The following is a 115,343-nucleotide window of genomic DNA, read 5'->3' as shown; positions in this document are numbered from 1 at the left end:
TTTTCACAGAAAGCGCAATGCAATAATAAGTTAAAAAATCTTAGAAACGCATAGATCCAAAGGAACAAGAGCTGTAGCTAATTATTGCTTTGATATAAAGAAATGAGCTCAATACAAGGAACTAGGAAAGCATACATGTGTAAGGATACACAGTTATAAATAAGACGATGAGCAAAGTCATGAACAGCAGACACAGAGACAACAATTAATGTCCAAAAAATATGACTAGATTGCATCACGCAGCTATTAAAGACTAAATGACTCTTATTGATTATTTTATAAAAATACGAGGAAAATAAATAAGAAAGTATAACGAAGAAATAAAGAAGTGGTGGGCGGTATTGGGCTCGAACCAACGACCTCCTCCTTGTAAGGGAGATGCTCTACCAACTGAGCTAACCGCCCGCTGAACTATTAAATGGTGGGTCGTGGGCGATTCGAACGCCCGACCAATTGATTAAAAGTCAACTGCTCTACCGACTGAGCTAACGACCCATTTAATAATTTTTGCGTAAATCTGTAAGTAGCTTTGTGAATGGTGGGTCGTGGGCGATTCGAACGCCCGACCAATTGATTAAAAGTCAACTGCTCTACCGACTGAGCTAACGACCCGTCACAATGTTCACTACTTTATGTTGTATTCTTAGGAATGGTGGGTCGTGGGCGATTCGAACGCCCGACCAATTGATTAAAAGTCAACTGCTCTACCGACTGAGCTAACGACCCATACCTAATTATGTGATATTGCGCGAAATAACCGAATGAAGTGGTGGGCGGTATTGGGCTCGAACCAACGACCTCCTCCTTGTAAGGGAGATGCTCTACCAACTGAGCTAACCGCCCACTTCATGATGACTAAATTCTCACTACCACGCTTTAATGTAATTGGTGGGCGGTATTGGGCTCGAACCAACGACCTCCTCCTTGTAAGGGAGATGCTCTACCAACTGAGCTAACCGCCCAATCACACTAAATCATACAACTTATCACAACGAAAATAATGGTGGGCGGTATTGGGCTCGAACCAACGACCTCCTCCTTGTAAGGGAGATGCTCTACCAACTGAGCTAACCGCCCGTCGTGATGGGGTGCATTATAGGGATACTGCGCTATGAGTCAACGATTTTTATCAGTTTTTTATTGTGAAAATGATCGTTCGTTTTATTTTTAGTCAAGATGCTTTTTTTAGCATCATAAGTGATACAGCAATTAACCAAAATAATCCTACGGGTACTCTTCGTCAAACAAAAAATCATCAATTTGAAAATTTTATCTCTGTTAAAGGCTTAATGCCATTGAGGAATTAACATCCAGTGATAAAATGAGGTAACCATTTCGTTTTTTTGATAATCACGATTACTTATCTATATAAGTAAGACGTACAAAGGCAATCCCAATGAGTAAAATAAAAACCCGTTTTGCACCAAGTCCTACTGGCTATCTACATGTTGGTGGTGCGCGTACCGCACTTTATTCCTGGTTATATAGCCGTCACAATAAGGGCGAATTTGTACTGCGTATAGAAGATACCGACTTAGAACGTTCTACTCAGCCAGCCATCGATGCAATCATGGACGGTATGAATTGGTTAAATCTGAATTGGGATGAAGGTCCTTATTATCAGACTAAACGCTTCGATCGCTATAACCAAGTGATTGATCAAATGTTATCTGCGGGTACTGCATACCGTTGCTATTGCTCTAAAGAGCGTTTAGAACAGCTACGCGAAGATCAAATGGCCAAAGGTGAAAAACCGCGTTACGATGGTTGTTGCCGTGGTGGTAACCATAATCACAGCGCTGATGAGCCTCATGTTGTGCGTTTCTTAAATCCTCAAGAAGGTTCTGTTATTTTTGATGACAAAATTCGTGGCCCAATTGAATTTAGTAACCAAGAGCTTGACGATCTAATTATTCGTCGTACTGATGGATCCCCAACTTATAACTTCTGTGTTGTTATAGATGACTGGGATATGGAAATCACTCACGTTATTCGTGGTGAAGATCATATCAACAACACACCTCGCCAAATCAATATTCTCAAAGCATTAGGTGCGCCTGTACCAGAATATGCTCACGTATCAATGATTTTAGGTGATGATGGTAAAAAATTATCTAAACGTTATAACGCTGTCAGCGTAATGCAATATCGTGATGAGGGCTATTTACCAGAAGCACTATTAAACTACTTAGTACGTTTAGGTTGGTCTCATGGTGACCAAGAGATCTTTACTATTGATGAAATGATTGAACACTTCACTTTAGAAGCTATCAGTAAATCAGCCAGTGCATTTAATACTGATAAACTACTTTGGTTAAACCATCACTACATCAATACACTGCCAGCTGAGAAAGTCGCTGTTCATTTAGATTGGCATATCAAACAACAAAATATTGATACCAGTAATGGCCCATCATTAGTTGAACTGATCAAATTATTAGGCGAACGCTGTAAAACATTAAAAGAGATGGCTGAAAGTTGCCATTACTTCTATGTTGATTTCGAGAACTTTGAAGAAACAGCTGCGAAAAAACATTTACGCCCAGTTGCTCGTCAACCATTAGAAGTTGTTCGCGATAAATTATCAGCAATTACGGAGTGGACAGCTGAAAATATTCACCAAGCTATTCAAGATACCGCTGATGAATTGGAAATCGGTATGGGTAAAGTGGGTATGCCATTACGTGTTGCTGTAACGGGTGCAGGCCAATCTCCAGGCTTAGATGTTACTGTTCATGCTATTGGTAAAACACGGAGTATTGCACGTATTAATAAAGCATTAGACTTTATTACTGAAAGAGAAAACCAAGCTTAATTTACTCGTTAATCTTGCTTATCAAGAAAGATACATTCCTAAAATAGGGAATGTATCTTTTTTTTGTACTCTTTTTCAGCAATCAATAAATAATGTGAGATTAACTGATTGACAGTATTGTGCTTGTTGCCTATTATCAAGCCCGTTCCAGTATGTTGGGGCTATAGCTCAGTTGGGAGAGCGCTTGCATGGCATGCAAGAGGTCAGCGGTTCGATCCCGCTTAGCTCCACCAATATACTTCTAGAACAATCCAATATGTGGGGTTATAGCTCAGTTGGGAGAGCGCTTGCATGGCATGCAAGAGGTCAACGGTTCGATCCCGTTTAGCTCCACCAGAATTTTAAGATCCTGAAGAGAAATCTTCGGGATTTTTTGTTTTCTACTCTCCCTTTATTTATTTCTACTGTGCAGTGTAACCGCCATCAATGGCATAAAACGCTCCTGTTGAGAAACTGCTCTCATCTGAAAGTAAAAAAGCAACCGTTTTAGCGACTTCATCTCTAGTTGCCATTCTTTTCATTGGGTGTGTATTTGCCATCCATTCACGAACTTCGTTGGGTAGCATTTGCATTCTTGGCGTATCAACATACCCAGGCCCAATAGCATTGATCCTTATTCCTTTATCTGCAAACTCAAGCGCAGCTGAACGTGTGATCCCTAATACGGCGTGTTTAGCTGCTGTATATGCTGAAATACCCGCAATTCCCACGATGCCATTAGATGAAGAAAGATTCACAATACTCCCTCCTCCACTTTTTAATATTGCGGGTATACCATATTTCAACCCATAAAATACGCCATTGATATCTGTATCAATTACTGCTTTCCAATCTTCAATCTCATAATCCACAATAGACGTATTATGAGGCCCCGTGATCCCTGCATTATTAACCAAGCCATGTAATGCTCCAGCTTGAGACATAACAGCCTCAATCATTTTTTCGACTTGAGAAGATGAGGTCATATCAGCCTGTAAAGCAATCACTTTCTCGCCTGTTATATCAATAGAACGTGCTGTTTTTATTACTTGATCTAAATGCCTACCTGTAATGAAAACCGTCGCACCACGTTGAAATAGTAACTGTGCAATACCTTCACCTACACCAGTATTTGCACCAGTGACTAAAATCACTCTACCTTTAAAATAATCCATCATTTCAACTTTACCTCTTATCAATAACATCAGTTTCTATCAAGCAACCATAAAATAATTAACCAAAGTTAACTATATATCATGATATTTAATTAACTTTAGTTAATCAATATAAAGTTTGTTCAAAATGAATGACCTGATAATATTAACTTTAGTTAACATAATTCATGAGATGGCGTATTTATGGAAAAATGTGAATTAGAAAATGCATTGTCATTATTACAATGTACATTAGTCGCGCAGCGAACTCGTTATACCCCAGAGCAAGTCACGTGGGGTCAATATGATATTTTGGAATTATTACGCTTACGAGGTGACTTAACCCCTTCTCAATTGAGTGATTCTTTGGCTATTTCAAGACAAAATTTGTCGAAATTTATGCGAGGATTGAAATCATTAGGATTTATTGCACAAAAACGTTCTGAAAAAGATAAGCGTGAATTTATTACCCATTTAACTGATGAAGGTCACGCTTTTTTAGCAAGAGCAGCATTAGGTCGAAAACAAAATGCTGAAAAAATAAGTGAATGTTTAACGCTCGGAGAACAAACATTATTTATTGAATTAAGTCAGAAAATTATTAATGCATTAACACCTGAAAAATCCGGTATAGATAATAATTAACATCATCGCTTTAAGGGCTTTAATAGTCCTTCTAAGCCTTCAATTTTAATTGCAAGGGTCATCTCCATGAGTTGCCCTAGTTTTCCTTCAGGGAACTGTCCTTTCTTAGCAAACCATAATAAATACTCTTCAGGTAAATCAACTAACATTCGCCCTTTGTACTTACCAAATGGCATTTGTGTGTTTGCTATATCAATAAGATGCTGTTTCTCTAACATGTTCTCTACCACATTGCCCTTGAAGAAATAGTTCCGATTATAGGGTAATTTAAAGATAAAAAAAGCAGTACCCAAAGGTACTGCTTGATTTTCTGTTACTTGATTAACAAGTGATGCAATTTACATTGTTATTTTATTCACATGCTACCTATCTATTTTATCTTCCAAGATTAAACAAACAGACCTGCGATAGCTGCGGATAAGAAGCTTACTAATGTAGAACCAAACAGTAATTTCAAACCGAAACGAGAAACAACGTTTCCTTGTACTTCGTTTAAACCTTTAATCGCACCTGCCACAATCCCGATTGAAGAGAAGTTAGCAAATGAAACTAAGAATACAGACAAGATACCAACAGAACGCGGTGAAATTTCAGCAGCAATATCTTGTAAGCTACCCATTGCAACGAATTCGTTAGACACTAGTTTAGTTGCCATAACACTACCAACACGTAATGCATCTTGCTCAGGAACACCAATAACCCATGCTAATGGATAAAAAACGTAACCTAAGCAATCTTGGAAGCTAATACCAAAAATCATGCTGAAAATTGCATTCACTGCAGCAATTAAGGCAATGAACCCAATCAGCATTGCAGCTACGATTAACGCAACTTTGAAACCAGCTAGAATGTATTCACCTAACATTTCAAAGAAGCTTTGACCTTCATGAAGATTACCCATTTGAATATCTTCTTCATTCTCAACAGAATATGGGTTAATCACCGAAAGGACGATAAAGGTACTGAACATATTCAGTACTAGAGCAGCAACAACGTATTTTGGATCTAACATTGTCATGTATGCACCAACAATTGACATTGATACTGTCGACATTGCTGTTGCAGCCATAGTGTACATACGACGCTGAGACATTTTGCCTAAAACATCTTTATAAGCAATAAAGTTCTCTGATTGACCAAGAACTAATGAGCTCACTGCATTGAATGATTCCAGTTTCCCCATACCATTCACTTTAGAAAGCACTGTACCGATAATACGGATCACGAAAGGTAATACTTTGATATGCTGAAGAATACCAATTAATGCAGAAATAAAGATAATTGGACATAAAACATTCAGGAAGAAGAATGCTAAACCACCTTTCATCATGCCACCGAATACGAACTCAGTACCTTGTGCGGCATAACCTAATAAGTGATCAAATAATCCAGCGAATCCACGAACAAAGCCCTCGCCAACATCAGAGTTGAGGAAAAACCATGCTAATGCGATTTCAATAACTAATAACTGCACGATATAACGCAGACGGATCCCTTTGCGATTGTTACTCGCAATGAATGCTAATGCGCCAATAACGGCGAGTGCTAAAACGAAGTGAATGATAGAAGACATGCATGCTCCAAAAATAAAAATAAATCTTGTAGAGCATTTTATGTAACGCGTAACATTACGATGTGATTTTTGTCACAATACTATGAAACCATATACACACTATTTATTAAATAAGATAGGTTGATCACATTTTCAAAGTTACTTAAGGAACATTAAATGTACATTTAGCTTAAGTAAAAAATGCTACTAGGAAGGTTTTCCAGTAGCATTTATTAAATAGTAGAATGATTATTTCGATTGATCAAGTAATCGTATCATTTCATCTTCATCGATAACAGTTATCCCTAATTCATTAGCTTTCACTAACTTAGAGCCAGCCGCTTCACCCGCAATCACCATGTCAGTTTTTTTAGAAACACTTCCACTCACTTTTGCACCTAATGCAACTAATCTGTCTTTTGCTTCATCACGGGTTAACTGTGAAAGTGATCCAGTTAACACGACAGTTTTACCTGCAAAAGGATTTTCACCCACTTCATGAGTCACAATAATAGGTGCTTGCCATGTAATACCAGCATCATTGATCAATTGATCAATAACCGTTCTATTGTGTTCTTCTTGGAAGAAATTAACGACATGTTTAGCCACGATATCGCCTACATCAGGGACTAATTTTAGCGCGTCAACATCCGCATTTCGTAATGCTTCAAGCGTAGAAAAATGGGCGGTTAATCCACTTGCCGTTGCTTCACCGACTTCTCTAATTCCGAGAGCATAAATAAAACGCGCAAATGTCGTTGATTTAGCCTTGTCTAAAGCAGTGATCAATTTTTTTGCTGATTTTTCACCCATTCGCTCTAAACCAGATAGGATTTTTTCATCTAAACGAAAAAGATCTGCTGGCGTTTTGACATACTCTTTTTCAACCAGTTGGTCGATAATTTTATCGCCCATACCATCGACATCCATCGCACGACGAGAAACAAAATGCTTAAGTGCTTCTTTACGTTGTGCACCACAAATTAATCCTCCTGTACAACGCGCTACCGCTTCGCCTTCAATACGCTCTATATCAGATTGGCAAATTGGGCATTGCGTTGGAAAAATAATCTCTTGTGCATCAGCTGGACGTTTCTCTTCGATCACACTAACAACCTGAGGAATAACATCACCTGCTCGACGAATAACCACCGTATCGCCAATGCGTATCCCTAAGCGTTCAATTTCATCAGCATTGTGTAATGTAGCATTACTCACAACAACACCAGCAACTTGTACCGGCTCTAAACGAGCAACAGGGGTAATTGCTCCAGTACGTCCAACTTGAAATTCGACATCTTTGATAATCGTCATTTGCTCTTGAGCTTGAAATTTATAAGCAATAGCCCAACGTGGTGCTCTTGAGACAAAACCCAGCTCTTCTTGCAGAGCAATATCATCCACCTTAATAACGACACCATCGATATCAAAGCCTAAGTTAGGGCGAATTTCTTCTACATGGTGGTAAAAATCAAGTACTGCTTTGCTACCTGTGCAAAGTTTAACAGCATCACTAACGGGCAATCCCCATTTTTTAAACTGTTGTAGGCGCTTATAGTGGCTTGTTGGTAATTCTCCACCTTCGAGTACCCCGACCCCATAACAGAAAAAGGTTAATGGACGTTTTGCTGTGATACGGGGATCAAGCTGTCTTAATGAGCCGGCTGCAGCATTACGAGGGTTAGCAAAAACTTTTCCACCTGTGCGACGAGCTTCCTCATTTAAATATTCAAACCCTTTTTCATTCATAAAGACTTCGCCACGGATCTCAATACGAGTAGGAATATTTTCACCATATAAACGCAGTGGAATGGCTTTGATCGTTCTTACATTCTCAGTGATATTTTCCCCTGTTGTACCATCACCACGCGTTGCAGCTTGTACTAATACTCCATTTTCATAAAGTAAACTGACAGCCAATCCATCTAATTTTAATTCACAGCAGAAAGTAATCTCTTCACTATTCTTTAAACGATCACGTAAACGCTTATCAAACGCCAGATAGCTTGTTTCATCAAAAGCATTATCTAAGGAGAGCATCGGAATTTCATGTCTCACTTGCTCAAATGCAGTTAGAGGTAAGGCACCAACTCGCTGTGTAGGCGAATCAGAGGTAATTAATTCGGGATATTCAGCTTCTAATGCTTTTAGCTCATTCATTAAGCGATCGTATTCAGCATCAGGTATTTCAGGTGCGTCCATGACATGATAGAGATATTCATGGTGACGTAGAGTAACGCGAAGTTTATCAATTTTTTGTTGAGTGTTTTTATTCATGATTATCACCAAAGAAGAAAAACCCCCGCAAGCGGGGGTATTTTTACAGATATATACTCTAAATAATTCGAGGTGCAGCTAGGCGACAAGTAAACGAATCGCTAGGAGCATTCATCAGTATGTGACTAGTGCGAATGAACGTAGTCAACAACGCTGCAACTTGAAGTATGACGAGTATAAAGCTATTGATTTAGATCCAACGTCCTGCGAATTCTAGATTTATAAAGCTCGATTTTTTGTGGCGTTAAGAGTTTGCGTTCATCATCCAGCACAACACCACCTACATCAGATGCTATACGTTGAGCCGTAAGTAACATCAATTTAAAGTTTTGGTTAGCATCACCATAAGATGGCACCATCATAAACATTGATACACCTGGTGTCGTCAATTCCGCCATTGTATCAATATTAAATGTTCCCGGTTTCACCATATTCGCTAAACTAAACAATACAGGCCCATTAGCTGTTGGATTAAGATGACGATGGAAAATATTCATTTCACCAAACTGGAATCCAGCTTGAATGATACTTTGCATTAACGCTTCACCATCCAGCATTTGACCATGATGTGCACTTACGTTTAGAACAATAACCAGCTCTTTCTCTGCTTCTGACGCTTGTGAAGCCGATTCTGCCATTGACTCTTCAGCAGGAACATGATGCGAAACCTCAGTTTCAACAGGAGTCACATGAGCCGCTGTCTCTGAAATTGAAGGCTCAAAATTTGCAGATGGGCTTTCTGTATTAACGTGTGATTTTATTTCACTCGCAACATTAACCGCAGGAGCTGGTTTTGGCTCATCTCTAACAATAGGTGCTGGCTCTTTTTCAATCACATCAAAAACACCAAGGCTGGGCTCTTGCTGTAATGAAGTATCGTGAGAGTTCCCTTTTGTTTGGGTTTCAGACATTAATGGATCACTATCTACCACTGAAATTTCAGGTTCATGTAGAGGCGCCGATTTTATCGGTGGCTCACTCTCCCGCTTTTCAGTAGAGGATAAAGTTGATGTCTGATGACTAGCCTCAGCATATTGTGGTTCGTCATCGTTCTCATCTGACTGATAATTCTGTTTCTGACGTTTTACTGGGCGATTACGGAAAAGCTTAGAACGCTCTTTTCGACCAATCCATAAGCCGTGTAATAACAAAGCTATGATTAAAATCGCACCAACAACGATTAATATCAGACGCAAATTTTGCTGCATCATTTCTATCTCTGTTGTCTTGAGGTTTAATAGCCACGTTGGCAAATATTACTTTTTACTAAGAGTATTTGCCAATGCTCATAAGTGCAAGCCAATACTTAATTTTCTTGTCACAAAGATACACACATCAATCTCTTATGCACATTTTTTAGACAATTCATGACTAGTAAGGCTGATTATCTCCCTATATGATACTAGCTTGCCCTCATTGGAGAGAATAGGAAGTATGACAAATTTGACAGAAACGAATAAAAATTTAAATGGATTTCATTATTTTGCTCTTGGTTGGCGTTTAATTACACGCAAAGGGCTAAAACGTTTTGTTATCTTACCATTACTAGCCAATATTATTATTCTCGGAAGCGCCTTTTGGTGGTTATATGGTCAAATTGGTGGCATGGTCAATTGGATGATGGAAAAAGTGCCTGATTGGTTACAGTGGTTGAGTTATTTAATCTGGCCATTATCCGTTATTTTTATCTTATTAGTGTTCACTTATTTCTTTAGTACCTTAGCCAATATTATCGCTTCTCCGTTTAATGGATTATTGGCTGAGAAATTAGAAGGCCAAATAACTGGCATTGCACCACCAGATACGGGTATTGCGGGTATATTGAAAGATGTTCCACGTATTTTAAAACGTGAGCTAATTAAAATAGCTTATTATTTACCACGCGCTATTGTCTTGTTATTGCTCTATTTTATTCCTGCTATCGGACAAACCGTTGCCCCTATTTTATGGTTTGCTTTTGGTGCTTGGATGATGGCAATTCAATATAATGACTTCCCATTTGATAACCATAAAATTTCATTTTCAGCGATGAAATCCTCACTCAAACAGGACAAATGGAATAACCTTCAATTTGGTATGGTTATTAATATTTTTACCATGATCCCTATTCTAAATTTAGTCATCATGCCCGTCGCAATTTGTGGAGCAACGGCAATGTGGTGCGATCGTTATCGTAAACAGCATGTGCAAGATGGGCAGTGGTAAGCCTAACTAATTTAGCAACATCTCGATAAATACAAAAAACCCCGTTTTATTTAATTGTAAGCGGGGTTTTATTTTAAACTTTTTTCAATAGCGTGGTTGGGCTTATTTTGTTATTAGCCAGACTACTCAATTAATGAACGAATATAATCTTTGGTTTCTTCTCTATCCATCGGCTCACGCTCATTAATTCCCATTTCAAAGATATTTAATGCACCATCTAGTTTTTCAATAATCTCTTCATCATCTCGAATGCAGAGAATATAAGCATTTTCAAACGGTGTGAGATCAACCAATCGTAACCCTTTTTCTGTCAAAAAGTAGTTAATATATTCCAAATAAGGTAGTTCATAAGGCAACATATAAGGATCAATACTCACCTCATCCCAATCAATATTTTCAACTTGAGATAAAATCAGTGCGCCAGGTGATTCAGACAAAGAAATCTGTTCTAACGATTTCAAGTCAGGAATATCACCAAAATATTCTGTCCATTCCACATAATCCATTAATCCTTGAGCAGAGAGCGATTCGTATAGCCAATTAAGTACATCTTCTTGAGCATCGGACTCGGGTAAATTTTCACGCAAAGCTTGCGCATCTAATTCTGGTACAGCGAGTTCAAGTGCGTTAATCAACTCTTCAATGGTTTCCATTATGACCCCTGTATTTGCAAGAAATGTAGTTAAAAATAGATTATCAGCCATCAATATACTGCACATCTCTTGATTTATTAATTTGTGAATTGTCTCACTGACTCTTGATTAGAATCTTTTGGAATAAAAAGATAAAAAAGTTATAAGTATATTCATAAAGCTTATTTCCATCTTTAGCTTGATGGCGTATGGTAATTTCATCTGACCTTATAAAAAATCATGTACCGAGGATAAAAATGAGCAAGATTTTCGAAGACAACTCGCAAACTATTGGGCACACTCCTTTAATTCGCTTAAAGCATTTCGGAAATGGTAACATTCTGGCTAAAGTGGAATCTCGTAACCCAAGCTTCAGTGTAAAATGCCGTATCGGTGCCAACATGATTTGGGATGCAGAGAAGAAAGGTATTCTTAAAGAGGGTGTTGAGCTTGTAGAACCTACTAGTGGTAATACTGGGATTGCTTTGGCTTATGTTGCAGCAGCTCGTGGCTACAAATTAACACTGACAATGCCTGATACCATGAGTGTAGAGCGCCGTAAATTACTCAAAGCATTAGGGGCTAATTTAGTGCTGACTGAAGGCGCAAAAGGCATGAAAGGGGCTATCGATAAAGCCAATGAAATTCGTGATAGCGATCCTGGCCGTTACCTTTTACTACAACAATTTAGTAATCCAGCTAACCCTGAAATTCATGAAAAAACCACAGGCCCTGAAATCTGGAATGACACTGATGGTGAAGTAGCTGCTGTTATTGCTGGCGTCGGCACTGGCGGTACTATTACAGGTATTGGTCGCTATTTGAAAAAGACACAAGGTAAAGCAGTAACAATGGTTGCGGTTGAACCAGCAGACTCCCCTGTTATAACTCAAGCTCTAGCTGGTGAAGAAATTAAACCAGGCCCTCATAAAATCCAAGGCATCGGAGCAGGTTTTATTCCTGAAAACCTAGATTTATCGTTACTGGATCGCGTTATTCAAATCACTAACGAAGAAGCCTTTGATACTGCTCGTGAACTTATGACGAAAGAAGGTATTCTCGCAGGTATTTCTTCAGGTGCAGCTATTGCGGCAGCCGTAAAACTTGCAAAAGAGCCCGAATTTGCAAACAAAGAAATTGTGGTTATCTTGCCTTCTTCAGGTGAGCGTTATTTAAGTACACCACTTTTTGCTGATATTTCTGACAGCTAAATCGCATCACTCAATTGTAAAATATTTATTAAAAAAGCACCTCAATGGTGCTTTTTTTGTGGTAGAGATCAAAGTTTGTCATCCAGACAGGTGATTTATTTCTTCGAGTTTAGTATTTAATCAATTAATTATTTCGAAGGTCGAAATTAATCAGAAAATAACCGAGATAACAAAACGAACTCTTTTATCTTTCTGAACACTATTTTTATCAGATGACGCTTTACGACTTAATATTATCTGATATTGCTACGCAAAGCAGGACAAATTCATCTACACTTACTAAGTCCTGACTTAATGTGAACAATTGAGTTATAAAAGGAAAATATCCTATGTACCAGCAAGAAGTTACTATTACAGCACCAAACGGCTTACATACTCGTCCTGCGGCACAATTTGTAAAAGAAGCCAAAACATTCTCTTCAGATATCACGCTTATCTCTAGCGGCAAATCTGCCAGCGCGAAGAGCCTTTTCAAATTACAAACGTTAGGCTTAACTCAAGGTACTGTTGTGACTATCTCTGCAGAAGGCGAAGATGAAAAACAAGCCGTTGAAGCATTGGTAAAATTAATGGCGGAATTAGAATAATTCGCGATTAATTATTAACACAGTATTTATTCCCCTGAAACTATTCAGGGGAGTTAATTTCAATGATGATTTTAAAACAACAGTATTTTGCAATCCTATTCTTTTAAGATTATCACCAGCAAGTCGTAGGATAAATTATGATTTCAGGAATTTTAGCATCACCCGGTATCGCATTTGGTCAGACCCTTCTCCTCAAAGAAGAACCTATCATTATTAGCCAACGTAAGATCCAAAGTGATGAAATTGAGGATCAAATCGAACGCTTTAAAGACGGCCGTAATAAATCTGCACAACAACTAGAAATTATTAAAGAACGTGCTGAAAAAAACCTTGGTGCGGATAAAGCCGAAATCTTTGAAGGTCATATCATGTTGCTAGAAGATGAAGAATTAGAACAAGAAATTGTTGCTCTCATCAAAAGTGACAAAAAAACCGCTGAAGCTGCTGTTCAATCAGTTATTGAAGATCAAGCAACTGCATTAGAAGCGTTAGATGACGAATATCTAAAAGAGCGTGCGGCTGACGTCCGTGATATTGGTAAACGCTTGATGCGCAATATTTTAGAAATGCCAATTATCGATCTAAGCGCTATTTCAGAAAAAGTTATTTTAGTTGCAACAGACCTTACCCCTTCTGAAACTGCTCAATTAAGCTTAGACAACGTATTAGGTTTTATCACTGATTTAGGCGGTAGAACATCTCACACCTCTATTATGGCTCGTTCATTAGAAATTCCAGCTATCGTAGGAACATCTAATGCGACACAAACCATTAAAAAAGACGATTATCTTGTTCTTGATGCGATTAATAACAAAATCATTATTAATCCATCAGATGAGGAACTCGAAACATTAAAAGCAATCAAAGACGAGTACCTGCACGAAAAAGAAGAATTGGCAAAACTTAAAGACCTACCTGCTATTACACTTGATGGGCATCAAGTCGAAGTTTGCGCTAATATTGGTACAGTTCGAGATGTTGCGGGTGCTGAACGTAACGGTGCTGAAGGTGTTGGTCTGTATCGTACTGAATTCTTATTTATGGATAGAGACTCTTTACCAACAGAAGAGGAACAATTCCAAGCCTATAAAGCGGTAGCCGAAGCAGTAGGAAGTTCTGCGGTCATTATTCGTACTATGGATATTGGTGGTGATAAAGACTTACCTTACATGAACCTACCAAAAGAAGAGAACCCATTCTTAGGCTGGCGTGCAATTCGTATTTGTCTTGACCGTAAAGAGATCCTTCATCCACAATTACGTGCTATCTTAAGAGCATCTGCTTTTGGTAAACTACGCATTATGTTTCCAATGATTATCTCTGTTGAAGAGATCCGTGCATTGAAAGCAGAACTTGAAATACTAAAAAGCCAGCTTCGTGAAGAAAAGAAAGCTTTTGATGAATCTATTGAAGTCGGTGTGATGGTAGAAACCCCTGCCGCAGCAGTGATGGCTCGTCATATGGCAAAAGAAGTTGACTTTTTTAGTATTGGGACTAACGATCTAACACAATATACTCTGGCTGTAGACCGTGGAAATGAGCTGATATCTCATCTATATAATCCAATGTCACCTGCAGTACTCAACCTGATAAAACAGGTAATTGATGCATCACATGCTGAAGGTAAATGGACTGGAATGTGTGGTGAACTTGCTGGAGATGAACGAGCAACATTGCTCCTTCTCGGCATGGGATTAGATGAGTTTAGTATGAGTGCTATTTCAATTCCTCGCATCAAAAAAGTGATTCGTAACGCGAATTACGATGATGCAAAAGCACTAGCAGAGCAAGCACTTGCTCAGCCAACTGCTAAAGAATTGATGGACTTAGTAGAAACTTTTACTAAAGAAAAGACACTGTGCTAATCGCATTAGCCAGAGCCCGGTCCCAACTACAATAATTAGGAGAAGATTCATGGGTCTGTTTGATAAATTAAAATCACTGGTTTCAGAGGAAAAGAAAGGCAGTGGCACGATTGATATTGTCGCACCACTTTCAGGTGAAATCGTCAATATCGAAGAAGTTCCTGATGTTGTTTTCGCTGAAAAAATCGTAGGTGACGGTATTGCTATCAAACCTGCTGGTAATAAAATTGTTGCGCCAGTCGATGGTACTATCGGTAAAATTTTCGAGACTAACCATGCTTTCTCTATTGAGTCTGACAACGGTATCGAGTTATTTGTCCACTTCGGTATCGACACTGTTGAACTGAAAGGTGAAGGGTTTAAACGTATCGCTGAAGAAGGTCAGCAAGTAAAAGTCGGTGATACTATTTTAGAATTTGACTTAGCTGTATTAGAAGAAAAAGCAAAATCAGTTTTAACACCCGTTGTTATCTCTAATATGGATGAAATTCAAGGTTTAACCAAAATGACAGGCCCAGTTACTGTTGGTGAAACCGTTATTATTCAGATTAAAAAATAATCTTCTGTAATGTTCTCTATTTAAACCGCCACCCATATGTGGCGGTTTTTTTATATTCAAAACCCTAAGACCAAAGACCCAAAATACTCTAAATAATTCAAGATGTAGCTAGGCGACAAGTAAATAAGTCGCTAGGAACATACACAAGTATGTGCCTAGTGCGAATGAACGCAGTCAACAACGCTACACCTTAAAGTATGACGAGTAACGCTGCAGTTTGAATTATGACGAGTAAACACCCGTCGACAAATAACGATCCCCTCTATCACACACAATCGCCACAATCACTGCCCCTGGATTTTCTTTTGCAACGCGCAGAGCGCCAGCAACAGCCCCTCCAGAACTTACGCCACAGAAGATACCCTCTTGACTTGCTAAAAGGCGCATTGTTGATTCAGCTTCGGTTTGAGACATATCAATCACACTATCCACCAGCTCTTTTTTAAAAATTCCCGGCAAATAAGCGGGTGACCAGCGACGAATACCTGGAATTTGGCTTTTTTCTTCTGGCTGAAGTCCAATGATTTGTACTTGGTCAGATTGTGTTTTTAAATAACTACCTACACCTGTAATGGTGCCTGTTGTGCCCATACTTGACACAAAATGTGTAATACGGCCTTGCGTCTGTTGCCAAATTTCGGGGCCTGTTGACAAAAAATGGGCTCTTGGGTTATCTGGATTATTAAATTGATCTAATACCTTTCCTTCGCCCTGCTGTTCCATTTGTTGTGCAAGATCTCGCGCACCTTCCATACCGACTTCACGACTTACTAAAATCAATTCTGCGCCATAAGCTTGCATAGAAGCTTGACGCTCTTTACTCATATTCTCAGGCATTAACAATTTTAAGCGGTAACCTTTTACCGCCGCAATCATCGCCAAGGCAATCCCCGTATTACCACTGGTTGCTTCAATCAGCGTATCACCCGGTTTTATTTCACCGCGTAATTCCGCTTGTTCAATCATCGATAATGCAGCTCTGTCTTTAACTGAACCTGCAGGATTATTGCCTTCAAGTTTAACCCAGATTTCAGCGTCTACCTCTTGCGTAAGTCGTTGTAGTTTTACTAATGGTGTATTACCAATAAATTGTTCTAACCCTGCCACAATAAGTCCCTGCTCATTTATTTGTCTGTATTAATGAAGAAATCACATTTAACTTATTAACGCAATAATATTAATGCAATTCGATAAGTCTCTTTGCTTTTATAGAAACCAAAACACCCATGCCAGAAATAAGCATGGGTGAAAAAGAGTGAAATTAGCGATAGATTAATAATGAAATTAGGCAGTATAAGCTAACGATACCGTTTTTAAGGGTGTATCGCCCGAATATAAACGGGCTTGAGCACCGCCCATATAATAGGTGTTTCCTTTTGTTGGTGTTAAAGACATCTCATTCCATACTGCCGTAATTGGCGTTTTACTCCATCCTATGGGTTGTAAAATCAATTGCCAATAATGTCCTTTAGGTGAAACCTCAATAACTTTAACCGGTAATCGACAAACACTATTTTCATGTGTACTTAATGCTATTTCCCAAGGGCGTAAAAACACATCGACTGAACCTTGATAAAGCGGTGTCACCGATAATGGCAAGTGATATCCCCCAATCTGTAATTGAGCGCCATTAATTTCACCTTGTAGATGATTCACATCACCTAGAAATTCTAAAACAAAGCGACTTTGTGGTGATTGCCATACTTCTTGTGGTGTCCCTACTTGCTCTATTTTACCATTCCCCATAATCACAATGCGATCAGCAACTTCCATCGCTTCCTGTTGATCATGAGTCACAAAGACACTGGTAAATTTAAGCTCTTCATGCAATTCACGTAGCCAACGGCGTAATTCTGTTCTTACTTTGGCATCTAAAGCACCAAAAGGCTCATCTAATAATAAAATTTGAGGCTCTACAGCCAAAGCCCTAGCTAAAGCCACCCGCTGTTTTTGCCCACCCGATAATTGTGCTGGATAACGTTGCGCTAAATGAGGCAATTGGATCATCTCTAACAACTGCTGCACTTTTTTATGAATAGCTTCTTTGTTCGGGCGCTCTCGTCGAGGTAATACTGTTAAACCAAAAGCAATATTCTCAAATACGGTCATATGGCGAAACAGCGCATAGTGCTGAAAAACAAAGCCAACTTTACGATCTCTCGCATGCAATTGGCTAACATCCTGCCCTTCAAAACAGATTTTCCCTTGGGTTTGATGTTCTAATCCCGCAATAATACGTAAAAGCGTTGTTTTTCCTGATCCTGAAGGCCCTAACAGTGCCACCATTTCACCTGAGGCGACATCAAGGGTGACATCATGCAACACTTCAGTGCGATCAAAATATTTTGTGACACTATTAATTTCAATACTCATATTTTGCCTCTACTTTGTGTCAATAATGATGTCATTGCTGACGGGCTAAATGCCATTGCAAAGCACTTTTAAACATTAAGGTAAAAATTGCCATCATCGCGAGTAATGCAGCTGCAGTAAATGCACCAACAGTATTGTAATCTTGATGCAGCAATTCAACTTGTAACGGCAATGAATAGGTTTCACCACGAATAGCACCAGATACCACAGAAACAGCGCCGAACTCACCAATGGCTCTGGCATTGGTTAAAACCACACCATATAACAATGCCCAGCGAATATTTGGTAATGTCACACGCCAAAACATTTTCCAACCACTCGCCCCTAATAACACCGCGGCTTCATCTTCTTGGCTACCTTGGCTCATCATCACCGGCACCAGTTCTCTAACAACAAAAGGACAAGTGACAAATACGGTGACTAAAACCATTCCCGGCCATGAGAACATAAGCTGAATATCAAACTGAGATAACCATTGACCAGCCCAGCCATTACTGCCGTAAAAAAGCAAGTAGAGCAGTCCAGCGACAACAGGCGATACCGCAAAAGGGATATCAATGAGTGTCATTAATAGTTGTCGCCCCGGAAAACGAAAGCGAGTAACCAGCCATGCCATACTGACACCAAACAACATATTGACAGGCACCGTGATTAACGCGATTAATACCGTTAACCAGACAGCATGTAACATATCGCTGTCTAATAAGTTTTCAGTAAATATTTCAACACCTTTTGAAAACGCAGTCATAAAGATCCACGCAATCGGCACAACTAAAAATAAAATGGATAACACAACGCCTGTAAGGATTAATCCCCACTTTACCCAATCTATTTGGCGACGATAGATAGAGCGTTGTTGCATAATATCTGACATCAATGCCCCCTCAACCGTTGACCAAATCGGCTTTGTAATCCATTAATTGAAAACAGTAAGACTAAAGAAACAAGTAAAATCACGGAAGCCACAGCACTTGCCGCAGGATAATCAAATTCTTGCAATCGAATAAAAATCATCAAAGAAACGACTTCTGTTTGCCATGCAATATTGCCAGCAATAAAAATCACAGCGCCAAACTCACCTAAACTGCGCGTAAACGAGAGCGCAGTTCCCGCTATTAGCGCCGGCGATAACTCCGGTAATACAACCTTACGAAAAGTTTGCCAACGACTCGCCCCGAGTGTTTCAGCCGCTTCTTCATACTCAGGGCCTAACTCTTCAAGCACTGGCTGAACTGTTCTTACAACAAAAGGTAAACTGGTAAAAGCCATAGCAACGGCGATGCCAATCCATGTATTAATGACTTTGATATCAAATTTATCCAATACAAAACCGTACCAGCCTTGTGTTGAAAAAAGAGTTGCAAGCGTCAAGCCAGCAACAGCCGTAGGTAAAGCGAAAGGTAAATCCATTAAACCGTCAAGTAGTCGTCTACCCGGAAAACGGTAACGAGTAATGATCCATGCAAGCAACATACCGAAAATAGCATTAAAAATACTGGCAACCGCAGCCGCTAATAGTGTGACTTTATACGCAGCCACAATTTGAGGATGTGTTATCACCGCCCAATATTGGGACCAACTCATATCAGAAAGTTGCACAACCAGCGCACTCATTGGTAATAGTAAGATCAAGCAGGTATAAAATAGTGTTCCGCCTAAGCTTAATCCAAATCCCGGTAATACCCGCTTACTGGTTGTGGTAAACATTATTGACGTCCTTGCACTAATAACTTGTCAAGCATGCCATCAGTTGTGAAATGCGTTTTCATCACGTTATTCCAATCACCAAATATCTCTTCAACGGTAAATAAAGATGTTGTTGGAAACTGTGCTGCTTTTTGAGCCATGACTGCTTTATCATTTACGCGATAGTTAAATTGCGTGATGATCTCTTGTGCTCTAGGACTGTATAAATAATTGAGGTAAGCTTTTGCCAATGTTTCTGTGTTATTACGTTGCACATTTTTATCAATCCAAGCGACTGGAAACTCAGCTAGAATATCTACGGGTGGCACAATAACTTGATATTCATCTTCACCATATTGCTGGCGAATATTATTAACTTCGGATTCAAAACTGATCAGCACATCCCCAAGCCCACGTTCAATAAAAGAGGTTGTAGCACCACGACCTCCCGTATCAAACACTTCAACATTTTTAAGGAACTTTTTCATTGCTTCTTGGGTTTTTGCATCATTACCATAAGCTTTTTCAAAAGCGCCCCAAGCAGCTAAATAGGTATAACGCCCATTACCTGATGTTTTTGGATTAGGGAAAACCACTTTGACATCTTCGCGGGTTAAATCCTCCCATGTTGTAATATTTTTAGGATTACCTTTGCGAACTAAATACGCCATAGTGGAATAATAAGGTGAGCTATTGTTAGGCAAACGTTGTTGCCAATCTGCAGGAATAAGCTTGCCTTTATCATGCAGAATTTGCACATCTGTAACTTGGTTATAGGTCACTACATCCGCAGGTAGCCCTTGCAATATCGCAAGTGCTTGCTTAGAAGAACCCGCATGAGATTGTTTAATAGTCACTTTGTCATCAGGATGCTGCGCATCCCACTGCGTTTTAAAATCACTATTTAGCTGTGTGAATAACTCTCGCGCAATGTCATAAGAGCTATTAAGTAATTGAGCGGCCCCTGCATAACTACTAACAACCAAAGACAATACTGCGGTTGTTTGTAATGCAAAGGTTTTGATTGTATTTTTCTTCATCAAAAGTACCCATCATTGTAAGTTTTATTCTAATGGTTACTTTATCGGCTTTATTTATAACAGTGTAGTTAGCTTTTGTTATTTGATATAACTGAAAGATATTAAAAATGAATAAAACTCAGGCTAATTTATTAAATTTGTATCAATTACTATTAATATGAAAAAAATTCAGACAAAAATGCCAGCTTTAAAAGCAGGCATTTCATTAATAAAACGTATTTAACACTAGATAATGATTACAGTGCTTTTAATACTTCGTAAGAAGGTGCGAAGTAATAACTTCCTGTTACCGGTTTACTCATACGTAATAGGTCGTCATGTTTGCCATCTAATTCACCAAACATGCTCAATAATTGCTGCTCGATGTTATATAAACGACCACAGTAAGCTAAGAAATATAAACCATGTTTGCCGCTTGCAGTGCCGTAAGGTAGGCTGTGACGTAAAATCGCTAACTCTTCACCATCTTCTTCAATCACAACACGAGAAACGTGAGATGTCACATTACGTTCTGATTCATCAAGTTCAACACTGTCTTTTTTAGTACGACCGATCATTTTCTCTTGATCTGATTCACTAAAACGAGCCCATTTTTTTAGGTTATGCTCATAACGTTGAACTAAAACATAACTACCACCCGCATCAACACCATCATTAATTAGCGCAACACCATAACGCTCATCATCTTGTGGATTTTCTGTACCATCAATAAAACCACTTAAATCGCGCTCTTCTATCCAACGGAAACCATGAATTTCTTCTTCAACTTTGATTGCATCACCAAAAGCAGTAATTGCAGCTTGAGCGAGTGAGAAATTCACATCATGGCGCATAGATTGAATGTGAATAAGGAGATCACGTTGTGTCGCTGGTGCTAAACCTTTACCTAATGGGCGAAAAGGTTTTAGCTCAGGAGCACTGTTTTCATCTGATAATTTTTTCCAAAGATCAGAGCCAAATGCAACAACTGCGCCTAATGACGCATCAGGAAATTGCTTTTGTAAATCAGATAATGATTGCATGAATTTCTGACACCCTTCACGCAGAGCATCTAATTCACCCACGACCATTGCTTCAATAAAAAGACCAAATTTACTATGTGAGACTAAAATGCCACTTTGTGCATGAGACATATTGCTTTCCTAATCAATAATCAAAACACCCAAAATGATGTTGATTATATCGAATATTTTTTTCTGAATATTTGCCTTTTAACAAATATCAGACAGTCTAGTTATAAACTATTCCTTGTTTTATAAGGAATAGCGTTAAAGCGATTTATTAAGCCAAATAATTTGCGTTAATGTCCAGTTTGATAAAACTTCATCAGGTGGCATTAATCCGTCGGGGCCATCCCATTGGCCACTAAAGACATAACTTACCGATTTAGCTTCTGCAGATTGGCACAAAATGGTTCTCTGCTTTTCGTCTTTAGGACCTTTGCTACACGCACCAAATGCTTTCTTATAAATATCTTTAAATGGTGTACCTATCGTTGTGCCCCAATCTGTCATTGCCTTATCATCAAAGACTTCTATTTTCTCAACGGTACTTTTTTCTTTGCCATAGAAAGCCACTTGAACTTTATTATCTTTTAATGCTTGAACGACAACAATAATATCACTACCTTGCATCTCCATACCTTCACGGTAATTGAAGCTACCACCTAACTCATTTTTTATTTCACTTTCTGTTATTTTTGTTGATTGGGTGATATTTCCTAACCCATTAGCAGAAACGGTTAACGTATCATTTGAAAACCAATTCATCGGATTTAGTGCAGAAAAAGACATTCCTCCCATGGATGAACAGCCACTTAATAGCAAAACACTCGTGCTTAAACACAAGGGTAACCAAAACTTAGGCATCATTTATTTCTCCGTTAAACTTTTTCATCACACATTAAAATAGATATTGAGGGTATCAAGCACACCTTATCTTACTCTTTGTATTGCCTCAAACATCAGGCTAAAACAGTTACAATAAGTCAGCATAACAAAATATATACTGATTTGATCTTAGATAACCACATGAAAAGAAAGCCTAGTTACGACCATCAACATAACATTTTGTTCCACAGAAAAGGCAATATCAGATTTTACGTATAAAATAAGAAGTATAAACGTAAGAATAGAAACAAAGAAAAAGAGATAAGTATAAAGGGAAGAGAAACAACCCCTAAAGATATCAGGGGTTTAAACACAATTAAAGATCGAAATCCTGATCAACAATTAATCGCTTAGTATAAGTTGTGCTTTCTTGATTTTGATCTTCATACAATAACTTCTCAAACATACAAATTGTTGCATCATTTTCTTCTGGTACAACTAATGTAATTTGTGGGCATCCTTTCGCAATCAGTTTTTTCTCTAATCGGGAGATCAATGCATTCGCAATGCCTCTTCCTCGAAAGTCAGGATGAACAGCTAAATAGTATAAAGAGCCACGATGACCATCGTAGCCTCCCATCACAGTGCCTACAAGCTCACCTGACACTTCTGCTATCAAAAATAAATCGGGTGAGTGGTTTAACTTTCTTTCAATATCAATTTCAGGATCGTTATCGGGCGATATCAAATCGCAACGCTCCCAAAGTGTAATAATTGCCTCAAAATCATCTTGGCGAAATACACGTATTTCCATGGCTTTGCCCATTATTAGTCATATAAATCTGAATTTATTATCGCTTGTTTAGTTTATGAATCAACTTGAAAATGAGAACATAGACAATATGAAGTTCTATTTTTAATAAATATGATAAAAACTGTAGGTTATTATGAGTTTACCTGATATTCATCGCGTTAAAGAATTTTTCTTATCACTACAAGATACAATTTGTCACTCTCTTGAAAATATAGACCAAAAAGGCACTTTTCAGCAAGATACTTGGGAAAGAAAAGAAGGTGGTGGTGGTCGTACTCGCGTTTTAACTAATGGCGCTCTTTTTGAACAAGCTGGCGTCAATTTTTCACATGTTTATGGCGACACTTTACCGAAATCAGCCACTGCACATCGCCCCGAATTAGCAGGGCGTCGCTTCCAAGCAATGGGAGTTTCATTAGTTATTCACCCTATTAATCCTTATATTCCGACTTCTCATGCTAATGTGCGTTTTTTTATTGCTGAAAAAGAAGGTGAAGATCCAGTGTGGTGGTTTGGTGGTGGCTTTGACTTAACACCTTATTATGGATTTGAAGAAGATGTTATTCATTGGCATAAAGTTGCTAAATCTGTTTGTACACCTTTTAGTGAAGATTATTACCCTCGTTATAAAAAATGGTGTGATGACTACTTTTATATTAAACACCGCAATGAACCTCGTGGTGTGGGTGGCCTTTTCTTTGATGATTTAAATACCCCAGATTTTGACCACTGTTTCGAGTTTGTCCAACACGTTGGACTTGGTTATCTTGATGCCTATTTACCTATTGTTGAAAAGCGCAAATCAATGCATTGGGGAGAGCGAGAACGCCAGTTCCAACTCTATCGCCGTGGTCGCTATGTTGAATTCAATTTAGTGTGGGATAGAGGGACATTATTTGGCTTACAAAGTGGTGGAAGAACTGAATCAATTTTAATGTCTATGCCACCTTTAGTCCGTTTTGAATATGATTACTCCCCTGAACCCAATACCCCTGAAGCAAAGTTATACAGCGATTTTTTGATCCAAAAAGAGTGGGTGTAAAAAACTTAATTTATTGATGATAAAGCCACATTAAAAATGTGGCTTTACTAAAGTAGAACTAGAAGTTTAATGACAAATATTGTCTAAAATCAATTAAATAAAAAAGCCAGTAACCCTGTGACTTTATTTTTATTTTCCCAACCTTCTCCTTTCATACAGGTATTAAAATAATCCCTACGCTGCCATTCATTCACATCTGAAGGAAAAGATGTTCCTGCCCTTGAGTTTGAAATATCTTTGTCATTTATTTTCATTGGAGCAAAAGAAGGCTGACTTGAAGCTACATATCTCGCGGGATATAGCGCATTGGCTTCTTGCATACACATGTTTTTAGCGATATCTAAAGGAGATGGTATGGTGGTGTTTGCTTCCCATTTTTCAGGTGTTGCACAAGCAGAAAGCATAAAAACTGATGTGATAATAATCTTTTTTTTCAACGTAATAGCTCTTTAAGACGAATAAGTATCAATTGCATTTTAGCCGTTTTTTTTAAAGAAATAATTAATTTTTTATGAAATATAAAAAGCGACTAACAACAGTGACATCCAAATAACTAATTGAATTGTAGATATAAAAAAGCCACATAAAATGTGGCTTTTCACTTAAATAATAAAATTTCTTATTTAGATTTCTTTAAGTGCGACATTAAACGTTTACGTTTACGCATTTGAGAAACGGTTAATTTATTTTTCTTATCCGCATAAGGGTTTTCACCCTCTTTAAATTGAATACGGATTGGCGTACCCATCACTTGCAAAGTACGACGGAAATAGTTCATCAAATAGCGCTTATAGCTATCTGGTAAATCAGTTACCTGATTACCATGGATAACCACAACAGGTGGATTATAACCACCGGCGTGTGCATATTTCATTTTTACACGGCGTCCACGAACAATCGGTGGCTGGTGATCATCTTCTGCCATCTTCATGATACGAGTGAGCATAGAAGTCCCTACACGACGGGTTGCACAGACATAAGCTTCTTGAATTGATTCAAAAAGATTACCCACGCCACTTCCATGTAATGCAGAAATAAAGTGAACACGTGCAAAATCAACAAAGCCTAGTTTAAGATCAAGCATTGCTTTTACTTGTTCGCGATCGTCTTGTGTCATGCCATCCCATTTATTGACAGCAATGACTAATGAACGACCTGCATTCAGGATATAACCTAATAATGAAAGATCCTGATCTGAAATACCTTCACGGGCATCGATTACCAGCAATGCAACGTTAGCGTCTTCAATGGCTTGTAATGTTTTGATAACAGAGAATTTTTCAACTGTTTCTTTTACTTTACCGCGTTTACGAACACCCGCAGTATCGATAATGATATAATCTTTATCATCACGTTCCATAGGAATGTAGATACTGTCGCGGGTTGTACCCGGCATATCGTAAACAACCACACGATCTTCACCAAGCATACGGTTTGTCAGTGTTGATTTACCAACGTTAGGACGACCAACAATCGCTAATTTTACTGGTAATGTAGAAGGATCGAAGTCATCTTCTTCCTCTTCTAATGCTTGCGCTTCTTGTTCTGCTTCTAATGCAGCCCAATAAGCCGCATTTTCTTCTTCTTCAGTCAGCTCGACTTCTTCTTCCACTACTTTACCCGTAATTGGTAATAACGCTTGTTCAATCAATTGAGCAACACCACGGCCATGGGATGCCGCGATTGGGAAGATTTCACCTAATCCTAAAGAGTAAAAATCGGCTAATGCAGTATCAATATCAATACCGTCAGTTTTATTCGCAACTAAATACGTTTTTTTCTCGACACCACGAAGGTGTTTTGCAATACCTTGGTCTGCTGGCATCAAACCCGCACGAGCATCAACTAAAAACAGTACGATATCGGCTTCTTGAATAGCCTGTAGCGATTGTGATGCCATATGAGTTTCAACACCCTCTTCAGCACCATCAATACCACCGGTATCAATAATAATAAATTCTTCGCCTTCTAACTCTGCTCGACCATATTTACGGTCACGGGTGAGGCCAGGAAAATCAGCAACTAATGCGTCTCTTGTGCGTGTTAGTCGATTAAATAACGTGGATTTACCCACGTTAGGGCGCCCTACTAAGGCAATAACGGGTATCATTTTTTGATGCCTCATAAAAATACAATCACAAACCTGATTGTATTTTACATGTAATTACTAAAAAGACGAAACGGCTCCTTTAAAGGAGCCGTAAAATAAATAGATTTGTCAGCAATTAATTACCGACTATAAAGATAAAGCTTACCGTCACGAGCTTGGATCATCAGTTTATCTTGTACCGCTTGAGGGCGGCTTAATAAGCCTGAGCTATTCACTTGGTTTTGTGCAATAAATTTACCTGTGTTGGTATCAATCCAATGGAGATAACCTTCTGCATCACCAACAACTAAATAGCCATCAAAAATAGCCGGAGCAGTTAAATTACGATGCAATAAATCTTCTTGTGTCCATAATGTCACACCATCAGATTTACGCACAGATAAAACTCTATCATTTTGGTCAACTAGGTAAAGATTATCACCCAACAACACCATATCATTGACTGAGCCTAGCTCGCGTTTCCAAAGGATTTGTCCAGAACGCATATCAAGGCTAACTAAATTACCGTTATACGCCATTGCATAAACTGTATTTTCATCAATAATCGGTGTGATATCCACATCATTTAATCGGCTAATTTCAGTAGAGCCTTTAATTTGTGAAATATTTTGTTGCCAAATCAATTGTCCTTGAGAAAGGACAACAGCACTGACGCGACCATTATCCGCACCAATAATCGCTGCGCCATAAGCGACAGCAGGTGCAGACTCGCCACGAAGAGATAATGAAGGAGTGTCTAAGTTAATAGTCCAAGCAATCTCACCACTTAATAAGTCAAGTCCTTGCAACATGCCATTACTGGTATGAATAAGTACTAGACCATCACTAACAACAGGTTTTGAAATGGCTTCACCAGCAACGTCTGTTTCCCAATCAATGGAGCCATCCTCTGTGTTCAGTGCATATACTTTCGCTTTTTCCGTTCCCACAAAAACGCGAGTGCCTGAAACTGTTAATCCACCAGAAAGTAATGCAGACTCATTGGATGAAAGAAAACCTGTTTTAATAGAGAGATCTTGCGACCAAAGCTCTTTACCTGTTTCTACATCTAATGCTTTAACTAAACCATGGCGATCAGCGACATAAATAACTGCGCTATCCCATGTTGGTGACAAGTGAGAATAGTATTTACCAATACCATTTCCAACTGATTTGTCCCAAACAGCTTTAGGTGTAAATTGGCTTTGCACCTCAGGCAATGGAGACATTGTCACATTGTCCTGTTCACTAGAACATCCTGCCAACAAAGCAGATGCTAGTAGACCAACCAGGAGAGTTTTACGCAGTTGCATGTCTGAAGATCCCTTTAATTGGATAAATTATTGAGTTTAAGTTCAACCAGTGAGCGAATAGCACCCGCGTTTTCATCAGTTAACGCGCTACGATAAGCGGCTGCTGCACCTGCATTATCGCCTTTCTTCGCTAAGACATCACCACGGATATAATTTTTCATTCCATTCCATGCTTTGCCCTTCACTTGCTCTAAAGAAACTAAAGCAGCATCTGTTTTATCTAATGCTAATTGTACGCGAGCTAAACGAAGATTAAGCATATCTGCAAATGCGTCATTTTTTACTTTTGCCACCGCATTAGTTAGATGACGTTCACCACTGACTAAATCATTAGCATCGATAGCAATTTGAGCTAATTCTAATGAAGCTAAAGCGCCATAAATATCATTGGTTTCAGTAACAAATTTTTCAGCTAATGCAATATTTTCAGGCGTAGGCTTAGCAAGTGCCTCACTGACTGTTGCAAAAGCACCTGCACTTTCTTGCAGGCGATTTGTTTGGTGTGATTGCCAATATTTCCAGCCAAATACACCACCAAAACCAATAACAGCGGCTAAAACGATAGTTAAACCGTAGTTTTTAAAGAACTGTTTAATTGCATCAACTTGTTCGTTTTCGGTGCTATAAACTTCCACAAGTCTCTCCTTAACCTAATAACAGAGTCAATTGCTGAGCGAGGTCATTGCGAGCAACAATTGTTTGTTCCCCTGAACGCAAATCTTTCACTGCAACAGTGCCGGCATTAATTTCATCTTCGCCTAAAATAAGCGCAATTTTAGCGCCTTGTTTATCAGCACGTCCTAACTGCTTTTTAAAGTTGCCATTACCATGATTCGTCATTAAACGTAATGTTGGTAATTGATCACGAATTTCTTCAGCCAGCATTAATGCTGCACTTTGGCTCTTTTCACCAAATGAAGCGAGATAAACATCAGCGACATTAGTATCTGCAACAAATTCAGGATTAACCGCTTGAACTAATAAGATCATGCGCTCCATCCCCATAGCAAAACCAACTGCCGGTGTCGGATGTCCACCAAGTTGTTTCACAAGGCCATCATAACGGCCACCGGCACACACTGTTCCTTGTGAACCTAATGCACTAGTTACCCACTCAAAGACAGTACGGTTATAATAGTCTAACCCACGGACTAAACGCTGATTAACACGGTATGTAATACCGACAGCGTCCAATAAGGCACAAAGACCATCAAAATGCGCTCTTGATTCGTCATCAAGATAATCGAAAAGTTCAGGCGCATCATTCAATAAAGTCTGAATTTCTGGATTTTTTGAGTCTAAAACACGTAATGGGTTAGAATACATACGACGTTTGCAGTCTTCATCTAACTTATCGACATGTTGTTCTAAGAAAGCGACTAACGCTTCACGATATTTAGCACGCGCTTCTAGTGAACCAATAGAATTAAGTTCTAATGTTACATGTTCTGCAATACCTAACGCTTTCCACCAACGCGCAGTCAGCATAATTAATTCTGCATCAATATCAGGGCCTTGTAGGCCAAAGACCTCTGCACCTAACTGATGGAATTGACGATAACGACCTTTTTGAGGGCGCTCATAACGAAACATTGGCCCTAAATACCATAAACGCTGTTCTTGATTATAAAGCAAACCATGCTCGATACCTGCACGAACACAACCTGCTGTATTTTCTGGGCGTAATGTCAGACTTTGGGCATCTTCACCACGATCGGTAAAAGTATACATTTCTTTTTCAACAACATCGGTCACTTCACCAATTGCTCGCTGAAATAGAGGGGTATGCTCTACGATAGGTGTTCTGATTTCACTAAAGCCGTAACCTGCTAAAATTTGTTTTAGCGTATTTTCAATTTTCTGCCATACACGAGTGTCAGCAGGTAGATAGTCGTTCATACCACGAATGGCTTGGATTTTTTGGGCCACTTTTCTTCTCTAATAGTTATTAATTGATTGTTAGGCTGATTATAGAAGCGAAATCAATCAGTATTCAACGTGAAATCAATAGTAAAACTGGCTCATTGATTAATGAGCCAGTTTTTTGAGTATTATTTGTCCAATTGATTTATGTTTATACGCATATTGTCATCAAGCATTGATGCTTTAGCACGAATTTTGGCTTCTAATAGATCAATCATATTAACGTTATCAAGACGCTCTTTTTGTCTCACACCATCTTCATAAAAACCGCTGCGTGTTTTTGCGCCAGTTACACCTAATGTTGAAACTTCAGCTTCGCCAGGGCCATTAACAACACAACCAATAATAGAGACATCCATAGGTGTGATGATATCTTCCAAACGTTGCTCTAATTCGTTGACGGTTCCAATAACATCAAATTCTTGACGGGAACACGTTGGGCAAGCAATAAAGTTAATTCCGCGAGAGCGAATACGTAATGATTTTAAGATATCAAAACCAACTTTAACTTCTTCAACCGGATCGGCCGCCAATGAGATCCTTAATGTATCACCGATACCTTCTGATAATAAGATCCCAAGGCCAATCGCAGATTTAACTGATCCGGCTCTTGCCCCTCCCGCTTCGGTGATCCCAAGATGCAGGGGTTGATCTATTTTTTTCGCTAATAAACGGTAAGAATCAACAGCGAGGAAAACATCAGAAGCTTTTACACTAATTTTAAATTGTTCAAAATTAAGTCTTTCAAGAATATCAACATGGCGCATTGCTGATTCAACTAACGCTTCAGGTGTTGGTTCTCCATATTTCTCTTGAATATCTTTTTCAAGTGAACCACCGTTTACTCCAATACGAATCGGAATATTGTTATGACGAGCACAGTCAACAACTTGGCGAATACGCTCTTCACTACCGATATTACCTGGATTGATACGCAAACAATCAACACCATATTCAGCAACTTTTAATGCGATACGATAATCAAAATGGATATCAGCCACTAAAGGCACATTAACTTGCTGCTTAATTAATTTGAATGCTTCTGCAGCATCCATTGTAGGTACAGAAACGCGAACAATATCCACCCCTACACGCTCCAGAGATTTTATCTGGCGAACAGTCGCTTCTACGTCTGTCGTTCGTGTATTCGTCATCGACTGTACTGCGATAGGAGCACCATCGCCAATAGGTACATTACCCACATAAATTCGTGTCGATTTACGACGAATGATAGGTGATTCTTTATGCATTGATTAATTCTCCCATGCTTCCATGCTTGCTCAAATATGTAGTCAGATTAAGCACTCGGTACTGTTATTTTTGCTATTTTTCCAGTAAAACGGCTTAAATCAACAGATTCACCATTAAACTGTATGCGAGTAACAGAAGGTGCGCCTATTTTTAGTTTATAAGGTTGCTCACCATCAAATTCCAAACGATCACCCGCTTTCTTAATACCATTAAATAAGACTTTATTTTGAGCATTACGAACTTCTAACCAACATTCACCATCAAACATAAGAACCAATTGGTTCGCAATCGCAGGGGCTTCCGAAGAGGTAGGTTCTTGTTCTGAATCTGCCCGAGAAGTTGTTGATGTTGTTAAAGGTGATACGGGTAATGGAACCGTTCTCACTTCTGTTGGTGCTGGTGATGTAGTTTCAGTCGTTGGTGATGTTGTAGCGACATTATTCGCTTGATTATCAACTAATGACGAAGCAGGTACTTGTAAATTATCACCTTCAGATGTTGACGTATTATCTGAGGTTACTAAAGAAGAATCTATCGGGTTGGTGTTTTCTTGTGCGCTACTTTGCCCTATGTCTTGAGATGCCATAGAGACTAATTCTTGTTGATCAGCCTGATGACCTTGCCACCACCAAATCCCTACGAGAGCAACCATAATAATCAAAATCACCCATGTGATTTTCATTAGCCAACCTTCACGTTTTTTATGACGTTTTCCTAATGAATAATTTTGTGTGGTTGTCATTCTAATTTGTTTAACTGGAGCTTGTTGGTCGATAAAACCAAGGATTTCTTTTTCAGGAACGCCAACTAACTTAGCGTAAGAACGCATGTATCCGCGTAAAAATGTTGGTGCAATGTCAGAAGAAACAGAATCTGTTTCAATGTCGCGCACTGTTGATAACTTCAAACAAAGTCGATCAGCAACAGTTTGTTGTGTTAGCCCCACTTTTTCTCGTGCCTGGCGTAAAAGTTGACCTGCTGTTAATTTCACTTCTTCGGTTTTGTTTTCAGTATTCATTAGCAATCTAGGCACTGTGGCTATTGGATGTTTAACATTGATGAACTCGCAAAAGCACCAAGTACCTTAACGTCTCACCGCGAATTTATTGATATTTTATGATCACTTTGCTGACAAACCAAATAATCTGGCGGTATATCTTCAATTGACACACTATTATTGTTTAATAGTTTTTGTTCACAAAGGAAATTACCATAAAGCCTTAATACATTAACATTTACTGGCTTCGACTTCATCGCTAATTTGTAATAATCTAACGCTTGAATAGAATTTCCCAATAACTGAGATGTTAATGCCATTCCTAAATTAGCATCAGGGTGATTTGGTATCACCGATAACACTTTTTGGAAATGATATTGTGCTATTTGATATTGTTTTTCAGCTAAATATGCATCACCTAATTGTAAACGTGTAGACACGGCAACACGTTGTTGATTGGCTGATGATTGGCAACCTAATGTCAATAACATCACGCCAATAGTTATAACTACTGATGATATCCTTATCATCGCTTTATTCCTCAAATATATTCATCCGTGTTCTCTCTACATTGTAATTGTGTAATACACTTCACAAAGAAAGAGATTCCTAACCGTATCAGACTGCTTTTACTGAAATTAGTTCACCTTGTTGGCGTTTTTTCAGTGTACGTTTTGTACGGTCAATAACATCGCCGGCTAATTGTCCACAAGCCGCATCAATATCATCACCTCGCGTTTTACGTACAATCGTCGTAAAACCATATTCCATTAATACTTTAGAAAAACGGTCAATTCGACTATTGGAACTACGTCCATATGGTGCACCTGGGAACGGGTTCCATGGAATTAAGTTAATTTTACATGGTGTATCTTTTAAGCATTCTGCTAATTGGTGAGCTTGTTCTGTGCTGTCATTGATATGATCAAGCATAACGTATTCAACAGTCACACGCCCTTGGTTCGCATTTGATTTGGCGATATAACGGCGAACACCTTCAAGAAACATTGCAATATTATATTTCTTATTAATTGGAACAATTTCATCACGAATATCATCAGTTGGCGCATGTAATGAAATAGCTAAAGCCACATCAACCGCATCTGCTAATTTATCTAATGCAGGAACAACACCTGATGTAGAGACAGTAACGCGACGTTTTGATAAACCAAAACCAAAATCATCCATCATAATTTCAAGTGCTGGAATAACATTATTTAAATTCAGCAACGGCTCGCCCATTCCCATCATAACAACGTTAGTAATGGGACGACGGCCTGTCTCTTTTAATGAGCCAATAATTTTAGCGGCACGCCAAACTTGTCCAATAATTTCCGATACTTTCAAGTTACGGTTAAAACCTTGCTGTGCAGTTGAACAGAATTTACACTCTAAAGCACAACCAACTTGTGAAGAAACACATAATGTTGCGCGATCATCTTCTGGGATATACACAGTTTCTACTTGTTGATCGCCAACTTTAATTGCCCATTTAATCGTGCCATCTGTTGAACGTTGTTCTTCAGAAACTTCAGGTGCTTTAATTTCAGCAATTTCTTTTAATTTATTGCGTAACACCTTATTGATATCTGTCATTTGATCAAAATCGTCATAACAGTAGTGGTACATCCACTTCATAATTTGGTCAGCACGGAAAGGTTTTTCGCCCATAGAGACAAAAAGCTCACGCATCTGTTTACGATTTAAATCTAACAGATTAATTTTAGTTTTTTGATTCACAGTATTTTCTTTAGAAACAGCGACAGAAGCGCTTGGCGCTGGAGTGGTAGATTGGGTCATGACATTGCCTCGTTGTTACACTATGCGGCCTGCATTAGCATTGATGCTAACGGGATACTTATATAATTTGTATATTTAAACAATAATAAAAAACGCCCCGTTAATTATCAAACAGGGCGTCGCATTGTACTGTTTTTCGCGTAGAGATGCTAATAAATTAGCGCGCGCAAACTTCGTTTTCAGTGAAGAAGTATGCGATTTCACGAGCAGCAGAAGCTTCTGAATCTGAACCATGTACCGCATTTTCAGTAAAGCTATCAGCGTAGTCAGCACGTAATGTACCCGCTAATGCGTTGTCTGGATTAGTTGCCCCCATCAAATCACGATGACGCTGAATCACATTTTCACCTTCTAACACTTGAACCATAATTGGGCCAGAAGTCATAAATTCAACTAAACCATCAAAGAAAGGACGGCCTTTGTGTTCTTCATAAAAGCCTTCAGCTTGTTCACGCGTTAAATGCAACATTTTAGCACCAATGATGCTAAAACCTGCACTTTCAAAACGGTTATAAATTGCACCGATAACATTTTTTTTCACTGCGTTTGGTTTGATAATAGAAAATGTGCGCTGAATAGCCATGTCTTACCTCTAAATTATTTTATTAATGATAACTTTTTTTATCTCTTTTATCGCAGATCATGGAAAAACGAATCAAAAACCGCATTCCCTGCAAAAAATAGTGCTCGATTATAGGAGGATAAAAATGAATTGCACAGATTGAACACCCTTTTTTTTAAAAAACTGTGGCAAAAAAGTTATGAATTATCGATCTAATCACATTTTTGACGCTTTCCATGTTCAAACTTAAAAATAACAATAAAAAAGAACCGAAATGACACACGATAAATAGCCTCTTTGTCTTTATTAAAACTTATTTTAGTGAAAAATCACTCAGTTCTCGTTTATCTCATCGTTTTAGTTTAACGAAATATAAAATTAACCATATCTGTTTGACCACTTAAATCAAGCACCGATAATTGGTATTTACCTCGTTTCTCTAGTAAATAAGAGAACGTTTCCCCATTTTCAGTCTTCCCTATTTGTTCACCATTTAAAAACCACCATTGCATACCACTTCCACCTTGCGTAGAAACGGTTATTTCAAGATTAGTTTCACCGGGCAATGGTCTTAGCAAATCACCCGCACGAATACCCGAAATAAACAAGGGAATAATGTCCTCTTTGATTGGTGGACAAGTTTCAGAAATCGGTGGTAGGCGTTTTGCTCTACGCTCTTTTTCAGGTAACCATGCTTCTAATGCTATCGGCCATAAAGCAATATCTTTTAGCTCTGCATTAGGGCAATTAGGCCCTGTGCGTTTGCCTTTATCATCTAACCAAATTTTTTCGTTGATCCCCAAAATGCCTTCTTGGCTATCATTTAATAAAGTTGGCGGAATAGTGTTATCTAAGATCCAGCTTCGACGACTGACTCTACAATTGCTATCTTCTTTTGGTAATGCCTTACCTGTTGGCCAACAGATTGTTGCCGCAGTTACACTATTAGGACGTAAATCTGTTGGTGGTCTTTGTTTATTTTGATAGAAATAACCTGTTAATAAGTTATTGACCTGATTCATAATAGGAACAGCTGTCGCAAAGCCAAATTGCCCAGCAACCGGTGTTCCATCAGGCCTGCCCACCCAAACGCCAATGGTATAGCGTGCATTTACACCTATAGACCACGCATCCCGATAACCATAACTTGTCCCTGTTTTCCAAGCCAAAGGAACAACAGGTGAAATTGCGCTATCTGGACGAGGTCTGGCTTCTCCGGCTAATATTCGCCTAATAATCCATGCTGATCCTTGTGACATCAACACCCGGTTTTCTATTATTTGTTCCGGTTTAAAACGTAACGGTGCTGTTTTTCCTTGCCTTGCCAACGCACTAAAGGCAGAAACAAGCTCATCCATTCGTGTCGCAGTTCCTCCTAAGATCAGCGCTAAATTAGGCTCTGAACCATAAGGAAAGCGCATTTCAATATGGTTATGACGCAATTTTGCTGCAAATTTCTTGGCACCATACACTTCGATAAGTTGCACCGCAGGCAAATTTAAAGAGCGACTTAGTGCTTCACTGGCACTGACCGCCCCATTAAAACCAGAGTCAAAATTACCAGGACGATAATTATCAAATCGACGAGGAACATCTTGTAAGAGTGATTCTGCATGAATAAGCCCTTCATCTAATGCTAGCGCATAAATAAATGGCTTTAATGTTGAACCTGGTGAGCGCCATGCACTAATCATATCGACATGACCAAAGCGCGAATTGTCATTAAAATCGGCAGAACCGACATACCCTTTCACACTCATATCCGTATGATCAACAACCAATATGGCTAAGGATGTTTTATCTGCTAATTGATACTTCCATTGATTCGCAATCTCTTCAAGTTGCCGTTGAATATTAATATCAATCGTTGTTGTAATAACAGGCTCTCGCTTTTCGTTATACATACGACGAGCCAGCAAGGGCGCTAATTGTGGTGTTTGTCTTGGTGCTAATAAAACCTGCTCTTCTTTGATTTCATTAACTTTTTCTTGTGACCATATCTGATATTCTGCCAGCCTATCTAATACTTTATCTCTAGCTGCTTGAGCACGTTCAGGGTATCTATCTGGTCGTAAACGGCTTGGCGCTTGTGGTAATACCGCCATCAATGTCGCCTCTCCTGCGGATAAATCAGCAGGTGATTTGCCTAAATAAGCCCAACTCGCTGCACCTATACCTTCTAATGTACCGCCAAAGGGTGCTCTATTGAGGTAAATCTCCAAAATTTCATCTTTTGAGTAATACCACTCTAATTGCAAGGTACGCCAAAGTTGTTTGATTTTTCCCCCTAAAGTACGGGAGTGAGGATCAATAAGGCGAGCCACTTGCATTGATAATGTGCTTCCGCCCGACACTATTCTTCCGGAACTTAGATCTTGCCATGCCGCTCGTAATATCGACATTGGATTAACACCAGGATGTTGATAAAACCAGCGATCTTCATAAGTAATTAAGGCTTCTAAATATTCAGGAGAGACATCATCGAGCTTGACATGGTAACGCCATACCCCCTCTTTATCGGCAAAGCGCCAAAGAGGTGTACCATCTTGCGCTGTAACGATAGTTGCAATTTGGGGTTCGGGATCAGGGAGAGGCCAAATTTTATCTGCGATCCAGACTAAAATCGACGTTGCTAGCAAAAAAATAATGATAACAGCAATAAGCCGTTTATATCCTAGTTTCATTCAATCACTCAAAGGAAAAAGCCCTTTCCGAAGAAAGGGCTACAAGATTTAAGGAACAACGTCAATCTTGGTTTCTGTTGATCCTATTGCACGCCAATAAGGCACATACATAGATTCAACTTGTGGTGGTGGTACTTGATAGCTACCCGGTGTTACTGCTCTTGCTAAATAGAGCAATGTTGTCGGACGATATTTATCAACAGAGATAGCGGCAACAAAGCGATCATCACGATATTCGAGATGTTTGATATTTGCTTGTCCCATATCGTCGATAAATTCCTGCAAGTCTGCAGCACTATCACTTAAGCTTGCACTACTTGATGCTAAGTTTTGGTTTTCGATTTCAAGACCAGCAGGTAATAAATCAACAACTAACGCATCAGGTACGTCTCTATCAGCAGAAACTTCCAGTTTAACCACCAGCATTTCACCACTTTGTAAGCGATTAGGATGAACGCGGTTTCCTTTTAAATCATAATAACTACGATGAACATTTAATACATTACTATAAGGAGCAGGCGCAACTTTCGGGTAGCCCACGATATTCATACGAGAATAAATAGTGGCTCCACCACGATTGTTTAGCTCTAAACCCTCTTGTAATTGCGTTGATGTTAATGTCTCATTAACTGCGCGATCGCTACTGATTGCAGGGACTTGACGATTAACAGCAACTTCCCAAGGCTGTTCTGCCATATTAATGAAGAAACGGCCGGCAAGGTATAACGAGTTGCTTTCTTGGGTTGAGAACCATTCACGACGGGTTAAATTATCAGATAGTGCCATCACACTTGCATCACGAGACTGTGTTTCAAGGTTATTTTCACTTAACAATGCAATAATTAATGCTTGGTCACGAATAGTGCTACCGTAGTCGCCTAATCCATAATTATATTTACGCGTTGTTGTCACACCTTCAGCAATTAAACTTTCAGCGCGGTTGCTATCACCCATCAGTTTTAGTGCGATGCCTAACTGAACTAAGGCTAAGCCATTTCCAGCTTGGTTACGCTCAAGATAAAGACGACGTAATTCACCTAAAGGTGCTTTTTGCTGATTAGCTAATACTAACGCAGCATAAGCCCTAGCTGAGAAACGTGCTGCATCTTGATTAACCGCATATTCATAATTAACTAAGTTTTTATCTTGTAAATAACGTAATAAGCGATCATTCGCACGTTTTAATGAATCAGCAGGAACTGAATAACCTTGTTGTGACGCACGGAATAAGAAATCAGTCGCATAAGCGGTTAACCAATATTCTTCACGTCCTCCCTGATCCCATAAAGAGAATCCGCCTTCTGATTTTTGCATCGTCAGCAGATGCGCAATACCTTTATCAATAGCTGCTTTTCTATCAGCGTCAGTTTGCGTTTTAATTCCCAACTGTTTCAACTCTTTTTCTGTTGAATACAGTGAAGGATAAAGCCCACTAACTGTTTGTTCTAAGCAACCATAAGGATAAGCAAATAGTTCTCTAACATAACGCGCCACTTGTAACGGAGGACGGCTTGTCAGTAATAGTTCGCCTTCAAGCGTTGAGTTATTAAAGCGACTTAAACTTTCTGATGGTAAGCGCCAAGTGTCACCATCTTGCAATGTACTTGCATAATGGATCGTTTCTGCTGGGAATGCAGGGCGAACACCAATATTCCATGTATTGTGATAAGGCTTAATCTCTTCACCCGGTACTTTAATACCATAAATAGACAATGAGAATTCACCTTGACCAAAGCCATGTTTCGCTTTTACTGGGATTTGAATTTGAGTACGTTCACCTTTCGTTAGCGAGACGGTTTTACTTTCAGCACCACCTAATCCGACCAAACCTGAGGCGGTATAATTTAAGGTAATAGATTGCGCATCATCTGTTAGATTGGTTAAATCTAACGATAAAAGAGCATTATCACCACCCGCCATAAAGCGAGGTAGTGAAAGCTGAGTGACTAAAGGTGCAGCAATAACAACTTTACCCTCTTGGCTACCAAATTTATCCGCAGTCCAAGCTTGTGCCATTAAACGAACTTCACCATTAAACTCAGGAATAGGTAAAGAAACTTCACCTTCACCTTGCGCATTTAATTTTACAGGAGCTGATTGTTGAGCAATGATTTGCACATCCGTTAATGGCTTTTTACCACCACGAGATAGTGCAGCAGCTTCACCACCATCCCCACCAAAACGCAAGTTAGCTAAACGGCCTTGCCCTTCAATTAATTGCCCATACACATCATATTGGTCGATGCTGTAACGTTTACGACCAAAGAAAGCATCGTAAGGATCAGGGGTTTTATACTCGGTGATATTCAATACACCAGTATCAACAGCAGAAACCAATACATTAATATTTTCAGGTAATGGTTGACCTGCAACTGGATTCGCTTTTATGCGGATTTTTAAATCTTGGTTAGGACGAATTTTTTCAGGTGCATCAAGTGAAATATCAATACGACGGTTTTTATCCTGTAATGGTAAATGTAAAATACCCACAGCACGTTTTACTGTCGCTTGTTTTGAAGTATCTCCCGGTCTTACAACAACAGAAGTCAGATAGAGATCGTGTCTTGCCCACTCTTTATTAATAGGCACTTCAACATCAAGCCCTTTTTCAGGTACATCAATTTCCTGCCACCATAAAGGTCCATTACTTGATTCCAGTAATACATAACCTTTACCTGGGTGAGGAGCAACAATGTTTAACTTAACTTTTTCACCCGGCAAATAACCATCTTTATCCAGTTTCAATTTAACTTGGTCTGGCCTTACTGCACCTGTTCCCCCCGTGTTATCCATCCAAGAATACCCAGCCCAGAAACGTAAGCTACTGACTAATTCTGTTTTGGGATCGACAACCTCAATACGATAAGAACCCCACTCAACGGGGAATGCCACTTTTGCAGTGCCATCTTTAGCAATCTTGATTGTCTGCTCATCCATTTGTAGATCTTTTTCGTTATAGCCAGATTCCCAGCCATTCGAACTAGACCAACGCCAGTAATAATCATGACGTTCATAGATAAACTTCACTTTAAGATCATTAGCCGGTAGTTTTTTACCATCTTGATCTGTATAGACAATCTCAAATTCAGCCATTGAGTTTTCATCAACGCTATAACCTGATTTATATTTGTCTGTACGGTAATCGTAAACTTCTTTTTTAGGGAATACAGGACGAATGCCAGCAAGGTGAGTTGCAGGCCAAACCGCTTGTTGATAACGACGCGTAACAGGTCGTCCACCCGCTTCAAGTAAGCTTGCTTGTAAAATAATATTGATAGGTGATTTCAGTTCAGCATAGCGATCACTATCAACACTTAATTCACCTTGTCCGTCAGAGTCTAAATTAAGTTCAAACTCATCCAATAGACGGCTGAAGTTTTCATCTTTTACCGCACCAAATTCATAGCCGGGTAATTTACTGACAGCTTCACGTGAAGCTTTTAAGAAAACTTGTCCTTGTAAACGATTATCAGCAGCTGGTGCGCCATAAAGATAACGCCCTTTAATGTCAAAATAAGCGTCATTACCGCTTAATATAATTCCTTTCTTACCAGTGATTTCTAATGCCATACGTTCTGGCATAAAATCTTCAACCTGAAACTCATAGAAACGAGGAGTACCATCACCTACATCAAAACGTAGGGTACGTGTGCCCGTATTTTCATCCTCAGGAATAACCAATTTTAATTGGTAAAGTCCATTTTCAGGTTGCCATACAAAACTACGTGACACTTGCCCGTCAGTTTTAAGCAGATCGACTTTAACAGGTTGCTCTTTAATAGGATTACCATCACCGTCACGTAGCAAGGCATTAACGATTAATGTTTCACCAGGACGATAGAGATCGCGAGGACCGAAAGCAAAAAATTGTTTGCTATAACCTTGAGGGCCACCGATATCAAACTCAGAAAGATCAAGCGCAGGTTTACGCAAATCAATCATACTAGTTTGACCATCACGAATAGCCATTAATAAACGCGCTTTATCACTTTTCTCAAGTGTGGCATGTCCTTGGCTATCTGTTTGCGCTTTAGAAATCAACCCACCTTTTTCATCTAACAGACGAATTTCTACTTTATCTAATGCAGAACCATTTTTAAGTGATTGGGTGAAAACATCTAGCGAATCAAGATAACTGTGCATCGACAATCCGATATCACTAAAAGTGAATACCGTAGCCGGCACCGTATAAGAGTATTTACCGGCTTGTTGCATTACAGCAATATAGGCACCTTCTTTTTTCAGGGCATCTATTGATTTTAACGGTAATAATACATTTTCACGGGTATTTTTTTCTGTATTTAACTCAAAACGACCGGTATAAACCAGATCAGCTTGAGATAAAAATTCATCTGATTCCCAATAGTTAATATTAGAACGGTTTTCCCATTGCGTTAAGAATTGCGCTAATTGATCATCTTTAACACGGAAAAAATTTACATCAACTTGACCCACATTTAACGCAATAATCGGTAAACCTTCAGCAGCTTCAAGTGGCAGTAACGATCCCTTACTGGTGAAACCAACTGATGGAAAAATTTCTTCTGTTGTTAATTTCTGACTAAAAGGTGTCGTTAATGTACGTTCATTAATACCTTTTATTTTTTCATCAATTGTTAAATTTAATTCTGTTGATGGTGGTAAATGGCGAAAACGCAGTTCCATTAAGTTATCAGATAACTCCCACGCACCTTCTAATTTCCCTTTTTTGGTATCAACAAGATGAATAACATCATCAAACTTTTGGTCAGGATCAAGCGGTACAGAGAAGGTCACAACCATTGTGCTCGCACCATCACGCTGTAATTCTGATGCATCTAATACAGTAACTTCTTTTCCAGCAAAGCGCATTGCTAACTCATCACGAACTTCTTTGCTTTTTAATGCAGTTTCGTTATTTGTTTTTGTTGTAACTGCCGATTTTTCACTGATTTGAGTTTCTGTCTTTGGTGTGTTCTGAGCAGCATCTTTTTGCTCAGTCAATTGTGTATTTTGTGTTTTATCAGCAGATGATGTGTTTTCATCTGCTTGATCATCACAACCAGTAAGAGCCAATGCTGATGCCAATACAACAGCAAGAGAGCTCCAACGATAGCCTCTCTTTTCTGTATATTGTCTAAATTGGTTTTGGTTCATATCCATTTCCTTTAATTCAACCCCTGAATAATGCGATGTTTTCTGCAGACTGAGATAATATATGTATTTCTTCATTCTAATAAGGTAAAAAAATAACTCGATAAGCTATTTTTTACCGTGTAAAACGAAATAAATGACAATACAAAATCGCTTTATTTTTACTTTAAAAACAAAGCCTATATAAAACAAAGCGTTATATAAAAATATAAACAATTTACTAATTTAATCATTTTTCTATTATAAGATAAAAAAAAGCGATATCTGATGAGATATCGCCTAAATTTAGCGGGCCGATTTAACTATCCAGATTAACTATCGGGATCCCTTTTCTTAAAAATCCGCCAAGCTTGCGTTGATAAAAAGGTGATACATGGTGGATCATAAAATGGCTTACACCTTTTTCATCTTTATTCACAAAACAAAAATCTAAGGATTGCCCTTCTTCTAAATATTCAAAAACCGATTCAGCCGCTTGTGGGAGTATCTGCGCAATCTCATCTTCTTCGCCAGTTATCTCTAAACCAATAAGATAAAATTCCTCTTCATTATCTTGCTCCTGAGCATTAACAATAAAGGCACGGCGGATTGGTTTATGTTCACCAAAAAACTCGCTAAGTGCAGTTGTTAATTTTTCAGGTTGTGATTCTAGAACACTTAATTTCAAAGAAGAACCTTCAACAGAAACAATTTCTTGTGTCTCAAATTGTTCAGATACACCCATTACAAACTCCAAATCGAATAACGTTTATTATTTTGCTTTTGCTAATAACAGATTCGCGATAGAACGCACACCGTAACCCGTAGCACCTGCCGCCCATTGTTCTACAGAAGATTTTCTATACGTTGCTGAACAATCGATATGTACCCAACCTTTTTTGTAGTCAGTAACAAAGTGCGATAAGAATGCAGCCGCAGTACTTGCACCCGCAGTATGAGAAGGTGCTGCGATATTGTTTAAATCAGCGAAACTAGAAGGTAATTGACTACGATGAAAATCCGCTAATGGTAAACGCCAGAACAATTCATTTTCTTGCTCAGCGCTAGCCAGTAGCTCTGCAGCTAATTTATCATCAAAACTCAATACAGAGTGGTAATCATTACCTACTGCAACTTTAGCGGCACCGGTTAATGTTGCGGCGTCGATAATCAGCTCAGGTGCAATATTGCTGGCATCAATTAAACCATCTGCTAGCACTAAACGACCTTCCGCATCTGTATTCATGATTTCGACTGATTTACCATTACGGTAACGAATGATATCACCCAGCTTAAAGGCATTACCGCTGACCATATTATCTGCGATACACAGCAGTAATTTCACACGTTTATTTAAACCACGAGTAATAGCCAATGCTAAAGCACCCGCTAACGTTGCTGCACCACCCATGTCTGCTTTCATTGAATTCATAGATGATGAAGGTTTGATGCTATAACCGCCTGAATCGAAGGTGATACCTTTACCTACTAGACATGCAAATACAGGGGCATTGCTATCTTGAGTCGGATTAAAATCTAATGCTAAATAGACAGGATCACGGGAAGAACCGCGACCTACAGTATAAATTCCGGCATAGTTTTGATCGCGCAGATCGGCGCCTTTAGTGATCTTATAGCTGATATCTTCTTTACCAAGACCACAGAAAAGATCAACAGTGCGCTGTGCCAGTTGCTCTGGGCCTAATTCTTCAGCCGGTGTATTAATTGTGTCTCTAACCCAATCAACGATACGAATACGTGATTCTAATTCGTGTTTATCCGCTTCGCTTAATTGTGGCCATTCGATAGAACGAGCGCCTTTAGGTGCTCTAAAGCCTAACCAAAAAGCCCAGCTACGCTCTATATCCCAGCCTTCACCAACAAGAGCAACATTACGAATACCTTGGCTATCAACTTTACGTCCACCACGCTGAATAGCGCCTAAACGGTTTTCTTCCGTTAAGTGGATTGTCATGCCTGTTTCGCTAGTGCTAATTAGTGCTTTATCACCCCAACATGCTGCTGCAGGTTCATTAGACAGCATGATAGGCATAATTTGTTTATTCATTTATTATCTCACTTATTATTACTGGTGACAGTTAACCTATTCAGACTACCAGATATTTACCGTTTAGCGTGATCAATTTACTGCAAAAACCCAGAGGTCACCATTATCATCTAGGGATCTTCCGTATTTACATGATATTCCTCGAAGAAGATCGCACAATAAAATCTCCAGACTTCCCTATTTATGGTTATTTTTAACACACTGATAAAGTAAAATATGAAAGGTCATAATGCAAAAAGACCGGCAATAAGCCAGTCTTTTAAATTTATGAGGTTATCAATTATTCAAATTCATCAAGCCAAACAAGTAAAATAGCCTCAAGAATTTTTTCATTTGATTTCTGCGGATCATCATCAAAATCTTCTAAATCACAAATCCACTGATGCATATCAGTAAAGCGTACCGTTTTAGGGTCAGTGTCTGGGTAAAGATCAAATAATGCTTCCCCTATTTCACGTGTATCACTCCATTTCATACTTGGCTCCTGAAATTAGTGCTCTCTTGCATGGTTAATCGAATATTTAGGGATCTCAACGACTAAATCTTCGTCAGTCACTTTAGCTTGGCAACTTAAGCGACTTTCAGGCTCTAAACCCCATGCTTTATCTAACATGTCGTCTTCAAGCTCAGAGCTCTCTTCTAGTGAATCAAAACCTTCACGCACTACACAGTGACAAGTTGTACATGCACAAGACATTTCACAAGCATGTTCAATCTCAATACCGTTGCGTAATGCAACATCTAGAATAGACTCACCTTCTGTTGCGTCAACAACAGCACCTTCAGGGCACAGTGTGCTATGGGGTAAAAATACAATTTTAGGCATAGTTATATCTCATCCACAGAATGACCTGCCAACGCTTGACGAATAGATGAATCCATTCGACGCGCTGCAAAATCCTGAGTTTGCTTATCCAGTAGTTTAATCGCGTTTTCAATGGCAACAGGATCTGTTCCTTCAACGCTCTCTATTAAGGTATCTACAACTTTGTCGATAGCGCTTTTCTCATCTTCATTTAGCAGATGAGCATCTTCTTCTAATGCCGCAGTTAAACTTTCTAACACGCGTGCTGCTTCGACTTTTTGCTCGGCTAGGCGACGAGCTTGTAAATCTTCTTGGGCATTTTCCATCGAAGATTGGATCATCTTAGCGATTTCAGTATCACTAAGACCATAAGAGGGTTTGACTTGTACTGAGGCTTCAACGCCCGTTGATTTTTCCATTGCACTGACACTAAGTAAACCATCAGCATCAACTTGGAATGTCACACGAATATGAGCACCACCTGCAGCCATCGGCGGAATACCACGTAATGTAAAACGCGCAAGAGAACGACAATCGCTCACCAATTCACGCTCACCTTGAACAACATGAACACTCATTGCCGTTTGACCATCTTTGAATGTCGTAAATTCTTGCGCTCTGGCAACTGGGATCGTGGTATTGCGAGGGATCACTTTTTCAACTAGTCCGCCCATCGTTTCAAGGCCAAGAGAAAGTGGAATGACATCTAGCAATAGCATTTCGCTATCTGGTTTATTACCCACCAAAATATCAGCTTGGATTGAAGCACCTATGGCAACCACTTTATCTGGATCAATAGAGGTTAAAGGCTCACGTTTAAAATAATCACCAACCATTTGACGAACTAATGGCACACGTGTTGAACCGCCAACCATAACCACTTCTAGAACTTCATCTATTTCAACATCCGCGTCTTTTAATGCGCGGCGAACAGATAATAATGTACGCTTTACTAATGATTGAATTAATGATTCAAACTCAGTGCGAGTAATTTCGCCTTTCCAACCATTAATGCTGATATCAGCAACATCATTATCACTTAATGCAATTTTAGTTTCTGATGCTACATCCAGCAGTTGGCGTTGTAATATCGCATCTTTTTGATAGCCAAAACCTGCGCGTTCTCTTATCCAGTCGGCCAGCATCATATCAAAATCATCACCGCCTAATGCAGTATCACCGCCAGTTGCTAAGACTTCAAAAACACCCTTGGTTAAACGTAAAACAGAAATATCAAAAGTACCACCACCTAAGTCATAAACAACAATAGTGCCTTCTTTTCCTGAATCTAAACCATATGCAATAGCAGCTGCTGTTGGTTCGTTTAATAAACGTAAAACATGCAAACCAGCACGGCGAGCCGCTTCTTTTGTACCTTGGCGTTGAGCATCATCAAAATAAGCGGGAACGGTAACAACAACACCATCAAGTTCACCACCTAATGATTGCGTTGCACGTTCTGCTAATGTTTTTAAGATGTCAGAAGAGACTTGAATAGGATCGACAATACCCGCCGCTGTTTTAATTAACGGTAAACCATTGTCATTTTCATGGAAATGATAAGGAAGATTTGGATAACGGCTTATCACATCACTTAGTGAGCGACCCACCATTCTTTTAATTGAGCTTATCGTGTTAGCAGGATCTTTTTCTGCTTCTTTTTTAGCATTCCAACCAACGTTGATATTATCAACTTGATACTGCACGACAGATGGCAATAAATAGCGACCTTCGCTGTCAGAAAGCGCTTCGGCTTGCCCACTACGTACAGTGGCAACTAATGAGTGTGTCGTACCTAAATCAATACCCGCTGCAAGTCGGCGCTGGTGCGGTGCAGGTGTTTGACCTGGTTCACTAATTTGTAATAATGACATAACTGTTTCCCTTAAAAACCATCAAACAAGCGTTCTTCAAGTTGTTCTACTTGCTCTTTTAATTTTGCAAGAAAACGCAATTTTCTCACATTATCTGCAGCAATATCCCAAGTTTGGTTATCTAGCGTTTTGACCATTTCATCATGGCGTATTGCGTACATTTTTTCTAAACGCGCAGAAAAATCGGCTAACAAACTTTCCGCTTCAGCACTGTGTTCGATGTTATCCAACTCTTCACGTAATGTGAGTTGCTCTATTAAAAAAGCAGTATCGTGCATCGTTTGTTGCTCATTAGCAATATCGATACCGTTTAATGAGAGTATGTATTCAGCTCTTGAGAGTGGATTTTTTAAGGTCTGATAAGCCTGATTGATGGTTGAAGCAAGCGAGATTGCCTGAGCCTGTTCTTTATCAGATTTACCAGCAAAGCGATCTGGGTGATACTGACGTTGCATATCTTGATAACGTGTAGCAAGTTGCTGTTTATCAATATCAAAACGATTAGGCATGCCTAATAGTGTGAAATAGTCCATACATCTACTCTTGGATTAATTAACGTTAATACCGTGTTTTAACACAAATTACACGGTGAAGCTTTCACCACAACCACACTCATTAGATACATTGGGGTTGTTAAATTTAAAGCCTTCATTTAATCCTTCTTTGACGAAATCAAGCTCTGTTCCATCTAAATAGACCATGCTTTTACCATCAACGATAACTTTCACACCTTTGTCTTCAAAAACAGTATCTTCGTCATTGATGACATCAGCAAATTCAAGAACATAAGCCATTCCAGAGCAACCGGATGTTCTTACGCCTAAACGTAAACCTTCACCTTTTCCACGATTAGATAGAAAAGAGCGAACACGATTAGCGGCGGATTCTGTAAGGGAAATTGACATGGCACACCTCACTCATAAAGAACGAAAGCGGATACTGAAAAAAAGTTTCAGCATCCGCCAATATTTTATTTTTTTATTATAAAAGACAATTATTTGCCTTGGCGTTTGCTTTTATAGTCTGCAATCGCTGCTTTTATTGCATCTTCTGCAAGAATTGAACAGTGAATTTTCACTGGTGGTAATTCTAATTCTTCTGCAATTGCTGTGTTCTTAATAGATTCGGCTTCATCTAATGTTTTGCCTTTCATCCATTCTGTAACCAGTGAACTTGATGCAATCGCTGAACCACAACCATAAGTTTTAAAACGCGCATCTTCAATTACGCCATTATCATCAACTTTGATTTGCAGTTTCATAACGTCACCACAAGCAGGTGCGCCAACCATACCACTTCCTACAGTAGGGTCATTATTATCAAATGATCCCACATTACGAGGGTTTTCATAATGATCAATTACTTTTTCGCTATAAGCCATGATTTAACTCCTGAAAACGTCTGATTAATGGTGAGACCATTCGATACTGTTGATATCAACACCTTGTTTATGCATATCCCAAAGTGGAGAAAGATCACGTAAGCGACCAATTGCACTGTGGATTTGTTCAATTGCATAATCTATTTCTTCTTCTGTTGTGAAACGACCCAGAGAGAAGCGAATAGAACTGTGTGCAAGTTCATCAGTTAAACCTAAAGCACGCAGTACGTAAGAAGGTTCTAAACTTGCTGAAGTACAGGCAGAGCCTGAAGATACAGCAAGATCTTTCAGTGCCATCATTAATGATTCGCCTTCAACATAGTTGAAACTTACATTAAGAATGTTTGGCGCAGTATGTTCTAAAGAACCGTTGATATAAACTTCTTCGATATCTTTAATGCCATTCCATAAACGTAAACGTAATTCGTTTAAGCGTTTAGTTTCATCAGCCATTTCTTCTTTCAAAATACGGTAAGCTTCGCCCATACCTACAATTTGGTGAACGGCTAATGTACCTGAACGCATACCGCGCTCATGACCACCACCATGCATTTGTGCTTCTAAACGAATGCGTGGCTTACGACGAACATAAAGTGCACCGATACCCATAGGGCCGTATACTTTATGCGCAGAAAGAGAAAGTAAATCAACTTTTAACTTAGAGAGATCAATAGGTAACTTACCAACGCTTTGTGTCGCGTCTACATGGTAAATAATCCCTTTGCTACGGCATAATTCACCGATAGCAGCAATATCTTGAACGACACCAATTTCGTTATTTACATGCATGATAGAAACTAAAATAGTGTCTTCACGCATCGCTTCTTCAAGCTCTTTCAGGTCAATCAGACCATCACTTTTTGGTGCTAAATAAGTAACTTCAAAACCTTCACGCTCAAGTTGACGACAAGTGTCTAAAATGGCTTTATGTTCGGTTTTCGAAGTGATGATGTGCTTACCTTTTTTCTGGTAAAAGTTAGCAACACCTTTTAGTGCGAGATTATCAGCTTCCGTTGCACCTGATGTGAACACAATTTCACGAGGATCTGCACCGATTAAATCAGCAATCTGATTGCGTGCAATATCGATAGCTTCTTCTGCTTGCCAACCAAAACGGTGTGAACGAGAGGCTGGGTTACCAAAAATGCCATCAATAGTCAGACATTGCATCATTTTTTCAGCAACTCGTGGATCAACAGGAGTGGTTGCTGAATAATCTAGATAAATGGGTAATTTCATTGCTCACTAACTCCAAAGACGACGGATCTTCTTTAATAATTTTGTTTTTGCCTACCTAGAGATCGCCGTTAAACTCGCATATTAACAATGGTTTCTTGTAAACGACCATTTATAGCATGGCGTTTTTCATTGTCTTGGCGATCGGCGACATCCATAACCTCTTCGTTATTTACTAACTCTTCAAGGCTGATACTGCTTAGGAAACTGGTTATACGATCACTTAAATCACGCCACAAAGTATGAGTCAGGCAACGATCACCACCTTGACAACCTTCTTTATTACCCTGACAACGAGTAGCATCGACAGATTCATCAACCGCAGAAATAACTTGAGCAACAAAAATTTGCCCTGCATCACGGCCTAATAAATAGCCGCCACCAGGACCACGAACACTTGCAACTAATTCATTTTTGCGCAAACGTGAGAAAAGCTGCTCAAGATAAGAAAGGGAAATCCCTTGGCGCTCTGAAATATCAGCGAGGGGGACAGGACCTTGCTGTGAATGCAATGCAACATCAAGCATTGCAGTAACTGCGTAACGCCCTTTTGATGTCAGTCTCATAACAAATACTCCGTGGTGAACAATAATCAAATTGTGTCATTCCTGAGTAATTTAGTCAACTATTTATCCGAGTGTTTTAGTCAAGTATTATACTTGGTCAAAAGTTGACTTAAGTTAATCAACTTAGCCCTCTATTTCTTAGCCCATTTCTCAACTGACGTTAGAATACCACGCAAGATGTGAAGTTCTTGTGTTTCTGGGCGCGCACGCGTAAATAGACGGCGTAAACGGCTCATCACTTGTCCCGGATGTTTAGGACGAATAAAGCCAGATTCATTAAGCACCTGTTCTAAATGAACATAAAAACGTTCTATATCATCTGCGGGTGGATAATCAATCTCTGATGGGCTATTTTCCTCTTGTTTTTCTTCTTGGGCAAGTGCTGCCATACGAATTTCATAACTAACAAGCTGGACAGCCATTGCTAAATTTAAAGAACCATATTCTGGATTAGTCGGAACATACAAATGAAAATCACATTTTTGTAATTCTTCATTGGTTAAACCTGTACGTTCACGACCAAAAATAATAGCAACAGGCTTATGTTTCGCTTCCATAACACAGCGCTCACCGCATTCACGAGGTGCAAGCATTGGCCAAGAAAGTGTACGGCTACGAGCACTTGTTCCTATAACTAACCCACAGCCTTCAATCGCTTCATCGATACTATTAACAATATGTGCATTGCCAATAACATCACTTGCGCCTGCTGATAAGGCAATAGAATGTGAATCCGGTTTTTCTTTTGGATTAACAAAATAAAGATTGGTTAATCCCATGGTTTTCATAGCTCGAGCAGTAGAGCCCATATTGCCTGTATGAGAAGTTTCTACAAGGATGATGCGAATATTTTCTAACATTGATTTCTTGTTAATTGCTTTGTGATCCATCTATTTTATCACAATTGTAGCCAGAAACACGAATGTCTGTTATACTTTGGCACGTTTTTTATCCCCGTTCTTTAACATCTTGTGGAAGATAACCATGCATCCGATGCTGAATATTGCCATACGTGCCGCACGTAAGGCTGGTAATTTAATCGCCAAAAATTACGAAAATCCTGAATCTGTAGAAGCTAACCAGAAAGGTACTAATGATTTTGTCACTAATGTTGACCGTGACGCAGAACAAGTAATCATTGAAATTATCCGTAAATCTTATCCAAAACACACCATTATTACGGAAGAAAGTGGCGAGTTACTCGGTGAAGATCACGACATACAATGGGTTATTGATCCACTTGATGGCACCACTAACTTCATTAAACGTTTTCCACACTTTTCTGTTTCTATTGCTGTACGCATTAAAGGCCGTACTGAAGTTGCGGTTGTTTACGATCCTATGCGTAACGAATTATTCTCAGCCGTTCGTGGTCAAGGCGCACAATTAAATGGTTATCGTCTACGCGGCTCTAATGCTCGCGATTTAGACGGTGCAGTTCTTGCGACTGGTTTCCCATTCAAAAGTAAACAACATTCAGCCGCTTACATAAACATGTTAGGCAAATTATTTGTGCCTTGTGCTGATTTCCGTCGCACAGGTTCAGCAGCATTAGATTTAGCTTATGTTGCCGCTGGTCGTGTTGATGGTTTCTTTGAGATTGGCTTAAAACCTTGGGATTTCTTAGGTGGCGAATTAATCGCTCGTGAAGCAGGTGCTATCGTTTCTGACTTTACAGGTAACCATGGCTACTTACAAACAGGTAATATTGTTGCCGGTAACCCTCGTGTTGTCAGAGCATTATTAGCTGAAATTCGCAGCGAATTAACAGATGCGTTAAAACGTTAATTTCGTTGATACGAATAAAATATAAAAGAAAAAGATCTGCAATATCAAAGGATATTGCAGATCTTAATTTTATGAAATAAACGAATTAGGTATTTTGAGGCTGTACTTTGGGTCTGATAAACATGGCAGGGATCGTTAATGCAGCCATTAACCAGAAGATCAACGATTCTTGGTTAGGCAGTTTTTCATACAACCAACCAGATACAATAGTCATAATCGCAATACTCCCTCCCATCGCTAACGCTGAATACACCGCTTGCAGACGAATAATTTCGTGCTCTTGACGAGCACTAATAAAGCGCATAGCAGCTAAATGACACACTGTAAACGTACCACTGTGTAAGACTTGAACGACAATAAGCGCGGGTAATGCAGTAAAACTTCCCATTAATCCCCAACGTAAAAGCCCAGCAAAAGCAGAAAGTAAAAGTAGATTTCTTGCGCTCCAACGACGGAATAAACGATGGCTCAGCATAAAAACAATGACTTCTGAAACCACACCTAATGACCAAAGATAACCAATTGTTGCGGTGTCATAACCTGCTTTTTCCCAATAAAGTGCACTAAAACCATAATAAGCTGCGTGTGCACCTTGCAGTAAAGAGACGCATAGCAGAAAACGCCAAACTGGCCCATCTGAAATAAGTTTTATAAAGGAGACGTTATTGTGTTCTGCTTTTTTCACTTTACCCTGTGGCATAACTTTAGGACGAAGCATAGATGTCAGGAATAGAGCAAAAGTACTGGCAATCAACCCATAAAGAATAATGGGATGCCCAAAAACATCAATTAAAACACCTAGCAGTGATGAGCTAATAATAAAAGCGATTGAGCCCCAAACGCGGATTTTTCCATAGTCTAAAGGAAACTGTTTTTGCCATGTTCCTGCTAGAGAATCGCCTAAAGGCACCATAGGTGAAAAGAAAACATTAAATCCTGTCATCACAAAGAATAACCATGCCCAATGGCTACCCATCATAAATGCAACAGTAAAAAGTAATGAGAGAAAAGCAAATAATCTTAATGCAGTGATAAGTTTTGACGGATCTTTTACCGCAGGTGTTAAAATTAGACTACCAACAAAACGTGCGGTTAAACCTACACCTAATAACAGACCTATCATTGCAGGATCAACACCTTCTCCTTTTAGCCATATGGACCAAAAAGGTAAAAAGATGCCGTATGAGAAGAAATAAGTGAAATAATCTAAGGCAAGCCACAATGTTGATGGAATAACCATCCAATCCCCCATTTTTAAGATGCAAAAAACCCGCCAAGAACAAGTTCTCGAAGCGGGCTTGTACAACGGGTTTATTATATCGTTACAAACTTATGCGTAAACTGGAAATTTAGCGCAGATATCCAAGACTTTTTGTTTCACTTTCTCAATGTTCGCTTCATCATTGATATTATCAAGGACATCACACATCCAACCGGCTAATTCACGAGCTTCCGCTTCTTTAAAACCACGACGTGTAATTGCTGGAGAACCGATACGAACACCAGAAGTTACAAATGGGCTACGTGGATCATTTGGTACACTGTTTTTGTTAACAGTGATATTTGCACGACCCAGTGCAGCATCTGCATCTTTACCTGTAATGTCTTTATCAACTAAGTCTAATAAAAACAGGTGGTTTTCAGTTCCGCCAGACACTACTTTATAACCGCGATCTAAGAAAACGTCTACCATTGCTTTCGCGTTTTTGGCAACTTGTTGCTGATAAACCTTAAATTCTGGCTCCATAGCTTCTTTTAATGCAACCGCTTTACCTGCAATAACATGCATTAAAGGACCACCTTGAGAACCAGGGAATACAGCAGAATTCAGTTTTTTATAAAACTCTTCATCGCCACCTTTAGCAAGGATAAGACCACCACGTGGGCCTGCTAATGTTTTATGCGTTGTTGTTGTAACAACATGTGCATGAGGAACTGGGTTAGGATAAACACCCGCAGCAATCATACCCGCAACGTGCGCCATATCAACAAACAGGTAGGCACCAATGCTATCTGCGATTTCACGCATTTTTGCCCAATCAACCAAACCAGAATAGGCAGAGAAGCCACCAATAATCATTTTTGGTTGATGTTTTTTAGCTTGAATAGCGATATCTTCGTAATCAATTTTTCCCGATTCATCAATACCATAAGGTACGATATTATATAGTTTACCAGAGAAGTTAACTGGTGAACCATGAGTTAAGTGACCGCCTTGCGCTAAGTTCATACCTAAAACAGTATCACCTGGTTTTAATAATGCCATATAAACAGCGGCATTTGCTTGAGAGCCTGAGTGAGGCTGTACGTTAGCGTAATCTGCACCAAATAATGCTTTTGCACGATCGATAGCCAGTTGCTCTACAACATCCACATACTCACAACCACCGTAGTAACGTTTCCCCGGATAGCCTTCAGCATATTTATTTGTCAGCTGAGATCCCTGCGCCTGCATAACACGAGGGCTGGTATAGTTTTCAGAAGCAATTAGTTCGATGTGCTCTTCTTGACGAGTCACTTCACCTTCCATTGCATTCCATAATTCTGGATCGTAATCAGCAATATTCATTTCACGTTTTAACATTCACATCTCCTGACTCAGCTAACTTCACTAAAGACAAACTCCCATACGGGAGAAAGAATGACATACAGTGTAAACTCTTTTTCTTCATTGAGATAGCCCCTAATGAAAAAATACGCAATCGTTTGCCATCCAACTAAAACAGCACATTATTACTTTTTAACAACCTCATTTTATCCTGTGCTTATTCCTCTTTTTGAGGCACATCTCGCCTTATTTTGCAAACACCCCGCATCATTCTCTAAGAATTGAGATTTTTTGTTAAAAAATAAAAACAGAGATTTACAAAATAATCAAAAAGAGATAAGTTGCATATAAAATACAATTTATAAATATTCACAATAAACTGAAAAATTTTCAGGAGCAATTATGTTAGATGCACAAACTATCGCGTCAATTAAATCAACAATTCCTCTCATTGCTAAAACAGGCCCAGCATTAACCGCCCATTTTTATGATCGAATGTTTTCTCGTCATCCAGAGTTAAAAGATATTTTCACCATGAGTCATCAGAACAGTGGCGCACAACGTGAAGCCTTATTTAATGCGATATGCGCTTATGCAACGAACATTGAAAACTTAACTACCATTTTGCCTGCCGTTGAAAAAATTGCACAAAAACACGCTAGTTTAAACATTCTTCCTGAACACTATCCCATCGTTGGTGAAAATTTATTAGCAACCATTGATGAGATGTTTAGTCCCGGACAAGAAGTGCTAGATGCTTGGGGAGCGGCTTATCAAGTATTGGCAGATGTCTTTATCAAACGCGAAGAGCAAATTTATCAACAAAAAGAACAAACAAATGGAGGTTGGAGAGGATTACGAAACTTTAAAGTTAAACATAAAGTAAAACAAAGTGATGTCATTACCAGCTTTGAATTAGCTCCTGAAGACGGCCTTGATATTACACCTTATCAAGCTGGACAATATTTAAGTCTTTATATCCGTGATGAACGCCTTGAGAACCAAGAAATACGTCAATATTCATTAACTCAATCTTCAAATAATAAAACATACCGCATCGCAGTCAAACGCGAAGAGAAAGGTATTTTATCGAATTTTCTTCATGACCATATTCAAGAAGGGGATATTTTACAAGTCGCCGCACCAGGGGGCGATTTTTTCTATTTAGATGTGTCACCAACAACGCCAGTAACCTTAATTTCAGCAGGTGTGGGTTTAACACCAATGCTGTCTATGTTACACACACTTTCAACTCATCAAGCAAATATTAATTGGTTACATGCGGCTGAACACGGCGGTGTTCATGCTTTTAAAGATGAAGTTAATCAAGTCGGCAATCAGCTTTCACACTATCAACAAGCAATATGGTATCGCACGCCACGTGCTGAAGACGTGCAAAATAAAGATTATCAATTCAAAGGATTAATGATATTAAAACAAGTTGAAGATTGGTTAGCTATTCCTGATATGCAATTCTATTTTTGTGGTCCATTACCTTTTATGCAATCTGTTGCTAAGCAGCTTATTGAACTGGGTATTAATAGCGAAAAACTTCATTATGAATGTTTTGGTCCGCATGCCGTTATTACGCAAGATTTGCAGTAAAAACACCTTCATTAACATTCAATTTTAAATTAAATAAAAAAGCGCTGATAGCATTATATTATCAGCGCTTTTTTAGGTTGTTTCACTACCTTTTTATGATCGATATTTATTTTCAATCGCTGCGGGAATTACATGCTCTTTAGCAGAAAAACCGTACCAAATAACACTAATTAAACAGAGTGTATAACCAAATAACTCACTTCCCTCTTCCACCATATTTTTAACGGCACGGTTGTAATCTTCACCTAATAATTTATGCCAAAGTATTCCCATGCCAAATAAACGAGAAAACAATAAAATACATAACAGGCCAGCAACTAACATTCCATGGCTTGGATGAGTAATAAAATGAAATAAGCCTTTTAATGTTTTCTTGCCTTCTCTAATTGCAATGGCAATAGAAACAAATGCTACCGTTAGAGCAAACCAAACCCAAGATCCGTGTGCAATCTGATCAAATACACCATCTAATTCACGAATTAAAATACACAAGAAAAACCCCATAATAAGCGTGAATGCTCCCCGTTGTTCACTTTTTTGGCACACTTTAACAAAAAAGAATAAGCAAATAATAGCAACGATAATTTCTTGGGCTAATTCAGTTACCGACGTTTCAGAAATACCATTATCAAAAACCAAAATATCAAGAAAAATAAATCCCGTAGTGATAGCGATTAATACTGCTGCACATAAAAATAAAGCGAGACGCTTTAATAAATAATTAAACACTATTTTGCCCATACCTTAATAATTTTTAATATTGATGATAATAACTTTACTTAAAAGTTATTGAATAACATTTTGTGCCTTAAAATTCACAAAAAATAGTAAAATAAATTGTTCTATATCATCAATAGACTTGTATAAGATATAAATAGCATTATAGGCAAAACATTAAAAAATTAATTATGTACAAGAAAAAGAAAAAGCCCGATATCTTGATTAAAAATATCGGACTTAAATAAAAATGAATAATAAATTATTTGGCTTAAGTTAATTAATTAAATAGCCTCTTCGTCTTGCTCGCCAGTACGAATACGAATAACACGATTCACATCAAAAACAAAAATCTTACCGTCACCAATTTTACCTGTTTGTGCTGTTGTCATAATTGTATCTACACAGGTTTCAACAATTTCATCAGAGACAACAATTTCAATCTTTACTTTAGGTAAAAAATCGACCATGTATTCGGCACCGCGGTAAAGCTCTGTATGCCCTTTTTGGCGACCAAAGCCTTTTACTTCTGTTACGGTCATTCCCGTGATACCCACTTCACCCAGTGCTTCTCTTACATCATCTAATTTAAACGGCTTAATTATCGCTTCAATTTTTTTCATCGTATTATCCTGCTATTACCAGTTGTGGCGACCAAAACCGCTTGTAATTGGGTATCTGCGATCTTTACCAAAATTACGACTTGTAATACGTGGCCCGACAGGGGCTTGACGTCGCTTATATTCATTAATATCGACTAATTTTATCACTTTACGGACGGTTGCTTCATCAAATCCTGCTGCAACTAAGTCAGATACAGATTTATCTTGCTCAACATAGCCTTCAAGAATAGCATCCAGAATGTCATAAGGAGGTAAATTATCTTGGTCTGTTTGTCCTGGTGCAAGTTCTGCTGATGGTGGTCTATCAATAACACGCTGAGGAATAGCGGGTGAAAGTGTGTTTCGATATTTAGAAAGCTCAAAAACTAACGTTTTAGGGACATCTTTTAGTACATCAAAACCCCCCGCCATATCACCATACAATGTAGAATATCCCACTGCTGATTCACTTTTATTGCTTGTAGTTAACACTAAACGACGGCGTTTATTCGACATTGCCATCAAAATAACAGCACGACAACGTGCTTGTAGATTTTCTTCTGTGGTATCTGCGGCAGTATCTTTAAACATAGGAGCAAGCTGAGCCATAAAAGCATCAAACATCGGTTCAATAGAAACAGTATCAAACTCAACACCTAATAAATCTGCTTGTTCTTTCGCGTCATGAATACTCATTTCTGAAGTATAACGGAATGGCATCATAACGGCCTGAACACTCTCTTTGCCTAAGGCATCAGCTGCGATAGCAACCGTTAATCCAGAGTCAATACCACCAGATAAGCCTAGAATTGCCCCTTTAAAGCCGTTTTTAATTACATAATCACGCGTTGCAAGTACTAACGCTTGATAAACTTGTGCTAAAGGTGAAAGTTCCGGAGCAGGATCTACCATCGGAATAATATTCAACTCGTCGAATTCAACGATAGTGGTTTGTTCATCAAATGCAGCTAAACGATGGGTAATAGCACCGCGCTCATCAAATACTTTTGAACAACCATCAAATACCAACTCATCTTGACCACCAATTTGGTTAAGATAAATCACGGGAAGGTGTGTTCTTTGGCAATGTTCTTTGATTAGCTGTGTACGTACATGAGGTTTTTCACGGTTATAAGGTGATGCATTAATAGATAAAACAAGATCAGCGCCCGCTTGTTTTAATGCATCAATAGGTTCATTGATCCAAATATCCTCACATATTAATAAACCTAAGTGGTAACCCTTAAATGGTACCACACAGCGCTCATTTCCTTGTTGGAAATAACGCTTCTCATCAAACACACCATAATTAGGTAATTGTTGTTTGAAATAACGCGCTTGCAATTCACCTTTATAAAAAAATGAAAGTGCGTTGTAAATTTTGCCGTTTTGCCACCAAGGATGTCCAACCACAATCGCTGTTTTTTTACTTGCTTGTTCTAAACGCGTAAGTTGTGTTTCACAACGCTGTTGGAAATCAGGACGAAATAGCAGATCTTCAGGAGAGTAACCACATAAAGCCAACTCAGAGAACATGACCAAATCAGCCTCTTCTTGTGCTTTAATGGTAGATAACATGCGTTCGCAGTTACCTTCAATATCGCCAACAACCCAATTAAGTTGAGCCATGGCGAGTTTTAGTTTACGACTCATAAAAATTAGTCTCTCCGCTATCTTCCGCATAAAAGGAAAATTAGTTTAAAAATATATTCGTTATCTGAAAAGGTTATTCCTTAAAATCATTCGCATCTAGCTCATGACGAGATAACAATTTATAAAACTCTGTTCGATTGCGTCCAGCCATACGCGCGGCTTGAGTCACATTGCCTTTTGTCATTTGCAAAAGTTTTCTCAAATAGGTCATTTCAAAATGTCCTCTAGCTTCTGCAAATGTCGGCAGTGCCGTATTTTCACCTTGTAATGCCTGTGTGACAAGCGCTTCACTAATCACAGGTGCTGTTGTTAACGCAACACATTGCTCAATAACGTTAACCAATTGACGCACATTACCCGGCCAACTTGCTGTCATTAAGCATTTCATCGCATCGGTTGAAAAACTTCGAACAAAAGGCTTATGGCGTTTAGCCGATTCACGTAGTAGATGATTTGCAAGAACAGGAATATCTTCGGCTCTCTCACTTAATGTCGGTATACGTAAGTTAACCACATTTAAACGATAGAATAGATCTTCACGAAATTCATTACGTTCCATCGCTTTAGGTAAATCACGATGCGTTGCAGAAAGAATACGTACATCAATATCAATATCGCGATTACTGCCTAATGGACGAACTTTTCGCTCTTGTAAAACACGTAATAACTTAACTTGCAATGCCATTGGCATATCGCCAATTTCATCTAAAAATAATGTGCCGCCTTCAGCTGCCTGAAATAGACCTTCACGACTACTCACTGCTCCTGTAAAAGCGCCTTTCGCATGGCCAAATAATTCAGACTCTAGAAGTTGCTCAGGTAAGGCGCCACAGTTAATGGCAATAAAAGGTTTTTTCGCTCTAGGACTGGCACGATGAATAGCTTGAGCAAGCACTTCTTTACCTGTGCCACTTTGACCGTTAATAAGTACACTGACATCAGATTGTGCAACTAACTTTGCTTGCTCTAATAAACGTAGCATTTGCGGGCTACGTGTCACGATATCTTTTGACCACTCTTCATCTGAAACAATAGTCACAAGCTCAAGTGCTTCATCAATCGCTTTATAAAGTGCATCTCTATCAACGGGTTTAGTTAAAAAACTAAATACACCTTGCTGCGTTGCAGCCACTGCATCAGGAATAGAGCCATGGGCGGTAAGAATGATAACAGGCATACCTGGTTGCTGGCGTTGTATTTCAGCAAACAGCGCCATACCATCCATTTCATCCATTCGGAGATCACTAATAACAAGATCTATTTTTTCTTTTAAGAGAAGTTTTAGTGCTTCTTGTCCACTTTCAGCGGTGAAGATATGAAAACCTTCACTTGTTAATCGCATGCCAAGTAACTTTAATAACCCAGGATCGTCATCGACAAGTAAAAGATTTGCTGATTTATGGCCAGCCATGCACATTCTCCTTATTTAGAACCTGCTTCAGTCGGTTTTGAGCTTTGCGTGTCAGTATCAGTTTTGACTGGTTCTGATCTTACCGCCTCAGATTTCGTTGATTCGGCTTTCGTAGACTCTGGTTTTGAAGGCTCTGGTTTAACCGCTGTGGCAGAAGGTTGTTTTTCCTCACCCTTTGGCTTATCTGTTATCGATTGTGTCGAAACCGGTTTTTCAGTCGTTTTTTCAACAACAGTTTTTTCAGTAGTAGTTTTCTCTGCATTCACTTTTTCTGTTTCCGCAGATGTTGCAGTTGCGCTCTCAGCTAAATCTTCATTTTGCGATAACGAATCAACAGAACCACTCTGTTTTCTATTCGATAACTGTCGTTCAATTTGGGTAAGGCTCTCAAGCTTTTTCAGCGTGACACTCAGTTCATGTTGTAACGCATTATTCTCTTTTCTTAGCGCATCAATTCTATTATCTGTATCTGTAGTTAAACGACGATAGCGATTCTTTTCTTCAGCTAAAGAGAGAATGAGTGTTTGGTTCTCAATCCATATCGATAATAGAACCCGCATAGAACTCGGAAATTGTAATTTATAGCTTTCTAATAACACTAATTGTGTTCGACGTTCGGCAATCGTCATTCCAGCACGTTCTAATAGAATACTTTTATAAAATGCATCATCCCAACCAGTGACGATAACATTGCTTGCTTGGCGTTGTGCTTCTGTCGTCATTATGCGGTTTGTACATTCAATAACACGTAACCAATAAAGTGCGTTATTAATGCCTTCATCATAAAATGAGCTTAAGGTTTTACATTCAGCCCAACGATAATCAATCGTTTTTTGTTTAACAACGGGAATTTCTTGCTCAGGCTCTAGTGTATTAGTGAGCGACTTTGGTGTACACCCTGAAAGAACCAGTGGAAGCATAATAAACAAGAAACATTGCTTCCAATTTAATGCGATTTTTCTAGTTGATGCAGGGGCCATAAATAACCATTCAATACCAAGCATCTTCTTATTTATTTTTTTATATTCATGATGAGGAGATGCTTGTTTTTGTGACCTGATTTGCATTATTTAATCTCAGAAAGTAGCGGTAATTCAATACGAAAACAGACATCAGCATAGTCAGAAGGAACAACACTTAATTCACCTTCCATTCTTTTGATACAGTCATGAGCAATACTCAAACCTAAACCACTTCCTTTGACAGCCCCTTTACGTAGCAAAGAACCTTGGAAAAAGGGTTCAAAAATCATTTTTTGTTCAGATTCAGGGATCGGTGTTCCTTTATTGGCTATATCAATAACTATTTTCTGTTCAACTTGATAACTAGAGATCCAGATATTACCTGATTCGGCACCATAGTGCACCGCATTCGAATAGAGATTGTCGATAACTCGTGATAATAATGTCGCTTCTGCTCGACATTTTGTCAGATTAAGTGAAATTATCGTTTTAATCTCTTTTGCTCTGGCAGGTAAGCTGTGTGCTAATACCACATCATTCACTAAATGAGTTAAATCGACCTCTTCAATTTGCTGAGGAACCTCAGAAAGTTTACGATTATAATCAAGTAGTTGTTCAATTAATAACTGTAACTGTTTACTACTATTATCAAGAATAGAAACCACTTCTTTTTGATCGAGCGTTAAAGGACCCGCAACTTCATCGGCTAATAATTCAGTACCTTCCCGCATACTAGCAAGTGGCGTTTTTAACTCATGAGAAATATGACGTAAAAACTCATGACGTTGTGATTCAAGCCATGCTAATCGTTCACTTAACCAAATAATGCGTTGAGCTAACGATCGCAGTTCTCGCGGTCCTTGAAAAGAATCCAAATTGTTACTAAGCGTTCGACCTTCACCTAATCGGTTGATCATCTTTTCAATCCCTTTAACAGGACCAATAATCATTCGAGTAAATAGCGCGATGAGGATCAAGCTGAAAACAAAAACGATAAGGCTTTGCCAACCGAAATAGCGTCCTTTCTCAGCAATTGCCATTTGAAGTTGTTCACCGCGACTAAAAATAATCTCTTTGGTTAAGACAACAATACGATTATTGGCATAAGAGAACTGCTCAAGAGCTTGTTGCATCTCTTTCGTAGGCTCACTGCTTTCACACTGAATAGACTTTAGCTTTTCAAGTGAAGAATTAAGCACGTCGGCTTCTTTAGATGAAGAAAGTGGAATTATGGTTTGCTGTAATGTTGAGAAAAGTTTGGTGTATTGCTGATAGCGTTGTTGGTACATATCATCATCAGTCTTATCACGTAAAACACAATAACGACGATAGTTTCCTTCCATCTCAATAGCTAAATTTCGCATAACTTCACTGCGTTCAGTATCGGCCAATGCATTTTTATTAGTAATTGCTGCTTGATTACTTAATTGATCGAGACTTTGATAAGCTTGATAAGCAAGGACAAGTAAAGGTAATAGCACCATCCAAAATGCCATTATCACGAGCTGTCTTAAAGAACGAGGAAAAATACGCCACTTTTTCAATGAAATCATCTCAACACCTATTAGAGTAATGCGATGCTACATGACTTGATAACAAGAAAAAAGTCCGACATTAGGAAAATCAGGCAAGAGAACAAACACAATAGAGGAAATGCGACAGGCTCTAGAAGTGGGAGAGCGGAATATCTTATTGAGATATTCCGCTCGTCAATATTTCATCTCTTTTTTCTCTAAAAGAGAATGAAGGTGGTGCCTCACTCCACGTGTCGCCCTGTGTTTGATAAGGTCCGAAGACGAGTATCATGATGTTGGACGGTAGGCACCTTACTCTGGCGTCATTCCTGGCTTATGTGGTATGTTCCCACCCATTATTGTGGACCGACATAAAAAGTTGAATGAGCAACTGATTTATATAATGCACAAGGCGTGCCAACCTTCAAAGTAATTGTTTAATATATTGAAAAATAACAAAAAATAAAAACAACCCTCTGATATTTTATGTATAACTCTTTTTTATCTAGTTATAAAACAACCAAGCTGTCTCCATATCCAGACAGAGTTACCCTAAATTTTATAATTACTTATATTTCAATAATATATATGTCGCCAAAAGGAGACACATAAAATAGTGAATGTCGTCGTTTTTACACAACAATAAATAATTCTTTTATTATCAATGAAATAAAGCCTCTAACAATGTAGAGGCTTTATTTGTTTATCACTAAGACAAGATGACTTTTGATTAATCAAATTGCTTTCTTGCATTACGGAATAATCGCATCCAAGGGCTGTCTTCGCCCCAGTTATCTGGATGCCAAGAATTACTAATTGTTCTAAACACGCGTTCTGGGTGAGGCATCATAATGGTTGAACGACCATCTTTTGTCGTAACAGCAGTGATCCCTTTAACTGAGCCATTAGGGTTTAATGGATATTGTTCTGTTGGATTACCATAGTGATCGACAAAACGTAATCCCACTAAATTTTGAGCTTCTAGTTGTGCTAATTGCTCTGCATCACGGAATTCAGCAAAACCTTCACCATGAGAAACTGCGATAGGCATTTGCGAACCCACCATACCTTGCAGTAATAACGATGGACTTTCTGTCACTTTCACTAAACTAAAACGTGCTTCAAAACGCTCAGAACGATTGCGCACAAAACGAGGCCACAAATCTGCACCCGGAATAAGTTCTGATAATGTTGACATCATCTGGCAACCATTACAGACCCCAAGGGATAAGGTATCTTGGCGTTCAAAGAATTGAGCAAATTCATCACGTAAGCGAGAGTTAAATAAAATAGACTTCGCCCAACCTTCACCCGCGCCTAATACGTCACCGTAAGAGAATCCACCACACGCCACCAGCACATCAAAATCACTAAGTGAACGTCGTGAGGAGTGTAAGTCACTCATATGAACATCAATAGCATCAAAACCCGCTCTGTCAAAAGCAGCCGCCATTTCAACATGAGAGTTGACGCCTTGCTCCCTTAATACCGCAATACGAGGACGGCTTCCTGTTGCAATATAAGGTGCAGCAATATCTTCATTTGGATCAAAGGTTAAATTCACATTTAACCCCGGATCGTTGAGATCTTGTTTTGCTTGATGCTCTTCATCTGCACACTCAGGGTTATCGCGTAAACGTTGCATTTGCCATGTTGTTTCTGCCCACCAAAGACGCAAGGTACTGCGTTTTTCATTATAAACTTCAGTTTCACGGCTTTGGATAATAATGGCGTCATTTTCTGTTGCTTGACCTAAATAGTGTAAACAATCCGATAAGCCATATTCAGCAAATAATGCTTCAACAGCCTCTTGATGTTCAGCACTAATTTGGATCACGCCACCAAGCTCTTCATTAAAGAGTCCAGCTAAAATATCTTCATCATACGCACTGATATCAACATGTAAGCCACAATGGCCTGTGAATGCCATTTCTGCAAGAGTGACAAATAATCCACCATCAGAACGATCGTGATAGGCCAACAATTTGCGCTCATTAACCAATTGTTGCATTACATTAAAGAACTGTTTTAACTGCTCAACATTACGAAGATCTGCCGCTTTTTGGCCGAGTTGACGATAAACTTGTGCTAGTGCCGTCGCACCTAATGCGTTATGCCCATTTCCCAAATCAATTAGATATAGGCGATTTCCTGCTTGTGTTGATAATTCAGGTGTCACTGTTTTACGCACATCTTCAACACGAGAAAATGCCGTGATAACTAAAGATAATGGAGAAGTAACCTCTTTGGTTTTCCCATCTTTATCTTGCCAACGCGTCTTCATTGACATTGAATCTTTGCCCACAGGAATAGTAATGCCTAACTCTGGACATAACTCTTCACCAATGGCTTTCACTGCATCATATAAACCCGCATCTTCACCAGGATGGCCTGCTGCCGACATCCAGTTAGCCGAAAGTTTAATACGATTAAGCGCTTCCACATCACAACCCGCCATATTTGTTAACGCTTCGCCGACAGCCATACGTGCAGATGCAGCAAAATCTAATAGTGCGATTGGCGCGCGTTCACCGATCGACATTGCTTCACCATAATAGCTATCTAATGTTGCTGTGGTAACAGCACAGTTAGCAACAGGAATTTGCCAAGGACCAACCATTTGATCTCGCGCAACCATACCCGTTACTGAACGGTCACCAATGGTAATTAAGAAGGTTTTTTCAGCAACAGCAGGTAAATGAAGAACACGATATATGGCATCTTTTAAATCAATATCTTTACGATCTAGATACACACCTTCTGTTTTTTGTGATTTCACATCACGTAACATTTTAGGTGCTTTACCTAATAATATGTCCAATGGCATATCAATAGGTTTATTATCAAAGTGTGTATCGTTTAATACTAATTCACGCTCTTGCGTAGCTTCACCAATTACAGCATAAGGTGCTCTCTCACGTTGGCATAACGCATCAAAAAGAGGCATTTTTTCAGGTGATACCGCCAATACATAACGCTCTTGAGATTCATTACACCAGATCTCAAGTGGGCTCATACCCGGTTCATCATTAAGAACATCGCGTAATTCAAAACGACCACCACGACCCCCATCATTGACTAATTCAGGCATTGCATTCGAAAGGCCACCAGCACCAACGTCATGAATAAATAAGATTGGGTTATCGTCACCTAATTGCCAACAACGGTCGATAACTTCTTGACAACGACGTTCCATTTCTGGGTTATCACGTTGAACAGAAGCAAAATCTAAGTCCGCATCAGATTGGCCTGATGTCATAGAAGAAGCTGCACCACCACCAAGGCCAATGTTCATAGATGGTCCACCAAGTACAATCAACTTAGCACCAACAGTAATTTCACCTTTTTGTACGTGATCTTCACGAATATTACCAATTCCCCCTGCTAACATAATTGGTTTATGGTAACCGCGAATTTCAACGCCATTGTGACTATTAACTTGTTCTTCATAAGTTCTGAAATAGCCTAGTAATGCCGGACGACCAAACTCATTATTAAATGCTGCACCACCTAATGGGCCTTCGGTCATAATATCTAATGCATTAACAATTCGCTCTGGTTTGCCAAAATCTTCTTCCCAAGGCTGTTCAAATCCAGGAATACGTAAATTAGAAACCGAAAATCCAACTAGACCCGCTTTAGGTTTTGCACCACGCCCCGTTGCACCTTCATCTCGAATTTCACCACCAGAACCTGTTGCAGCCCCTGGCCAAGGTGAAATCGCCGTTGGGTGGTTATGTGTTTCCACTTTCATCAAGATATGTACGGGTTCTTGATGATAATGGTAATGCCCTTTCTCAGCATCAGGATAAAAACGCCCTGCCACAGAGCCTTCCATTACAGCAGCATTATCCTTATAAGCAGACATGACATAATCAGGCGTTTGCTCAAACGTATTTTTAATCATTTTAAATAATGATTTATCTTGAGCTTTACCATCAATTATCCAATCTGCATTAAATATTTTGTGGCGACAATGTTCAGAGTTGGCTTGTGCAAACATATAAAGCTCAACATCAGTTGGATTACGTTGTAAGCGGTTAAATGCATCGACTAGGTAATCAACTTCATCATCTGCCAGCGCTAATCCCATTTCGATATTAGCTTTTACCAGTGCATCCTTGCCTCTTGCAAGAACATCAATCGTTTTTAGTGGTGCTGGCGTTTGCTCGGCAAAAAGTGCATTTACATCTTGATAATTTAAGAAAATGGTTTCCATCATTCGATCATGAATAAAACCATAAAGTTGTTGCCACTGAGTGTCTGTCATCGTACCGCATTCAATAAAGTAAGCGATACCACGTTCAATTCGGACAACCTTGGCTAAACCACAATTATGTGCAATATCTGTCGCTTTAGAAGACCAAGGTGAAATTGTTCCTGGGCGAGGCGTAACAACTCGCATTTCCCCAACAGGCTCATGTTCTGTTAATGAAGGCCCATAATGCAGTAGTTGACGTAATTTAATTTGGTCATCTTCAGATAACTGCCCTTCCACTTTCGCGAAATGGACAAATTCCGCGTATATACTTTGTACAGGAAGAGCATTTTCCTGACATAGAGTGAGTAATTTATTAATACGAAACGCGGATAAAGCGGGGGAGCCACGCAGGATTTCCATAGTATTGAGTTCTCTCTTTTAGCAGCTAGCCTGATCAATCATTCAGGGGAAACTCGCCTAGTATAATAGAATAACCGTCCAGACGAAACCGTTTGCGTGAACAAAATAACGGCATTTAACTTAGAGTGTTTTAATGATTAATTGGTGTAATCAAGTTGCGTCTTGCCAATATGTTAAGCAAAATGCTCGATTACTGGAAATTTATCCATGTTAAAATGACGATTTTACACACAACAATAAACAACGTTAACGAGAACCAACCTATTGAATAATATAAGGATAAACTATTTCGTTATCGTTATCATAGCGCTCTTTTCAGCGGCCATTATCGCATTGAATATTACATGGCCAGATAGGCAAAAAGCGCAGATAAATAAGATTTTATCTCGTGGTGAGTTAAGAATTAGTACGATACCTTCACCATTGATAACGATGAACGATAAAAAGGACCCCGTAGGTTTCGATTATGAATTAGTTAAACGCTTTGCAGACTACTTAGGCGTGAAACTTGTCGTTAATATGCGGACAAATATCAACCAAATGTTTGATGATCTGGAGAATAATAAAGCTGATTTTATCGCCGCCGGATTACTTTATAATCAAGAGAGATTAGATAAGACACGCAGTGGCCCTGCTTACTTTTCAGTTTCTCAACAGCTCATTTACCGTAAAGGGACATTAAGGCCACGTAGCTTTGATACGTTAGATGGGCGCCTTGTTGTCACGGCTGGCTCTGCTCATGCAAGTTTATTGCGAACATTAAAAGAGACGCAATATCCCGAGCTTGAATGGGAAGAATCAGATAATCAGACGACCTCACAACTGCTAGAAGCATTATCTGAAGGCAAAATAACCTATGTGTTAGCAGACTCAATCAGTGTTGCAGTACAACAACGCATTCATCCAAATGTTGCCGTAGGGTTTGAAGTCACGGAAAGCCGACCATTAACATGGTATTTGCCGGATAGTGAAGATAACAGCTTATATGCGGCGATGCTTGATTACTTTAATCAATTATCTCAAGAAGATGTATTAGCAAGACTTGAAGAAAAGTATTTTGGCCATGTGGGTTCGTTTGATTACTTCGATACTATCTCTTTTATTACGGCGATAGATTCTGTTTTACCAAACTATCAGCCCCTTTTTGAAAAATATGCAGATACTTTCGATTGGCGGTTATTGGCAGCTATGGCATGGCAAGAATCACATTGGGACCCTCATGCTACATCACCAACTGGAGTGAGAGGATTAATGATGTTAACTCGTCCCACGGCATCAAGTATGGGCGTTACTGATAGGCTTGATCCTGAAGAGAGTGTTCGAGGTGGAGCGCAATATCTTAAGCATCTCCTTTCGCGTTTACCAGATTCTATCCCTGAAGATGAAAGAATTTGGTTTGCATTAGCAGCATATAATATAGGATTTGGCCATATGCTTGATGCCAGAAGACTTACTGAGCAACAAAATGCCGATCCTGACAGTTGGCTAGATGTAAAATCAAGATTACCTCTACTTAGCCAAAAGAAATATTATGAAAATCTCCCTTATGGCTATGCCAGAGGGCATGAGGCTTATCGCTATGTTGAAAACATTCGACGATATCAACTCAGCCTTGTTGGTTACCTTCAAGCCAAAGAGAGCAAAAATAAAATATTATCTAAAGATCAAGAGGATGATGAAGAACAAGGAAGCTCACCGTTGACTCAAGATATGGCTTATCAATAATTTTTTGTACTTAAAAACAACCAATTAAACAGCATAGCCTCTTTTATAGAGGCTTATTTATTTCATTTCTCTATTGAAAAATCTTTCCTGTCATAAAGTAATCCCTAAATTAATATTTTCTTAATACTAAGAATTGTTACATTTTTTCAAGTTTTTTTTCCAAAAAATAGGGAAAACTCATGTGTTAAAAAATGTAACACTCATTAGTAAAAACACTCAGCCAATGAGTAAATTGTATTTAAAATAACCTAACTAGTCATTTTAAGAGTATCAGAATAGGTAAAATATAAGAAAAAATTAACTTAAATACGTAGGAATTATCTCATTAGTTATTATTCATTTTATGATTATTGTTTTGTTAAAAACTTTTTTTTCGTCAAAAATTAACTCAACCACTTCTTTATTAACATCTAACTTATTGAATTATATATATTATGATAATCTATAATTGTTTTTATTAATTTTCTTAACCTAATGTTAAGAACCTTACCTTTTGTAAAGTTAAAATAATGTTAATTATATTGTCTATTAAATTTATCTGCCTGATAAACTTTTTAACCCATAAAGAGAGTAATAAAAATAATAAACCTATACAAAACTCTATTAATATGGAATAGGCGAGATTAAATATGAAAATTGAGGAAATCAACAAAACGTTATATCAAACAGAGCACCTTTATTGATATCATATAAACCAGTCATTATTCGAAACAACTCGAAATATAATGCAAATCAATTTTTATATTCCGACATTAATATTATTTTCTACAAGTAATAATACGCACGATCTTCAAGGGATTATTTATAATGAAACTGAGTAAAATTGCTTTAGCTGCTGCTTTAGTATTTGGTATTAATTCTGTTGCAACTGCTGAAACTCCTGCACCAAAAATTGGCGCAACTAAAGGCGAAATTCAATTAAAAGGTGAAATTGTTAATTCAGCTTGTGGATTAGCCGCTTCTTCAAGCCCTGTTATTGTTGACTTCAGTGAAATCCCAACTTCTGCATTAGCAAATATGCAGAAAGCAGGTAACGTTAAAAAAGATATCGAATTACAAGACTGTGATACTACCGTAGCAAAAACAGCTACTGTTAGCTATACACCAAGCGTTGTTAATGCAACAAATAAAGACTTAGCTTCTTTCGTATCTGGCTCAGCTTCTGGCGCAGGTATCGGTTTAATGGATGCTGGCAGCAAATCAGTAAAATGGAACACAGCAACAACACCTGTACAATTAGTTAATGGCGTTTCTAAAATCCCATTCGTTGCTTACGTTCAAGCTGAATCAGCTGACGCTACTGTAACTCCTGGTGAATTCCAAGCCGTTATCAACTTCCAAGTTGATTATCAGTAATCGTTTTATTTATTTTAATTAATTAAATAATAAATTACTGCATTAACGCAGGGGATTTCCTCTGCGTTAAATTTGATAAAACACTTCAATTTAATAAGAATAAAATAAAAATTAATTAAATAAATATTCATTATTTAATTGGTTTTTATTTTATTAATAATTAGGCGTTTATTCATGTTAATTTCTTTTTTTCACAGCACAATATGGAAAAACATTTGTGCCATTTTGCTATTGTGCTTAACGTTTGTCGCTAAAGCCGAGCAAGATGATTCTGTGGAATTTAACATTCATATGCTAGATGCCGAAGACAGAGATAATGTCGATTTATCTCGTTTTGCAACCTCTAATTACATCATTCCGGGTATCTACTACTTAGATATCCGTATAAACGGCCGTGATTTCCCTCGCCAAAACATTAATTATGTTGAAGTGAAACCCAATTACTCCATCGCTTGTATTGACCCTACTCTTCTAAAAAAATTAACAGTTAACGAAGAAAATCAAAAATTTATCGAAGAAATCTCACCAGATTGTTTCGATATTAGTCAATTACCGGGTATCTCTATCAAAAATGATGGTGGTGTTCTCGATATTGTTATACCTCGCTCACTAATGAAGTATGAAGATACGGATTGGACGCCACCTGAATTGTGGGATCCGGGTGTATCTGGGCTATTAGTTGACTATACCTTAACAGGGACATCGACACGTCCTAATAAAGGTAATAATAACAATTCATTGACAGGATATGGGCAAGCAGGGATTAACCTTGGTGAATGGCGATTACGTGCTGAATATCAAGGAAATTATTCATCTGAATACTCATCAAACAATAGTTTTGATTGGAATCAGATTTACGCATATAAACCATTACCTAACCAAGCAGCAAAATTAACGCTTGGTGAAACTTATTTAAACTCCCAAGTTTTTGATAGTTTTCGTTTTACAGGCGCCAATATACAAAGTGATGAAAGAATGTTGCCCCCGTCTTTGCAAGGTTATGCACCTGAAATTCATGGTATCGCAAACACTAATGCTAAAGTAACGGTAACGCAAAATGGTCGCTTAATTTATGAAACCACCGTACCTGCGGGCCCTTTTGCTATTAAACATTTACAAGATACGGTACAAGGTCAATTAAATGTCAGAGTTGAAGAGCAAAACGGTAAAGTAAACGAATTCCAAGTACAAACAGCCAATCTACCTTATATGACTCGCCCAGGTTCAGTGCGCTATAACACATCAATCGGTCAGTCATCACTCAACAACCATAAAATGCAGGGGCCTGTTTTTTATCAAGGCGATTTTTCATGGGGTATGAACAACACATGGTCACTGTATGGCGGAGTTTTGTTAACAGTTAAAGATTACAATGCGTGGTCATTAGGCTTAGGTCACGATATGGGACGTTTAGGTACCCTTTCAGGTGATATTACTCAATCTTATAGCAAAACCTATGATAATGAGAATATCAACGGGATGTCATTCAAACTGAACTACGCTAAAACATTCGATGAGTACCATAGTACGATTACTTTTGCTGGTTACCGTTTTTCAGAGAAAACATTCCGCTCTTTCTCTCAATATATAGATGAGCGTTATAACAACATTAATAACAATGGTTATGAAAAAGAGATGTATACCATTACAGGTAACAAAACTTTTTGGGCTGATGATATTGAAAAATCGACAACACTTTATCTATCTTATCGACACCAAAACTATTGGGATAAAAATACACAAGAACAATATGGTGTTACGGTAAGTCGCAATTTTTCTATTATGGGTATAGAACAAATTAATACTAACTTATCAGCATTCCGTACTCAGCATAAAGGAAATACTGATGACAGTATTTCTTTCAATATTTCAGTTCCATTAGGAAGTAGCAAAAGCCTTGGTTATAGCTTGCAAGACAGTAACGGAAAGGTGAACCAAATGGCCTCTTATTCTGATAATAGCAATTATAATAATCTATGGCGTATCCGAGCTGGTTTAAGCTCAGATAATAAAGCGAATACTGATGGTTATTATCAATACCGCTCGCAATATGCAGAAATTAATGCCAATGCAAGCTATCAACAAGATAACTATGTTGCTGTAGGTGCAACAGTAAAAGGCGGATTTACAGCTACTCGTCAAGGTGCTGCATTACATAGTAGCAGCATGACATCGAGTACAGCTCGAATGATGGTTGATACAGATGGCGTTGCAGGTGTGCCATTTAATAATCAAAGCACAACAACCAACCTATTTGGTATTGGAGTATTAACTGACTTAACCAGTTATAACAATGTTGATGCTCGTATTGATGTTGATAAAATGGATTCAGATATTGAAACACACAAAGCCATTACATCTGCAACGTTAACTGAAGGTGCGATTGGCTACTATAAATTTCCTGTTCGACAAGGTGAACGCCTAATGGCTATCTTACGAACTGTCGATCAAGCATACCCACCATTTGGTGCCGAAATTACCAATAAAAACGGTGAAAATATGGGAATGGTAATGGAAGATGGTTTAGTTTATATCGCCGGTGTTAACCTTAATGAATCATTAAACGTGATTTGGGGTGGTAAAACCCAGTGTACGATTACAATTCCAGCCGTAATTAACGATCCACTAAAACGTGAATCATTATTATGTCAGGGACTTTAATGAACAAAATGAATTACTAGAGATAATTGTATGAACTCATTCAACACACTCAAAACGCTTTTTTGTGGCTCATTAATTGCACTCAGCATAGTGAGTACGACTCAAGCGGGCGTGTCATTAGATAGAACTCGCGTTGTGCTTATGGGCAACGAAAACTCAGCGAGTGTAAACTTAAAAAATACTAGCCCTGATATTCCTTTTTTAGCGCAATCATGGGTTGAAAATGAACACGGACAAAAAATCGCATCTCCTTTAGTGGCGTTACCGCCCTTACAGCGTCTTGATGGTGACCAAAAAGGTGTTGTCAGAATTACCAAAACAGCAGAAATTGGGCTTTTGCCACAAGATAGAGAATCATTGTTTTATTTAAATGTTCGTGAAATTCCTCCGGCACCAAAACAAGCGAATGTGTTGCAAATGGCAATGCAGTCTCGCATTAAATTATTCTACCGCCCAACGGCTATTATTCCTGAAAAACCGGGCATGATTTGGCAAGACCAATTAGTATTTAAAAAACAAGGTAATCAATTTATTGCCGAAAACCCAACACCTTACTACATCACAATTATTGGGCTTTCTAATAAATTGAATGGTGAAGATAGCGATAAGTTAACCACTTTTCCTGGTTTAATGGTTGCGCCTAAATCATCACTGGAAATTCCAGTTAAAACGAGTAACGTCAATCAATTTTACATGATGTATGTAAATGATTACGGTGGGCATCCAGAATTAAAATTTGTTTGCCAACAAAATAGCTGTAAAGCAGCACCGAAAGACCAACAACCAAAATATTAATTAACTTGACGCCGGTAGGAATAAAATGCAATTAAATAAAAAAAACATTCATTCCAAATCAGTAATGCTATTTTTTACCGGCATTTTCTCATTAATGCCAATTTCAGCTATGGCTTATCTACAAGGGGAGGTAACAACCAATGGCGGACCTAATATTTTTTATGCTGCATTAGATAACACAACGTTCCCTAATAATCGAGCAGGTGAAACAACGACGGTTAGATTTTCCTTGCCAGATCGCTATGATGGTACGGTACATTGCCCTAGCACAAATATTGATAAAAGAGCATTAACTTACTTTAAAGCAACAACCGACTTAATTCCTGTTGGTGGCAATTTTTATCAATTAAATGAATACGTAGATGTTCGTATTAAATTTGAAATTTGGGGTCCAGATCCTCTCCCTACAGTCCCTTTTGAAAATAAAGAAAACAAAAGAAATAATCTGCAAGGTTGTACAAGACCTAATTCTCCCAAACCTCATATCGCATCAGGTAGCAGTGGAGAACTTACTTTCCGTTTAAGAAAACCGATTATTAACGGAGTAAGCTTAAATGGTCAATCTCTTGCACAAATGTATGCCATGGTAAGCTACAGAAACAAGCCGACAGAATATGGTAACGAACCTATATCTAAACTGATTATTACATCAGGGATCATCACAACTGAAGATAAATGTATCTTTAATAACGGTTCCCCAATTACCTTTGATTTTGGCAATGTTGGTAATACTTCTGACTATTTGAATGGCCAAAACTACAAGATCACACGCAATATTCCAATAAAATGTGAAGGTGGTAGTTTTACTAATCCTAACAGTCGAATTATGTTTAAAATTCAAACAGGAAGCTCAGGTATCGCTAGTTTTAATCCTAATTATCTTGGTACCACAGGACCTGTAGATAGGACAAATTTGGGGATTGTTTTAAGAGACAAATCAGGAGCGATTGTGCCACCTAATCAATATTTTTCTGTCGGGAAGCTGAATAATTTTAAAGGTAATTGGGAAGTTACTGCGGCTCCCATTGCAAAAACAGGTAGCAAAATTACAGAAGGCGAGTTTTCAGCACATGCCACATTAGTTGCGGAGTTTATGTAATGGGAACTCCAATAATAAAATCTGCTATTTCTCTTTTATTATTACTATCACCTTCTGCCTTTGCTGCTACAGAGCTGATTGGCGGTGATATGGAATTTAAAGGCGTTGTGGTTGCACATGGTTGTACCATAGTTGCTGGTGATGAAAATAAAGTAATCGATTTTAAGCAGATATCCGCCAAAGATCTCTATACCTTTCAAAAAAGTGAACCCGTTGCTTTTAGTATTAGTTTAGAAAATTGCAGCCAAGACATTTATAAAAGTGTCACAATTACACTTGATGGGAAAGAGCATCCGACTATGTCGAATCATCTTGCTGTTGTTGGTACAGGATCTGAAGATCCTAAAAGTATTGGAATTGTATTTACTGATATGCAACGCAATATAATTCAATTAAAAAAACCGAGCTCAACTCAACTTCTTAATAATAAACGTATTCAGTTTAATTTTATGACATATGTTGAAGCATCACCCTCTGCGCTGAAAAATCAAACATTGTTAACAGGCCCTTTCCAAGCACAAGCAACCTATACCCTTAATTATCAGTAAACAGATATCTATTCTTTTGTTGCTTGCTCTGTATTTGCTAAAACAGGACTATTATTTTGCTTTTTAAGTTGTTTCTTTTCAGCCCTTCTCATCTTAAAAAATTGGCTTAAAAGCTGTGAACACTCTTCACCTAATACACCTGAAGTTATCTCAACTTTATGATTCATGCCGGGATGCTGTAAGATATCAATAAATGAGCCCGCTGCACCTGTTTTTAAATCTGAGGCGCCATAAACCACGCGTTTTACACGGCTATGTACAATCGCGCCAGCACACATCACACAAGGTTCGAGAGTAATATAGAGAGTAGCATCGAGGAGACGATAATTTTGCAAATGCTTCCCACCTTTGCGTAATGCCATAATCTCTGCATGTGCTGTAGGATCGTTATCGATAATTGAATGATTCCACCCTTTAGCAATGATTTTATTATCAACGACTAATACCGCACCCACCGGAATTTCGCCTATCTCTTGTGCTTTGTGCGCTTGCTCAATCGCTTTATGCATCCAATAAATATCATCTTTAACTTTATTCACAAGGATATCTCTTCATTATCATATAGCGGGATATTGTACCCTGTTTTCTATTGATAACTAAAGAGATTGTCTTGAATTGTTTATGACAAATATCGTGAAGATTAACTTTTAGTTTCTTCTTCACATAATCTGATAGGTCATTTGAATGATGTTACTTTAGGAAATGCCCTAGAAATGGTAATCTTATCTTCCTTTGCTTATCTCTCACTAAGCAAGAAAATTTAGGCGATATCCCTATTTGAATGATAAAGCACTACTTTATTGGATATAGCAACACAAAACTGATAGATGGTAACATATAAGTGCAAGATATAAGTTACTGAAATTTAATAATTTATATATTAAGTGACTGATATGGCTTTACTAATTACAAAGAAATGCATCAACTGTGATATGTGTATCAATTACATTAAATACATTGTAAATCAATAAGTTAATATCCTGTGTTGCGATTTGCTTTTCTGTTGTTTTTACGTGTAACACAAAAATCTCTCTTCCAGTAACACAAAAATTTTCCATCCGTGCTTGATAAAAAATCATTTTACTGGTTATATATACAGTGAAATAAACAGCACACATGGAGATTACATTATGCCTCGTATTGAAATTCTCTTTGATAAAGAATCTAGCAACAAACCCTCTGAAAAAGTACGCGATGCCCTTCGTGAGAGAATAATTCAAAAAGTCGGAAACAAATACGGATTTTTAAACGTCAGAGTGGCCTTAAGTTCATCAACATCACTAATAGTAAGCGGTACCAAAAATGATGATGATGCTAAAGAAATAAACCAAATCATTGAAGAAATTTGGCTCGATGATTCATGGGTTCCTGCATAAAAACACAGTTAAATAGGTGATACCATGATTAAGCTTGAAATCAATAATGCGGAATATATTGCTCGTTAGAAGAGGCTCGTTTATCTGTAGACAACCCTTATGGTTATCTGTTTATGGACATTGTCTTTTCTGATCCAAGGTTTGATGAAAATACATTTGAAATGAAGAACATTAGACGAGAACCGATGAGAACCTATATGACGGAGGATGTGGCTAGGGATTTATTTGAGAAGTTGAAACAATATTTTTATAGAAATTAATCTTCCATAAATTCATCATATTTCAGATTGTTCGATATACTGATACTTCGCAAAATAACTAGTATTTTCCCGATATTTAGGTAGTCTACACCACTTGAATGCTGACAATAGAATAAAAGCATTAGGAATCAAACAGGTAATAATATACAAGTTTCATTTTTCTGAAAGTAATTAATCTGTCTATAAGTAAGGAATAATTATGAAGGTACTACATGTAATCAACTTACAAGGTGTTGGTGGTACTGAACGAGTTTTCATTAAGTATTTAAAAAATAGTTCTTTTGATAATGAGATTTTATGTACTAGTAATAGTGTGAATAAAAACATTAAACACGATTTACTAAAATTTAACATTAGATTTGCCAACTTTATTGGAGGCTCAAAAATAAAATCTCTAGGCTTTATGAGAAAATATCTTTTAAGTAGAAAAATAGAAAAAAGTAAAGCTGATGTAACTATTATATGGGATCTTGTTCCAAGATTAGCATTTAAACCAAGGAATACTACGTTAGTCTATTACGATCATGGTAGTTCTTGGCATTATGAGCGTAATCAAAGAACAAAAGAATTTTTTGATATGCTAGATTATATAATTGCTGCATCAAATGCATCAAAGAGAATGATGGAACTAAGGTTATCGCCTCAATGTCGAATAAAAACCGTAGTTAATAAATTACCGATGCGTGTTTCTGATTTAGCAAAAACAATCAAAAATAAAGATGTAGTTATATTAGGCACAGCGTCACGTATTGTAGGAACTAAGGCTATTGGTATTAGTGTCCTTACCTTAAATGAATTATTAAAAAATGGGATAAATGCAAAATTAGTAATAGCTGGAGATGGCGAGCAAAAAGAACAATTAGAAACATTAGTTATCAATCTTGGCATCAAAGATAGTGTTGTTTTCTCTGGTTACCAAGCCGATGTAGATAAGTTTTATTCAAATATCGACATTTACTTAAGTACCCCCGTTACCGAACCCTTTGGTTTGTCATGTATAGAAGCATTATCCCATGGAATCCCTGTCATATTTCCTGTTATCGATGGTCAACCTGAAGCAATAAAAGATAAGTATTGTGGTGTGGGAATTATTCCTAATATGTCAACAGATACATATTATAAAACAACAGGATTAAATGTTAATTTTCCATACGAAATATACGACCCTATAAAAGATCGCCTTTCATCACCTAAATTGATTGATCCAATTGAATGTGCCACGGCTATTCAATATATTATAAATAATTATAACCAATTAAGTAAAAATTCATTAGAGTGGTCAAAAGAAACTATGAATTATGATTTATTCATAAAGGAATTTGAATCAATACTTCAGCAATAATTTAAGGGGCGACAATTGTCGCCCCTTAAATTAAGATATAGTCTCTATTAAAATGAATCACTCATTTTTATCGTGATAACCAAATTTCAGTAATTCCCCACCCAGAATCAACTTTTAATTGCTTTCCATCATCAGATAGAACAGTCACTCTAGTGTATTCGTTATTAAACCCCAGATACATTGGTGTGTTTTTCAGATTTGGCATAAAACACCCGCCAATCATATTGCCGTCATTGCCCGATAATCGTGCATATACTAATCGCCCTAAAATGCTTTCTGTAGCTATGATATTTTTGCTACCTTTTATCTGCTCCCCACTCCAAATTTTTACAAATGAAGATTGCGAACCTGATTTTGAGTATCTCGCATCACTTTCAGCTTTTGAATAACTGTAACCCGATGGTTGGTAATTCCCTTTGCTTTGATAGCGTCCGTCACTTTCTGCTTTTGTATAGCTACTTCCAGCTGTCGCATAACTACCTTTCGGTTGGTATTTACCGTCAGACTCTGCCTTAGTATACGATGCGCCTACTAGCGCATAATTGCCCGCTGGTTGGTAATTTCCTTTGCCTTGATAGCGCCCGTCACTTTCTGCTTTTGTATAGCTACTTCCAGCCGTTGCATAACTCCCTTTAGCTTGATATCGACCATCCGATTCCGTCTTCGTATATGAAGCACCGGCTAATGCATAATTACCTTTAGGTTGATAATTTCCCTTAGGTTGAAAAGCATCTGTAGAAGCTTTCTGGCTCATCACATGAACCGTTGACGTTCCCGTACTTTGAGCTACATTACCTTTATCAAATTTATTATTAAGCCCACTGTTTAGTGCTGTATTGGTCGCATAATCGCCTGATGGCTGGTAACTCCCTTTCGCTTGATATCTGCCGTCACTTTCCGTTTTGGTGTAACTATCCCCTTTATTGGCATAGTTCCCCGCAGGCGCATAATTACCCTTTGGCTGATATTTGTTGTCGGTTTCTGCCTTTGAATAGCTGTAACCGGATGGTGTGTAATTGCCTAACGGTTGAAAACGTTGATCTGATTCTGTTTTAGAATAAGCGCCTACATCACCTGCTGTGACATCGGCTTTTAACTCTGCCCATGCATTGCCGGCAACCGGCTCAATATTGTTATTCTCAACTTTAGACTGCCAGACTTTATTTTTATGATAGACAATAGCGCGTATTGCATACGGCTGACCGGCTTCAGCCCATTTTGGAAAACCAAATAACTGAATTTCACCAATGGCTTCCGTGATATCGTGAAATATCCCGTTCATTTTTTCACGTTCGATATCTTTAGCAGCAGGATCTGTGACTTGGTCACGTTCATAATCGTAACCATAGCCTTGTGTATAGGAAACAGAACCGTCTGGTTGGATTTCTACGGGTATAGAAGCCTTATCCCCTTGTGTTGCAAAGGGGGTTTTAAAAATAGTTGTCATAGGAATTATGCTCCGAAGTTACTGCCTAAGAAGTTTTTACGATGCTGACCAACGCCAAAGGCTTTTTTAGTCACAATGCGATATTTGACGCCAACGCCAGAAGGACGTGGCATTAAGTCAAAATTTTCGAGAAGAACACGTAGGCGTTCGTCAGGGTTGAAGTTAAAGACGTAATACATGTAAGTCATATCCAGCGGATCAAGGACAAAGACTTTGCTGTCATCACGCCAAAAGAAACGTTTTAAAAACTCGTTAATATTGGTGACCGTGGGGCTTTGTGTCAGATTAAAATAGCGCATTCGTACTAACATGCGTTTTTGATCAACAGTTAGTGACAAGGTGTAATCCGCATTACGTCGGAAGTTAGATTGAAAATTGGCTTTCTTTTTGCCAAAACCAAACCCAACTTTATTTTTATCGCTCGGTGGAATATCAATACCTAACGGTACATCCAGAATGCGTGACCAAATCGACAACCCAAAGTCATTCGCGGTATCGATATTAAACACATCTCGGTACCAATTTTGCCAAAATAACACCATCGACTTTTCAAAATGAGAGGCTTTAAAACTGGCGAGTTTCTTTAAATTCTCTGCATCTTCATACTGCCAGAGGATCGCTTTTAATAGGTCTGAATGGAACTCAAATTGTTGAACGTTCATACAATCACCACTTGCACAGCACCCCGTTGCAAGCGTGCGATTTGATTAATGGCAATCGGAATTAACGCAACATTCCATACTTTCCCGTCCAGTGACAATTCAACTTTAGTCACGAACAGACGAGGCTCAACAGTATTTACCGCTGAAGCTATCTCAAAAGGCGATACTTCACGTCCAACAATCAAACCGTTATCGCCGTCCAGATCTCCACGCGTCCATTGTTCTATGGCGCTGGGGATAATAGTTTGCGCATCAACGGCTGATTTTTTAACGGTCACTCGACAAAAAACGGTGATCTCCTTAGGGCGTGAAAATTTCACTTTATATTCTTGTCCACTTACCGGCTCTACAACACCGATTTCAATCTCACCATTAAAAGCCGATCCAATAGTTTTAGTTCTCAGCAATGATTTAGCAATTTCGTTACTGTCGCCCCCTTCAACACAAACGTAAATGCTGTGAGGCAACAGAGAAATTTCATCAATAGTGAGCACCGAATCGGTGTAGTTCTCGCGAAAAGAAAGCGAGTTAACGCCCTCTAATTCATACAGTGAAGAGGTGATCGCTTCTGCGACACTGACGGTATTTTTAGCCAGTGTTTGCTTACGTCGTCGTCTTGCTTTGATATCAGATTCAGCATAACGACCAACAACCGCATGAGTGGGGTTATTGACTTTCTCCCAACCTAATACTGAGCTAGCAACAGAATTCAGTTGGCCGGCACCGCATTCAACAGGGCCATATTCAACCGCCCTCATATCCCCTGTTGCTTTGCCAGTATTATCAATAATCAAGGGTGAAACTGTTTCGAACATGGCACCGGCAACACTGGATGCTAATGAGCCCTTGGGAATAATCGTGCCGGGTACGCCACTAAATTCAACGCTGGAAAGATAAGAACGAGTGGCATTAATGCGTTGGCCACCCATTAGGGCCCATATTGCATCAAGAAAAACACCACCAGCAATATCGGGATTGATTTGATTTGCTAACTCGGCATTATTCCTCACCATTGCATCACGGTTTTCAACTTCCATCGTCGCCAATGCCCCTTGTGGTGTCTCAGGGGCAAGGTTAATCGATTGACCAAACACCGCACGAAACTCGCTTTCGACTTCATCACGTATTGTGGCCGTGTCGGGAAGAATAACGCCTTTATTATTAATATAACGATAATCAGCCATTCAATGTAAACCCTCCGTATATCGTGCGAATTGTCGCTTGGTACTTCAATTCACCGTTCTCGACTGTGGCGCTAAAATGGGTCACTTCAACCACCTCTTCAATTTCGCTCATACGTTGTCTAAATGCCGTTTCAAACATCGGGATATCAGCTTGGCGACCAAAGGTTGTTGGCCAGAACGGAATGCCTTTATCTTTTTTATGTAACATTTCACCACGAACCGCTTTAGCAAAATGCTGACAAAGGTTTTTAACCGCATCGTCTTTTTCACTGAATTGGAGGTTTCCATCAGGGCCGATAAAGAGATCATTATTTTTATCGATTGAAAATGTTCTCATAGAGGCGCTCCTGAATTTCCATGACCGGTCTCAACACCACTGTGTTGATGCGTAGAACCGATATCTTTTCCGTTATGTTTCATCGTGCCACCGTTTGATTCACTGTTACCGTTTACGCCATGATTACCATTTACCGTCACGTTACCGTTAAACTCATTTTCTGGTGCGTTAGAAATGAATTTAGGCGCATCTAAAACCGCTTTATCTTTATGTAATGAAAAACAAACCGAACCGTCCATTGATTGAATGACTAAGGCATCAATATTCTTTCCATCAATCACCCATCCTTTGATGGTGTCGGGGAAAAACATTGCATCACTAAATGAATGGAGGCGTGCGGTATTAGGTTGGTCTTCAAGCCCTCCACGTTGAAATATCAGGCTAATATCACGGTCATTGGCTTTTATCCAACCGAAATCACCCGGCTTAATCGGTGCGCGAATAAAGAAACCACCTCCCCCAAATCTAAAAACGGGAATGTTGGCCAATGGTGCTCGCCCGACTGTTCCCCCTTCAGTTGTTACCATCATCACCAGTGGTTTGATAACAGCACGATTGGTTTTATCGTCATAACTGACCACTGTTGCAGGGAGCATGTCCTCTGTATTCATCATCAAGTTACGAAATGCAGACGAGAGCGCACCTGCCAGCGAACCCTCGCTAGCAATATCTGTATTGGGTTTATTCATGATTATGCTCGTTTACAGGTAGCCTGATAAAAGAAAGGATCATCATGTGAAGCAACATCGAATTTCAGTTGTTCAATGATATAGTCGCCATTAAGTGCAGAATTGAATTTACTCTTAAGTCGTAGCATCCCTCCTAGTTCTGAGGCGCCATCAATTAAGTAGGTAACGGATAACCCTTTTTCAGTGGCTTTGGGTATACCTACCATGCCTGATTTCATGCTAAGAATGCGCAAGCGCCCTTTTAAGGCTTGGTTATCATCTTTGACAAACAACGTATCATCATCAATAAAGGCTTTAACGTTTCCCGCTTCCTGCAGTCGTTGTACTTGCTGTAACGCTGAACCACAAAAATACCAATTGGCAATATTTTTATCGGTGGCTTGAAAGTCCAATCTAACCTTGCAATCCTTTGCCACCGATGACGCGATCTCGCTCATTTTCTGCATGGCACCACCACTGGAAGAAACAATATCACCCGAGCTGGCATTATTGGTTTTAGCTTTAATGGTTAGTGTCACATCAGGAGGCGAGGCAATTTCTGCACTGACAATATCACCGGTAAAAATACGAAATAATCCCGTATTGACGCGTCCTACTTCAAGGTAAAGACGGCGAGTTTGTTTGCTTTTATGATAAGGGCTAGTTTCAGTGAGAAGATAATCTCGAGTGTGGGCGTTCAATCCATCAATGCTAACTGTGCATTCATTTTGTAAGGGGTTTGCGTACTTGGTGCCGTTAGCTTTAATACGCAATCCTTCATACCACTGCAGTCGTTCTGCAACTTCAATCCCCACCCGTATTCGTCGTAAGTCCATCATCACTCCAAATAATTAATGATTGGGTTCTATCAAATGATTCATACCAGGGCAGATCATCATTTTCTGTTATAAACGCTAAATTCGTGCCATCAGTCAGGTAGCGATAAGGAATGATAGGTGTGTTTGCCACCGCACGCATTCCCACTGCGATAACCTCACTTTCTCGTTCAATATCAAGATACATCGCATGGCGACTGGCTTTTATTGTTAGCGTCCAATTAACTCCTTCTAAATTGACGGATAAGCGTTGGTTTGGAATAGCTTTTAAAGGTATGACTTTCATTAGAAGCTCCAATCACCATCTGCGATACGTGTTGCGAACGAACCTTTTTTCTTAGTCTCAGTATCCGCGTCTTTAGTTTGTACATTTCCTCGATTTACCGTTGATGACTGCGTTGGCTTTTGTGTAGATCGAGGCGGTAATTCTCCGTATTCAGGCTCAACAGTACGCCACTCAACAAACCGTAGTGGCAATTTTATGGCATCTATCATGTCAGGTATTTCATCATGATGAAAACTTGTCAATAACATGGGTTGATAGGTTTTTACTCGAGTTTGAATACCCACCAGTTTGTGTTCATCAAAAGCTTGTTGCATCGATGAAAAGATGTTTTTCATCTCTCCCGTTAACACCAAATCCATACCAATCTCAACGGGGTTAATGATCACATGATCACTGCGAGTTTCACCACTTTCAACTTGAAATTGCGTCGCCTTATGTTCATCTCTCACATTAACTTGAATCGGACTCACACTATCAAACAGTGTAGAAAACGACTCTAAATCAAAGATTTTGACTTCTGTAAGCACTTTAACCTCCCAAGCCACTAGAATGTTGTTGATTAACATTAGCTATTTCATCTTGTAGCGCATTGCTAAGTCCACTTGCGACACCTTGTGCATCGGTTGCTTGAGTTTCAACCTTGATTTCCCCAATGCTTACGTTACTTTCATTCTTCACATTGGATTGATTACTAATGGCTTGGCTTGTAATCGGGTTCATCGCATTGTTGGCTATCGCATCTAACTGTGCATTGGCTTGAGCGATAGAGTGTCTAACCGGTGGCTGTTGTGTCGTTTGGCTTTTTTCTTGAGGAATGGCATATTCAATCTCACCATTATCATTGACTTTTCGCTCTACGTTTTGATTGACAGTGATTTCTTCATCGTCACCGAACCCGAAAAACTCTTTAGCAGATTTCCAGCCATTTTTAACTGCATCAAGCCCTGTATTTACCCAACCAATGATTTTTTCGACTTGCTCCCACATCCATTCAAACGCGCCCACAACGGCATCCGTCACCGTAGTAAAAACACCCGCAAAGGATTTACCCCACCCTGCAATGACAGAGATACAATTAATGAGAAACTTAACATAAGCTTTTAAGCCTGAAGCCATTAGCTCCCAACCAGCGACAACAATATCTGCCACAACACCAACGATAACTTTTAGATATTCAAAGAGCTTTTTGAATGTTTCCCACAATGCAAGAATAACGATTTTTAATCGTGGGTATTTTTCAAGAATACGCCCAATCATTGAATCATTACCGTCAATGAAATTCATAATGTCGTCATAAACAATCGCAAATGCCATCGCTAAAAGCGCAATAATGGCAATAATAGCGATAATAGGCCATGTTGCAGCAAGTGTTGCTGATGCAGCAGCTAACATAGGGGGAACGTAATAAAGTGCTACGGCCAAACCAATGGCTGAGAAAAAACCTATCAATAAATTTTTGTTTTCTTGGCAAAATTTGACAAAGGTTTGCACCCAAGAAAGGACTTTAGTTAACGCTGGTAACGCACTATTCATAATACTCATCATGACACTACTGAATACGGTTTTTAATCCTCCAGTCACTTCCTTATATTTTTGGGATTGTAATGCAAGTTCCTTTGTAACAACGCCATTCTCCTTTTGCTTTTTAGTCAACTCCTCGAGTTCTTTTCGTCCTTTAAGAATGGATTCAACAATTTTATTGTCTGTTATTCCCACTTCTTTAATTCGAAATACGGCTTCTTCTTTGCTCATCCCTTGCACAGCATCAGACAAGCGATATATGCCCTCCATTGCGCCAATAGATTCGCCTTTCATATCTTTTAATGAGATATTTAAACTTTTGAAAACATCTGCTTTCCCTGATGAAGTATCTTGTAATGCTTCACCAATACTTTCAGACATATCCATCAATGAGTCACGAGCGCCTTGAGCATCTCCTCCCATTGAGGTTATGACTTTGCCAAAAGCATCAACATCTTCAACAGGAAGCTCTAAGGCTTCTGCGGATTGAGAAAGCGTATTCACTTCTTCTGCTGTTGTTTGAATAAATGACGCAATTCCCCCTACCGTTAAACCAATCCCAACCATCCCTGCCATTCGACCGAGAAAACCAGCTAACGACGAGGTCGCTTTACCATAATTATCTGCAACCTCATCGGCTGACTCTGCTAATTCATTATTTCGCCTCGTCAATCGTTCCGTTTCTCTAGATGCCGAATTATTCGTGGCAGTTTGATCATTGATTGACTGTTCAGCTCTCTGAATATTACGTTCGAGTAATACAATGCCTTCCGATAATTTTTTATTACTTTCTGATGAGAGAGCATTAGACTGTAAAAGTAACTTTGCATACTCAAGATAATCTTTCATTTTCTCTATGTATGCGCTCAACTCAGCTTGAGCAGTATCACTATCAATATTTATCTCAGTATGTTCGTTGGATACATTACCTAAACTATCAATAATATTTTGAACAATATTATCAATGTCTTCAGAATTACCCTCCGCTTCTTCAGTGATCCGTTTAATTTCTGAAATGATGGCATCAGAGGCATTGGATGCATCACCATTAACATGAATATCAACTGAATTTGATGATAGCGCTGTCAATTGTGCGGATAGATTTTGAATAAATTGAGTAACCCCATCCGCCCCCATACTTGCGGATTGTTGCGCCTTTTTCATCTCAGCAATAATGTCATCGGTCGATTTGCTCACCCGATTAAACGCATCATCGGCTTGGCGAGTATCAAATTCGAATACTTGAACAAAGGTATCTAGCAAAGCCATATGAGTTATCCTTTCGATGAAGCCAGCGCTTCGTTATAACGGTTGGTAATGGCGATCTCCCACAAATCAAACGCCTCTTCTAAATCTATTGATGTTTTGAGTTCGGTGAGCGTGGCGAAACCGGCTGAGATGATAACGGCAAAGAAGCCATCAGCGTTTTTATAATCGACGGGAGTGAACCGGTGATTTTGTTGAGCAGGAATTGGAGGAAACCTTGGCTCCCGTCTTTGCCGAAAAAACTGGTGTTATACTTCAACATTTCCAGTTCAAGACGAATAAGGGCTTCACCATCGGGCACATGGTTATCAATTAATGTGCTGGTCTTCAGATAAATCTCTTGTCCCTCTTTTTCAACAGCAACATATGCCATCATCTTTAACATGGCTTCTTTGCTAATTTCATAGTCGCCAATTTTAGGTGCATTCGATAGCGGGTATTTTGCCAGAATTTCACGTCCAATCGTTGCTGGTAATCGACTAATAATAAAAGTGTGCTCTTCACGATCAGCATCGGTGATCGTAATTTCTTTCGGTTTAATTAACATGATTGATATCCATAAAAAAAGGCGGAATAACCGCCTAAAATTAACGTGCGCGAGTGCGGTCGAAGTCTTGAAATACGAAGGTATACGCTTTGGATTTGTGTCGTCCTGCACTGGCAACAGAGCTACCACGACTACCATTGGTGATTTTTCCGTTGCGTGCCGTGGTTGTTGAACCATCACCATACGAAGCAACCATAGTGATAATATCCCCTGCATGCCGTTGTCCACGTCGTGCGGTGTTCGATTCCAGTAAGATAGCGAGGTTTTCGTCTTCTTCACTGCCCGCTAACACGTTAATGGTGACCGTTTGAGGTGTTGGTGTTGACCATGTCACCAAATTACCGTTGATATCCATTCCTGTTTGCGCAATGTCCACGGCAGGCAAATCTAACGGATCGGCATCATCTGCGAAGGCGGTAATTTGAATACCGGCGGGAAAGGTTTTATGAGCCTGAATAACAATACTCAAGCCAGTTGCTGATACATCATGCATATTGTGTTCCTTACACTAAGTTGTGAGAGCCTTCGACTTTACGAACCCAGTCGCCCTTACCGTAAATCAATACGTATTTCATCACGTACTCGGGTAAATCAGATGGACCTGTGTTTTCGACAATCTGAGCGTTGTACCAATAGCCTTTGTTTTGTACATCGTGCCACGCTAAATCATCACCAGAAGCGTCTGTCACTGCGATTTTTTGCACATCGGTTAAGGTTTTTCCCGCTAGGATCGTGCCGTTATTAATCGCCTTAGTTACCGCCCCTGCAATCACCATCATTGCTCGTGCTTCGCCGTCTTTATTAGCGGGTACTCCGCGTGTGGCCATCAATAAACTAAACCACTGTTGCGCGATGTAGGCTTTTAACCATTGCTCATTAGCATGGACACTCATATCTAATGGGTTGGCAACCCCACCACATAAGAAACCCCGTTGATAGAAACTAATATGTGAACCCGATACCGCCGTTTCTCCGTAATAGTTCACCCGTAGTTTATCTAAGCGATCCGCATCGATATCGGTCGTAATTTGAGACGGAAATGTGACACCAAATTGACGATACATATAGTTAGTTGTCGCATTGGTGCGGTCATAATCCGTGGCGGACATAATGGCCATCGGTAACGCTTGAACAAAGAAGTTATCCGTTGTTTTTAGGTTTAAGCCCATCGAAGCCGTACCCACCAGTGCCCCGCTAAAATCTTCTGCATTTTGATTGGTCACAGACAAGTGCAATTGATACTTCACGTTTTCGCCTGCCACGTACTGCGCCAACTCTACGGCATGCTCTAATGAGAGTTCCGTTAAAAACGTTGCACTACCAAAAGAGTCAGAAACAGCCTCAGAAGCAATAAAGGCTTGTAACGGGGTTTGCGCTGGATTACCGGCTGATGATGTACCGTGGCTAATATTCATTGCATCAGCAAGTACCGATTGACGCACACTAATATCTGCACGCTCTTGTACACCACCGCTAATGACAAAGGCACTATCCAGCGAATTAAATGTGACATAAGTGCTAGCAAATTGAGGCTCGCTTTCTGCATTTAATTTCGCTTGCACAGCTGTAGCAACATCCGCGTATGACGTACATTCAGAGAGATCAATTCCGGTGATTGTTTTGGACACTTTGCCAATAGTGATATTAAGTTCACCGTCATTAATTAATTTTAAATCAGCTAAATCGCCTGTCTTTTCGCCAAACAAGGTAGGCGCTCGACCAACAGGCTCATAAGAGGCAATTTGCAGTTCTTTCGGCTTACTTGCTGGTGCAGGACTGACATAGCTGAAATACTGACGCGCAAAATGTGCCTCGGGGGAGTCAGTACCCAATAAGTCATCGACTTGGCCACTGGCAAATTCAAGCACTTTGCCTGCTGGGATTTTAGGGTTAGTTGAAAAAATACGAGCCGTGAGTTTGCGCATCGGTACAGCAGACGCGCCAATCACCGCACTCGCGATATCGACATAGCGAGTTTGTTTGATAGACATAACGTTCCTTAAATACGATAGATATCGGGATACAACGCACTCACGGCGTCTGTATCAGGATGAAGTGTGCGATTAAATGTCACATTGAAATCAAATGAGGGATTTTGTTCGTAGTTGCCCTGGTCATTCAGAAAATAAGGTGTTCGAATACCGCTTGCCCGCTGAACGCCAATGCCTTGTTTGCGGAGAGCTTCAACAAAGGGCAATGAATTGGCGATCATTCTGACAATCGCGGTAATATCACTCGCTGAATAATGGCCTAACTGGGTAACGAAAGCCTGAACTTGGTACGTTTTTTCAGATAACTGGTTTTCTTGGTGATTAGCTTTATTGCCTTGAACATTATATTTTCGGCTCTGCCAACCGTGGCCACTTTCATTGATGGGAAAAAACATCACCATGTTATCTTCACGGCCTTGCTTGGTAGATTGGAAACCGGATTTAACGGGGATCCCAATGCCGACTTCTTTTAACTGCAACAAGAGTTGTTTGCGAATAGCAACATCAACCTCATAATCCGTCATAAGTACCCGCCTCGATACAGATCACCGATTTCCAGCCATCTTGTTCGTACCAGTCTGCATCACCCACCACATCATATTTTCGACCATTGAATACAAGAAAATCAGGAGATGTACCTCGTTGCACAGCTTTAATATCATGAGAGGTATATAGGCGTCGGTACACTTGGCTCGTATCTAATCCCATTGATTGAACATCTTGGGTATCGACCGCTTGCCAACTGCCACGAACTTCTATCGGATCATAATAATAATTTTGGTCATTCCCTCGCTCATCGGGTGCCCGTTCTTTAAATCGAAACCAAAGCACCTTTTGCTGTGGAATATAACGTGAAGCAATACGATTTAAGTTACCAAACATTATTTATCCTCCACTGCGAAACTAACCGCTTGAAGCATTTGGCCAGTATCGACTAACGGCTTATCGGTGGCCTTACCTTTGCTATGGCGACGTGCTCTTGCTTTAACGGTTGACTCCTCCAGTGCCGGTGTTATGACTGCTTTTATTGCCATTTTCACATCGCCCGCCACCGTCGCACCAATTTGTGCCAGCCCATTATCCAGCGTGATATTGCCCTTAACAGACGCTTTCACTGCTCGAAAAATTAACTGACTATAATCCTGCTTTTTGTCATTCATGGTCGGACGTAAAAATGGGCGAGGAGGAATGCCACCGGCGGGATAGCCCAACTCTTGAATAGAGGCAACATAAGCAATCGGTGTTCCATCGGGATATTTTGCGTGTTCAAAGAAACCAACACTTAATCGCTTTTTAGCCAATTCATCATAAACCGCTTTTAATTGCGCTAATTTAGTCATTAACGTAATCGCCCTCTTCGCGTAAATCGCCCACCTACACCCCGAAAAGCTGAACGTTCACCGCCACCACCAAAATATTGAGGTACACTACAACGCTTAATCAGTGCTAGAAACTGCTGGCCAAAGGTGGTCATTTTAAACCAGTGCGACCAATCCGAACCGGCAGGGGGTGCCGTAAATGACACACTCACCTTATCAATGGTTACACTCGTCACAACACCTGTGGGCGACTCATCATCAGCAATCATTTTTCTGAGTGTTAGCATGTGTGCAACAACGAGCATCCACAGCTCGTTAGTACAAACACCCTTACAGGCAGAGAAATAGTTCAACGCAGATTGAGCAATGATAAATATTTCATCATCACCCACAGAGTTAAACTGCGGATAGAGCACACGGAATGATGTTAAAGGAAATGTGCTCGTCTCCATGATCACTTACCTTTTTTGTTGGTTTTAGGAACGTCTAATTTTTCAGCCTCTAATGATTCAGGTGTGTCAGGAGCTGATTGGTCGCTGGCTTCCATATCTGTGGCGACTTTTTCAGGATCTTCTTTGCGATGCTCAACAGTAATAAAACCATTGTCACAATGAAGATTGAAAACGTGATTTTCTTTGAGCTGTTTGTATTGCTCGTCAGAAATTTCTGTCACACGGCCACGTGGTGTGTACATGTGTTTGGTCATTACGTTCGCTTGACCGGCAATAAACACTTTCCCGTCTCTCACGGTATAGTTCTGGTCATTCGATAAGGTGCAATATGCATAAAGAGGCATGGAGTGCTCTCCTATTGTTTGGATATAAAAAAGCCCTCAAATGAGGGCGCAAAAAGAGAAGTGGTAAGATTAGATGCCGGTTAAGCGTGTCACCGCCCACGGACGGGTCACAAATACACCTGCAGTCGCATTGGTCGCATCTTCCATATACCCTTTAATTTGGTTGAGTGAACCTAATAACTGATATTTCACAGGCACAACTTGCAGGATCGACGCACTGGTTGCCGTTGAACCATCATCAATGCTATCTGCGAACATATAGGCCACATCAGCCCCACCATTTGCGCCAACAAATTCAGGAGAGAAAACCAGACGCATATTGGGATAGTTTTCATTTATCCATTGTTTGACTGTCTCACCACGTGCCACCGGATTAGCCACATTCAGTACAGAACGAAAGCCCAACGGCAATGTTAAAGTGATTGGTGTGTCATCTTTAATAATACCGCCAGAGCTCGTTTCAATACGCGAGAACATATCAGTAATATCGGCAGTGATATCCGCAAATGTTCCCCCTTTCCATTTGCCTTTTGCGGTTTCATAGGCGGGTAAGTTAGGCTCATTCATCAAACCAAAGACGCGCGTTTCAGGGCTATTAAACCCGTAGTAACCTACGCGCTCACGGCTTTGCTCTAATGATTCAGTCACTGAATTACGCTTTTCTTCCATCGCAACAAAGCCTGCAGACGATTGGCGCGCTTCTTCTAATTTACCCACTTGAAAACCTGATTCGAAGCGGACAAGGCCACGGCGTTCTTGGTCTTGCGCATAAGACGCTAATGGCACATTGGTATGGTCACCATAAAGCTCGGCTTTACTAATTGGTGTCGCCACATTCAGAATGATTTCTTCATCATGCCATTCACCCGCATTGACGATACCGGTGATTTCATCCAACACACGAACACGCGTAGCGGTACGAATAACACCGGGCAAAACGTGTTGCAACATTTCACGCTGAATTAAACCACCCTGCATTGCACCACCGCTAATTGCGGAGTCCATCGCAGAAAAACCACCAAAGCCGATTTGTGCTAATTCTCCGTATGTCCATTTCTGGTCAGGGTTAATATTCAGTTGGCCATGTTTTTTGACATCACGGCCAGACATGTGAAATTTAATGTTACTGACTGGCATTATTCACCTTCCTTTGGAGATACTGGATATGGGATTTCTGTTAAACGAATAATGCCCAAGTGAGCACTTTCTGTGGATTCAAGGTGTCGGCTGATAAAACCAATAACACGATCACCAGCACTAATAGTGGCTTTAGAAGATAGCGAGCCGTCAGCTTCATCGAACACAACCGGTGCGTTGATTTTTCCTGCCACTTCTTTTAGTTCAACGAAAACTTCCCCCATTGTCAGGAATTCGCCCTGCGTACCGTTACGAGCGAACGCTTCTTCGATACGATAGGCTTTAGGGTTAATCATGATCCCCGCAAATGCCCCTTTACCCCCTACTTGAACGGATTCCACTGAATCATCTTTGTAGGTATAAGCGCGACCGAAAATATTCAGCTTTTCATCCGTTGAACTGAGAATGGCTGAAACAGCGCGAATAGGGCCTGCATGACTAATTTCACCGACAACACCAGAAATTAAGCCATCTGCTACTGATTTAGGAATTGCCATTATTTAGCTCCCCATTTATCCATAATTGTTTTATTGCTCACTGCAGAGTCCATTGTTGAACTGGGCTTTTGAGAGTCAGGCACACGCCCTTGCATCCAAGCATCAAGAGCAATGGCTTCGGTGCCTTTACTGCATTGAATACCCAGTTCTTTAACACCGTACTCCGCGACTTGTTGTTGAGTCATAGCAGAGTGGTCAAACACACCAATAAACGGCGTTAACTTATGCGCCAGCGCATCACGCGCACCGATTTGTTTGAGTAACTCCCCCGTATCCATTGCCGGTTTTGCTTTCTCTAATCGTTTAATTTTACGTTTCAGCGATGCCATTTCGTCCATGGCGGTCATGCTTCGGTTTAAGCGTTTTAAACGACGATGCAGGCCATCGGTAGTTGCTTGGTCAAGATGCTCTTTGGCTTCTTCAATCGCTTCGACTGCCTCTTCAATGGCGACTTCGGCTTTCTCTACGGCTTCAGGTTCGCCAGATTCAGCCTCTTCTGTGGCAATTTCAGCTTTTTCCACGGCTTCTTCTGCTTTCTGCTCTTCGTCAGGGTCTGAATCAGTTGAAGACTTATCTTTATCGTCTGGCTCATCGTCTGTCGCAGGTTTAGCGCTGGTGATTGCTTCTTTGATAATGGCTTTTAACGCTTCCAATTGCTCGGGCGTAAAGGCACCTTCATCAGTGGTTGGTTTGTCTTTGTTTTCATCTTCAGGATTCATGCGAATAAGTTCCTTAGTGTCTATGGTAATAACGGAATGGTCTTGTACAGCAACATCAGCGCCGGTGCGCCCTTCATCGACTAACGCAAGATGGTTGGCTCTAATATACCGTTGTATGGCGTCATAACGTTCACCGTTAAATTCGCCTGGTGTGAAATCGTAAATACAGCGATAGCCCGGAGATAATTCAATTTTCCCTCCATCAATTTGGTTAAGCGCTGAATTAGACAGGATTTTGATATTGCCTCTGAGGTAGGGATATTCAAAATAGACTCGCTCCCCGATTACCCCTTGTATCCCCTTTGTCTCTGCGGGTGTGCCGTCTTTCCCTAACATTTCATGCTCATCAACAAAGGGCATTAATTTGAAGGAGTTAATTGTCTCTGTGCTGGCCAGTTCTTCTTGTGGGCGATACACCTTGTAAATCTTTTCGGGTATCGGTGCGCCAATCTCAAACCCTAAATAATCAAAAACCCCAACTTTAGAGATGGGGTTATCTTTGACTTCCAGCCAGCCGTTTAAATCATATTGTCGCTTTGTCATGTCTCCTCACCGAAATCTATTACGGGTGTCCAGAAGCACTTACAATTTGGTAATTGTCCGGGCAATCCTCGTTCTCCCGTTTTAGGATCAATAATCGGTGGGTTATCTAAATCAAACACTTCACCGTCCAATTTAATATGCCATTCACGAGGCTCAGCACTTCCACCAGAGTGATGCCAAACCGCTTTACGAATACCTGCAGATTTCATGCGCTCATAGTTAACCGCTGTCGTAATCTTTCGTGTTTGATCAACAGCGATAAAGTTCGCCCTTTTCTCTGTCACACTGCCAGTATGCCGAATTTCCTCTAATAGCGTCTTTGCGCCCTCACCACCTTGGCTGATAGAGCGTAAGGCAACACTTTCAATACGTTGATGAAATTGCAGTGGAATGGATTTAATTAACGATACGTTTTCAGCTGTAGAGGCAATGATTTTATCTTTCAGAGCTTCGGGCATATCTGGGGTTTTGATGGTGATCCCCCCTGACAACTGTTTAAGAGAATTATCTAAATTACGCTTTGCTCCTATATCGACTTGGGAAACAAATTTATCTGCAATCTCTGTGGATTTTTGTTTGAAAATCTTATCCCATTTACGTTTTAGCCGATTAAGCCAGATGCGTGTTTGACTGGCAAAGCTGGCATCCATCGTAAAACCTTCAAAGTCGTCATTTAATTCGCTAAACACTTTTTCATAGTCTTTAACCATTGAATTAATGAGGCGTGACATGTCACCTTGATAACGACTAGAGGGCGCTACCGAATACTGCAGGGGCTTCCCTTTCATTACTGCTTGGCGAGAGGTTGCCCATTGCGCTCGCTTCGTTCGTACTCGTATTCGCCTCGACATAATCTGCCTCGTTCACTTCAATGCCGTAATAGCTAGATGCTTTATCACTGGCCAGTTTCTTGCGGATATCTAACCCATCAATCGCCCCCGTTGTTGCATAAGCTGAATCGGCTTGTGCTTGTTTAAGCTCAATATCCGCACTCTCAACAGCCGTTGGGCTATCAAGTGGTGCCCATGTGATAGAGATTTCTGTCACAGGTAAACCATCGCTACGCATTAACATGTCGTAATGACGCTGTAATAGCTCTTCAAGGTCGTTTGATTGAATGCTCTCAAGCTCTTCGCGGTAATTAGCCTCTTCGTATTCCCCTGTTGAGTTAAAGCCTTTCGGTGTAGTGCCTAATAGCTTTGTCGCGGGTACATTGGAAGCCGATGCCACCAGCTGATATTGCGTCATAATCGTGGCATCTAAATCCGCTAATGAGGTGTCGAACTGTTGAACCGTATCTTCACTGCCCGTCATTTGCACACCGTAGTTATCGCGCATCTCCATAAAATAAAGCATATTTTCGCGAATAATATCCTTATCAGCGCTTTCTGGATCTGCAATCCCCATCGTAAGCAAACGCTTGGTCATTGCCAGTTGTGGTGCTTCATTGGCGGTACGTTCTGAAGCGTAGACACGCTCATAAATACGTTCTGGCACTGATACGCCAAAGTAGTTGTACATTGGCTTAAGCACGTTAGGTACAGGAAACGGCACAAACTTAATAAAGTGAGACTTGTGATACTTACGCCCACCAATCACATAATAGGTTGGCTCGTAGAAATCCATGCTGGCAGGATCTTGAACATTGGCGTCCGTTAAATCAGCAGTTACCCATTGTGGATCAATCTGCTTAATCCCCTTGTACATGCCCTTGGTCACACCATCGATATTAAACGGGTTTTCATACCACTCTTTCGGGTTTGATGTCTCAACAACAAATAACGCTAAACGACCGCCATACACGCGCCCAAAGTGAACCAGCTCTTTAAGCTGATGTGTAATGCGGTATTTTTTATCGCGTTTACGGAGCTTTTTACTGATAGCGCGATCATCGTCGTTATCACAATCAATATCGTAGCCTTGACGTATCGCATCACGTGCGGGCATATTGCAGGCTTTATCCACCAGCCAGTGTTTAGCGATAACTGCACACATATTGTTGCCGATAAACATTTGTGAGGCATACCATGAGGCCTGTGACTCTGGCACACCGTAAACCTGCTCACCTTTAAATGAGGGCACATAGCTATCAATACTATCCATCGCGACACCTGCAATTGTGGGTTGCGGTAAATCAATCCCATCAAAGCCTCGTTCTCGCGCCAGCGCAGGATATAAGTCAGTTGTGAATGCTGACCGTTTAACCGGTGCGAGTGGTTCTGTTTTTCGCCTCTTAAACGGCCACCACATAGATCATCTCCTAGTTGTGAAGAAACTGCCTTTTTTCTTCTGATATAAATCGCGTAATGCTTGCGTCATGGCATCCACTGTGTCGTCATGGCCAGCAAATGGGAATGTGGTAATTTCCTCCACAGTTTCGACAATCCACGGCTCAATGTCTTTGTGGGGAAGCCACACGTTGCCAGCCTCCCATTCAGCGGTACACGCATGAGCACGAGCAACCTTGCTACCATCTGGCTCGACGGGAATTAACCCTGATACGGTTGATTTGAGAGAGTCGATTACAGCAGGGCCATTGGCTTTGTCTTCCACCAGCTTGCGTCGTCCTTCAGGGAATTTTTCGGCTAACCATTTCACTGACTTTAAGGTTTCAGTAAAGCTCATGCGTTTTCGAATTTGATACAGTAAATAAGCATTTGCGTCTTTCTTGCCCCATACCTGCCCGACCACATAGTCAGTACCGTCACTATCTTTAAAGGTCATATCCCAACTATGAATAACCTTATCGAATTTTTCTGGTAGGTCTTTCGGTAGATAGTACTGAGCAAATTCTTCGTGGAAAATTTGACCATCACCCGGCTTAGGTGATTGTTGGTACATTGCAGACCAGAAGTAATCACCAATGATTGCTTTTGTCTCAAGGAGTTTGTCAATTGGGTGTAACTCTGGTACCAGTGCTTCCCCTCGCTCATTGATTGCAGGGAATGCAAGCACCTTGGTTTCAGGCGCTTTTTCTTTTAATTGACCAGACAAATCATCAGTTGCCCATCGAGTGGCCATGATAATTTCACCGCTGTTTTTTGATAAGCGGGTCTTAAAGGTCGAAACGTACCAGTTCCAAATTGATTTTTTAACAGTCTGGCTAAGCGCTTCTTTCGAGTTCTTTATCGGATCATCAATAATGCCGAGGTCAACTTTCTTACCCGTTAATGGGCCACCTACCCCCGCACAAACATAGCCTCCTTTGTGGTTGGCAAGACCAAACTCATCAGAATTACGTTTAACTGCAATGCCGTTCTCAGGCTTATTGCCTAACCAACTTTTAGGAAACAGCACACGATATTCATCGGACATCATAATGCGCTGAACATCGGTATTCATATCACCGGCTAAATCTGAGGAATACGACAGCGCACCGACACGCATATTTGGGTATTTACCAAAGAAATAGGTTGGTAGGTAACGCGAAACAATATCAGATTTACCGTGTTGTGGCGGTGCCCCTAATATTAATTTAGGGCGCTTACCTGCCATCATATCAATCAAGAACTGGTCGAGCGCATCACATACCGTTTCTGAAAAGTGGCTTGTAATGTACTCAGGGTTTATATACTGAATAAATTCATGCAAACTACGCCTAGCTATCTCTCTCCTGACCTCTTCATCAAACAAGTCGAAATTGACATCCATAGAGATACCTAAAGTGACAAAAACACCCCTTTCATGCCGTAATTGGCACGAAATGATTTTCATGTTTTTGATAACAATTGATTAACAATAAAAAAGAGATTAAACAGAAAGAAGATTGCTACTTTTAATGGTTTGAGTTGTATTTTTGATTGAGTTCAAAAGTGAAGGATCGCATTAGAACCATTATGTTAAATAGAACGATAATTGGTATAATTTATACTATTTACAGACCAGGATATAATTGCCCTTCATCAACAAAATAAACCTGCGTTAAATACCATCGCCCATCCTGAAAAATTAAATAATATTCATAAATAGGTGAGTAACCATCAGGTACAATATATTGCGTTGTGACAACAGTGATATTGTTAGTGCTCTTTACTACCGACAATATTTTCTCTTTTTTGGGGTCATGACTTGATTCAGAACCAAATGCAATGGGTTCTCCTACAAAATCAGGTAATGTGTATTTAGTTAATAGCCTACGCCACGCCTTATCTGCTAACTCCGTATACTCATCAGGCTTCGAACCCATAAGGCTAAATGCGTAGTCATTCCATTCCATGTAATCTTGTTGAAATTGTCTAACCAAAATTTCAGGTGACTCATTAGACATGGCAACAGATTGATTCATAAATAATCCACCTAAAAAAAGAACAGTAAATAAATACAATGCATAAAATCGATATTTAGACATATTCCCTATCTGCTCGATGCAATATTTAAATATGTTGTTATATCACACTGACTAAAATCTTACTGCTTTGATTTTACTCTTAATTGCATAAGTTGCTCGAAACTTAGGTGGCTTAAATCAATTCCTGTTGTTTGAATAGGCCCACCATCTGCACCCGTTAATTCTGTCTTGTTCTTTAGCATACCTAAATGCTGTGCAACCATCTTAAGCGCTTCATCTTGATTACGAGTAATAACCTCAACACCAAACTTCCCTTCTTTCACGCCAGCAAATACTCGACGAGCTGGCCCTGTTAAGTCACGCGTATCATGAAAGTACGCACGCCCAATACCAGCACCATTACAACGAGGGCAATCAGGATTTGGATCTAATGTTTCATCGTAACCGTAGCCTCCCACATCTTGTGGAGGCGGTTTCTTTGCTACGACTGCTTTTTTAATAGCATCTTCAAACTCTATTGAATCACGCCACTGATAATTGAAACCAAAGCCCCAGCAATGACGGCAACATAATCGTCGGTATTCGGTCAACTCGTTAACGTCTGCCGTTGCGATATCCCACCACATTTTTAATACGGCATCTTGGGTTATCTCTGTTCTGCGTTCCCGTTCTGCTAATACGTCAGTGATTGCCCGATTAACCTTAACATTTCTATACATCCGACTTGCGCTTGCGTATGCCGTATTTCCTTCACATTTACCACCAGCACGCTTATATGCAGCAGTCCTATTTAGGTCAATAAGGTATTCATTAACGAATTTAGCCTGTAACTCAGTAAGCCCGTAATTGCGCAGACTAAAGGTGTTTTGATCATCATGCGCATTACTGGATTCATTACTCTGCGCAGTGGATATATCACTATTGCGCATTGGCTCTTTTGCGCTTTCTTTTTTCTGCGCAGTGCGCAATTTCTTGTGCGCAGTTTTTTGCGCATTCTGCGCACTGGATATTTTGATATATCGTCGTGCTGTTGCGTAGTTTAGTTCCTTTAGTTCGCACCATTCTTTAGGGGATATTCCTGTTATAGCATGTTCGGCGAGGAACTGTTGTTGTAGCATCCCCCAATCCGGTTTTGCCATTGTGTTTATCTCCTTAGCCTATTAAAAAGCCCATTCGTTAAAATAGGCTTTGTGATTGACTCTTATGAATTGTACTCGTCTCTCCGGTTGTCACGCCCTTTCTTCTACCTACAGCTGACGTTGCTGATAATGACCGAAAAATAACAAAATGGTGGTATTCATTGTTTTTGACTCTCACTATGCGCTATCTGTCGAGAATAAAACAGGTCATGGCTAACATAGGAGACAACGACAACGCTACGTTTTCTTCTATTGGCACGAAATAAAAATAGCAGTATGATTAATATGTATTTATTTTTTGCTTAAATTCAGCCACCCTGTGAAATCAAACTCACAGGGTTATTTTTATATTGCGCTGTTTATTTAGGTAGGAGATAGATAAGAATAATCAATCTGGTATATATATTTACCTAAGCTATACTAAGTAAACATCGCTATACTTTAATTGATATCTTGTTAGTTTGCCCTCGTACCCTACGTAGGGCTTTTTTTAGTTCACACACTCCGTTCTAATGTAATCCTGTTTTTTTGTTCCTTTGATAATAAAAAAGCCCCGCTATTGCGAAGCTCGTTGTTGTTCAATTTCCCGTATTGCTTTCTTGTCTGAATTACATTGCTCAATAACCGATAACAGGGAAATGTTTAACATTAATGATTCTCCCCATGTCATTTGTTCTTGTATGTATGGCAATAGACAATCAGCGGTTAGGTGTGCTGGTATCGCTATGTGCTCCACTGGCACGTATTCTTTCTGAATAGTCGTGCATCCTGATAAGAGCATCACTAGGAATAGCAGTATTGGCGCAATCATTATTGACAAGAACAGTTTTGATAACCGTTTTAACTTTTTCAGAATCCACGACCGACCTATTCCGGGCGTCACTATTAATTGATGAGACATTATTGATAATCCTGAATGTTCGGTTGGCGTTTTCTGTGATTGAGTTTTGACGTGATAGTTGTTCAGTGAGTGATAATTTATCTTTTTCTAACTTAGTAATACTTTTACTCAGTTTATCAAGATGGTTACTTTGCCACGCAATGCAGATGATCATCACCAAGATAATGCCAACGGACACTGTTGTTTCGCCTAGCTTCATAATTAGTACCGATGATGTGAGAGAGCTACCTGACAGCGCTTTTCTAAACTGGCTTTATCATTAACACATGAATTATCAATTGAGAGATAAATGCCACCAGCAACAGTGATGAGTAGTGCAAGGATAAAACCGACAATGATGATTAAAGGTTTCCATGACATAGTGCTGACTCCGCCTCTCTACGACTGACTAACCCTCGCCATACCTTTCCACCTGCATAAATCCAGCGTTTCATTTCTTCACAGGCACCATACTGATCACCTGCATTTAATTTCTTGAGCAATGTAGAGCGTGCAAAAGCCGTGGTGCCGACATTGAAAGCAAAGGAATATAAAGAGGCTTTTGTTTTATCATCCAGTGGTACTTTAACCAGGACATCAACTTGCTGTTGCGTTCTAATAAAGTCTTTCTGCAGTAACTCATCACATTCTTGCTGTGTGTATGTCTTACCTTGAATGATGTCATTTCCAGTGTGGCCATAACAAACAGTCAGGATCCCAGCAACATCTCGGTAAGGTTCGTAACGCACACCTTCAAAGTAACCAATCACTGTTATTGCAATACTTACCGCACCAGCACTTGCAACTGCTGTCACCTTTTGTTTTAGGTTCATCAAATGTCCTTTTTAGCTTTAGTCAGTATTTCACCAACTATCTTTTCTATGTCTTGCGGATCGCTAGAACAATTTCGATGAACTAATTCAGCAAATAACGCTGTTCGTTTCCGTTGTTCTCGCCATGTCATCAGATAAGTTGCTAATCCAAGGAGCATGCTGAATCCCATCCCTATTACAAATCCCCATTCATAAAGTGAGAGACTTGCAAAAAAGGCAGTTAAGCCAGCCGTTCCGTAGGTAGCATTGGTTAATTTGTCCATGCGCATATACACCCCCTACGGAGTGTCCGAGTTGTTTGTATTATGAGGAAATGAGATTAAAAATGAGGAGTTGCCACACTGTAGTGACAACTAACTACTTATGTTCTGCCGTTGAATGATCTTTTCGCTTACAAATACAACAGTAACGATTCATATATCGTTCCCCATCATATTTTTGACTAATGTCGTAAATGTTAGGTAAAAGTGCCCATACAGTATAAAAATCATGAGGTGTCATTTCTGCTCCCATCCAAGGATGAATACCTATATGAACCCAATCACCATCTCTTTCTACGCGGATAACGCCAAGGTGCCAACCATCGCAAGGATTGATAATAATGACTTCTCTACCATCTAAATCTTCGGTTGGTAACTCACTAGCGGGTTTAAATACTAATTCTGTAGGTATTTGCATGCATGGCCTCAACAAAAATTAATGCCTGATTTAGCTCAGGCAAGCTGTTGTATACCACTACAACTATTGGCGCGGTTTATTCTGCTCTATCTCTAACTTGGTTTGTTCAAATCGCTCTTTCTCAAGTTCAACCCCAAGAACGCGGCGATTTAACTTTACTGAACAAAGGAAACAGCAAGCCTTATCTGTTTTAGATACAAAAAACCCAGCGCTTAGGCTGGGTTAGTTGGTGAAGTTACAAAAAAGGCAACTTACCTTGAAATAGTGGCTCATTAGTTCAAAGATGTCAACACGTTTTTGCTATTTCGCTTCTCGATCATCTCTTTTTCTCTATTTTTAAATGCATCTACTAGAGGTTGGTATAATAAATATTCAACAGCATTTAATATTTCTTCTACCTCTCTACGGCATGTAGACATAGATGGCTTTCTTTCTCTTAACATGCCATTTCTACGAGCCATTATTCTTGGTTCACTATTCTTATGATAATGACGAGCTATAGCTCTATCCGATGCACAAAAAGCATATCGACTAAGTAACATATTAAATGCCTGAATATCTATGTGATATATACTGTCAACAACTCTCTGAATAAGTAGACCATCTTCATCACTACACGTAGGCCTATACGGATAATCACGTCGTTCTACTCTTTCCATAAATTGAGCGATCATGCTACTCTGTCGTTTATCTATACGTCCGCTATGTACCCATGTACCAAATCGAGTTAACCAATTTTGAAGCCAAGCTTCTCGTGTTTTATCAAGTTTTAACCCATCTGATATGCTCTTTATACTCGACATGCTCGTAACTCCATTACTTCTTGCTTAGTCTGTTCTAATAACTCAATCTCGCTACCATGAATTTCTTGCCATGATTTAGGTGATGCATGAAAGCCGGTTTCATAACACGCCCTATGATGTGGCGGGCATAGTGGTAAAACATCTGTATGACTAGCCCGTTGTGCCATTCCCTGCCCCGTTCTAACATGATGAATTTCCGCTAAACTGGCTCCAAACCCCATATTGCGACAACAAATACAACCCAGCTCGGCTACATCTGATAGCCACTGTCTTTCTTCTTTGGTCTTTGATTTGATCATTGGTCTTGCCTCTACGTGAAACTTAATAATTGAGATACTGCATTTTCTACAGCTTTTTGAGTGGGGAACTGTTTACGAAGGATAAAATTCCAAAGCACATCGAGTGTGGCTTTGTAAAGTTCGCTAAATGCTAAGTCGTCCATATTTGCAAAGCTGATTGATTTAGCGACACGACGTAAACTACCGTCAGGCATTTCAAACGTGTCGTAATAACCGGCTTGCTCTACAACCCAATAGCGAAAAGCATCAAATGATTTTGTTGCTGAGATATTTTGCGCACGTTTTTGTGCGACTTCTTCTAGATAGATATCAGATGCTGATAAGAGTGCGTCAGCATTATCCGTGTAATATGAAAGGAATGTGATGTAACCACGCACAAGCTCTTTTTCTTCAGGTGAAATGGTACCGCCAACTGGTTCCCAATATTCATAGCCTAAGTTGAGTAATGCGAAGTATTTACGATGAAATCGAGGGTTACGAGCTTTCTTAAAATTAGCTGAAAGCACATCACCACACTTGATTTTTGAATGCAGAAAATCTCTCGTAACAGGGTTAGCCGGTACAAGAGTATCGTTAGACATTTTGATAAAGCTATGCTGTGCCATACTTGACTCTCAGTTGACACAGCAAATATTTAGGATTGGGTGTTCAGACCAATACTGTAATAATACAATAGGTTGAGTTAGATAACCAGTTTCAACTCTTTGTATCCACTAGTGACCCAACATTCTGAATCACCTGACATACAACATTGCTGAATAGGTAATATATCACCACAACGCTTACATTTACGTTTAGATAATTTCTCTACTTGCTTTTTATACTCAGCATCATCTTTCCGAATAAGCATCTGTAGGTATTCAATAATGCCATACGGTTCTCGACCAGGCATGCGCAATACACAATTACGCTTTATCATTTCCAATTCTTGATTATCTACAAGCAATTCAATTTTAGTTACACCTAATTCTTTCTGCCGTTTACGTTGTTCCGCTTTACGTTCTGCTACTGTTTTTGCCATTGATCTTACCTCAATAATTCATCCACAAACATTCAGTACGAATTTTGGTACCACGACCGGCAGAAATACGAGCCTCTTTGGTTACTTTTCTCCAGCCTGATAATTCATCATCATATAAATTCGAGTGATAGCCACTGATAATTACTTTTCCAGAAACAGACTTAATAATTTGCAGTAACTCATGATGTTGCCCATTAGTCATTTCAAAGTTGTAATAACGATTACCACTCACTCGTGTTTCAGGCATATATGGAGGATCTAAATAAAATAGAGTATCAGTGGCGTCATGTTTTTTAATCAGATCTAATGCCGGCTTATTTTCAATAATGACTCCCTGCAAACGCTGACAAACTGCAGATAAGTTTTCAGGATATTTAGCCCACAAATGTGAGTAGATTGAATATTCACGTTTACTATCAGACTGAAATCCCGAGTTACCGTTTAAACCAGAAGCAGAACCAAACCCCATGCAAGCGCGAACAACCATACGTCTAGCTCTCTCTAATGGATTATCAATAAACTCTTTAGCTAACATAAACTCGTCACGGGAATAAGCAGTAAGTAAGCAAGCCTCTTGTAACTTAATGTTTAATTCAGGATCTCTTAATACCTTGAATAGATTTACAACTTCACTATCTAGATCATTATATATTTCTGCATAGCTACGTTCTTTCTGCATTAAGACGCTAGCAACTCCACCAAAGGGCTCTACATAGCAACGATGCTCTGGAAAATAACTTAATATCCATTTTGCTAAACGAAATTTACCTCCGTGATAACGGATCACGGGGTGTTTAATTTGATGCTTACTCATGCTTTCATTACCTCACGCCAATAATTCAACCTATCTCTAAAAAACTCCCGATGTACCTCAGTCAACTTTTCAATTTCCACCAACACTCGCGTTCTATGTATTTTTTGATTTTTAAGCTGTCTAATTAATCGACTAGCTAATAAATCAAGTTGTTCTAACTCGCGATATTCTTCTGGCCACAAAGCTCGATTGTGAGGTAAATCATCAGGCAAATAAGAACGCCTAGACATAATTACCTCGTCGATTTTTGTGGTTTAACCTTAGGTTGATAAGGTGCTTTTGTTCTCGCTCTTGCTGATGCATGGAGGCGATCAATATGACACTGTGTATGGTCTAACCCATCGTCGGGTAATATAGGGTGATTATCACGAACGAGAGATTCGTGAGTAAGAGAGTCTTTAATTGTCATGGTCTTGCCTCTGTTTTAACTAAAATGCTTTTTCTGCGTAACGACGTCTTTTATCGTTTTGCTGTGATTGTTGTTGCATTTTGGACACTTCTGACGCTGTAATTTGGTCGGTAGGCAGATAGTGGCCATTCTTAAATTCTTGATAGACTGTGCCGGTTTCTCCGTGTCTAAATTTATCAATAATGATCTCGGCATAATTTTTCGCAGGGCTATTGGGGTTATATACGGCCTCCCTATAGGTAAATAAAATTAAGTCAGCGTCTTGCTCTAAACTACCAGAATCGCGTAAATCAGCAGAAACAGGACGGCGTTGATTAATAGGTCTTTTATCAACATCACGAGATAGCTGGCTTAACGCAATAGTTGGCGTGTGTAACCTCTTTGCTAATCCTTTTAAAGATGCAGATATTTTCGCAATTGCTAAATCATTACGTTCTGCTTTAGGTTTTTTAATTAACCCTAAATAATCAACAAAAATTCCTTTCAAATTTGGATATTTACGTTTGTGGTTTTCACTGATTGCACATATTTGTTCAATAGTTAGATTACTCGCATCGATGATATGAATATCTCTATCCATTAAATGGCCTAGTGCTGAACTTAAACGCCCCCATCCTTCATCATCCAATCGCCCACGATGTCTCAATGTTGATATTGGTAGTTGAGCAGAACCTGCAACTAGACGCTCAGTAATTTGCTGATTGGACATTTCCATCGAGAAGAATAATGCACCGCCTCCATCTCTGGTCATTCCCTCAGTCATCGTTAGTGCAAGCTCTGTTTTTCCCATCCCCGGACGACCGCCAATAAAAACTAAGTCTGTTGGATTAAAGCCTCCAATTTTGTCATCTAAAGCTTCAATACCACTTTTTATCATCCCAACAGCATCTTCCCCTTTGTTTCTTCGTTCTAAAACATCTACATATCCTTCAAGTAGTGTATTTAAATGCACAGGAAGTAGGTTCTGATTACCAATTGTCAGCTGGCCAATTTGGGTTGCAAATTGATGAATAAATTCTTCAGCTTGTTCATGATTATTTGCAGTAGTAATATCATTTTGATACTTGGAAATTAATTGAATTACTTCTCTAACACGATAATAACTATAAACTTTTGAGGCATAGCCTTTTAAATTTGCTGTCCAAATAGGTGTTTTAGATAGCTCAAGTAAATTTGCTAAATCGCCTTTTTCACCTAGCGCATCAGCAATAAAAAAGGGATCTATTAAAGAACTTGCTAGCGCTTGTTTTTTAATTTCTTTGTAGACATTACGAAAATATCTAGAACTAAAGGCTTCTTCAGGTAATGTGGCTAATACCTCATATGCATCTTGACTAGCACCACCAGCTAACAAACCACTAATCACCGCATGTTCTAATTCTTTCTCATGCATAATGATTACCTCTACGATATGTTGGCCAGTTAAACGTTAATACCGTTCCCCCCTGTAATAATCTGTCCACAACTCGTTCACCGAGCATTTTTTGTAAGTCAACAACAGGTAGGTTGCTTACCAAAATCGTAGGTAACAAATCTTCGTAGCGATCATTAATCACCTCAAATAGGATATTACGTTCAGAATCAGTGCCATACTGGACACCAATTTCATCAATAATTAACAAATCAGGCGTGCAATATTTTTCAAGTACATCAAGTTCACTGAATTCTGAATTTCCAGCCCATGTTCTTCGAAAAGCGCGAATGATACGTGAGGCTGTGGTAATGAATACCGTTTCTTGCAATTCTCCGGCAATCTGACGGGCGATTGATACTGCAAGGTGTGTTTTACCAGTTCCGGGTGTTCCACACAGTACAAGCCCCTCTCCTGCGTTTTTTCGGTCACCCCAAGTTTCAACATACTGCTGACAAATTTTTAAATTATGTTTTGCTGTTGGCGTTGAGGCTACAAATGATTCAAATGTCGCATTAGCAAAGCGAGGTGGAATATTCACCGCAGTTAGTAAATTTTGTTCAGACATTTCCACCTCCCACAAACCAATGCGGATCTTGAGACTGGTAATCTTTTTCGCTAAACCCGGTGTGAGAATTTACTTTTTGAGTTTGTACTACGGATCTTTCAGGAAATAGCCCCTGCCAACCATTGGCAATTGAATTACAAATCACAGCGTTGGCATCGGTGCAAAGCGATAATTTTTTTGCTTGTTGCTTGCACATGGTTTCTGTCAGCGGTTTTTTAATTTCTTTCCTGAAGTTAATCCAATCCTGCCAAACCTCATCACTCACATTTGACGGTTTAGCCAATTTCGGATCGAATTTATTTTTCGATTTTTTCCCCTCGAGTAATTCTTGTGGATCATGTTTTGAATTTACTTGTGGATCATGTTTTGAATTTACTTGTGGATCGCCTCCAGATTCTGGAGGGTGAAAACCACCTTGAACGCCAGATTCTGGAGGGTCAAAACGTACATTTTTACTGTTTTCTGTACGGTCAGAATCTGAACGGTCAGAATCTGGACGGTGAAAATTTGATAGTTTTTCACGTTGTTTTCTTAATTTGGCGTTCTCTTCTAATGCGATTTTTTCCAATTTATCGACATTTAAAAAATATAAATTTGAAGCATTACGATTGCCATTTCTACGTTGCTTTTTAACTAACCAACCATCACGCTCAAGTTCATTACATGCATTGCGAATTGTGCTAATTCCCGCACCAATTTGACGACTGATGGTTTCAACACTGGGATAAGCAACCCCTTCATCGCTCGAATAATCGGCTAGGCGTACCATGATCATTAACTTGGTACCCTTAACACCTGAAACAGCACATGCATCCCACACATAGCCGGTTAATTTATTACTCATTTCACACCCCCAGTGCTTTAGCTATATTACGGCAAGCATTTTGGTACTGCTCAGGGGTTAAATTCTTTGACAGTAATTTTTGTTTTTGCTTTTCATACTGTTCCCAAACTAACAGCGCAATAACACGTCTACCCTCAAAAATATCCCTAATTTCTGATATATGGGCAGGTTTATCATTCAGCATAAACCCATTACGGTATGTGATTTTTTCAGTTGATCTAATCATTGGTCTTGCCTCTTGAATTAATGCACGCTGGTCGGGCGTGATATCTCATTTAGTGCACGTACTACATTGTTTATTTGGTGTGACATGTCACGACCCTCTAATAAGATTTCAGTCATAGCATCAGCAAAACGCTGAATGGCTACAGTTGCTAAATAGTTTTTGGTGTCTCCACGTACTCGAGCTAACCTCGACGCCGGTAGAGCCATTTCAATCGCTGGCATTAACTCAGCAATTTTTCTTTGAGATGCGCGAGAATCACCACGTAACCAACGGAATATCTGTTGCCGGTTATTATTGATTGCTTTCCAGTCTGCCTTACCCGCTTGATCCTCAATGGCATGTAATCGACCATGTTCTTGATTAATCACTAATCGTAAGTAAGCTCGGCTAATCTCAATAGCAACATGTTCTTGCCCTTGTTCTACAGCCCAGTCCTCAATTTCAGCTCTGATAATGTTGATATCAAAATTCATCTATGCGTCTCCTGTCGCAAAATTGATTATTTAGAATCAGTTTTTTTAACGATGAACATATATAGTTAATGGAAATTAATTACTCCACCTTACTATATAGTTCAGGTCGATATTTCAACTTTCCATCAGTGATTCGAGAAAGCTTTAATGCGGCCTTTTCTGGAATAATATTTTTCCAATAATGTACCGCAGCATCAGAAATGTTAAGTTTTTCTGCTACAGATCTTTGGGAACCGAAGTATTTAATAACATCCTCTTTGACCATTTTGGGGACTCCTTTTTTTAAGTTTATTTAAGTATTCAATTAAAGGAAACTTAAGTCAAGAAGATTTAAGATAACTTAATTATGATAAAAACATCGATTGGTGAGCGCATTAGATTGCGCAGAAAAGAATTGGGACTAACTCAAAAAGCACTTTCAGCGAAGGTGGGAGTTTCCCATGTTGCGATTTCTCAATGGGAAAAGGAAGAAACTGAACCCACAGGTAATAATTTATTCTCTCTTGCTGATGCCTTAGGATGTACACCTGAATTTATACTCAAAGGAAAAGAAGAAAATTCAAGCAATATTGAGTCCCCGAGAATTCATCATTCAAAAGGTAAATACCCTCTTATCAGTAGAGTCATGGCTGGAGCTTGGACTGAAGCATTGGAACCATACGATAGATGTAATATTGATGAAATGTATGAAACAACCGTATCTTGCTCAAATGATTCCTTTTGGCTAGATGTTGTGGGGGACTCAATGACCTCATCATCTGGATTAAGCATCCCAGAAGGAATGATTATTCTCGTAGATCCAAATGTAGAACCAACAAATGGTAAACTTGTAGTAGCTAAATTAGAAAGTGAAAACGAAACCACATTTAAACAGTATATTATTGATGCTGGTCATCATTATTTAAAGCCATTAAACCCTCAATATAGAATGATATCAATCAATGGTAACTGTCGAATAGTTGGTGTTGTCGTAGATGCTAAAATAAAAAAACTACCATAAAACAATACGGTTAACTATTACATTGTATTGACTAAATGTTATCATACGGAGTACTAAAATGGCATTTCGATTTAAAAAAACAATAAAAATTGCAGGGGTAAAAGTTAATATAGGAAAAAATGGAATTAGTAGTATTTCTATAGGGAAAAAAGGGGCTAGCCTTAATATAGGAAAAAATGGAATTCATTCTAATTTAGGTATTCCTGGAACAGGTCTTTCATACAGAAGTAAATTAACTGGCTCAACTAAAAAACAAAAGACTAGTAATAAACTAACAAAATCTGAACAACAACAGATTGATTTTGAATGTTTTATTAAAGACTCTAAAGATGATGTTCAATTAATGAAATTATGTTTTTTGAGTATCAATGGTGTTGATATTTACAGTGATGACGTTGCCATTGAAAATATATCCATTGATAATGAATTAATTAACAAGTTCAACACTCTTGAACTATCTTTTAATCGTGCTATTTCAGAGGTTGAATTTTCAGGCGATACAGGGCAAAGAGCAAAAAATAAAATTTCAAAATTTGTTTTCGAAATAAAAAGATGGCTTGATTCTAATCATCCCAATTGGGAGTCAGAAAAACATCAAATAGAGAAGATGATTGAGAAACGTATAACTGAGCAACAAGAAAAAGAAAAAGCAGAGAATCAAGCTATTAAAGAAAAACAATTTTTTACGATAAAATTTATATTTCTATTCATATTTACATTTTTCTTCCCTATGATTTTCTGCTGGTTTTCTCTACAAAAAAAATACCCCTTATGGTTTAAAGTAATTAGCTTTTCATGGGCTTTAATTATAACTTTTATGGTATTAAATAAAGAAAAATAACCACGCATGGCATAGGCCCTTAATATAAAGGGCTTTGATATCTTCCCCCCCAAAAAATTCCCTTATATTACATTGTATTAACATGACTTATTAATACCATAATATATGTAGTATAAAAATCATGCATTCATAAACAGAAACCCAGCATTTTAAGATAACTTTAAATTTTATTGACAAAGCATTTAAGTTATCTTAAATTACAAGCAAGACAAACAACACAGCAAGTGTTTAGGTAAGTGTTCAGATTTAGTTTTGCTGTTATGCCGTGGTAATCATGACAGCTCTCATCGCGACCTGTCATGATTACCACGGCATAACGGCAAATTTTTTAGCAGTACCAGGGAATTTAATTAGTTACCGACCAAAGCGACAAGGCAAAACCTGACAGCTCGGAAAGACGAGCAACTTAATAATTTTGGGATTGGTGAATGCTAAGGCTGATTAGCAGTGGACACTTAACCCACGCGGATACTTGCACAACAAGACCGAAAGTAGGAGATAAGCACCTACCACCAATCACCAAAATTAAACTGGAAATATCATAAATGACAGGAGACATATTATGTATATAGGTAAAAACAAAATGAAAAACATCAAGTTGGATATTGTTTTAAGCCTTTTCAATCTTTTCCCAGAAACAGTATTTCACTGTTGTGCCGACAATAAAATTGCAACTCTTGAGTTTGATGAAGATGTAAAAAAACCCACCGAAGTGGGTTCCTTTACCTCGGGTCGCCGACCAAAGCTAACCGAGAGTTCTACTAGCGCGACCAAACGCTAGAAGAGGCAAGACCAATGATAAATCACTGATCGCAGTTATTTTAAAGGAGTTGCTATGAAAGCACAACCTGAAAGCCTAACCGTCACACTCTATATTCATGCTCAAAAACAGTTCGATGGTTCTTACCAATATAACGCCTACGCATTTAAAGCAGATCCTAATGATGGGCTAGGTTTTGTTATTGCAGAACACACTGTTGATGTTCCTTTTAAAGAGCCAACTCAAACTGATCTCATTCACGCTGAAATTGATTTTCTACGCAATGAGCAAGAAAAAATTCTTGCTGATGCCCAAGTGAAATCAAGCTTGTTAGAAGATCAAATCCAAATGCTTCTCTGCTTGGAAGGCAAACCCATTTCAAAAACTGACGAAGAAATCCCTTATTAGGAGGTAATTTCATGAAATGTTCATTGTGTAAAAAAGAGATAGATGAATATGAAGCGTATGAGTATCGCGGATTCATTTCTTGTGGAGAGCACTTTGACGAAGTTATTGCTCGTGTTGATAGAAAACGCCAAGAGATTATTAGTCAATACGATTCAATGTCTCGTCCATTAAAAGGGTTAGATATTCGACCTGATAATCCTATTGGTAAAGCTAACCAAGAATTATTGAAAGGCTCTATCGAAGTTTGTAGTAAAGAAACTTTGTTAGAAAAAGATTATCGCAAAGGAATTTTATAAGAGGCAAGACCAATGAAAACTTTTATCTGTGTATTTGAGCCTACGACCGAGGCTCGTACAAACAACGGTGCTGTACCGTTAGCAATAGCGTTAAACACCGCTAATACAAAACTGGCAACAGCGACTGCAGTAGTAAAATTGTCTGAAACATATCCAGAAGCTATGGATAACTTTAATACTGATGAGCCGTTAATTAGCGAGCATCTTGACGGTTCTGCATGCCCTACTTTAGATGCTTTCGATGAAAAATTTGCTGTTGAAAATGAGTATGATGGTACTCAATGGAAACCTATCGAATATAGAGAATTTAAAAAGCTGGCCACAAAACCTCGTATCGCTAGTCTGTTATTATTTGGAAAGACTCAAATAACAAACAAAGAGTTCTCTTTTACATTGAAATATCTTGCTGGCACAGAAGATCCAAAAATTTGTAATATCGCCACAGGCCTTGCTGAAATAACAAAATTATCTTTGATGGATGCTGAGCAAACGATGGAAATAGCACAGGCTATCTATGAGTTTGCTAATGAAGATGTCACCGTTGAAGAAGCTAAATCACTAGGTGAAAGTTGGCTAACAGAAGAACCAGAACAACCACAAGAAGAAACATCTTCTATCAAACGTAACTATTCAACAATAGATACTGAAATCGCCTTAGCACTGTTAGATGACTTTGATCCTAATAATGTCCTCGCATCTCAAGTAAAAAAAGCAAAAGAACTGATAGATGACGATAATAAAGCATGGAAACGCTGGTCAATGGATTTACGCACAACAGCTGGCATCTTGGATATACCACGTGAAAAGATTTTCTCGTTAATAGCTGAAAGTAAAAAACAGCCTGAGCTATTAGATAATCCCAATGCGCGAAAAGAACTTATTGATCTGCATTTGGGCATTAGCAAATCTAACAACACTAAAAAAGAAGAAATTACTACTAAGTTAACTCAAACAGATAATGCATCTTTAGTATCCAAAGAAAATATAGTTGAGAAAGAAACTAAGCCTAAACGTTCGCGTAAAAAGCAAGAAGTAGCGCCTAAGGCAGAAACAGCTCAAGTGATTGAGCAAACTGAAAAACCTAAAGAGCCTGAAACACCATCAGTACAACACGATAATTTTGAGCAACGCGCGAGTGTGCTTGAGGAAGTTCTTAACTTAGGTGATGCAAATAATCTTAATATTTGGAAGCGTGTACAACGTACAGACCCTCGCTTTACTAAACCGTTAGAAGGCATGGGATTTGTAGGAACTAGCATAAACAGCACCTACATGTTTATGCGTGCGACTGAAATATTCGGTCCTATTGGTGAAGGCTGGGGTTATGAAGTCCTTGAAGAAAAATTTATTGATGGAAAGCCTCTTGTAGAACCAGTTCTTGATGAGCGTAATAAACAAGTTGCAACCCGTTTTTTGCGGGATGGTGACGGCTCGTTATTCTGCGAACAAAACCACTCAATTAAGATCCGTTTTTGGTACATCATCGAATGTGAAACCCGCGGTGAGTTTGAAAGTTATGGGGCGACTCCTTATCGTTATCAGACTAACTATGGCATTAAAGTTGATGGCGAAGTTATTAAAAAATCGCTGACTGATGCAATCAAAAAAGCACTATCAATGCTTGGCTTTAGCTCTGATGTCTTTATGGGAATGCACGATAATCCTGAATACTTAGCAAGTAATAAACTTGAGTTTGAAATTAAAAACGCGAGTGAAAAAGCTGAAGATATCACACGTATTCGCAAAGAATTAGACGAAAAATTTACTAAACATACAGACGTTATGCGTAGTGCTGTTACTGAGAATGAATTGCGAGGCATTGCATCCACATTAACGCGCGAAATTTCTGCACATATCAAATCAGCTCAAGAACGTCGTGACAACGATTACGAGAAATATTTGTCCGGCCGTTTACGTCGATTAAACCAAATCGAAAAAGAGTGTTTAGACCAACTGAAACAGAAAGAAGAGGCAATCTAATGACCAATACTACTGCTATCGCACTGGCGACCAATTACGAAAAATTACAACAACTCGTTGAAACAGGAGAATTCTCCCCTGAAGATATCGCAGATACGTTGGAAGGTATCGAGGGCGAGTTAGGTGATAAATTGGATGCAATTATGCACCACGTTCGCAATATCGAAGGTCAAGCTAAAACACTGGATGAGGAATCTAAACGTTTATCTGATCGTAAAAAATCATTCGAAAACCAAGCTAAAAACCTAAAGAAATATGCTCTTAACTGCTTATTGGCTTCAGGATTAGATAAATTAAAAACAACAAAAAATACATTCACTGCTAGAGCTGGTGTTGTTCGAGTCATTATCGACAATGAGGCTTTGTTGCCGGATGAGTTGGTTGATGTTCAAACCATCACTGCGCCTGATAAAAAAGGTATCAAAGAAGCGATTGAAAACGGAATTGAAATACCTGGTGCTCACTTAGAAGTTGGTGACCGATCATTAATGGTTCGTTAATTCATAATAGCGCCCTTTATCGGGCGCATTATCAGGAAATAAACGTTATGGCCATGAAGTTAGAAGTTGTTATTACCCATGATGAAGCAACCAATAAATGCAGTATCGAATGGTCTACGGCATCAACAAAAAATGTCACAGAGCAAGAACAGCAAGCACTTTCATCGATGCAAAAAGCGTTATTGCTACAACTGGGGCACCCTATAAATACAGCTATTATTCATTAATGTGACATGTCACATAGAGGCAAGACCAATGCTTAGACACTCTCAACAAAAAGACCAAACCGTAAAGATCACATTACCTGATGGTACACATGGCTTTGTTTCAACAGATAGACGTTGCCATGTTTCATACGACTTTCCAGCACACGTCAAAATTGAACTTCAACCCACTCCTACTGAACAACAAAGGAGTAAACAATAATGTTTGGTTTATTCCTTTTGGTATGTAGTTCGGTAAATTGTCAGTTTGAGCCCTATGGCTACATGTATCCTGATGAACAAAATTGTTTAATTGATAAAGAGGTACTCGCGACCAAGGGAAAAATTGCAGAGTGCTATCCAGTGGAGGGAATTATTCGGGTAAAAAGTTGATTAAGCATAAT

General features: G+C 39.2%; 118 protein-coding genes and 9 tRNA genes. 29 read left to right on the top strand and 98 right to left on the bottom strand.

Translation table 11 applies throughout. The features are described from left to right. Nucleotides 1-329 precede the first annotated feature (329 nt). The 7 genes from GWI59_RS13465 to GWI59_RS13435 all read right to left on the bottom strand — a co-directional run bounded on the left by GWI59_RS13465 (nt 330) and on the right by GWI59_RS13435 (nt 1,077). A tRNA-Val gene (locus tag GWI59_RS13465) sits at nt 330-405 on the bottom strand. 14 nt (nt 406-419) lie between these two features. After that, a tRNA-Lys gene (locus tag GWI59_RS13460) sits at nt 420-495 on the bottom strand. A gap of 41 nt (nt 496-536) precedes the next feature. Then, nucleotides 537-612, bottom strand: a tRNA-Lys gene (locus GWI59_RS13455). A 38-nt stretch (nt 613-650) separates the two neighbouring features. Beyond that, nucleotides 651-726: transfer RNA gene (locus GWI59_RS13450), tRNA-Lys, on the bottom strand. Nucleotides 727-767: 41 nt separating this feature from the next. Then, a tRNA-Val gene (locus GWI59_RS13445) sits at nt 768-843 on the bottom strand. Between the two features lie 43 nt (nt 844-886). Then, nucleotides 887-962 (bottom strand) — tRNA-Val (locus GWI59_RS13440). A 39-nt stretch (nt 963-1,001) separates the two neighbouring features. Further along, nucleotides 1,002-1,077 (bottom strand) — tRNA-Val (locus GWI59_RS13435). 319 nt (nt 1,078-1,396) lie between these two features. Between GWI59_RS13435 and gltX the strand changes: the two genes are divergently transcribed. The 3 genes from gltX (at nt 1,397) to GWI59_RS13420 (ending at nt 3,151) form a co-directional block, all read left to right on the top strand. After that, complete coding sequence (gene gltX, locus GWI59_RS13430) at nt 1,397-2,815, top strand: glutamate--tRNA ligase (protein ID WP_006533395.1); 1,419 nt, start codon at nt 1,397-1,399, stop codon at nt 2,813-2,815. A gap of 157 nt (nt 2,816-2,972) precedes the next feature. Further along, a tRNA-Ala gene (locus GWI59_RS13425) sits at nt 2,973-3,048 on the top strand. A gap of 27 nt (nt 3,049-3,075) precedes the next feature. Next, nucleotides 3,076-3,151 (top strand) — tRNA-Ala (locus GWI59_RS13420). 65 nt (nt 3,152-3,216) lie between these two features. Here GWI59_RS13420 and GWI59_RS13415 read toward each other — a convergent pair. Then, the gene (locus GWI59_RS13415) at nt 3,217-3,969 is read right to left on the bottom strand and encodes an SDR family NAD(P)-dependent oxidoreductase (protein ID WP_115065747.1); all 753 of its coding nucleotides are present in this window, start codon (nt 3,967-3,969) and stop codon (nt 3,217-3,219) included. A 183-nt stretch (nt 3,970-4,152) separates the two neighbouring features. Between GWI59_RS13415 and GWI59_RS13410 the strand changes: the two genes are divergently transcribed. Then, on the top strand, nt 4,153-4,593 hold the full coding sequence (locus GWI59_RS13410) for a MarR family winged helix-turn-helix transcriptional regulator (RefSeq protein ID WP_072063219.1): 441 nt from the start codon (nt 4,153-4,155) through the stop codon (nt 4,591-4,593). Nucleotides 4,594-4,595: 2 nt separating this feature from the next. Here GWI59_RS13410 and GWI59_RS13405 read toward each other — a convergent pair whose 3' ends face one another. From GWI59_RS13405 to zipA, 4 genes are all read right to left on the bottom strand, one after another. After that, on the bottom strand, nt 4,596-4,811 hold the full coding sequence (locus GWI59_RS13405) for a DUF3820 family protein (protein ID WP_072063220.1): 216 nt from the start codon (nt 4,809-4,811) through the stop codon (nt 4,596-4,598). 170 nt (nt 4,812-4,981) lie between these two features. Further along, nucleotides 4,982-6,166: a NupC/NupG family nucleoside CNT transporter gene (locus tag GWI59_RS13400; protein WP_006533399.1), complete on the bottom strand. Its 1,185-nt coding sequence runs from the start codon at nt 6,164-6,166 to the stop codon at nt 4,982-4,984. Between the two features lie 228 nt (nt 6,167-6,394). Continuing rightward, entirely contained in the window at nt 6,395-8,422 is a 2,028-nt protein-coding gene (gene ligA / locus GWI59_RS13395; protein ID WP_161671466.1) for an NAD-dependent DNA ligase LigA, read from the bottom strand. Between the two features lie 182 nt (nt 8,423-8,604). After that, complete coding sequence (gene zipA / locus GWI59_RS13390) at nt 8,605-9,633, bottom strand: cell division protein ZipA (protein ID WP_006533402.1); 1,029 nt, start codon at nt 9,631-9,633, stop codon at nt 8,605-8,607. Nucleotides 9,634-9,856: 223 nt separating this feature from the next. Here zipA and cysZ point away from each other — a divergent pair, with 223 nt between their 5' ends. Beyond that, the gene (gene cysZ / locus GWI59_RS13385; protein ID WP_109847720.1) at nt 9,857-10,627 is read left to right on the top strand and encodes a sulfate transporter CysZ; all 771 of its coding nucleotides are present in this window, start codon (nt 9,857-9,859) and stop codon (nt 10,625-10,627) included. Nucleotides 10,628-10,749: 122 nt separating this feature from the next. On the opposite strand, the gene GWI59_RS13380 is transcribed toward cysZ, so the two are convergent. After that, on the bottom strand, nt 10,750-11,280 hold the full coding sequence (locus GWI59_RS13380; RefSeq protein ID WP_072063224.1) for a hypothetical protein: 531 nt from the start codon (nt 11,278-11,280) through the stop codon (nt 10,750-10,752). Nucleotides 11,281-11,516: 236 nt separating this feature from the next. On the opposite strand from GWI59_RS13380, the gene cysK reads away from it, so the two are divergent. The 4 genes from cysK (at nt 11,517) to crr (ending at nt 15,481) form a co-directional block, all read left to right on the top strand. Next, entirely contained in the window at nt 11,517-12,470 is a 954-nt protein-coding gene (gene cysK, locus GWI59_RS13375; protein WP_161671465.1) for a cysteine synthase A, read from the top strand. Between the two features lie 329 nt (nt 12,471-12,799). Beyond that, complete coding sequence (gene ptsH, locus GWI59_RS13370) at nt 12,800-13,057, top strand: phosphocarrier protein Hpr (RefSeq protein WP_006533407.1); 258 nt, start codon at nt 12,800-12,802, stop codon at nt 13,055-13,057. A gap of 137 nt (nt 13,058-13,194) precedes the next feature. Continuing rightward, the gene (gene ptsI, locus GWI59_RS13365; RefSeq protein WP_109847721.1) at nt 13,195-14,922 is read left to right on the top strand and encodes a phosphoenolpyruvate-protein phosphotransferase PtsI; all 1,728 of its coding nucleotides are present in this window, start codon (nt 13,195-13,197) and stop codon (nt 14,920-14,922) included. A 49-nt stretch (nt 14,923-14,971) separates the two neighbouring features. Continuing rightward, a complete protein-coding gene (gene crr, locus GWI59_RS13360) occupies nt 14,972-15,481 on the top strand; it encodes a PTS glucose transporter subunit IIA (RefSeq protein ID WP_006533410.1) in 510 nt (169 codons plus the stop codon). Between the two features lie 222 nt (nt 15,482-15,703). On the opposite strand, the gene cysM is transcribed toward crr, so the two are convergent. The 8 genes from cysM to GWI59_RS13320 all read right to left on the bottom strand — a co-directional run bounded on the left by cysM (nt 15,704) and on the right by GWI59_RS13320 (nt 23,223). Continuing rightward, entirely contained in the window at nt 15,704-16,588 is an 885-nt protein-coding gene (cysM, locus tag GWI59_RS13355; RefSeq protein ID WP_072063227.1) for a cysteine synthase CysM, read from the bottom strand. A gap of 177 nt (nt 16,589-16,765) precedes the next feature. Then, nucleotides 16,766-17,854 carry a sulfate/thiosulfate ABC transporter ATP-binding protein CysA gene (cysA, locus tag GWI59_RS13350; protein ID WP_006533412.1) on the bottom strand — a complete coding sequence of 363 codons (1,089 nt, stop codon included), beginning with the start codon at nt 17,852-17,854 and terminating at the stop codon, nt 16,766-16,768. Between the two features lie 31 nt (nt 17,855-17,885). Continuing rightward, a complete protein-coding gene (gene cysW / locus GWI59_RS13345) occupies nt 17,886-18,728 on the bottom strand; it encodes a sulfate/thiosulfate ABC transporter permease CysW (RefSeq protein ID WP_006533413.1) in 843 nt (280 codons plus the stop codon). After that, complete coding sequence (gene cysT / locus GWI59_RS13340) at nt 18,728-19,561, bottom strand: sulfate/thiosulfate ABC transporter permease CysT (RefSeq protein ID WP_006533414.1); 834 nt, start codon at nt 19,559-19,561, stop codon at nt 18,728-18,730. Before cysT ends, cysW begins: the two co-directional genes overlap by 1 nt. After that, complete coding sequence (cysP, locus tag GWI59_RS13335) at nt 19,561-20,580, bottom strand: thiosulfate ABC transporter substrate-binding protein CysP (protein ID WP_161671464.1); 1,020 nt, start codon at nt 20,578-20,580, stop codon at nt 19,561-19,563. The genes cysT and cysP overlap by 1 nt, the downstream gene beginning before the upstream one ends. A 236-nt stretch (nt 20,581-20,816) precedes the next feature. Further along, nucleotides 20,817-21,713 carry a Dyp-type peroxidase gene (locus GWI59_RS13330; protein ID WP_006533418.1) on the bottom strand — a complete coding sequence of 299 codons (897 nt, stop codon included), beginning with the start codon at nt 21,711-21,713 and terminating at the stop codon, nt 20,817-20,819. Between the two features lie 135 nt (nt 21,714-21,848). Then, nucleotides 21,849-22,451: an RpoE-regulated lipoprotein gene (locus GWI59_RS13325; RefSeq protein ID WP_232240026.1), complete on the bottom strand. Its 603-nt coding sequence runs from the start codon at nt 22,449-22,451 to the stop codon at nt 21,849-21,851. A gap of 334 nt (nt 22,452-22,785) precedes the next feature. Then, complete coding sequence (locus tag GWI59_RS13320) at nt 22,786-23,223, bottom strand: GNAT family acetyltransferase (protein WP_072063231.1); 438 nt, start codon at nt 23,221-23,223, stop codon at nt 22,786-22,788. 133 nt (nt 23,224-23,356) lie between these two features. Here GWI59_RS13320 and hemF point away from each other — a divergent pair, with 133 nt between their 5' ends. Then, a complete protein-coding gene (gene hemF / locus GWI59_RS13315; protein WP_006533422.1) occupies nt 23,357-24,265 on the top strand; it encodes an oxygen-dependent coproporphyrinogen oxidase in 909 nt (302 codons plus the stop codon). 89 nt (nt 24,266-24,354) lie between these two features. Here the strand turns inward: hemF and GWI59_RS13310 are convergent, their stop codons facing one another. From GWI59_RS13310 to trmJ, 23 genes are all read right to left on the bottom strand, one after another. Beyond that, nucleotides 24,355-24,702 (bottom strand): hypothetical protein, encoded by a 348-nt coding sequence (locus tag GWI59_RS13310; RefSeq protein ID WP_237584405.1) that lies wholly within the window; start codon nt 24,700-24,702, stop codon nt 24,355-24,357. A 182-nt stretch (nt 24,703-24,884) separates the two neighbouring features. Next, complete coding sequence (der, locus tag GWI59_RS13305) at nt 24,885-26,375, bottom strand: ribosome biogenesis GTPase Der (RefSeq protein WP_082147322.1); 1,491 nt, start codon at nt 26,373-26,375, stop codon at nt 24,885-24,887. Nucleotides 26,376-26,494: 119 nt separating this feature from the next. Further along, nucleotides 26,495-27,667 carry an outer membrane protein assembly factor BamB gene (bamB, locus tag GWI59_RS13300; protein ID WP_006533426.1) on the bottom strand — a complete coding sequence of 391 codons (1,173 nt, stop codon included), beginning with the start codon at nt 27,665-27,667 and terminating at the stop codon, nt 26,495-26,497. 14 nt (nt 27,668-27,681) lie between these two features. Beyond that, complete coding sequence (locus GWI59_RS13295; RefSeq protein ID WP_161671463.1) at nt 27,682-28,302, bottom strand: tetratricopeptide repeat protein; 621 nt, start codon at nt 28,300-28,302, stop codon at nt 27,682-27,684. 10 nt (nt 28,303-28,312) lie between these two features. Further along, a complete protein-coding gene (gene hisS / locus GWI59_RS13290) occupies nt 28,313-29,596 on the bottom strand; it encodes a histidine--tRNA ligase (RefSeq protein WP_006533428.1) in 1,284 nt (427 codons plus the stop codon). 122 nt (nt 29,597-29,718) lie between these two features. Next, the gene (ispG, locus tag GWI59_RS13285) at nt 29,719-30,840 is read right to left on the bottom strand and encodes a flavodoxin-dependent (E)-4-hydroxy-3-methylbut-2-enyl-diphosphate synthase (RefSeq protein ID WP_006533429.1); all 1,122 of its coding nucleotides are present in this window, start codon (nt 30,838-30,840) and stop codon (nt 29,719-29,721) included. 47 nt (nt 30,841-30,887) lie between these two features. Further along, nucleotides 30,888-31,859: a cytoskeleton protein RodZ gene (gene rodZ / locus GWI59_RS13280; protein ID WP_161724893.1), complete on the bottom strand. Its 972-nt coding sequence runs from the start codon at nt 31,857-31,859 to the stop codon at nt 30,888-30,890. A gap of 74 nt (nt 31,860-31,933) precedes the next feature. Then, nucleotides 31,934-32,368 (bottom strand): hypothetical protein, encoded by a 435-nt coding sequence (locus GWI59_RS13275; protein WP_006533431.1) that lies wholly within the window; start codon nt 32,366-32,368, stop codon nt 31,934-31,936. 88 nt (nt 32,369-32,456) lie between these two features. After that, nucleotides 32,457-33,638 (bottom strand): bifunctional tRNA (adenosine(37)-C2)-methyltransferase TrmG/ribosomal RNA large subunit methyltransferase RlmN, encoded by a 1,182-nt coding sequence (locus tag GWI59_RS13270; RefSeq protein ID WP_072063235.1) that lies wholly within the window; start codon nt 33,636-33,638, stop codon nt 32,457-32,459. Nucleotides 33,639-33,795: 157 nt separating this feature from the next. Next, complete coding sequence (gene ndk / locus GWI59_RS13265; RefSeq protein WP_006533433.1) at nt 33,796-34,221, bottom strand: nucleoside-diphosphate kinase; 426 nt, start codon at nt 34,219-34,221, stop codon at nt 33,796-33,798. 341 nt (nt 34,222-34,562) lie between these two features. Then, nucleotides 34,563-36,884: a peptidoglycan glycosyltransferase PbpC gene (gene pbpC, locus GWI59_RS13260; RefSeq protein ID WP_161706934.1), complete on the bottom strand. Its 2,322-nt coding sequence runs from the start codon at nt 36,882-36,884 to the stop codon at nt 34,563-34,565. Between the two features lie 48 nt (nt 36,885-36,932). After that, the gene (locus GWI59_RS13255; protein ID WP_161724891.1) at nt 36,933-42,026 is read right to left on the bottom strand and encodes an alpha-2-macroglobulin family protein; all 5,094 of its coding nucleotides are present in this window, start codon (nt 42,024-42,026) and stop codon (nt 36,933-36,935) included. Nucleotides 42,027-42,315: 289 nt separating this feature from the next. Beyond that, a complete protein-coding gene (locus GWI59_RS13250; RefSeq protein ID WP_109847729.1) occupies nt 42,316-42,741 on the bottom strand; it encodes an enhanced serine sensitivity protein SseB C-terminal domain-containing protein in 426 nt (141 codons plus the stop codon). A gap of 27 nt (nt 42,742-42,768) precedes the next feature. Continuing rightward, on the bottom strand, nt 42,769-44,064 hold the full coding sequence (gene pepB / locus GWI59_RS13245) for an aminopeptidase PepB (RefSeq protein ID WP_072063240.1): 1,296 nt from the start codon (nt 44,062-44,064) through the stop codon (nt 42,769-42,771). A gap of 280 nt (nt 44,065-44,344) precedes the next feature. Next, the gene (gene iscX / locus GWI59_RS13240; protein WP_006533441.1) at nt 44,345-44,539 is read right to left on the bottom strand and encodes a Fe-S cluster assembly protein IscX; all 195 of its coding nucleotides are present in this window, start codon (nt 44,537-44,539) and stop codon (nt 44,345-44,347) included. A gap of 15 nt (nt 44,540-44,554) precedes the next feature. Continuing rightward, the gene (gene fdx / locus GWI59_RS13235) at nt 44,555-44,890 is read right to left on the bottom strand and encodes an ISC system 2Fe-2S type ferredoxin (protein WP_006533442.1); all 336 of its coding nucleotides are present in this window, start codon (nt 44,888-44,890) and stop codon (nt 44,555-44,557) included. 2 nt (nt 44,891-44,892) lie between these two features. Next, nucleotides 44,893-46,743: a Fe-S protein assembly chaperone HscA gene (gene hscA, locus GWI59_RS13230; protein WP_161724888.1), complete on the bottom strand. Its 1,851-nt coding sequence runs from the start codon at nt 46,741-46,743 to the stop codon at nt 44,893-44,895. An 11-nt stretch (nt 46,744-46,754) separates the two neighbouring features. Further along, a complete protein-coding gene (gene hscB, locus GWI59_RS13225) occupies nt 46,755-47,276 on the bottom strand; it encodes a co-chaperone HscB (RefSeq protein WP_072063242.1) in 522 nt (173 codons plus the stop codon). Nucleotides 47,277-47,324: 48 nt separating this feature from the next. Next, nucleotides 47,325-47,648 carry an iron-sulfur cluster assembly protein IscA gene (gene iscA, locus GWI59_RS13220; protein ID WP_006533446.1) on the bottom strand — a complete coding sequence of 108 codons (324 nt, stop codon included), beginning with the start codon at nt 47,646-47,648 and terminating at the stop codon, nt 47,325-47,327. An 89-nt stretch (nt 47,649-47,737) separates the two neighbouring features. Next, nucleotides 47,738-48,124 (bottom strand): Fe-S cluster assembly scaffold IscU, encoded by a 387-nt coding sequence (gene iscU, locus GWI59_RS13215; RefSeq protein ID WP_006533447.1) that lies wholly within the window; start codon nt 48,122-48,124, stop codon nt 47,738-47,740. 24 nt (nt 48,125-48,148) lie between these two features. Then, nucleotides 48,149-49,363 carry an IscS subfamily cysteine desulfurase gene (locus GWI59_RS13210; protein WP_072063243.1) on the bottom strand — a complete coding sequence of 405 codons (1,215 nt, stop codon included), beginning with the start codon at nt 49,361-49,363 and terminating at the stop codon, nt 48,149-48,151. A gap of 68 nt (nt 49,364-49,431) precedes the next feature. Next, on the bottom strand, nt 49,432-49,926 hold the full coding sequence (iscR, locus tag GWI59_RS13205) for a Fe-S cluster assembly transcriptional regulator IscR (RefSeq protein ID WP_006533450.1): 495 nt from the start codon (nt 49,924-49,926) through the stop codon (nt 49,432-49,434). Between the two features lie 131 nt (nt 49,927-50,057). Beyond that, a complete protein-coding gene (gene trmJ, locus GWI59_RS13200; protein WP_072063244.1) occupies nt 50,058-50,786 on the bottom strand; it encodes a tRNA (cytosine(32)/uridine(32)-2'-O)-methyltransferase TrmJ in 729 nt (242 codons plus the stop codon). 124 nt (nt 50,787-50,910) lie between these two features. On the opposite strand from trmJ, the gene suhB reads away from it, so the two are divergent. Continuing rightward, complete coding sequence (gene suhB / locus GWI59_RS13195) at nt 50,911-51,714, top strand: inositol-1-monophosphatase (RefSeq protein ID WP_161724885.1); 804 nt, start codon at nt 50,911-50,913, stop codon at nt 51,712-51,714. 85 nt (nt 51,715-51,799) lie between these two features. Here suhB and GWI59_RS13190 read toward each other — a convergent pair whose 3' ends face one another. Beyond that, on the bottom strand, nt 51,800-52,954 hold the full coding sequence (locus tag GWI59_RS13190) for a 3-phenylpropionate MFS transporter (RefSeq protein WP_167426087.1): 1,155 nt from the start codon (nt 52,952-52,954) through the stop codon (nt 51,800-51,802). Between the two features lie 90 nt (nt 52,955-53,044). After that, complete coding sequence (glyA, locus tag GWI59_RS13185; protein WP_072063246.1) at nt 53,045-54,298, bottom strand: serine hydroxymethyltransferase; 1,254 nt, start codon at nt 54,296-54,298, stop codon at nt 53,045-53,047. Between the two features lie 366 nt (nt 54,299-54,664). Here glyA and hmpA point away from each other — a divergent pair, with 366 nt between their 5' ends. Further along, nucleotides 54,665-55,867 carry an NO-inducible flavohemoprotein gene (hmpA, locus tag GWI59_RS13180; protein WP_161724882.1) on the top strand — a complete coding sequence of 401 codons (1,203 nt, stop codon included), beginning with the start codon at nt 54,665-54,667 and terminating at the stop codon, nt 55,865-55,867. 93 nt (nt 55,868-55,960) lie between these two features. Here the strand turns inward: hmpA and GWI59_RS13175 are convergent, their stop codons facing one another. The 7 genes from GWI59_RS13175 to purL all read right to left on the bottom strand — a co-directional run bounded on the left by GWI59_RS13175 (nt 55,961) and on the right by purL (nt 67,347). Then, a complete protein-coding gene (locus GWI59_RS13175) occupies nt 55,961-56,608 on the bottom strand; it encodes a hypothetical protein (protein WP_006533461.1) in 648 nt (215 codons plus the stop codon). Nucleotides 56,609-56,868: 260 nt separating this feature from the next. Further along, nucleotides 56,869-57,207: a nitrogen regulatory protein P-II gene (gene glnB, locus GWI59_RS13170; protein ID WP_006533462.1), complete on the bottom strand. Its 339-nt coding sequence runs from the start codon at nt 57,205-57,207 to the stop codon at nt 56,869-56,871. 15 nt (nt 57,208-57,222) lie between these two features. Continuing rightward, nucleotides 57,223-58,839 (bottom strand): NAD+ synthase, encoded by a 1,617-nt coding sequence (locus GWI59_RS13165; protein ID WP_072063248.1) that lies wholly within the window; start codon nt 58,837-58,839, stop codon nt 57,223-57,225. 73 nt (nt 58,840-58,912) lie between these two features. Next, the gene (gene glrR / locus GWI59_RS13160) at nt 58,913-60,250 is read right to left on the bottom strand and encodes a two-component system response regulator GlrR (protein ID WP_072063249.1); all 1,338 of its coding nucleotides are present in this window, start codon (nt 60,248-60,250) and stop codon (nt 58,913-58,915) included. 11 nt (nt 60,251-60,261) lie between these two features. Next, nucleotides 60,262-61,317 (bottom strand): two-component system QseEF-associated lipoprotein QseG, encoded by a 1,056-nt coding sequence (qseG, locus tag GWI59_RS13155; RefSeq protein ID WP_237612111.1) that lies wholly within the window; start codon nt 61,315-61,317, stop codon nt 60,262-60,264. Further along, nucleotides 61,317-62,765: a sensor histidine kinase gene (locus GWI59_RS13150; RefSeq protein ID WP_072063251.1), complete on the bottom strand. Its 1,449-nt coding sequence runs from the start codon at nt 62,763-62,765 to the stop codon at nt 61,317-61,319. Before GWI59_RS13150 ends, qseG begins: the two co-directional genes overlap by 1 nt. Before the next feature lie 691 nt (nt 62,766-63,456). Next, nucleotides 63,457-67,347, bottom strand: coding sequence for a phosphoribosylformylglycinamidine synthase (gene purL, locus GWI59_RS13145; RefSeq protein ID WP_161724879.1), 3,891 nt, complete (start codon nt 67,345-67,347; stop codon nt 63,457-63,459). Between the two features lie 264 nt (nt 67,348-67,611). On the opposite strand from purL, the gene mltF reads away from it, so the two are divergent. The 6 genes from mltF (at nt 67,612) to GWI59_RS13115 (ending at nt 75,531) form a co-directional block, all read left to right on the top strand. Next, nucleotides 67,612-69,072 carry a membrane-bound lytic murein transglycosylase MltF gene (mltF, locus tag GWI59_RS13140; protein ID WP_006533474.1) on the top strand — a complete coding sequence of 487 codons (1,461 nt, stop codon included), beginning with the start codon at nt 67,612-67,614 and terminating at the stop codon, nt 69,070-69,072. Between the two features lie 807 nt (nt 69,073-69,879). Continuing rightward, nucleotides 69,880-70,428, top strand: a complete 549-nt coding sequence (locus GWI59_RS13135; protein WP_006533475.1) for a fimbrial protein — start codon at nt 69,880-69,882, stop codon at nt 70,426-70,428. A gap of 174 nt (nt 70,429-70,602) precedes the next feature. Next, nucleotides 70,603-73,089 carry a fimbria/pilus outer membrane usher protein gene (locus tag GWI59_RS13130; protein WP_072063253.1) on the top strand — a complete coding sequence of 829 codons (2,487 nt, stop codon included), beginning with the start codon at nt 70,603-70,605 and terminating at the stop codon, nt 73,087-73,089. Between the two features lie 30 nt (nt 73,090-73,119). Continuing rightward, nucleotides 73,120-73,884, top strand: coding sequence for a fimbrial biogenesis chaperone (locus GWI59_RS13125; RefSeq protein WP_072063254.1), 765 nt, complete (start codon nt 73,120-73,122; stop codon nt 73,882-73,884). A gap of 94 nt (nt 73,885-73,978) precedes the next feature. Further along, nucleotides 73,979-74,983: a fimbrial protein gene (locus GWI59_RS13120; RefSeq protein ID WP_229096611.1), complete on the top strand. Its 1,005-nt coding sequence runs from the start codon at nt 73,979-73,981 to the stop codon at nt 74,981-74,983. Continuing rightward, nucleotides 74,983-75,531 carry a fimbrial protein gene (locus GWI59_RS13115; protein ID WP_109847738.1) on the top strand — a complete coding sequence of 183 codons (549 nt, stop codon included), beginning with the start codon at nt 74,983-74,985 and terminating at the stop codon, nt 75,529-75,531. Before GWI59_RS13120 ends, GWI59_RS13115 begins: the two co-directional genes overlap by 1 nt. An 8-nt stretch (nt 75,532-75,539) precedes the next feature. Here GWI59_RS13115 and tadA read toward each other — a convergent pair whose 3' ends face one another. Next, entirely contained in the window at nt 75,540-76,070 is a 531-nt protein-coding gene (gene tadA, locus GWI59_RS13110) for a tRNA adenosine(34) deaminase TadA (protein ID WP_006533484.1), read from the bottom strand. 591 nt (nt 76,071-76,661) lie between these two features. Here tadA and GWI59_RS13105 point away from each other — a divergent pair. Continuing rightward, nucleotides 76,662-76,907, top strand: a complete 246-nt coding sequence (locus GWI59_RS13105) for a DinI-like family protein (protein ID WP_109828975.1) — start codon at nt 76,662-76,664, stop codon at nt 76,905-76,907. Between the two features lie 459 nt (nt 76,908-77,366). Beyond that, complete coding sequence (locus GWI59_RS13100) at nt 77,367-78,509, top strand: glycosyltransferase (protein ID WP_161724876.1); 1,143 nt, start codon at nt 77,367-77,369, stop codon at nt 78,507-78,509. 67 nt (nt 78,510-78,576) lie between these two features. Here GWI59_RS13100 and GWI59_RS13095 read toward each other — a convergent pair whose 3' ends face one another. The 44 genes from GWI59_RS13095 to GWI59_RS12890 form a co-directional block, all read right to left on the bottom strand. After that, nucleotides 78,577-79,956, bottom strand: coding sequence for a hypothetical protein (locus GWI59_RS13095; RefSeq protein WP_161724873.1), 1,380 nt, complete (start codon nt 79,954-79,956; stop codon nt 78,577-78,579). Nucleotides 79,957-79,961: 5 nt separating this feature from the next. Then, complete coding sequence (locus GWI59_RS13090; RefSeq protein ID WP_161670959.1) at nt 79,962-80,618, bottom strand: DUF2612 domain-containing protein; 657 nt, start codon at nt 80,616-80,618, stop codon at nt 79,962-79,964. Next, nucleotides 80,615-81,802, bottom strand: a complete 1,188-nt coding sequence (locus GWI59_RS13085) for a baseplate J/gp47 family protein (RefSeq protein WP_102086793.1) — start codon at nt 81,800-81,802, stop codon at nt 80,615-80,617. Before GWI59_RS13085 ends, GWI59_RS13090 begins: the two co-directional genes overlap by 4 nt. Then, nucleotides 81,795-82,139 carry a hypothetical protein gene (locus GWI59_RS13080; protein WP_004250600.1) on the bottom strand — a complete coding sequence of 115 codons (345 nt, stop codon included), beginning with the start codon at nt 82,137-82,139 and terminating at the stop codon, nt 81,795-81,797. The genes GWI59_RS13085 and GWI59_RS13080 overlap by 8 nt, the downstream gene beginning before the upstream one ends. Continuing rightward, the gene (locus tag GWI59_RS13075) at nt 82,136-82,828 is read right to left on the bottom strand and encodes a Gp138 family membrane-puncturing spike protein (RefSeq protein WP_161724870.1); all 693 of its coding nucleotides are present in this window, start codon (nt 82,826-82,828) and stop codon (nt 82,136-82,138) included. Before GWI59_RS13075 ends, GWI59_RS13080 begins: the two co-directional genes overlap by 4 nt. 2 nt (nt 82,829-82,830) lie before the next feature. Continuing rightward, on the bottom strand, nt 82,831-83,646 hold the full coding sequence (locus tag GWI59_RS13070; RefSeq protein ID WP_161724867.1) for a baseplate hub protein: 816 nt from the start codon (nt 83,644-83,646) through the stop codon (nt 82,831-82,833). Then, on the bottom strand, nt 83,612-83,929 hold the full coding sequence (locus tag GWI59_RS13065) for a phage baseplate plug family protein (RefSeq protein ID WP_102086796.1): 318 nt from the start codon (nt 83,927-83,929) through the stop codon (nt 83,612-83,614). The genes GWI59_RS13070 and GWI59_RS13065 overlap by 35 nt, the downstream gene beginning before the upstream one ends. After that, nucleotides 83,929-84,456: a phage baseplate protein gene (locus GWI59_RS13060; RefSeq protein ID WP_161724865.1), complete on the bottom strand. Its 528-nt coding sequence runs from the start codon at nt 84,454-84,456 to the stop codon at nt 83,929-83,931. Before GWI59_RS13060 ends, GWI59_RS13065 begins: the two co-directional genes overlap by 1 nt. A gap of 1 nt (nt 84,457) precedes the next feature. Next, nucleotides 84,458-86,719 (bottom strand): hypothetical protein, encoded by a 2,262-nt coding sequence (locus GWI59_RS17460; RefSeq protein ID WP_202608852.1) that lies wholly within the window; start codon nt 86,717-86,719, stop codon nt 84,458-84,460. Between the two features lie 85 nt (nt 86,720-86,804). Then, nucleotides 86,805-87,263, bottom strand: a complete 459-nt coding sequence (locus tag GWI59_RS13055; RefSeq protein ID WP_161724862.1) for a hypothetical protein — start codon at nt 87,261-87,263, stop codon at nt 86,805-86,807. A 40-nt stretch (nt 87,264-87,303) separates the two neighbouring features. After that, nucleotides 87,304-87,756, bottom strand: a complete 453-nt coding sequence (locus GWI59_RS13050; RefSeq protein ID WP_004250586.1) for a phage tail fiber protein — start codon at nt 87,754-87,756, stop codon at nt 87,304-87,306. A gap of 10 nt (nt 87,757-87,766) precedes the next feature. After that, nucleotides 87,767-89,254, bottom strand: coding sequence for a DUF3383 domain-containing protein (locus GWI59_RS13045; RefSeq protein ID WP_161724859.1), 1,488 nt, complete (start codon nt 89,252-89,254; stop codon nt 87,767-87,769). A gap of 8 nt (nt 89,255-89,262) precedes the next feature. Then, on the bottom strand, nt 89,263-89,778 hold the full coding sequence (locus GWI59_RS13040) for a phage gateway protein (protein ID WP_161710374.1): 516 nt from the start codon (nt 89,776-89,778) through the stop codon (nt 89,263-89,265). Beyond that, entirely contained in the window at nt 89,765-90,136 is a 372-nt protein-coding gene (locus GWI59_RS13035; RefSeq protein ID WP_020945484.1) for a phage collar protein, read from the bottom strand. The genes GWI59_RS13040 and GWI59_RS13035 overlap by 14 nt, the downstream gene beginning before the upstream one ends. After that, nucleotides 90,136-90,594 (bottom strand): hypothetical protein, encoded by a 459-nt coding sequence (locus tag GWI59_RS13030; protein WP_161724856.1) that lies wholly within the window; start codon nt 90,592-90,594, stop codon nt 90,136-90,138. The genes GWI59_RS13035 and GWI59_RS13030 overlap by 1 nt, the downstream gene beginning before the upstream one ends. Beyond that, on the bottom strand, nt 90,594-91,025 hold the full coding sequence (locus GWI59_RS13025) for a DUF4054 domain-containing protein (RefSeq protein ID WP_161724853.1): 432 nt from the start codon (nt 91,023-91,025) through the stop codon (nt 90,594-90,596). Before GWI59_RS13025 ends, GWI59_RS13030 begins: the two co-directional genes overlap by 1 nt. A gap of 2 nt (nt 91,026-91,027) precedes the next feature. After that, entirely contained in the window at nt 91,028-91,369 is a 342-nt protein-coding gene (locus GWI59_RS13020; protein ID WP_109372837.1) for a hypothetical protein, read from the bottom strand. 69 nt (nt 91,370-91,438) lie between these two features. Next, the gene (locus tag GWI59_RS13015) at nt 91,439-92,506 is read right to left on the bottom strand and encodes a major capsid family protein (protein ID WP_161724851.1); all 1,068 of its coding nucleotides are present in this window, start codon (nt 92,504-92,506) and stop codon (nt 91,439-91,441) included. Next, nucleotides 92,506-93,003, bottom strand: a complete 498-nt coding sequence (locus GWI59_RS13010; protein ID WP_161724848.1) for a structural cement protein Gp24 — start codon at nt 93,001-93,003, stop codon at nt 92,506-92,508. Before GWI59_RS13010 ends, GWI59_RS13015 begins: the two co-directional genes overlap by 1 nt. Further along, complete coding sequence (locus GWI59_RS13005; protein ID WP_161724845.1) at nt 93,003-94,265, bottom strand: DUF2213 domain-containing protein; 1,263 nt, start codon at nt 94,263-94,265, stop codon at nt 93,003-93,005. Before GWI59_RS13005 ends, GWI59_RS13010 begins: the two co-directional genes overlap by 1 nt. Beyond that, nucleotides 94,262-94,996, bottom strand: a complete 735-nt coding sequence (locus tag GWI59_RS13000) for a phage head morphogenesis protein (protein WP_237611929.1) — start codon at nt 94,994-94,996, stop codon at nt 94,262-94,264. The genes GWI59_RS13005 and GWI59_RS13000 overlap by 4 nt, the downstream gene beginning before the upstream one ends. A 16-nt stretch (nt 94,997-95,012) precedes the next feature. After that, nucleotides 95,013-96,515: a phage portal protein gene (locus tag GWI59_RS12995; RefSeq protein ID WP_161724843.1), complete on the bottom strand. Its 1,503-nt coding sequence runs from the start codon at nt 96,513-96,515 to the stop codon at nt 95,013-95,015. A 3-nt stretch (nt 96,516-96,518) separates the two neighbouring features. Next, complete coding sequence (gene terL / locus GWI59_RS12990) at nt 96,519-97,916, bottom strand: phage terminase large subunit (RefSeq protein ID WP_161724840.1); 1,398 nt, start codon at nt 97,914-97,916, stop codon at nt 96,519-96,521. 223 nt (nt 97,917-98,139) lie between these two features. Next, nucleotides 98,140-98,550: a hypothetical protein gene (locus GWI59_RS12985; protein WP_161670942.1), complete on the bottom strand. Its 411-nt coding sequence runs from the start codon at nt 98,548-98,550 to the stop codon at nt 98,140-98,142. Nucleotides 98,551-98,672: 122 nt separating this feature from the next. Further along, nucleotides 98,673-99,692: a terminase small subunit gene (locus GWI59_RS12980; RefSeq protein ID WP_161724837.1), complete on the bottom strand. Its 1,020-nt coding sequence runs from the start codon at nt 99,690-99,692 to the stop codon at nt 98,673-98,675. Between the two features lie 556 nt (nt 99,693-100,248). Next, a complete protein-coding gene (gene lysC / locus GWI59_RS17725; RefSeq protein ID WP_080974784.1) occupies nt 100,249-100,473 on the bottom strand; it encodes an Rz1-like lysis system protein LysC in 225 nt (74 codons plus the stop codon). Next, entirely contained in the window at nt 100,391-100,792 is a 402-nt protein-coding gene (locus GWI59_RS12970; RefSeq protein ID WP_049213693.1) for a hypothetical protein, read from the bottom strand. Before GWI59_RS12970 ends, lysC begins: the two co-directional genes overlap by 83 nt. A gap of 2 nt (nt 100,793-100,794) precedes the next feature. Continuing rightward, complete coding sequence (locus GWI59_RS17455; protein WP_192940827.1) at nt 100,795-100,953, bottom strand: hypothetical protein; 159 nt, start codon at nt 100,951-100,953, stop codon at nt 100,795-100,797. Beyond that, nucleotides 100,935-101,405, bottom strand: coding sequence for a lysozyme (locus GWI59_RS12965; RefSeq protein ID WP_161724834.1), 471 nt, complete (start codon nt 101,403-101,405; stop codon nt 100,935-100,937). The genes GWI59_RS17455 and GWI59_RS12965 overlap by 19 nt, the downstream gene beginning before the upstream one ends. Beyond that, nucleotides 101,405-101,674 (bottom strand): hypothetical protein, encoded by a 270-nt coding sequence (locus GWI59_RS12960; RefSeq protein ID WP_036895369.1) that lies wholly within the window; start codon nt 101,672-101,674, stop codon nt 101,405-101,407. Before GWI59_RS12960 ends, GWI59_RS12965 begins: the two co-directional genes overlap by 1 nt. Nucleotides 101,675-101,762: 88 nt before the next feature. Beyond that, the gene (locus GWI59_RS12955) at nt 101,763-102,083 is read right to left on the bottom strand and encodes a hypothetical protein (protein WP_161724832.1); all 321 of its coding nucleotides are present in this window, start codon (nt 102,081-102,083) and stop codon (nt 101,763-101,765) included. A 272-nt stretch (nt 102,084-102,355) separates the two neighbouring features. Beyond that, nucleotides 102,356-102,886: an antiterminator Q family protein gene (locus GWI59_RS12950; protein WP_049210189.1), complete on the bottom strand. Its 531-nt coding sequence runs from the start codon at nt 102,884-102,886 to the stop codon at nt 102,356-102,358. Beyond that, nucleotides 102,874-103,185 carry a Ref family recombination enhancement nuclease gene (locus tag GWI59_RS12945; protein ID WP_087726621.1) on the bottom strand — a complete coding sequence of 104 codons (312 nt, stop codon included), beginning with the start codon at nt 103,183-103,185 and terminating at the stop codon, nt 102,874-102,876. Before GWI59_RS12945 ends, GWI59_RS12950 begins: the two co-directional genes overlap by 13 nt. An 11-nt stretch (nt 103,186-103,196) precedes the next feature. After that, on the bottom strand, nt 103,197-103,790 hold the full coding sequence (locus GWI59_RS12940; RefSeq protein WP_004250549.1) for a DUF1367 family protein: 594 nt from the start codon (nt 103,788-103,790) through the stop codon (nt 103,197-103,199). Nucleotides 103,791-103,867: 77 nt separating this feature from the next. Further along, nucleotides 103,868-104,206 (bottom strand): hypothetical protein, encoded by a 339-nt coding sequence (locus GWI59_RS12935; protein WP_134999986.1) that lies wholly within the window; start codon nt 104,204-104,206, stop codon nt 103,868-103,870. A gap of 10 nt (nt 104,207-104,216) precedes the next feature. Next, on the bottom strand, nt 104,217-105,020 hold the full coding sequence (locus GWI59_RS12930; protein WP_049219165.1) for a DNA adenine methylase: 804 nt from the start codon (nt 105,018-105,020) through the stop codon (nt 104,217-104,219). Next, complete coding sequence (locus tag GWI59_RS12925; protein ID WP_036895390.1) at nt 105,017-105,250, bottom strand: hypothetical protein; 234 nt, start codon at nt 105,248-105,250, stop codon at nt 105,017-105,019. The genes GWI59_RS12930 and GWI59_RS12925 overlap by 4 nt, the downstream gene beginning before the upstream one ends. A 2-nt stretch (nt 105,251-105,252) precedes the next feature. Then, nucleotides 105,253-105,429: a hypothetical protein gene (locus tag GWI59_RS12920; protein ID WP_004250541.1), complete on the bottom strand. Its 177-nt coding sequence runs from the start codon at nt 105,427-105,429 to the stop codon at nt 105,253-105,255. 19 nt (nt 105,430-105,448) lie between these two features. Further along, complete coding sequence (locus tag GWI59_RS12915; protein WP_004250539.1) at nt 105,449-106,822, bottom strand: replicative DNA helicase; 1,374 nt, start codon at nt 106,820-106,822, stop codon at nt 105,449-105,451. After that, on the bottom strand, nt 106,815-107,408 hold the full coding sequence (locus GWI59_RS12910) for an ATP-binding protein (RefSeq protein ID WP_004250537.1): 594 nt from the start codon (nt 107,406-107,408) through the stop codon (nt 106,815-106,817). Before GWI59_RS12910 ends, GWI59_RS12915 begins: the two co-directional genes overlap by 8 nt. Continuing rightward, complete coding sequence (locus GWI59_RS12905; protein WP_049210198.1) at nt 107,401-108,252, bottom strand: helix-turn-helix domain-containing protein; 852 nt, start codon at nt 108,250-108,252, stop codon at nt 107,401-107,403. The genes GWI59_RS12910 and GWI59_RS12905 overlap by 8 nt, the downstream gene beginning before the upstream one ends. A gap of 1 nt (nt 108,253) precedes the next feature. Continuing rightward, a complete protein-coding gene (locus GWI59_RS12900) occupies nt 108,254-108,478 on the bottom strand; it encodes a hypothetical protein (protein ID WP_103004846.1) in 225 nt (74 codons plus the stop codon). Between the two features lie 17 nt (nt 108,479-108,495). Further along, the gene (locus tag GWI59_RS12895) at nt 108,496-108,951 is read right to left on the bottom strand and encodes a toxin YdaT family protein (RefSeq protein ID WP_036895397.1); all 456 of its coding nucleotides are present in this window, start codon (nt 108,949-108,951) and stop codon (nt 108,496-108,498) included. Nucleotides 108,952-109,030: 79 nt separating this feature from the next. After that, complete coding sequence (locus GWI59_RS12890; protein ID WP_074924457.1) at nt 109,031-109,216, bottom strand: Cro/CI family transcriptional regulator; 186 nt, start codon at nt 109,214-109,216, stop codon at nt 109,031-109,033. Nucleotides 109,217-109,297: 81 nt separating this feature from the next. Here GWI59_RS12890 and GWI59_RS12885 point away from each other — a divergent pair, with 81 nt between their 5' ends. From GWI59_RS12885 to GWI59_RS17450, 9 genes are all read left to right on the top strand, one after another. Beyond that, complete coding sequence (locus GWI59_RS12885) at nt 109,298-109,951, top strand: LexA family protein (protein ID WP_080047788.1); 654 nt, start codon at nt 109,298-109,300, stop codon at nt 109,949-109,951. A 58-nt stretch (nt 109,952-110,009) separates the two neighbouring features. Then, the gene (locus tag GWI59_RS12880; RefSeq protein WP_161724829.1) at nt 110,010-110,792 is read left to right on the top strand and encodes a DUF4236 domain-containing protein; all 783 of its coding nucleotides are present in this window, start codon (nt 110,010-110,012) and stop codon (nt 110,790-110,792) included. A gap of 562 nt (nt 110,793-111,354) precedes the next feature. Then, a complete protein-coding gene (locus GWI59_RS12875) occupies nt 111,355-111,573 on the top strand; it encodes a hypothetical protein (protein WP_161724826.1) in 219 nt (72 codons plus the stop codon). 54 nt (nt 111,574-111,627) lie between these two features. After that, complete coding sequence (locus GWI59_RS12870) at nt 111,628-111,960, top strand: hypothetical protein (RefSeq protein WP_161724823.1); 333 nt, start codon at nt 111,628-111,630, stop codon at nt 111,958-111,960. 11 nt (nt 111,961-111,971) lie between these two features. Next, complete coding sequence (locus tag GWI59_RS12865; protein WP_049213719.1) at nt 111,972-112,256, top strand: hypothetical protein; 285 nt, start codon at nt 111,972-111,974, stop codon at nt 112,254-112,256. A 12-nt stretch (nt 112,257-112,268) separates the two neighbouring features. Next, nucleotides 112,269-114,236, top strand: coding sequence for a hypothetical protein (locus GWI59_RS12860; protein ID WP_161724820.1), 1,968 nt, complete (start codon nt 112,269-112,271; stop codon nt 114,234-114,236). Next, nucleotides 114,236-114,736: a siphovirus Gp157 family protein gene (locus GWI59_RS12855; RefSeq protein ID WP_103004851.1), complete on the top strand. Its 501-nt coding sequence runs from the start codon at nt 114,236-114,238 to the stop codon at nt 114,734-114,736. The genes GWI59_RS12860 and GWI59_RS12855 overlap by 1 nt, the downstream gene beginning before the upstream one ends. Before the next feature lie 47 nt (nt 114,737-114,783). Then, the gene (locus tag GWI59_RS12850) at nt 114,784-114,963 is read left to right on the top strand and encodes a hypothetical protein (RefSeq protein WP_004250516.1); all 180 of its coding nucleotides are present in this window, start codon (nt 114,784-114,786) and stop codon (nt 114,961-114,963) included. Nucleotides 114,964-114,991: 28 nt separating this feature from the next. Next, nucleotides 114,992-115,162 carry a hypothetical protein gene (locus GWI59_RS17450; protein WP_202608845.1) on the top strand — a complete coding sequence of 57 codons (171 nt, stop codon included), beginning with the start codon at nt 114,992-114,994 and terminating at the stop codon, nt 115,160-115,162. Nucleotides 115,163-115,343 lie beyond the last annotated feature (181 nt).

The organism is Proteus sp. G2673 (genome assembly GCF_009915125.1).
GTDB lineage: Bacteria > Pseudomonadota > Gammaproteobacteria > Enterobacterales > Enterobacteriaceae > Proteus > Proteus penneri.
This window is presented reverse-complemented; position numbering and strand designations above follow the sequence as displayed.

What these genes read in the sequence shown, in the direction of transcription:
- gltX (WP_006533395.1), top strand. Translation starts at nt 1,397, where the DNA reads ATGAGTAAAATAAAAACCCGTTTTGCACCAAGTCCTACTGGCTATCTA.
- GWI59_RS13415 (WP_115065747.1), bottom strand. Translation starts at nt 3,969, where the DNA reads ATGGATTATTTTAAAGGTAGAGTGATTTTAGTCACTGGTGCAAATACT.
- GWI59_RS13410 (WP_072063219.1), top strand. Translation starts at nt 4,153, where the DNA reads ATGGAAAAATGTGAATTAGAAAATGCATTGTCATTATTACAATGTACA.
- GWI59_RS13405 (WP_072063220.1), bottom strand. Translation starts at nt 4,811, where the DNA reads ATGTTAGAGAAACAGCATCTTATTGATATAGCAAACACACAAATGCCA.
- GWI59_RS13400 (WP_006533399.1), bottom strand. Translation starts at nt 6,166, where the DNA reads ATGTCTTCTATCATTCACTTCGTTTTAGCACTCGCCGTTATTGGCGCA.
- ligA (WP_161671466.1), bottom strand. Translation starts at nt 8,422, where the DNA reads ATGAATAAAAACACTCAACAAAAAATTGATAAACTTCGCGTTACTCTA.
- zipA (WP_006533402.1), bottom strand. Translation starts at nt 9,633, where the DNA reads ATGATGCAGCAAAATTTGCGTCTGATATTAATCGTTGTTGGTGCGATT.
- cysZ (WP_109847720.1), top strand. Translation starts at nt 9,857, where the DNA reads ATGACAAATTTGACAGAAACGAATAAAAATTTAAATGGATTTCATTAT.
- GWI59_RS13380 (WP_072063224.1), bottom strand. Translation starts at nt 11,280, where the DNA reads ATGGAAACCATTGAAGAGTTGATTAACGCACTTGAACTCGCTGTACCA.
- cysK (WP_161671465.1), top strand. Translation starts at nt 11,517, where the DNA reads ATGAGCAAGATTTTCGAAGACAACTCGCAAACTATTGGGCACACTCCT.
- ptsH (WP_006533407.1), top strand. Translation starts at nt 12,800, where the DNA reads ATGTACCAGCAAGAAGTTACTATTACAGCACCAAACGGCTTACATACT.
- ptsI (WP_109847721.1), top strand. Translation starts at nt 13,195, where the DNA reads ATGATTTCAGGAATTTTAGCATCACCCGGTATCGCATTTGGTCAGACC.
- crr (WP_006533410.1), top strand. Translation starts at nt 14,972, where the DNA reads ATGGGTCTGTTTGATAAATTAAAATCACTGGTTTCAGAGGAAAAGAAA.
- cysA (WP_006533412.1), bottom strand. Translation starts at nt 17,854, where the DNA reads ATGAGTATTGAAATTAATAGTGTCACAAAATATTTTGATCGCACTGAA.
- cysW (WP_006533413.1), bottom strand. Translation starts at nt 18,728, where the DNA reads ATGTCAGATATTATGCAACAACGCTCTATCTATCGTCGCCAAATAGAT.
- cysT (WP_006533414.1), bottom strand. Translation starts at nt 19,561, where the DNA reads ATGTTTACCACAACCAGTAAGCGGGTATTACCGGGATTTGGATTAAGC.
- cysP (WP_161671464.1), bottom strand. Translation starts at nt 20,580, where the DNA reads ATGAAGAAAAATACAATCAAAACCTTTGCATTACAAACAACCGCAGTA.
- GWI59_RS13330 (WP_006533418.1), bottom strand. Translation starts at nt 21,713, where the DNA reads ATGTCTCATGCACAAAGTGGCATTTTAGTCTCACATAGTAAATTTGGT.
- GWI59_RS13325 (WP_232240026.1), bottom strand. Translation starts at nt 22,451, where the DNA reads ATGATGCCTAAGTTTTGGTTACCCTTGTGTTTAAGCACGAGTGTTTTG.
- GWI59_RS13320 (WP_072063231.1), bottom strand. Translation starts at nt 23,223, where the DNA reads ATGGAAATACGTGTATTTCGCCAAGATGATTTTGAGGCAATTATTACA.
- hemF (WP_006533422.1), top strand. Translation starts at nt 23,357, where the DNA reads ATGAGTTTACCTGATATTCATCGCGTTAAAGAATTTTTCTTATCACTA.
- der (WP_082147322.1), bottom strand. Translation starts at nt 26,375, where the DNA reads ATGATACCCGTTATTGCCTTAGTAGGGCGCCCTAACGTGGGTAAATCC.
- bamB (WP_006533426.1), bottom strand. Translation starts at nt 27,667, where the DNA reads ATGCAACTGCGTAAAACTCTCCTGGTTGGTCTACTAGCATCTGCTTTG.
- ispG (WP_006533429.1), bottom strand. Translation starts at nt 30,840, where the DNA reads ATGCATAAAGAATCACCTATCATTCGTCGTAAATCGACACGAATTTAT.
- rodZ (WP_161724893.1), bottom strand. Translation starts at nt 31,859, where the DNA reads ATGAATACTGAAAACAAAACCGAAGAAGTGAAATTAACAGCAGGTCAA.
- GWI59_RS13275 (WP_006533431.1), bottom strand. Translation starts at nt 32,368, where the DNA reads ATGATAAGGATATCATCAGTAGTTATAACTATTGGCGTGATGTTATTG.
- GWI59_RS13270 (WP_072063235.1), bottom strand. Translation starts at nt 33,638, where the DNA reads ATGACCCAATCTACCACTCCAGCGCCAAGCGCTTCTGTCGCTGTTTCT.
- ndk (WP_006533433.1), bottom strand. Translation starts at nt 34,221, where the DNA reads ATGGCTATTCAGCGCACATTTTCTATTATCAAACCAAACGCAGTGAAA.
- pbpC (WP_161706934.1), bottom strand. Translation starts at nt 36,884, where the DNA reads ATGAAACTAGGATATAAACGGCTTATTGCTGTTATCATTATTTTTTTG.
- GWI59_RS13255 (WP_161724891.1), bottom strand. Translation starts at nt 42,026, where the DNA reads ATGGATATGAACCAAAACCAATTTAGACAATATACAGAAAAGAGAGGC.
- GWI59_RS13250 (WP_109847729.1), bottom strand. Translation starts at nt 42,741, where the DNA reads ATGGGTGTATCTGAACAATTTGAGACACAAGAAATTGTTTCTGTTGAA.
- pepB (WP_072063240.1), bottom strand. Translation starts at nt 44,064, where the DNA reads ATGAATAAACAAATTATGCCTATCATGCTGTCTAATGAACCTGCAGCA.
- iscX (WP_006533441.1), bottom strand. Translation starts at nt 44,539, where the DNA reads ATGAAATGGAGTGATACACGTGAAATAGGGGAAGCATTATTTGATCTT.
- fdx (WP_006533442.1), bottom strand. Translation starts at nt 44,890, where the DNA reads ATGCCTAAAATTGTATTTTTACCCCATAGCACACTGTGCCCTGAAGGT.
- hscA (WP_161724888.1), bottom strand. Translation starts at nt 46,743, where the DNA reads ATGTCATTATTACAAATTAGTGAACCAGGTCAAACACCTGCACCGCAC.
- hscB (WP_072063242.1), bottom strand. Translation starts at nt 47,276, where the DNA reads ATGGACTATTTCACACTATTAGGCATGCCTAATCGTTTTGATATTGAT.
- iscA (WP_006533446.1), bottom strand. Translation starts at nt 47,648, where the DNA reads ATGTCAATTTCCCTTACAGAATCCGCCGCTAATCGTGTTCGCTCTTTT.
- iscU (WP_006533447.1), bottom strand. Translation starts at nt 48,124, where the DNA reads ATGGCTTATAGCGAAAAAGTAATTGATCATTATGAAAACCCTCGTAAT.
- GWI59_RS13210 (WP_072063243.1), bottom strand. Translation starts at nt 49,363, where the DNA reads ATGAAATTACCCATTTATCTAGATTATTCAGCAACCACTCCTGTTGAT.
- iscR (WP_006533450.1), bottom strand. Translation starts at nt 49,926, where the DNA reads ATGAGACTGACATCAAAAGGGCGTTACGCAGTTACTGCAATGCTTGAT.
- trmJ (WP_072063244.1), bottom strand. Translation starts at nt 50,786, where the DNA reads ATGTTAGAAAATATTCGCATCATCCTTGTAGAAACTTCTCATACAGGC.
- suhB (WP_161724885.1), top strand. Translation starts at nt 50,911, where the DNA reads ATGCATCCGATGCTGAATATTGCCATACGTGCCGCACGTAAGGCTGGT.
- GWI59_RS13190 (WP_167426087.1), bottom strand. Translation starts at nt 52,954, where the DNA reads ATGGTTATTCCATCAACATTGTGGCTTGCCTTAGATTATTTCACTTAT.
- glyA (WP_072063246.1), bottom strand. Translation starts at nt 54,298, where the DNA reads ATGTTAAAACGTGAAATGAATATTGCTGATTACGATCCAGAATTATGG.
- hmpA (WP_161724882.1), top strand. Translation starts at nt 54,665, where the DNA reads ATGTTAGATGCACAAACTATCGCGTCAATTAAATCAACAATTCCTCTC.
- GWI59_RS13175 (WP_006533461.1), bottom strand. Translation starts at nt 56,608, where the DNA reads ATGGGCAAAATAGTGTTTAATTATTTATTAAAGCGTCTCGCTTTATTT.
- glnB (WP_006533462.1), bottom strand. Translation starts at nt 57,207, where the DNA reads ATGAAAAAAATTGAAGCGATAATTAAGCCGTTTAAATTAGATGATGTA.
- GWI59_RS13165 (WP_072063248.1), bottom strand. Translation starts at nt 58,839, where the DNA reads ATGAGTCGTAAACTAAAACTCGCCATGGCTCAACTTAATTGGGTTGTT.
- glrR (WP_072063249.1), bottom strand. Translation starts at nt 60,250, where the DNA reads ATGGCTGGCCATAAATCAGCAAATCTTTTACTTGTCGATGACGATCCT.
- qseG (WP_237612111.1), bottom strand. Translation starts at nt 61,317, where the DNA reads ATGCAAATCAGGTCACAAAAACAAGCATCTCCTCATCATGAATATAAA.
- GWI59_RS13150 (WP_072063251.1), bottom strand. Translation starts at nt 62,765, where the DNA reads ATGATTTCATTGAAAAAGTGGCGTATTTTTCCTCGTTCTTTAAGACAG.
- purL (WP_161724879.1), bottom strand. Translation starts at nt 67,347, where the DNA reads ATGGAAATCCTGCGTGGCTCCCCCGCTTTATCCGCGTTTCGTATTAAT.
- GWI59_RS13135 (WP_006533475.1), top strand. Translation starts at nt 69,880, where the DNA reads ATGAAACTGAGTAAAATTGCTTTAGCTGCTGCTTTAGTATTTGGTATT.
- GWI59_RS13130 (WP_072063253.1), top strand. Translation starts at nt 70,603, where the DNA reads ATGTTAATTTCTTTTTTTCACAGCACAATATGGAAAAACATTTGTGCC.
- GWI59_RS13125 (WP_072063254.1), top strand. Translation starts at nt 73,120, where the DNA reads ATGAACTCATTCAACACACTCAAAACGCTTTTTTGTGGCTCATTAATT.
- GWI59_RS13120 (WP_229096611.1), top strand. Translation starts at nt 73,979, where the DNA reads ATGCCAATTTCAGCTATGGCTTATCTACAAGGGGAGGTAACAACCAAT.
- GWI59_RS13115 (WP_109847738.1), top strand. Translation starts at nt 74,983, where the DNA reads ATGGGAACTCCAATAATAAAATCTGCTATTTCTCTTTTATTATTACTA.
- GWI59_RS13105 (WP_109828975.1), top strand. Translation starts at nt 76,662, where the DNA reads ATGCCTCGTATTGAAATTCTCTTTGATAAAGAATCTAGCAACAAACCC.
- GWI59_RS13100 (WP_161724876.1), top strand. Translation starts at nt 77,367, where the DNA reads ATGAAGGTACTACATGTAATCAACTTACAAGGTGTTGGTGGTACTGAA.
- GWI59_RS13095 (WP_161724873.1), bottom strand. Translation starts at nt 79,956, where the DNA reads ATGACAACTATTTTTAAAACCCCCTTTGCAACACAAGGGGATAAGGCT.
- GWI59_RS13090 (WP_161670959.1), bottom strand. Translation starts at nt 80,618, where the DNA reads ATGAACGTTCAACAATTTGAGTTCCATTCAGACCTATTAAAAGCGATC.
- GWI59_RS13085 (WP_102086793.1), bottom strand. Translation starts at nt 81,802, where the DNA reads ATGGCTGATTATCGTTATATTAATAATAAAGGCGTTATTCTTCCCGAC.
- GWI59_RS13080 (WP_004250600.1), bottom strand. Translation starts at nt 82,139, where the DNA reads ATGAGAACATTTTCAATCGATAAAAATAATGATCTCTTTATCGGCCCT.
- GWI59_RS13075 (WP_161724870.1), bottom strand. Translation starts at nt 82,828, where the DNA reads ATGAATAAACCCAATACAGATATTGCTAGCGAGGGTTCGCTGGCAGGT.
- GWI59_RS13070 (WP_161724867.1), bottom strand. Translation starts at nt 83,646, where the DNA reads ATGATGGACTTACGACGAATACGGGTGGGGATTGAAGTTGCAGAACGA.
- GWI59_RS13065 (WP_102086796.1), bottom strand. Translation starts at nt 83,929, where the DNA reads ATGAAAGTCATACCTTTAAAAGCTATTCCAAACCAACGCTTATCCGTC.
- GWI59_RS17460 (WP_202608852.1), bottom strand. Translation starts at nt 86,719, where the DNA reads ATGGCTTTGCTAGATACCTTTGTTCAAGTATTCGAATTTGATACTCGC.
- GWI59_RS13055 (WP_161724862.1), bottom strand. Translation starts at nt 87,263, where the DNA reads ATGTTAATTAAACCGAAAGAAATTACGATCACCGATGCTGATCGTGAA.
- GWI59_RS13050 (WP_004250586.1), bottom strand. Translation starts at nt 87,756, where the DNA reads ATGCATGATGTATCAGCAACTGGCTTGAGTATTGTTATTCAGGCTCAT.
- GWI59_RS13045 (WP_161724859.1), bottom strand. Translation starts at nt 89,254, where the DNA reads ATGTCTATCAAACAAACTCGCTATGTCGATATCGCGAGTGCGGTGATT.
- GWI59_RS13040 (WP_161710374.1), bottom strand. Translation starts at nt 89,778, where the DNA reads ATGACGGATTATGAGGTTGATGTTGCTATTCGCAAACAACTCTTGTTG.
- GWI59_RS13035 (WP_020945484.1), bottom strand. Translation starts at nt 90,136, where the DNA reads ATGTTTGGTAACTTAAATCGTATTGCTTCACGTTATATTCCACAGCAA.
- GWI59_RS13030 (WP_161724856.1), bottom strand. Translation starts at nt 90,594, where the DNA reads ATGACTAAATTAGCGCAATTAAAAGCGGTTTATGATGAATTGGCTAAA.
- GWI59_RS13025 (WP_161724853.1), bottom strand. Translation starts at nt 91,025, where the DNA reads ATGGAGACGAGCACATTTCCTTTAACATCATTCCGTGTGCTCTATCCG.
- GWI59_RS13020 (WP_109372837.1), bottom strand. Translation starts at nt 91,369, where the DNA reads ATGCCTCTTTATGCATATTGCACCTTATCGAATGACCAGAACTATACC.
- GWI59_RS13015 (WP_161724851.1), bottom strand. Translation starts at nt 92,506, where the DNA reads ATGCCAGTCAGTAACATTAAATTTCACATGTCTGGCCGTGATGTCAAA.
- GWI59_RS13010 (WP_161724848.1), bottom strand. Translation starts at nt 93,003, where the DNA reads ATGGCAATTCCTAAATCAGTAGCAGATGGCTTAATTTCTGGTGTTGTC.
- GWI59_RS13005 (WP_161724845.1), bottom strand. Translation starts at nt 94,265, where the DNA reads ATGACAAAGCGACAATATGATTTAAACGGCTGGCTGGAAGTCAAAGAT.
- GWI59_RS13000 (WP_237611929.1), bottom strand. Translation starts at nt 94,996, where the DNA reads ATGTCACGCCTCATTAATTCAATGGTTAAAGACTATGAAAAAGTGTTT.
- GWI59_RS12995 (WP_161724843.1), bottom strand. Translation starts at nt 96,515, where the DNA reads ATGTGGTGGCCGTTTAAGAGGCGAAAAACAGAACCACTCGCACCGGTT.
- terL (WP_161724840.1), bottom strand. Translation starts at nt 97,916, where the DNA reads ATGGATGTCAATTTCGACTTGTTTGATGAAGAGGTCAGGAGAGAGATA.
- GWI59_RS12985 (WP_161670942.1), bottom strand. Translation starts at nt 98,550, where the DNA reads ATGAATCAATCTGTTGCCATGTCTAATGAGTCACCTGAAATTTTGGTT.
- GWI59_RS12980 (WP_161724837.1), bottom strand. Translation starts at nt 99,692, where the DNA reads ATGGCAAAACCGGATTGGGGGATGCTACAACAACAGTTCCTCGCCGAA.
- lysC (WP_080974784.1), bottom strand. Translation starts at nt 100,473, where the DNA reads ATGCTCTTATCAGGATGCACGACTATTCAGAAAGAATACGTGCCAGTG.
- GWI59_RS12970 (WP_049213693.1), bottom strand. Translation starts at nt 100,792, where the DNA reads ATGAAGCTAGGCGAAACAACAGTGTCCGTTGGCATTATCTTGGTGATG.
- GWI59_RS17455 (WP_192940827.1), bottom strand. Translation starts at nt 100,953, where the DNA reads ATGTCATGGAAACCTTTAATCATCATTGTCGGTTTTATCCTTGCACTA.
- GWI59_RS12965 (WP_161724834.1), bottom strand. Translation starts at nt 101,405, where the DNA reads ATGAACCTAAAACAAAAGGTGACAGCAGTTGCAAGTGCTGGTGCGGTA.
- GWI59_RS12960 (WP_036895369.1), bottom strand. Translation starts at nt 101,674, where the DNA reads ATGCGCATGGACAAATTAACCAATGCTACCTACGGAACGGCTGGCTTA.
- GWI59_RS12955 (WP_161724832.1), bottom strand. Translation starts at nt 102,083, where the DNA reads ATGCAAATACCTACAGAATTAGTATTTAAACCCGCTAGTGAGTTACCA.
- GWI59_RS12950 (WP_049210189.1), bottom strand. Translation starts at nt 102,886, where the DNA reads ATGTCGAGTATAAAGAGCATATCAGATGGGTTAAAACTTGATAAAACA.
- GWI59_RS12945 (WP_087726621.1), bottom strand. Translation starts at nt 103,185, where the DNA reads ATGATCAAATCAAAGACCAAAGAAGAAAGACAGTGGCTATCAGATGTA.
- GWI59_RS12940 (WP_004250549.1), bottom strand. Translation starts at nt 103,790, where the DNA reads ATGGCACAGCATAGCTTTATCAAAATGTCTAACGATACTCTTGTACCG.
- GWI59_RS12935 (WP_134999986.1), bottom strand. Translation starts at nt 104,206, where the DNA reads ATGGCAAAAACAGTAGCAGAACGTAAAGCGGAACAACGTAAACGGCAG.
- GWI59_RS12930 (WP_049219165.1), bottom strand. Translation starts at nt 105,020, where the DNA reads ATGAGTAAGCATCAAATTAAACACCCCGTGATCCGTTATCACGGAGGT.
- GWI59_RS12925 (WP_036895390.1), bottom strand. Translation starts at nt 105,250, where the DNA reads ATGTCTAGGCGTTCTTATTTGCCTGATGATTTACCTCACAATCGAGCT.
- GWI59_RS12920 (WP_004250541.1), bottom strand. Translation starts at nt 105,429, where the DNA reads ATGACAATTAAAGACTCTCTTACTCACGAATCTCTCGTTCGTGATAAT.
- GWI59_RS12915 (WP_004250539.1), bottom strand. Translation starts at nt 106,822, where the DNA reads ATGCATGAGAAAGAATTAGAACATGCGGTGATTAGTGGTTTGTTAGCT.
- GWI59_RS12910 (WP_004250537.1), bottom strand. Translation starts at nt 107,408, where the DNA reads ATGTCTGAACAAAATTTACTAACTGCGGTGAATATTCCACCTCGCTTT.
- GWI59_RS12905 (WP_049210198.1), bottom strand. Translation starts at nt 108,252, where the DNA reads ATGAGTAATAAATTAACCGGCTATGTGTGGGATGCATGTGCTGTTTCA.
- GWI59_RS12900 (WP_103004846.1), bottom strand. Translation starts at nt 108,478, where the DNA reads ATGATTAGATCAACTGAAAAAATCACATACCGTAATGGGTTTATGCTG.
- GWI59_RS12895 (WP_036895397.1), bottom strand. Translation starts at nt 108,951, where the DNA reads ATGAATTTTGATATCAACATTATCAGAGCTGAAATTGAGGACTGGGCT.
- GWI59_RS12890 (WP_074924457.1), bottom strand. Translation starts at nt 109,216, where the DNA reads ATGGTCAAAGAGGATGTTATTAAATACTTCGGTTCCCAAAGATCTGTA.
- GWI59_RS12885 (WP_080047788.1), top strand. Translation starts at nt 109,298, where the DNA reads ATGATAAAAACATCGATTGGTGAGCGCATTAGATTGCGCAGAAAAGAA.
- GWI59_RS12880 (WP_161724829.1), top strand. Translation starts at nt 110,010, where the DNA reads ATGGCATTTCGATTTAAAAAAACAATAAAAATTGCAGGGGTAAAAGTT.
- GWI59_RS12875 (WP_161724826.1), top strand. Translation starts at nt 111,355, where the DNA reads ATGTATATAGGTAAAAACAAAATGAAAAACATCAAGTTGGATATTGTT.
- GWI59_RS12870 (WP_161724823.1), top strand. Translation starts at nt 111,628, where the DNA reads ATGAAAGCACAACCTGAAAGCCTAACCGTCACACTCTATATTCATGCT.
- GWI59_RS12865 (WP_049213719.1), top strand. Translation starts at nt 111,972, where the DNA reads ATGAAATGTTCATTGTGTAAAAAAGAGATAGATGAATATGAAGCGTAT.
- GWI59_RS12860 (WP_161724820.1), top strand. Translation starts at nt 112,269, where the DNA reads ATGAAAACTTTTATCTGTGTATTTGAGCCTACGACCGAGGCTCGTACA.
- GWI59_RS12855 (WP_103004851.1), top strand. Translation starts at nt 114,236, where the DNA reads ATGACCAATACTACTGCTATCGCACTGGCGACCAATTACGAAAAATTA.
- GWI59_RS12850 (WP_004250516.1), top strand. Translation starts at nt 114,784, where the DNA reads ATGGCCATGAAGTTAGAAGTTGTTATTACCCATGATGAAGCAACCAAT.
- GWI59_RS17450 (WP_202608845.1), top strand. Translation starts at nt 114,992, where the DNA reads ATGCTTAGACACTCTCAACAAAAAGACCAAACCGTAAAGATCACATTA.